The sequence below is a fragment of the Blastochloris sulfoviridis genome, assembly GCF_008630065.1.
Classification (GTDB): Bacteria; Pseudomonadota; Alphaproteobacteria; order Rhizobiales; family Xanthobacteraceae; genus Blastochloris; species Blastochloris sulfoviridis.
The window spans coordinates 56,600-170,503 of sequence record NZ_VWPL01000003.1 but is presented as its reverse complement, the minus strand read 5'-3'; the positions used below and the strand labels follow the sequence as shown (position 1 = coordinate 170,503).

Genomic DNA, 113,904 nt, shown 5'->3' with positions numbered 1-113,904 from the left:
AAGGCCGGCCTTGGGATCGAGGCCGGCCTTGGGATCGAGGCCGGCCTTGGGATCGAGGCCGGCCCGGGGAGCGGGAGTGGGTTTCCAGGCGACAGAGGGGCCTTTCGACCGACGGCGACCTTATCGAGGGACAAGGGTCTTTATCGAGGGACAAGGGTCTTTCGATCAAACAGGGTGTTTCGATCAACTTGGGTCTTTCGAGCGACTTGGGTCTTTCGAGCGACTTGGGTCTTTCGAGCAACAACGGGTTTGTCGGCGAACGAACGGCGCGCCCCAAAGCCGTCGACCTTGAAACGCGTGGACAAAACGAAACGCGTGGACAAAGCGCGCGCGGACTGAGATTTCACGACAGCGTCCCGAGGGCATGCGGACCCGGGACATTCGGGGCAGGGTGATCATGCTGCAGGTCGATCGGACAGCCGGCACGCCGGAGCAGGCGGAGACGGCCGAAGCCGGGTTCGATTTCGTCAGTCTCTACACATTTCTTCGCCGCAACCTGACCGTGATCGTCGTCGGCGCGGTGGTCGGCCTCGTTCTCGGCGCCATCTTCATGCTGACCACGCCGCCGACCTACATGGCAGCGGGCCAGCTGATCATCGACACCCGCAAGATCCAGCTGTTCCAGCAGCAGTCGGTGCTCGCCGACGGCATGATCGACAATGCCGCCGTCGACAGCCAGGTGCAGCTCCTGCAGTCGGAAAACGTGGCGCTCGCGGTCATCCGCGACCTCAAGCTCATCGAGGATCCGGAGTTCGTCGGCGGCGCGCCCAGCGTGGTCGGAACGGTGATCGGCGCGGTGAGCGACGGCATCTCCATTCTCTTCGGCGGCGGCAATGACGAGGAGGTCTCCACCGAGTATCTCGAGCGCAGGGCGGTCGGCTACCTGAAGAAGAATCTCAAGGTCAAGCAGCTCGGCCGCTCCTATGTGATCGAATACTCGTTCTCCGCGCTCGATCCCAACAAGGCGGCGCAGGTGGCCAACGCCCTGGCCGAGGCCTACATCGTCGACCAGCTCGAGGCCAAGTATCAGGCCACCCGCCGCGCCTCGGTGTGGATGCAGGATCGCATCAAGGAGCTGCGCGACCAGGCCCAGCAGGCGGCGCGCGCGGTCGAGGATTTCAAGCAGCGAAACAACATCATCAGCTTCTCGACCGGCGGCACCGGCACCCGGCTGATCGGCGAGCAGCAGCTCCAGGAGATCAACTCCCAGCTGACCCAGGCCCGCGCCCAGACGGCGGAAGCCAAGGCCAAGCTCGACCGCGTCGACGACATCCTGCGCTCGGGCGGCGAGATCGGCGAGGCCGTGGTGGCGGACGTGCTGCGCAACGAGGTCATCACCCGGCTGCGTCAGCAACTGCTCGACGCCAACAAGCGCGAGGCCGATTGGGCGCAGCGCTATGGGTCGGACCACATCGCCGTGCTGAAGCTGCGAACCGAAATGACCCAGCTCAAGCGCGTGATGCAGGAGGAGCTCAAGCGCATCGCCGAGACCTACAAGAGCGACTACGAGATCGCCAAGGTCCGCGAGGAGTCGATCCTGGCCAGCATGAACGACGTGATCCGCGACGCCGGCACCACCAATCAGGCGCAGATCGCGCTGCGCGACCTGGAGAGCACGGCCCAGACCTACCAGACCCTCTACGACAGCTTCCTGCAGCGCTACACCGAGGCGCTGCAGCAGCAGTCGTTCCCGATCACCGAGGCCCGCGTCATCACCAGCGCCTCCCGACCGTTCGCCAAGAGCTATCCCAGGCTGTCGGTGGTGATGGCGATCGCGATCTTCATCGGCCTGCTCGGCGGGGTCGGCGTCGGCTTCCTGCGCGAGCAGCTCGATCGCGTGTTCCGCACGGTCAGCGACGTCGAGCATTTCCTGCGCATCAGCTGCTTCGGCCTGCTGCCCCTGGTGCGGCCGACCCGGGCCGCGACCAAGCCGGCGGGCCGGCCCGGCGCCAGGGCGACCGCGAAATCCGGGCCGAGCGGGCCCGGCGCGGCCGCGAGCGCCGGTGCGGGATCCGACGTGCCGGCCGCGGAGGCCGAGGGCCGGGGCGGCGTCTCGTCGGACGGCGGCCTGCTCCGCTACACGATCGACGCCCCATTCTCGCGCTTCTCCGAGACGCTGCGAAGCGTCAAGGTGGCGGCCGACCTTGCCCAGATCAGCCGTCCCGTCAGGGTGCTCGGCGTCGTCTCGGCCATTCCCAACGAGGGCAAGTCCACCGTCGCCGCCAACCTCGCCCAGATGATCGCCCACAGCGGCAAGAAGACGCTGCTGCTCGACGCCGACCTGCGCAACCCGTCCCTGTCCCGCCGCATGGTGGCGGCCGACGAGTCCGGTGTCCGGGCCGGGATCGTCGAGGTGCTGTCCGGCCAGGTCGCGCTCGATGCGGTGCTGATGGTCGATCCGGTCACCGGCCTTCATCTGCTGCCGACCGTCGTCAAGGAGCGCATCGCCAACACCAACGATATCCTGACGTCGGCGGCGATGAAGCAGGTGCTCGACCATCTGCGCACCCTCTACGACTACATCATCGTCGACCTGCCGCCGCTCGGGCCGGTGGTCGACGCGCGGGCCATGGCGCCGCAGATCGACGGCTTCCTGTTCGTGATCGACTGGGGCCGCACCAAGATCGACGTCGTGGCCGAGGCGCTGCAGTCGTCCGAGGCCATCCGCGACCGCCTGCTCGGCGCCGTCCTCAACAAGGTGAACGTCAAGGCGATGTCGAAATTCGAGACCTACAAGGGCTCGTACTATTTCAACAAATACTATTCCCGCTACGGCTATCACGACTGATGCCAGCGGCCCCAAACCCCGACGCATGGGGCCGTTCGAGACGGGCTCCAGAGCATTCTCCGCACTAGCGGGAACCGGTTTTGCGATAGAGACTGCGACAACTCGAAGACTCGAGTGCGTCGGCTTGGTTCACTCAGGTCGGCGGACGCCTGGAGCGCGATCCGATCTGACTGCATCAGATCTGGCGCGCTAACTCTTTGAATTATCGCATTCTCTTTCGCAAAACCGGTTCCCGCTAGTGCGGAGAATGCTCTAGAGCGCGGATCTGCGGCCCCTCGGGGCGGATTCCGCATGAGCAGCAACGGGACGACAGTGGGCGGGGGATACGTGGCGGCTCTGTCTATCCGGCTGGTTTCCCTGGCGGTCGTCCTGTGCGGCCTGTGGTGGGTGGCGACGGTCGTCCCCCTGACCGTCCGCGACGATGCCGTGCTCGCGGCCGGGCGGCGCATCCTCAATGAGGAGACCCTGCCGCCGCAGGCGATCGCGCGGCTGGGGCCGATCGCCGACCGTCTGGAGCCGCAGCTTGCGTGCGAGGTCGCGACTTGGCGGGCGGTGGCGCTGTTCCGCCTGCGCGTCGCGGAGGCGGCCGAGGGCGACGATGCCGGCCGCATCGCCTGGGACGATTTCCGCGAGGCGGCACGACGCCTGCTGGTCTGTTCGCCGCACGAGCCGCTGTTCTGGTTTGCGCTGTTCTGGCAGGAGGCGACCCAGGTCGGCATCCAACCCGGCAGCTATGACCGGCTGCGCCTGTCCTACGCGCTGGGGGCGAACGAGGCCTGGATCATGCGCAAGCGCAGCCGGCTGATGCTGCCGCTGCTCGCCACGGTGCCGGAGGATCTGCGCGAGCCGGTGCTGCATGAGTTCATCACCCTGCTGAAGAGCCGCGTGATGCGCGAGGCCGTCGAGGCGTTCCAGTCGAGCGACACGGTGGTTCGCGAAATGGTTCTGCCGCGTCTGGTCGACGTCCCGGAGCCGGTGCTCGCCGGCTTCTCGCGGGCGTTGCGCAATGCCGGGGTCGAGGCCAAGGTGCCGGGCAGGGTCGAGCGGGAAAGGCGGCCGTGGGATCGCTGAGCGACCGATCTCTCTTTCGGGCGCCAAGCCGCGGCGTTGCGGCCCTGCTTGTCCTGCTGCCGGCGCTCTGCAGCCCGGCGGCCAGCCGCGCGGAGGACGGCGCGCCGCCCGCCGTCCGCCAGATCGCGCCGGGCTTCATGCCGTACTACAATCTCGGCAGTCCGGCAGGGGCGGGGCCGGCCGGCAGCCCTCCCTTCGAGGTGGTGCTGCCGAGCCGCGAGCGTCCGCTCGGCGGTTGCGACCGCAGCCTGTCGCGCATCCTGTTCAACCGCTGCCTCTATGCGACGCTGGAGTTCAGCCGCCGCATGCTGGAGATGACGGTCGCGGCCGCGCGCACCTCGGTCGAGGCGCGCAGCGATCTGCCCCCCGGCTACCGTTCGCGCTGGATCCGCGTGCTGGACGAGGTGCATGCGCGCTGGAAGGAGGCGCGCAATCTCGAATGCGGCCAGCTCGTCTTTCTCGAACGTGGCCCCAAGGCGAATATCTTCGAGGAACGCGCGCAATGCACGCTCGCCGCCGAGCGCGAGCGCATCGAGGACCTGAGACGGCGCTACGGGCTGGAGTGACGGCGGCCCGCGCGACGCGGTTCCCGCGTGCCGTCCCCCCGCCTGGCTCGCCTATCTGGCTGGCCCGCCTGTCTGGCCCGCCCGGCCGCTGTGCTCGTTGACCATGACTGAGCGCGGAGCGTGGCCGTGCAGCCGGTTCGCTTGACGTTCCGGGACTTGACTTGTCGGGGGCGGCTGACTATCTCGCCAACAGGCGCTTAGCACTCATCAATGTGGAGTGCTAACAGCGCGGATCAGGGTGCCGTCCCTCGGGGCTGGCGCGGGTCGAATACCACGGTTTCCGGCTGATCCCTTCGGGATGCCGGAAGCGGTCTCGCCGAAAACCCCTTGGTCGACAACGGGATTTTCGGCGAATTGAAGACGGTTCTCCAGCTTGATCAGCCGGAAAACCGCATAATCCGTTTCACGGGTGCTGACTCAAGGCTCCGTTGATCGAGGCTCCGTTATTCAAGGAAGACTTCCATGGCGAGCACCTTTCGTCCGCTGCACGACCGCGTCGTCGTCAAGCGCATCGACGCCGAGCAGAAGACCGCCGGCGGCATCATCATTCCGGACACCGCCCAGGAGAAGCCCCAGCAGGGCGAGGTGGTGTCGGTCGGCCCGGGCGCGCGCGACGAGGCCGGCAAGCTGGTTCCGCTCGACGTCAAGGCCGGCGACCGCGTGCTGTTCGGCAAGTGGTCCGGCACCGAGGTCAAGATCGACGGCCAGGATCTCCTGATCATGAAGGAATCCGACATCCTCGGCATCATCGGCTGAGCCCGTTGCGGCCGCAGCCTCGCGGCCGCCTCCCCACTTCAATGTGAGCCGCCGTGGGCCCCCGCCGGGGCCGGTGGCTTCGGACCATCAGGGAAGAATCTGAAATGGCTGCGAAGGAAGTCCGGTTTTCGGCCGACGCGCGCGAGAAGATGCTGCGCGGCGTCGACATTCTCGCCAACGCCGTAAAGGTCACGCTCGGCCCCAAGGGCCGCAACGTCGTGCTCGACAAGGCGTTCGGCGCCCCGCGCATCACCAAGGACGGCGTCACCGTCGCCAAGGAAATCGAGCTTGAGGACAAGTTCGAGAACATGGGCGCGCAGATGGTGCGCGAGGTGGCCTCCAAGACCAACGACACGGCCGGCGACGGCACCACCACCGCCACCGTGCTGGCCCAGGCCATCGTCAAGGAAGGCGCCAAGGCGGTTGCCGCCGGCATGAACCCGATGGACCTCAAGCGCGGCGTCGACCTCGCCGTCGCCGCGGTGCTCGTCGACATCGCCGGCCGCGCCAAGAAGGTGAAGTCGTCGGAGGAGGTCGCCCAGGTCGGCACCATCTCCGCCAATGGCGACAAGCAGATCGGCGAGATGATCGCCAACGCCATGCAGAAGGTCGGCAATGAGGGCGTGATCACCGTCGAGGAGGCCAAGAGCCTCGATACCGACGTCGAGATCGTCGAGGGCATGCAGTTCGACCGCGGCTACATCTCGCCCTACTTCATCACCAACGCCGAGAAGATGGTTGCCGAGCTCGAGGACGCCTTCGTCCTGGTGTTCGAGAAGAAGCTGTCGGGCCTGCAGGCCATGCTGCCGGTGCTCGAAGCCGTGGTGCAGTCCTCGCGCCCGCTGGTGATCGTCGCCGAGGACGTCGAGGGCGAGGCGCTCGCCACCCTCGTCGTCAACAAGCTGCGCGGCGGCCTCAAGGTCGCGGCGGTGAAGGCGCCGGGCTTCGGCGACCGCCGCAAGGCGATGCTCGAAGACATCGCCATCCTCACCGGCGGCCAGGTGGTGTCCGAAGACCTCGGCATCAAGCTTGAGAACGTCAACCTTCAGATGCTTGGCCGCGCCAAGAAGATCATCATCGAGAAGGAAAAGACCACCATCGTCGACGGCGCCGGCCAGAAGGCCGACATCGAGGCCCGCGTCGCCCAGATCAAGGCGCAGATCGAGGAGACCACCTCCGACTACGACCGCGAGAAGCTGCAGGAGCGGCTGGCCAAGCTCGCCGGCGGCGTCGCGGTGATCCGCGTCGGCGGCGCCACCGAGATCGAGGTGAAGGAGAAGAAGGACCGCGTCGAGGACGCCCTCAACGCCACCCGCGCCGCGGTGGAAGAGGGCATCGTGCCGGGCGGCGGCACCGCGCTCCTGCGTGCCAAGCAGGCGATCGCCGGAATGAAGAACGCCAATCCGGACGTCCAGGCCGGCATCAATATCGTGCTGCGCGCGCTTGAGGCGCCGATCCGCCAGATCGTCGAGAACGCCGGCGTGGAAGGCTCGATCGTCGTCGGCAAGCTGCTCGAGTCCTCGTCGCAGACGCTGGGCTTCGACGCCCAGACCGAGGCCTATGTCGACCTCCTCGAAGCCGGCATCGTCGATCCGGCCAAGGTGGTGCGCACCGCGCTGCAGGACGCCGCGTCGGTGGCGGGCCTCCTCATCACAACCGAGGCCATGGTCGCCGAGCTGCCGAAGAAGGAAGCTCCGCCGGCGATGCCGGGCGGCGGCATGGGCGGCATGGACTTCTGATCTCCGATCAGAAGTTCCAAGGCCGCCCATCACTTGGGGTGCCGAAGCCGGCAACAGCCGGCTTCGGGTGCGGCATGGACTTCTGATCTCCGATCAGAAGTTCCAAGGCCGCCCATCACTTGGGGTGCCGAAGCCGGCAACAGCCGGCTTCGGGTGCGGCATGGACTTCTGATCTCCGATCAGAAGTTCCAAGGCCGCCCATCACTTGGGGTGCCGAAGCCGGCAACAGCCGGCTTCGGGTGCGGCATGGACTTCTGATCTCCGATCAGAAGACCTGAATGCCGCCCATCACCTGGGTTCCGAAGTCGGCAACAGCCGGCTTCGGGTGCGGCATGGACTTCTGAGCCGTCTGCCAATCATCGGATGCGGAAGAGGGGGCTTCGGCCCCCTCTTTTCGTTTGTGCCCGGTTCGGTGACGGCTGCGTGGTCAGTCCAGGCCAGCGATCCGCAAGTCCGCCGCCGTGGCGTTATACTAAAGGCCCTCGCCTTTGACCCGTCGTCGTCATGGCCGGGCTTGTCCCGGCCATCCACGTCTTTGTTTTAAAATACATTTTAAGTCGTGGATGCCCGCGACAAGCGCGGGCATGACGAGTCACGTCTTATGGCCCCTGGCGTTAAGCTTAACGCAAGGTAAAATCCGGGCCGTCCTCATGACGGGGCTCGCCTTGCGTTAGATTGGCACCCGCTGCAATGCAGGAGGGAAGAATGAGCGAGGATCGGCGGCGGCACCCGCGGCTGCGCAGCCTGATCGGTGGCCGCATCATCTTCAATGACGGGCGCTCGACGCTCGACTGCGTGCTGCGCAACATTTCCCCCGGCGGGGCGCTGATCGCCTGCAGCGCCGCCGTCTCGCTGCCGGAAATCTTCGACCTGCTGCTGCCGAGCAAGAACCGCCGCCTGCGTGTCCGCCTCGTCTGGCGGCACGAGGACCAGCTCGGCATCGCCACGCTGTCGCCGGTTCCGTCCTGGTGAGGCGTGCCGCGCTCCCGCGGCTAGAGCATTTTCCGCACAAGTGGATACCGGTTGTGCGAAAGACCCGAAGGGCCGCGTCAGCGAAAATGCGACAAACCAGAAACTTAGAGCGTCCGATCTGATGCAGTCAGATCGGATCACGCTCCAGTGATGTTCTGATTTCCCGGCACAGCGGCAATCCCGGACGGGCGTGGCGAACACCGCGCCCGTTTTCGCATGCGGGCAGCCCACGAGGGCGTGGTCGCGACGAGGCGGCGCCGCGGCCCCATCGCCGCCGGAATTGGCGCGCATGCGCCTCGGGCGAATTCCCTTGCGCAGGAGACGATTGGCGTGTCGACCGTGACCGAAACCCTGGCCGTGACCTGGCGGCTTGCCGCGCCCTATTTCCGTGCCGACCAGATGGGCGAGGTCAGCCTCGGACCGCTCGGGCGCTTCCGGCTGCGCGAGAAATGGGCCGGGCGCGGCCTGCTCGCCGCGGTCGTCGCCATCGAGCTGGCCATCGTCGCCATCACGGTGGCGCTGAACGCCTGGAACGCCCGCTTCTACGACGCGCTGCAAAACCGCAACTGGGACAGCTTCGTCTATGAACTCGGCTTCTTCTGCGTGCTGGCGGCGGCGTTCATCCTGCTCGCCGTCTACCAAGTCTATCTGAACCAGTGGCTGCAGATCCGCTGGCGGCGCTGGATGACCGAGCGGCTGCTCGGCGAATGGCTGGCCGGGGCCAACCACTACCGCATGCAGCTGCTCGGCGAGAGTGCCGACAATCCGGACCAGCGCATCGCCGAGGACATCCAGCTGTTCGTCGGCCGCACGCTGTCGCTCGGCGTCGGCCTGCTCAGCGCGGTGGTCACGCTGGTGTCGTTCGTCGGCATCCTGTGGGCGCTGTCGGCGCAGGCGCCCTTGATGATCGGCGGCACCACCTTCGCCATTCCCGGCTATCTGGTGCTCGCGGCGCTGATCTATGCCGCGCTCGGCACGCTTCTCACCCATCTCATCGGCCGCGCGCTGGTGCGGCTCAATTTCGACCAGCAGCGCTTCGAGGCCGATTTCCGCGTCTCGCTGGTGCGGGTGCGCGAGAACGCCGAGCAGATCGCGCTTCTGGGGGGCGAGGAGGCCGAGCGCACCCGGCTGATGGAGCGCTTCGCCCATGTGATGCGCAATTGGTGGGCGATCATGGACCGCCAGAAGCGCCTGACCTTCTTCACCGCCGGCTATTCGCAGGTCTCGACGGTGTTTCCGTTCATCGTCGCGAGCCCGGCCTATTTCGCCGGCGCCTTCCAGCTCGGCGGGCTGATGCAGACCGCCTCCGCCTTCGGCCGGGTCGAGAACGCGCTGGCCTTCTTCATCTCGGCCTACACGAGTTTTGCCGAGTGGCGCGCGGTGGTCCAACGGCTCGGCGGCTTCGAGGCGGCGGCCCACGCCGCGCGCCTCGTGCCGGTGACGCCGCCGGTGGTCCAGGTCGAGCGCAGCGGGGCGGGCGAGGTCCGCGCCCGCGACCTCGAGCTCGGCCTGCCCGACGGCCGGGTGCTGCTGGCGGTGGACGATTTCATCGTCGCGGCCGGCGAGCGCGTTCTGGTCACCGGGCCGTCGGGCTCGGGCAAGTCGACGCTGTTCCGCGCGGTCGGCGGCATCTGGCCGTTCGGCGAGGGCGTGGTGCGGGTGCCGGAGGGGGCGAGCGTGATGCTGCTGCCGCAGCGTCCCTATCTGCCGGTCGATTCCCTGCGCGCGGCGGTGTCGTTCCCGGCGGCGCCGGGCACGTTCGCCGACGCCGACATCGAAGCGGTGCTGCGCGCGGTCGGCCTGCCCGCCTTCGCCGGCCGGCTCGACGAGGTGTCGCTGTGGGGGCAGCGCCTGTCGGGCGGCGAGCAGCAGCGCCTGGCGTTCGCCCGCGCGCTGCTGCACGCGCCGGACTGGCTGTTCCTGGACGAGGCGACCGCCTCGCTCGACGAGGCCAGCGAAGCCGCGCTCTACCGGCTGTTGATGGAGCGCCTGCCGGGCGTCACCGTGGTGTCGATCGGCCACCGCTCGACGCTTGCCGAGTTCCACGGCCGCACCGTCCGGCTGGTGCGCGACGGCGCCGCCCACCGCGTGGTGGCGCCATCGCCCCAGCCGGCGTGAGCCGCCGATCTGTCGTTCTGAGCGGCGTGAGCCGCCGATCTGTCGTCCCGGGCAAGGGCCGACAGGCCCGCGACCCGAGACCGTGTTCCGGAAGGGGTGTCTTGTTCTGATGACGGTCCCGGCTCGCTGACGCTCGCCCGGGATGACGACCCTACTGCAATTCAGCCCCCGCCGCGGCCAGCGCCGCCGCCAGCCCGTCGCTGGCGAGAAAGGCGAACTCCGCCTCGCGGTGGCTGGTCAGCGGGTCGCGGGCGACCAGCTCGGCATCGACATGGCCGGGGTGGCACATCACCACCCCGCCATCCGGCAGCGCATCGAGGAAGCCCGGGAACAGGGCCGCGAAGTCGGCCTCCGGCTGGTAGAGATAGGCGCCGGCGAAGGCCGGGTTGACCCGGATGCCGCGGGTCGCGGCGCGCGACTTGAACGCGCGCGACAGGTGCGCCAGCACCGTTCCCTTGGGATCGCGGAACAGGTTGCGCGGCGCGTCGGCCCGTCCGCACTGGCGCACCCAGGCGCCGTGCAGGCGGTCGGCGACGACATCCAGCACGATGCCGCGAATCGTGGGCAGGAGCTGCACGTGCTGGTGGCCGTCGACATGGTCGGGCATCCGGCCGAAGGCGACGGCGAAGGCATCGAGCTGGGCCTCGATCTCGGCGCGGATGACGGCCGGCTTGAGGCGGCCGGCAAAGGCCAGCGCCATCAGCGCCGGCAGGTCGGGAAACGTGCCCGCGCGGGTGACCGGGGCGAAATTGACCGAGAGCGGGTGGTACGGGCCGGTGAGGGTCAGGTGCAGGCCGATGCCGAACGGCCGGGGCGTGACGGTATCGCGCAGCCGCGCCGCCTCGATGCGGAAGCCCGGCACCACGGTCATCACCGAGGTCGCCGACAGCCGCCCGGCCGCCGCGAGGTCGCGGATCGCGGCAGAGACGCCGGGCGCCAATGCATAGTCGTCGGCCACCAGTCGAATGCGTTTCATGCGTCGGCTCCGGGCGGTGTCCTGGCACCGGGCGCGGCCTGGCGCACCTCGCGCTCGGCGATGAAATAGATCGGGCGGGCCTTCAGCTCGGAGAGGATCTTGCCGATGTACTCGCCCATCACGCCGATCACGATGAGCTGCACCCCGCCGATGATGATGATGGCCACCATAAGCGAAGCATAGCCGGGAACCGCAATGTCCCAGATCAGCTTTTCCAGGATGATCCACAGGCCGAAGACAAACGCGCCGCCGGCCATGGCGAAGCCGAACACGCTGGCGACGCGCAGCGGCGCCACCGAAAACGACGTCAGCCCCTCGATCGACAGGCCGACCAGCGACTGGAAACTCCAGCTCGAGACGCCGTGGATGCGCTCGGCCGGCTCGTAGGGCACGCAGATCTGCCGAAAGCCGATCCAGCTCGACAAGCCCTTGAAGAAGCGGTTGCGTTCGGGAAGCTGGCGCAGTGCGGCGGCGGCGCGCGGCGACAGCAGACGGAAATCGCCGGCGTCGGGGGGGATCTGGTGGCGCGCGCCCCAGTTCAGCAGGGCGTAGAAGGTGCGCACGAACAGGCGCCGCAGCGCCGGTTCGTTGCGCCGGTGCGCCTTGGCAGTGAAGGCGACGTCGTAGCCGTCGTCGAGCCACAGCGACACCAGATGCTCCACCATGTCCGGCGGGTGCTGACCGTCGGCGTCCATGAACAGCACCGCACCCTTGCTGGCATGGTCGAGGCCGGCGACCAGCGCCGCCTCCTTGCCGAAATTGCGCGAGAACGACACCACCTGGAGGTCGACGCCGTCATTGGGCAGGCCGCGCAGCACGGCGAGCGAGGCGTCGCGCGAGCCGTCGTCGACATAGACGATCTCGACCGCCAGGCCGCGCTTTGCGGCAAATCCGGCGGCCAACGCCGCAAGGCGGGCATGCAGCGCCGGCAGGTTGGCGGCTTCGTTGTAGACCGGGACGACGATCGAAAGACCCGCCTCGGCGGCGGAGGCGGTGTTCGGGGCGGGTACTGTTGACATGATCTTGGGTGTTCACCGGACGGCGGGGCGACCTTATCACATGGTTTCCGGGTGGCCAGTTCGCCGGCAGCGGAAACGGTTTGGCCGGAAATCCCTGTTTGACGAGAGGATTAAGGGCGGCCGCGACGCAATGTCAGCCCGCGGGGCCGGATTTCGTTTTGATGCGGCGGGCGGCAGCCTTGGGCAGGCACATCCGGCGTGGCGGGCCTGCTCTGTCCGGTGCCGTGGCCTGTCGGGCTCGCAGCCCGCTCTGCCGGCGGTCTTGCCTGGGCCTGCCGCCATTTCGATGGCCGGCTCACTTCACGTCCGCGTGAATGCGGCAGGGCCGGGTGATCCGGCCAGGCGGACCGTTCGTAAGCTCGCGTGAATGCCGGGACAGGACGTTGGCCGACCCCCCTCACGGCCAGGTTCCGGGGATTCCGCCGCTCCTCCTCCGGGCGGTGACGAAACTGTCGTCGCGGCCGTTCTCCCCCGGAACGGCCGCGACGTGTCTTTTTCTCCCCCCCCCGGCCTGATCGCGCGACTGCACAGCCTGTGCCGGTGACGGCGGGGCCCGAAATCGCGCGCGGACCACCTGGATACAGGTTTGCCGATAGCCAGGCTTGCCGAAAACCCTTGTTCCGAAGGGGGAATTTTCGCTGAGCCGAATGTGAGGCTCCGGCTTGATCGGCCGGATGTCGTATGAGGTGTTCCTGCGGGGCGGGCCGCGCTAGAGCATCCGCCGATCTCGTTGAACCAGGCGGACGCTCCAAGTTATTGAGTTGTCGCATTCTCTTCCGCAAAACCGGTTCCCACTTTTGCGGAGAATGCTCTAGACTTTATCGTGCGATTGCATCGTCGCGTCGGACAGCGAGGCCTGCCATGATCAAGGATATCCTCGTGCATCTTTCGCCCGGAGAGCGCCGCGACCCGGGAGCCGACTTCTCCCTTTCGGTGGCGGCGCTGTTCGGCGCTTCGCTCACCGGAGTGGCCTTCGCCTACGAGCCGGTCATTCCGCCGAGCGTATTCGGCACCATTCCGGCCGAGCTGATCGCCGCCCAGAAGCAGCAGAGCGTGAAGGCCGCCGCGGCGCCCGCGGCGCGGTTCCAGGAGGGCCTGCGGCTGGCCGACCTGCACGGCGGAACCCGGATCCTTGATGCCGGCGTTCCCGTGTCGGGCGACGTGTTCGGCCGCCTCGCCCGGCTGTTCGACCTGTCGATCGTCACCCAGGCCGAGCCCGATTCGCTCGGCGCCGAGGATCTGGTGGTCGAGGGTGCGCTGTTCGAGGCAGGGCGCCCGGTGCTGGTGGTGCCCTATGTGCAGACCGCCGGGATCACGCTGGAGCGGGTGGTGGTGGCCTGGGACGGCAGCCGCCAGGCGGCGCGGGCCTGCGCCGATTCGCTGCCCTTCCTGACCAAGGCCACGCGGGTCGAGGTGGTGATGGTCTCCGGCGAGCGGCCCAAGGCCGGCGAGGTGCAGGGCGCCGACGTCGCCCAGCATCTGGCCCGGCATGACATCAAGGTGGAGGTCAAGCGCATTTCCGAGGCCGGCGGCATCGGCGAGACGCTCCTGTCCTACGCCGCCGATTCGGGGGCCGATTTCCTGGTGATGGGCGGCTATGGCCACTCGCGGCTGCGCGAATTCGTGCTGGGCGGGGCGACGCGCGGCATCCTCGACGCCATGACGCTGCCGGTGCTGCTGTCGCACTGACCGTCTCTTCCGCACGCCAGCGCCTCGTGGCGGATCCGCGAGGTGCCGGCGTGCTTGGCCGGGTTGCCCGAGGTTTCGGCTTCGCAGCAGGCGATTTGGCGCGAGGGACCAGCTTTCGCGGGACAGGCCAACGGCTTGGGGCGTCCCGCCGCGGGGCGGCGGGCGCGGGACCGGCCCGGCCGCCATCGGCATCCGCAGATGTCTGGATCGGTTTGACCCCACGCAGGTGAGTCCGCTGGTGTCATTTCCCAGATATACGGGTACCAAGTGGCGGCCTTCATCCAGTCGAGCGTTTTCCATGCTTGGTGGGGGCCGGTCTTCTTGAACGTATGTGCGTCATACGGTTTCGGGTTGTTCTCTTCGGGATACCGGAAACGATCTCGCCGAGAAATCCGTGTTCGAAAACGGGATTTTCGGCGAGCGGAATACGAAGCTCCGGCTTGATCAGCCGGACTTCGTATCAGTTCGTATCAGAACGCGAGCTTCGGACATCCTCCGCAGACTTGGGAACCGGTTTTGCCTGAGAGAATGTGATAACGCAGCAAGTTGGAGCGTCCGATCTGGCGTCGTCGGATCGGCGGGCGCTCAGGTGGACGAAATCCGACGTCCGACACCCGAGAGTCGGAAGAATTTCATCCACAGATTCAATGTACTGTGGGCCGAGCTGACCGGATGTCCGCGGATGCGGATGTCAGGATCGGGCCACCGGACCAGAACCCTGGTGCGCGCGATGCGCGCCCGAACGATGGGCAGGCAATGAGCATCTACCGACTCGATACGCTGTTCGCGCCGAAGTCCGTCGTGCTGGCGGGTGCGAGCCCGCAGCCGCACTCGGTCGGCCACGTGGTGCTGAACAATCTGCGACGCGCCGGCTTCGCCGGCCGGCTGTCGCTGGTCAATCCGAACTATGCGGAGATAGACGGGCTGGCGTGCCACGCATCGGTGGCCGACCTGCCCGAAAAGACCGATCTCGCCGTCATCGCCACGCCGCTGCCGACCGTGCCCGATCTCGTCCGCCAGTTCGCCGAGCGGGGCACCAAGGGCTGCGTCATCATCACCACAGGCGCCGATGGCGGGCCGGAGGGCGTGGCCCGGCTGCGCGAGGAGGTGATCCGGATCGCCCGTCCCTTCGGCATGCGCATCATCGGGCCGGATTCGATCGGCGTCACCGTGCCGCGCGCCAAGCTCGACGCCTCGATCGGCGCGGCCCCCATGGAGGCCGGCGACCTGGCGCTGGTGTCGCAGTCGGGGTCGGTGATCACCACCATCGTCGACTGGGCCAACCGCCACAATATCGGCTTCTCGGCGGTGGTCGCGACCGGCGACATGGCCGACGTCGATTTCTCCGACCTGCTCGACTGGTTCGCGCTCGACTACAAGACCCGCGCCATCCTGCTCTATGTCGAGGCGATCCAGGATGCCGCCAAGTTCATGTCGGCGGCGCGGGCGGCGGCACGCTCCAAGCCGGTGGTGGTGATCAAGCCCGGCCTGTCGCACGATTCCGTGCGCCGCTCCTCGCATGCCGGCTCGCTTGCCGGCGCCGACGCGGTCTATGACGCCGCCTTCCGGCGCGCCGGCCTGCTCCGGGTGCGCGATCTCGGCGAGATGTTCGATGCAGCCGAGACGCTGTCGCGGCTGAAGCCGTTCCAGGGGCGCCGCCTCGCCGTCGCCTCGAACGGCGTGGGGCCGGCGATCCTGGCGCTCGACCGGCTGGTGGAGCGCGGCGGCGTGCCGGCGACGCTGGCACCGGCGACGCTGGAGCGGCTCGGCAGCGTGCTGTCGGAGCGGGCCTCGCGCAGCAATCCGGTCGATCTCGGCGCCGGCGGCGGCGGGGCACGCTACCGCGGCAGCCTCGAGGCGCTGCTGGCCGATCCCGGGGTGGACGCGGTGCTGATGATGAGCGCGCCGACCGCACTTGCCGACGCCAAGGAGGCCGCTTCCGCGGTGGTTGGCGCCGTGGAGCAGCACCGCAAGACCTCGTACCGGCCGAAGCCGGTGCTCGCCGCCTGGCTCGGCCAGAATGGCGAGCTGCACGACATTTTCGAGGCCGCCAAGATCCCGCTCCATGTGACGCCGCACGATGCCGTCGACGGCTTCATGCATGTGGTGCGCTACTCGCAGGCCCAGGAGGCGGCGATCGAGACGCCGCCCTCGCTGCCCGAGGAGTTCGAGCCGGACGTGGCCGCCGCCCGCGCCGCCGTCGCCAGCGGGCTCGCCGCCGGCCGGCGCTGGCTCGATCCCGAATCGGTGGCGCGGGTGCTGGAGGCCTATCGCATCCCCTGCGCCGCCGCCGAGGTGGCGAAGACGCCGGCCAAGGCGCGCATCGCCGCCGAACGGCTGCTGCCGGTCAGCGGTGGCTGCGTCATCAAGGTGCTGTCGGAAGACCTGCCGCACAAGAGCGACGTCGGCGGCGTCCGGCTCGGCCTGACCTCCGCCGACGCGGTGGAGGATGCCGCCTACGGCATGCTGGCGCGGGTGGCCAAGCTGCGTCCGGACGCGCGCATCGACGGCGTCGTGGTGCAGCCGATGGTCAACCGGCCCTATGGGCTCGAACTGATCGCCGGCATCACCGACGATCCGGTGTTCGGCCCGGTGGTGGTGTTCGGCCGCGGCGGCACCGCGGTCGAGCTGTTCGACGACAAGGCCTTAGCGCTGCCGCCGCTCGACATGAAGCTCGCCTTCGAACTGATGGCCGAGACCAAGGTCGACAAATTGCTCAATGGCTGGCGCGGCCAGCCGCCGGCCGACCGCAACGCGGTGGCGCTGGTGCTGGTCAAGCTGTCGCAGCTCACCGCCGACATCCCCGAGATCCGCGAGATCGACCTCAACCCGCTGATCGCCGACGAGCGCGGCGTCATCGTGCTCGACGCCAAGATCGCCGTCGAGCCCTGCCCCAAGCTGCGCGGCTACTCCAATCCGCGCCTCGCCATCCGCCCCTATCCGAAGCAGTGGGAGCGCAACGAGGTGCTGCGCGACGGCACGCGCATCCTGGTGCGGCCGGTGCGGCCGGAGGACGAGAAGCTCTATCCCGATTTCCTCAAGCGGGTGACGGCGGAGGACCTGCGGCTGCGCTTCTTCGCGCCGATCAAGGAGTTCACCCACGCCTTCATCGCCAAGCTGACCCAGCTCGACTACGCCCGCGCGGTGGCGTTCGCCGCCATCCACGAGGACACCGGCGAGCTGTGGGGCGTGGTGCGCCTGCACGCCGACCCGAACCACGAGACCGGCGAATACGCCATCCTGCTGCGCTCTGAGTTGAAGGGGCGGGGCCTCGGCTGGCTCCTGATGCAGCGGATCATCGACTACGCCAAGAACGAGGGGTTCAAGCGCGTCAAGGGCCAGGTGCTGCGCGAGAACACCACCATGATCGCGATGTGCCAGAAGCTCGGCTTCGAGGTGCATGACGACGCCGAGGACAACAGCCTGAAGATCGTCACCTTCGAGATCGATCAGGCCGGCGCCGCGGCGGCGGAGTAGGGCTCTGGAGCGTCCGCCGACCTGATTGGATCAAGCGGACGCTCCACGTTCTTGAGTTGTCGCATTCTCTTTCGCAAAACCGGTTCCCACTTTTGCGGAGAATGCTCTACCCCAGCCGCGCCTGAAGCGTCTCCCACAGCGGGTTGCCGGCGGTGAAGACGTACTCGATCGGCGCCACCGTCACCGCCTCGGCCCCGCGCTCGCGCAAGTAAACGGCCAGGGCGTGGATGGTGTTGGGCGGGCAGTGCAGCGTCACCATGCCGGTCGAGGTCGGCGCGCCGAGCGGCGCGGTGACCTTGAAGCGCGCCTTCGCCTCGTCCACCATGCCGGCGTCGAGCGCTGCGAAACGCGCCCGCACCTCGCGCACCGAGCGCGCCAGCGCCTCGGCGGCGATGCGGTCGAGAATGGCGGCGGCGGCGGCGCGGTTGTCGTCCGACCAGGTGGCGGTGAGCGAGGCGACGAGGTTCGCCTCCGAGCGCAGCATCACCCCGTCGTCGAGCACCTTGAGGGCATTGGCGGCCAGCGTCGCGCCGGTGGTGGTGATGTCGACGATCAGCTCGGCGGCGCCGGTGGCCGGCGCGCCCTCGGTGGCGCCCAGGCTTTCGACGATGCGGTAGTCGACCAGCCCGTGCCCGGCGAAGAAGGTCCGGGTCAGGTTCACGTACTTGGTGGCGACGCGCAACTTGCGCCCATGTCGGGCGCGGAAGGCGGTGGCGACGTCGTCGAGGTCGTGCATGGTGGCGACGTCGATCCAGGCCTGCGGCACCGCGGCCACGACATTGGCGTGGCCGAAGCCGAGCGGCGTCACCATCGCCACGCGGGAGTCCGCCTCGGGGATCGATTCGCGCACCAGATCCTCGCCGGTGACGCCGAAATGCACCGAGCCGCAGGCGATCTCGCGGGCGATCTCGGAGGCCGATAGATACGCCACCTCGACGCCGGGCACGCCGGCCAGCGCGCCGCGATAGTCGCGGGCGCCGCGCGCCTGCACCAGCGCCATGCCGGCGCGGCCGAAAAAAGCGTGGGTGTTCTCCTGCAGCCGGCCCTTGGAGGGAACGGCCAGCACCAGCGGGGCGGAATTGCTCATGCCACGCCTCCTGCCGCGGTGAGTCGATCGATCCAGCAGGCGAGCCCGACCGCCGCCACCGGCGCCGGGCTGCCGAGCAGCGTGCACAGCTCGTCATAGCGCCCGCCGGCCACCAAGGGGCCGGGCTCGGGATTGTCGGGGTCGTGCAATTCGAACACGAAGCCGGAGTAGTACTCCAGGCCGCGGCCGAACGAGGTCGAAAACCGCATGGACGACACTTCGAGCCCCTGGGCGGCGAAGAAGCCGGTGCGCTGCTCGAAGGCGTCGATGGAGGGCGACATGTCGATGCCGGCCTCGCGCGCCAGCGTGCGCAGCGCGTCCGCCGCCTCGTCGGGGTCGCCCGAAATCTCCAGGAACTGCTCGATCACACCGAGCGCCGAGGCCGGCACGGCACCGGTGGCGCCAAGCGCTGCCTGTTCGAGGAAGCGCTCGGCGATCTCGCCGGCGGAACGGCCGCCGACCGTGCTGATGCCGGCGATCGACAGGAGGTCGGTGACCACCTCGCGGGCAGCCGCCGGATCCTGGCCGGCCAGCGCGGCGAGCACGCCGGCATAGGGCATGGTCGGGCCGGGGGTCGCCAGCAGATCGAGCGCCTCGCGCAGCGAGCCGGTGCGGTTGAAGTCCTTCAGCAGGCGGCGGCGCCATTGCGGCGGCAGGTCGAGCGCATCGACCAGGCCGGCGAACAGGCTGCGGTCGCCGATCGAGATGCGGGGATGGGCCACCCCGAACTGGGCGGCCGCCTCGCAGCCCAGCGCCAGCACCTCGGCGTCGGCCGCCTCGCGGTCGCGCCGGCCGAGCGATTCGATGCCGGCCTGCAGGAATTCGCCCGGTGCGTCGCCACGGTAGCGGAAGACCGGGCCGAGATAGCTGTAGCCGACCGGCTCGGCCAGCCGGCCCGTGGCGATGTGGTCGCGGCACACCGGAATGGTCAGGTCGGGCCGGAGGCACCAGTCGCGCCCGCCCGCGTCGGTGGTGAGGTAGATGCGCCGACGCATCTCCTCGCCGGCAAGGTCGAAGAACACGTCGGCCGGCTGCAGAATGGCCGGCGCCACGTGGCGGTAGCCGGCGCGCTCGAACTGGGTGAGCAGAGCCTGTCCCGGCGTCTCGCCGGCAGACGCCGCAGTGGTCGGACCGTCCATGCCTGTCTTTTGCCCCGTTTGCCGCTCTCTTAGCAAAGCCCGGCGACGGGCGCGACGGCGCTTCTGGGCTTACGATGAATGGATCGGCTGGCCGGCGCTGATTTGTTACACTATTACGCACCGGCGCGGGCAGCCGAGTCCGGGGATCGAGCGAGGCAGCATGGCGCGGTTCTTCTTCACCCGACGCGGCGGCATCGAGGGCGAGGGGCGCGATGCCGCCCGGCGCATCGCCGAGCTGACGCGCGACTATCTCGCACTGCCGGAGGCCGCGACCGTATCGGTGACGGAACTGGCCTGCGGCGATCCCGGTTGCGTCGGCGGCGCCGAGACGGTGATCCTGGTGATGCGCCCCGGCCGGCGCACCGAGGCGGCCAAGATCCTGAAGGCGCTGTCGCAGGTGGAGGCGGCGGACCTGCCCGCGGCACTGGCCGGTCTGGTCGAGGAGCCGGGCGGACTGTTGCGCAAGGAATGAGTTGCGCGGTTAAATCGTAGCGGCGTTGATCTGGGCGCAGTCCTCTCAGGGGGTGTTCGGGGTGGCGAAGAAGCCGGCGGTGCTGTTCGTCTGTCTTGGCAATATCTGCCGCTCGCCGCTGGCGGAGGCGGCGTTCCGGCGCGCAGTCGCGAAACTCGATCTCGACGTCGAGATCGATTCGGCGGGCACCGGCCGCTGGCACGTCGGCGAACCGCCCGATGGGCGCGCCCAGGCGATCGCCCGGCGGCACGGCGTCGAGATCGGCCCCTATCGCGCCCGTCAGGTGACGCGGGAGGACTTCCACCGCTTCACCCACATCGTCGCGCTCGACCATGTGAATCTGGCGGTGCTCGAAGGGATGCGGCCGCCGGATGCCGCCGTTCACCTCAGCTTGCTGCTCGATCACGTGGAGGGCCGGCGCGGCCAGGCGGTGGCCGACCCCTATTACGGCGGCGACGAGGGCTTCGCGATGACCTGGGCCGACGTCACCAGCGGTGCCGAGGCCCTGGCCCGGCGCCTGGCAACGCGGGAATGACCGCGCTCGCCGCCATCGGCGCGCGGCTGCTCGGCGGGGGCCTCCGCCGTGCCGAGCCGCTGGCGGGCGGGGACCTGTCGGAGATTTTGCGCATCGAACTGGCGGACGGCCGCAGCGCCATCGTCAAGAGCGGGCCGGCGCCGCAGACCGAGGCGGCGATGCTCGAGGCCATCGCCGCGGCCGGCGCGCCGGCGCCCAGGGTGCTGGCGGCGAGCGCCGATGCGCTGGCGATCGAGGAACTGCCCACCGGCGGCAGCCTGCGCAACGCCTGGGGCAGCCTCGGCGCGGCGCTGGCGCGGCTGCACGACACCTTGGGCACGCGCTATGGCTGGCCGGCCGACTATGCGTTCGGGCCGATCGCCATCGCGAACGCGTTCGCCGACGACTGGCCGCGCTTCTGGGCCGAACGGCGGCTCATGGCGAGCGTGCCGCATATTCCCGCGCCGGTCGCCCGGCGGGTCGAGAGACTTGCCGCCGATCTCGCCGACCGGCTTCCGGCGCGCCCGGAGCCGTCGCTGCTGCACGGCGACCTGTGGGGCGGCAATGTGCTGGTCGACGGCGATCATGTGAGCGGGCTGATCGACCCCGCCTGCTATTTCGGCCATTGCGAGGTCGATCTTGCCATGCTGACGCTGTTCGACCGGCCGGGGCCTGCCTTCTACGACGCCTATGGCGCGCTGGAGCCGGGGGCGGACGAGCGGCTGGTGATCTACCGGCTGTGGCCGGCGCTGGTGCATCTGCGCCTGTTCGGCAGCGGCTATCGCGGCATGGTCGAGGGCATGCTGGCGGCGGCGGGCGTTTGACCGGGACGCACGGCAGGCGCGGATCGGACCCGACGGCTGACTGCACGGGGCAAGGTGACGTCGGCGAGGCGCTGTTGCTGATGAAATATCTTCGGGCGTTGCCGGCGAGCGTCCAATTCTTTGAATTAATACAAATAAAAACAGTGGCTGTGCTGCAACAGCGGCGGAGATAGTGGGCACCTTTCTTGTGCGCTGCTTGACGAATCCGCTGCCGGCCGCCTTTGCTGTTGCGGCTAAGTTGCAATAGCGGGCTCGGAAAACGCTGTCGGCAGCCGGCAATCAGCCTTGGAAATGATCTTTTTCAGCGGGGTATCACATGCGTGCCGTTCTCTTGGCGGCCTTGACGGCTGTCGCCGTCAGCGGGCCGGTTTCCACCGCCATTGCGGCAGACCTGACGCCAGCTCGCGCGCCGTCGCCCGCCGCGACAGGTTTCTATGCGGGCGTCAAAGTTGGCGGAAGCGGACTGGACCTCAGCAACCGCAGCATCAACTATGGCGCGTTCGAATATACCGAAGGCGACCACTTCAGTGGCGACGATCAGTCATGGGACATGGGCAGCGGCACCGACACGGTGTTCGGCGGCGGTGTGCTGCTTGGCTATAACTTCAATCGTCTCACCGGATTTCCGGTCCGCCTCGAATTCGACTATTACGCGCGCGGCCGGGGCGAGGTGAACCGCGCCTATGACGTGGTTTACAATATCTCAACGAACGGGGTTCCGACGCCGGAAGCCGCCAATCTGGGGCAGCACGACAAGATCAGCCTTCAGACTGCGCTGGCGAGCCTCTACTTCGACATTCCGACGGGCGGCGTCCTGACCCCCTTCGTCGGCGGCGGCATCGGCGCGGCCTTCATCGACCATACCGTCATCGGCATCGAGAATGGCACCGATACCTTCTCTAATTCGCGCAGCAGCACCAACTTCGCTTGGTCCCTCGGGGGCGGCCTGGCTTGGGCAATCAATGAGCGCCTGACGGTCGATCTCAGCTATCGCTACGTGAATGCGGGCACCAGCACCGTTGCCAAGGGCAATTGGGAGCCTTTGACGGCCACCACCGATATCGCCAGCCAGGATGTGACGATCGGCCTGCGCGCCAATTTCTGACCGGCCCGGTTCCGACCGACGCGGGAACCCGGAAACCGCTTCGCCGATAGATCCTTGTCTTGGCAAGGGTTTATCGGCGAAACGGCATGCAGTTCTCAGGCCGATCAGTCCCGCGCCGACAGGCCGAGCCGCTGCAGCCAGCGCTGCAGCCACAGCGGCCGGGTCGAGGCCTGGGCGATGTCGGGCAGGCGCAGGCCGGCCAGCGCGACGCGGCCGTCCGGCTCGACCCGGCGGGCGATCAGCCTCGCGGCGCCGAAGGCCACGCGGTCGCCGGGACGGGCGCGGTCGGTGTAGCGGTCGGCGAAGACGTCGGCGATGGTGGCCGGCGTGTCGCCCACGATCTCCAGCCCATAGAGCGCCGCCACCTCGGCCGCCGGGGCATCGCCGACCAGCGGCAGCTCGCCGAAGGCGATCCTGGCCGCGCTCGGATCCTCGACGCTGGCCGCGAACAGCGCATCCAGCCGGTCGACGCGGGAGGGGGCGGCGAGCAGATAGACATAGTCGCCGCTGGTCAGGTCGCCGGCTTCGCGCGGGTTCAGGACCACGCCGTTGCGAACCACCAGCGCGGGCTGCGCCCAGGCCGGCAGGTGCGCGCCGCGCGCCAGCGGGCTTTCCGGCTCGACCGGGTAGCCGACCAGCTCGCGCCCGGTATTGCCGGGCAGCTCGATCTCGACGCGCTGCACCGGCAGGCTGGTCGCGGGCGTCGCGACCCCGGTCCAGCGCCCGGCGAGGCCCACCGTCCAGCCCTGCACCAACAGCGACACCAGCACCACGACGAAGGCGACGTTGAAATAGTCGTCCGCCCCCGGCAGGCCGGCGAGCGTCGGGATGGCCGCCAGGAAGATCGACACCGCGCCGCGCAGGCCCACCCAGCCGATGAAGGCGATCTCGCGCATCGGCATGCGGAAGGGCAGCAGGCACAGCCACACCGCCAGCGGCCGGCCCGCCACCATCAGGAAGGCGGCAATGGCGGCGGCGGGAAGGCCCTGGTCGACGAGATCGGACGGCGAGGCCAAAAGCCCCAGCATCAGGAACATGGCGATCTGGCACAGCCAGGTTGCCGCCCCCTGGAAGCTCTCGATCACCGGATAGGCGCGCACCACGCTGTTGCCGACCACCAGCCCGGCCAGATAGGCGGCAAGCAGGCCCGAGCCGCCCCACACCGAGGCGAGCCCGAAAATGCCGACAGCGGCCGTGGTGACGAAGGGCGGGTGAAGGCCGGCCGGCAAGTCGAGCCGGTTCAGCGCCTGCACCACCAGCAGGCCGCCGCCGACCCCGACCGCGGCGCCGACCGTGAAATCGCCGACGATTTCGGTGAGCACGGTGGCGGTCGCCGCTTCGCCGGCCAAAGCGAGCCGGGTCAGCAGGATGACCAGAAACACCGCGACCGGATCATTGGTGCCCGATTCGATCTCCACCGTGGCGCCGACCCGCGGGCTCAGCGTCAGGCCGGCGGTGCGCAGCAGGAACATCACCGCCGCAGCGTCCGTGGAGGCGACGATGGAGCCGAGCAGCAGCGACTGGATCCAGCCGACCCCGGCCAATGCGTGCACGAAGGCGCCGGTCAGCGCCGCCGTGAGCACCACGCCGGCGGTGGCCAGGACGAGCGCCGGCGCCAGCGCGCGGCGGACCAGCCGCAGCTTGGTTCGCATCGCCCCGTCGAACAGGATGACCGACAGCGCGATCGAGCCGACCAGATAGGTCGACTCATAGTCGTTGAATTTGAGCCCGCCCGGGCCGTCCTCGCCCGCCAGCATGCCGATCAGCAGGAACACCAGCAGCAGCGGTGCTCCGAAGCGCTTGGCGAGCAGGCTCGACAGCATGCCCGCCAGCGCCATTCCGGCGCCGACGAACAAGGTCCATTCGAGGGCGGAGAGCTTGTCCATCGTCCTCCGGGGCGGGCTGGAGCGGGGTCATCGGGATTGCGGCCTGGAGACCAGGAGCGCCAATCCCGGATCAATTCTTGGCGCGGCTGCCGGCGCCGATGCTGCGCACCTGGAAGGGCACCTCGATCGTTCCGGCCTTCGCGAACCGGAGCGTGACAGGGATGGTGGCCCCTTCCTTGAGCGGCTCCTGGATGTCCATGAACATCACGTGCAGGCCGCCGGGCTTCAGCTCCACGGTCTGGCCGGGTGCGATGGCGATGCCGTCCTCAAGCTCGCGCATGCGCATCACGCCGTCGACCACGGCCATTTCGTGAATCTCGCCGCGGCCGGCAACCGGCGCCGACATGCCGACCAGCCGGTCGGGTTCGGTGCCGGTGTTGGTGATGCGCAGGTAGCCGCCGCCGACCTTGGCGGCCGGCGGGGTGGCGCGGGCCCAGGGCTCGGCGATGACGAGGGCGCCGAGCTTCAGCTCAACGCCGGTGCCCGGGTGTGCGGCCGACGGGTTGTCCTGGGCAGCGGCAGGACCGGGGAGCGCCGCGGTGATGGCAAGGGCTGCGACAGGGGCGCAGAGCCGGGCGAGACGCCGCGTGAAGATTCCCATGGGGTTCGGTCCTCCAGAAGATGAAATCGAGACCGCAGATGCCGGGCTCGGGATCCGGGTGCAGGCCATGCGGAGTCCGGATGGGCGGCGAGGGCGAGAACACTCCGGAACAGTACGGAGGCGCGGCGCGATAGCAAGCCGCTTCTGGCAGGCCGCAGCGACCGGCCGCCGGAGGACCAGATTCCTGGCGCGGTCACGCTGGCGGCTGTGGTGGGGAGGCAACGAGCGCAACGTCCCCGGTCGTCATTCCAAGCCGGTTGGCCGGAACTCGATCAGGCCCGGCGGATGGTGGTCTTGGCGAGGTCGGCGAGGCCGCCGGTGCGGCGCGGCGCAGGCTCGTCGCGCCGGGCGTCCTCTCGTCGGGTCTCCTCGCGCCGGACGTCGGCCGCGGCGATCTCGACGCGCGGTGCGGGGACGGGCGCGGCCTCGACGGTCTCGCGCATCGGCCGGCGCTCGGCGCCCAGCACGTCGGCGCGCACCGGCTTGGGCGGGGCGAACAGGTTGCCCTGGCCGAACTTGACGTCATAGTCGAGCAGATCGACCACCTGCCCTTCGGTCTCGATGGCATCGCCGACGAGCGCGATGCCGTGCCGGCTGAACAGGTCGCCCAGATCGGCCGGGTGGATCTCGGCGCCGACGGCGCGCGAGCGGTCGAGCAGGCCGACGGCGGGCACCTTGACGAAGCGCACGCCGCGCTCGGCCAGATCACGCGCGTCGAAGCGCAGATCCTGGATGCGGTGGAGCGCGAGCTTGAAGCCGCGGTCGACCACGCCGGCCAGGGCCTCGGTCTCGACCGGCCCGAGCAGGCGGAACTGCTCCTGGGCAAGCTGGAACACCAGCGCCGGCCCCAGCGCCCGGTTGGCCTCCAGGAACTCGGCGTAGCGCGCCATCGCCTCGGCGTCGCCCAGCGTGTCGGCGGCGAGGTCCAGGAACAGGCCGATCTCGCGATTGCGGCTGGCCAGCCGCCGCACCACCTGCACGCAGCGCAACAGCACCTGCAGGTCGATCTCGGGCTCCAGCCGGCCACCGCGGGCAAGGTCGCCGTAATCGTCCGGGGTGAGCAGCGAGCCGTCCTCGGCGCGCAGCCGCGGCATGGCCTCGTAATAGCGCACCTTGCGCTGCGGCAGGGTGACGATCGGCTGCAGATAGATCTCGACGCGCCCGGCCTTCACCGCGCGGTGCGCCAGCGCCAGCCCGTCGGCCTCGGACAGGCCGGCCAGCATGCCATGGCGCACCACCGGCGCCGGCGGCGCGGCCAGCGCGACGTCCTCCGCCTCCGGGGCGGCAGCGGCGGCGCCGGCCGGCGCAGCCGGGGTCATGACCACCTGCGGCCGGGCGGCGAGGGCCTGCAGATTGTGCTCGAAGACGGCGAGGCTCTGCTCGTGGGTGGCGGTGGCCTCGGCGAGATCCTTGACCAGCCCGGTGAGGACGACGAGCTCGGCGGAGAGCGGGTGGATCGCCTTCCGGGCGGCCTCGCCCGCCGCTGCCTCGATGGAGGTGCCACGGCGCTCGATCGCCTGCAACCGGTGGTCAACGTCGGACACGCGCCGCGAGATATCGGCGAGGGCACGGGCGACGTCGGTCACGGTCGAGGACAGGTCGCCGATCTGGCGGCCGAGATGGGCGCGGTCGGCGGTTTGCAGGGCCGAGAACTGCCACCAGGCCAGGCCGAGCAGCAAGGTTAGTGCCGCGAGCCCCGAAATCGCAGCGGGAACACCGGCCACCAGATACAGCAGCGCGCCCAGCGAGCCGGAAATCATCACCATGCAAAAGGCGATAAACAACGTGCCGAGTCGTTGCATGGCGGGCAATCCTGTGACCGAATCAGACTGGAATATTGGCGATTCTACGCCTGAGGGCTACCACCCCCCGATGACGTTTCGGCATAATCCTCAGCGGCGTGCACAATACCATGCTGCGGGCGACGATTTCGTCGGGCCGCGGCAGGCCTCGCGACGGCGGCGCAAATCGCCGTGAGGCCGAGCAAACGCAGGCGCTTTGGCCGGCGGACAGGAATGCCGACCGGCCGGCGGCGTGGCGTAGCGCCTGTCAAGGGCCGCGTCCTGCATGGCTGATCTGCCGCAACAAAAGGACGATCGGTGAAGCTTTCGTGTTCCGGTCCACGGTTCCGCCGCTGGAGGGGCCGGCGCGCCGTGCCCTCGCAGCCGACCGGCGGGCAGGGCGCGCCGCCTGCGCTTTCCCGGCATGGCGTGCAGTGCCATATGTGGACCGTGCGGCAGGGGCAGCCGAATTGACGGAGACAATCAGGATGGTGACGCTGAACGTGACCGGCATGACCTGCGGCGGCTGCGCCGCGACCGTGGAAAAGCTGATCAAGCGCGAAGATGCCGGCGCGAAGGTGACGGTCGATCTCGCCTCCGGCCGTGTCGAGGCCGACACCGGCGTTCCGGCCGAGACGCTGATCAAGGCGATCGAGGCCGCGGGCTTCGGCGCCACGGCGGGATAGACTCCGGGCGCGGGCTCACCAACCCTCCAGCGGTGCGTCCCGCCGCTCGGTATACCTTGCCGCTCAGTACACCTTCCCCGTCATCCGGATGTCGGCCCAGATCTCGCGCACGGTCTGGTCCATCTCGATCTTGCGGTCGGTGTACCAGGTGTGCAGCAGAGCGTGCGCCTTCTCCGAATTGGGCGCGCCCAGGAAGTCGCGATAGAGCGCCTGGACCTGCCGGTTGTTGTGCGACTGGCGCAGCGCGCGCTTCTGGTCGATGCCGAACAGCGTCTCGCGGCGCTTGAGCGCATGCGGCAAATACTGCTTCTTGGAGCGCAGCGAGCCGCCGCCATCGACGCAGCCGCCGGGGCAGGCCATGATCTCGATGAAGTCGAAATCGGCGGTGCCGGCGCGTACCGCCTCGACGATCTGGCGGGTGGGCTTGAGGCCGTGGCACATCGCCACCTTCACCTCGCCGACCGCGCCGCCGAGGTCGACGGTGGCGGTGCGCACGCCCTCGAAGCCGCGCAACTGCTGGAGTTCCACCGTCTCAAGCTCGCGGCCATTGACGATGTAGTACATCGTCCGCACCGCCGCCTCCATCACCCCGCCGGTGGTGCCGAAGATGGCGCCGGCCCCGGTGTATTCGCTCATATAGGGGTTGTCGAAGGTCGACGGCTCCAGCGTCTTGAGGTCGATGCCCTCGCGGCGCAAGAGGCGCGCGAACTCGCGGGTGGTCAGCACCACGTCGACCTCCGGCACGCCGTCATGGATGAGCTGGCGCCGCGCGATCTCGTCCTTCTTCGCCGTGCACGGCATGATCGAGATGACGCGGATCCGCGCAGGGTCGATGCCCATCTTCTCCGGCAGATAGGTCTTGGCGAGGGTGCCCACGCACTGCTGCGGCGACTTGGTGGTGGAGAGCAGCGGCAGGATGTCGGGACAATGCCGCTCGGCGAAATTGACCCAGGCCGGACAGCACGAGGAGAAGGTCGGGCGCTTCCGATGCGCCAGGCGATGCAACAGCTCGGTGCCTTCCTCCATGATGACGAGGTCGGCGCCGAAATTGGTGTCGAGCACGATGTCGGCGCCGAGCTTGCGCAACGCGGTGATGATCTGGCCTTCGACATTGGTGCCGGGCGGCAGGCCGAACTCCTCGCCGAAGCCGACCCGCACCGCCGGCGCAAACTGGACGACGGTGACGAGCTCGGGATCGTACATCATGTCGAGCGCGCGGTCGGTCTCGTCGCGCTCGCCGAGCGCGCCGGTCGGGCACACCAGGACGCACTGGCCGCAGGTGACGCAGGCCGAGTTCTTCTGGGTCAGGCCGTGGCGCAGCCCGACCGCGGTGTCGAGGCCGTAGCCGACCTGGATCAGCGCGTCGATGCCCTGGCCGTCGCGGCACATGGCGATGCAGCGCTGGCAGCGGATGCAGCGCTTCATGTTGCGGATCAATGCCGGCGAGGAGTCGTCGATCGGCCGCATCGCCACGCGGGCGGGGTCGACGAAGCGGTTCTGGCGCAGGCCGACGAACTGGGCGACGTCCTGCAGGTCGCAGCGGCCATGGCGGATGCAGGTGGCGCAGTCCTGGTCGTGATCGGCGAGCAGCAGCTCGACCTGCAGGCGCTGCTTCTCGCGCACCTCGGGGGTGCGGGTGCGGATTTCGAGTCCGGCCTGCATCGGCGTGGTGCAGGCCGTCACCAAGTGTGTCTTGGCGCTGCCGTCCGTCCGGATCTCGACCAGGCACACCCGGCAGGTGCCCGGCGTGTGGTCGATGTCGGCGAGTTCGCACAGGGTCGGGATATAGACGCCGTAGCGGCGGGCGCAGGTGAGGATCGTCTCGTCCGAGCGGCCGGTGATCGGCGCGCCATTGATGGTGGCCTCGAAATAGGTCACCTCGGCGCCGGGGCTGGTCTGGGGCAGGAATTGCGCGGCCATTCTCATGCTCCCTCGGGGATCGGCTGCTCGGTGATCACCGAATAGATGCGGTAGCAGCGCATGCAGCGCTTGGCCTCGCGATAGGCCTCCTCGGCGCTGATGGTCTGCTCCACCTCCTCGAACATCTGCGTGCGCACATTGGGGTCGAGCTCGGGGTGGTGGACGCGGTACTGCGGCTTGACCGGCACCTCGACGGCGTCGTCGGCCAGCATCCGGTTGTCGTTGAGCAGGGCGCGCATGCGCGAGCGCGGCCGGAAGCGCACATAGCCCAGCCGGATCCAGTCATCGATGCTGCGGGTGGCCTTGAGGCCATTGGCCATGGCGTGGATCAGGGTCGAGGGGCCCGACGCGCAGTCGCCGCCGGCGAACACGCCGGGGCGCGAGGTGGCGAGATCGACGGGATCGACCGCGATGCAGTTCCAGCGGTCGAGAGCGATGCCGTCCTCGGGTTTCAGCACGTCTCGGTTGATCTGCTGGCCGATGGCGGCGATCAGGGTCGTGCAGGGCAGGACCGTCTCGGTGCCGGGCGCGGCCTCGACATTGCGGCGCCCGCGGCCGTCGGGCGCCGTCTGGCGCATCGCGATCAACTCGACGCCGGTGATGCGCCCGCCCTCGGCGACGATCCGCACCGGATTGGCGAGATAGTGGAAGATGATGCCCTCGGCTTCGGCGGCGGCCACCTCGTCGGCGTCGGCGGGCATGTCCTCGCGGGTGCGGCGATAGACGACGTGCACGGTGTCGGCACCCATGCGCAGGGCCGAGCGGGCGCAGTCCATCGCCACGTTGCCGCCGCCCACCACCACCACGTCGCCGGAAAGCTCGATGGTGCGGGTGCCGGCGACATGGTCGTGGACGTCGAGCAGGAAGGCGATGCCGGGCTTGTAGCCGGCGAGGCTCGGATCCTCGCCGGCGACGCCGAGCCGGCTGCCCTGCTGGCAGCCCAGCGCCAGGAACACCGCGCGGTAGCCGCGCGCGAACAAATCGTCGATCGAGAAGTCGCGGCCGAGCGCGTGGTTGAACAGGAAGCGTCCGCCCAGCTCGGCGATGATCTCGGTCTCCGAGCGCAGCACGTCCTTGGGCAGGCGGTAGGAGGGAATGCCGATCGCCGCCATGCCGCCGGCTTCCCCCATCGCCTCCAGAATGTCGACGCGATAGCCGTGCAGCAGCAGGTGATAGGCGCAGGACAGGCCCGCGGGGCCGGCACCGACCACCGCCACCCGCATGTCCTGGCTCAGGGGATGGGCGATCAGCTCGCGGCCGAAGGTCAGCGCGTGGGCGCCCTTCTGCTGGTCGGCGACGTAGCGCTTGAGCGTCTTGATGCCCACCGCCTCGTCGACGAACTTGCGTCGGCAGGCCATTTCGCAAAAGCGCACGCACACCCGGCCGCAGGTCGCGGCCATCGGGTATTTCTGCAAGATGACGCCGAGCGAATGCTCCGGCTTGCCGTCGCGGATGAAGTCGATGTAGCGCGGCACGTTGATGCGCGAGGGGCAGGCCTCGATGCACGGCGCGGTCATGTAGGTGAGGCCGTGCGGCTCCGGCCGCGGGCCGCGCTTCAGCTCGCCCTCCACCACGTCGCGGAAATGGCGCAGCGCCGCCAAGAGCGGCCGGGCGCAGGTCTGGCCGAGGCCGCACATCGAGGTGGCGGTCATCTGCTCGGCCAGCGTCTCAAGCTCGTCGAGGCCGAGCCTCGCCGCATTGCCGCGGCGCAGCGCGTCGAGCGCGTCGCGCACCAGCACCGTGCCCATCCGGCACGGGGTGCATTTGCCGCAACTCTGCTCGGCGGCCTCCGCCATCTGGCGCCATAGCGCATCGATCAGCCCGACGCCGGCGTCGAAGATGAAGAAGCCGCGGTCGCCGAAGAAGGCGCGGATGCGGTTGCCGTTGTCGAAGCTTTCGAAATTGGCAAGCGTCGGAGGTTTGGCAAGCGTCGGGGGCACCGGACGATCGTCGGCGGCAGACCTGCCGGCGCGGTTGTCGTAGATGATGCCGTCCCACACGCCGTAGACGATCTCGGTCATGCAGTCCTCTTGCGGTCGCTTCCGGACGCGAACTCACACTGTTTTCGGATAATCACGCCGTGGGCCCAGGAAACATACGGACATCCGGTGCCGGCCGCCGCAGCATCCACCCTGGATGCGAACGCGCCGACTATAGTCTTCGGCGACGGGATGTCCTTGAGCTATGTCAGCCAGAGCTTCGGCGGCTTGGCTCTTCCTGCCAGGATTCTGTTGTGTGGGACTGGAGCACTGCCGATCAGCCTCCAACGATGCCGGCCGGGCTGAAGCGCAGGTCGAGCACGCGCCATTCCTTGTACTTGTCCGCCGGCAGCGCGGCATAGGGCTGGCAACGCTTCACGGCGGCCTGGGCGGCGCGCACCAGGGCCGGGCCGAGCTTGGAGGCCGGGGCGGCGATCAGCATCGGATCGGCGGCCAGCGCGCCGTCGGGCTTGAAGGAGACGCGCATCACCATCTGCAGCTTGGCATTGGCCGGAATATTGGTCGGCCGCGTCCAGCATTTCTGCACGCTCGTCCTGAAGGCGGCGATCTCGTCGGGCGTGAGCTTCGCCTGCTCCTCGGCGACGGCGTCGAACCCGTTCGCCTTGCCGAGCCGCGCCATCTCCATCAGCAGGTCGGGGGCGAGCGGCGGCGTGACATTGTCGGTGGGCGCCTCCGCCATCGCCGGCAGGGGAATGCCGGCAAGAGCCGGCCCGGCGGGTGGTGCCTCGTCCGGCTGCGCGTCCTGCGGCGCAGCCTCGGGCGGGCTCGCCGGCGGCGCGCTGTCCGGGCGCGCAAGCTCCGGCGGCCGAACCGGGGGCAATGGTGGCGGCGGTCCAGCAGGCGGAGGCGGCCCTTTCGCCGGCTCCTTTGATGCCTCGTTGGACGCTTCCTGGCCCGGCTCCTTGGCGGCGTCCCTGGCGGGCGCCTGCTCGGGCTGCTTTTCGGGCTGCCTTTCGGGTTCCTTGGAGGCTTCCCTGGCCGGCTCCTTGGAGGGCTCCTGCGCGGTTTCCTTGGCGGCTTCCTTGGCCGCCTCCTTGGGAGCCTCCTTCGGCGTCTCCGCCCGGGCCTCCTTCCGCAAATCCTGCAGCAGGTCCTGTGCCGCCGGCAGGATTTTCTCTTCCTTGGCCTTCTCTTCCTTCGCCTTTTCTTCCTTCTTCATCTCGTCCTTGGCGAACTCTTCCTTGGTCTTCTCGATCTCGGGAAGCTGCGGCTTCTCCGGCTCGTCGACCTTCGCCGTCTCCTCGGGCGGCTGCTCCTGCGCCTCCTCGGGCGTCACGAGGTCGACCAGGATTCCCTCGGCCGGCTCGACATTGAACGGCGCCGGCCCGGCGAGGACCACGGTCAGGGTCACGAGAATCAGGTGAGCCGTCGCGGAAAGCGCGATGCCGGTGCGCATGAATGCCCTGTCGAATTGGTGAATCACTTCTTACCGTGATCGCCCGAGGCGCGCCAATCATCCCGCGCTGCACCCACAGTCGAGGGCCGGAAACCGTCTCAAGCCCCAAGCCGGACAATGCGGCCGCCGGCCGCCCTGGCGTCGTCGGCATCGTGGGTCACCAGCAGCGTCGGCAGGTTGCGCTCGCGGGCGTGGCCGAACACGAAGCGGCGGATGTCGTCGCGCAGATGGCTGTCGAGCCGGTTGAACGGCTCATCCAGCAGCAGCGTTCGCGGCTCGGCGAGCAACGTGCGCAGCAGCGCAACCCGCGCGCGCTGGCCGCCGGACAGCGTCGCCGGGTCGCGGTCGAAGAAGCCCGCGAGATCCGCCTGCGCCAGCGCCGCATCGATCGCGCCCCGCCGCGCGGCGCGCCCGCGCACGCTCGTGACGAGGCCGAAGGCGAGGTTCTGCCCCACCGACAGGTGCGGAAACAGCAGGTCGTCCTGGAACAGGATGCCGGCGCGCCGCGCCTCGGGCGGGCGGCGGGTGACGTCGGCGCCGTCGATCAGCACCCGTCCCGACACGCGAAAGACGGGATCAATGAAGCCGCCGATGAAGGCCAGGAGCGTCGATTTGCCGGACCCGGACGGCCCCATCACCGTGACGACCTCGCCGGGGGCGACCGCCAGATCGAAGCGCGGGACCAGTTCCCGCCCATCAAGCGCGATCTCGACACCGGCGAGCACGAGTCCTCTCACGCCAGCCCCCGCCGGTTGCGGAACATCAGGCGCGGCAGGCCGAGCGCCAGGCCATAGACCAGCGCCGGCAGCGCCGCCTGCAGCACGGCATAAACGCCGAGGATCCGCCGGTCGGCGCCGGTTGCCAGCGTCACCGCCTCGGTGGTCAGCGTCGCCACCCGGCCGGCGCCGGCGAACAGCGTCGGCAGGTACTGGCCGACGCTGACCGCGAAGCCGATCGCCGCCGCAACCAGGATCGGCTTGGCCAGCATCGGCAGCTTGATCCGCACGAAGATGCGCGCGCGTCCGGCGCCGAGCGCTGCAGCGGAACGGGCGAAGCGCGGATCGAGCGCGCGGAAGGGATCGGCCAGCGACAGGAACACATAGGGCAGCACGAACAGCAGGTGCGCCCAGATCACCGCGGCCAGCGTGCCGTCGAGCCCGGCCTGCACCAGCGCGACCTGGACGCCGAACAGGAAGGCGATCTGCGGCACCAGCAGCGGCAGATAGAGCAGCCACAGCGTGCCCGTTCCCGGCCGCAGCGCCGCGCGCTGCTCGTTCTCCAGGCAGGCGAGTGCCAGTACGAGCGCGATGACGGTCGCCGCCGCGCCGGCGGCGAGCGTCATCTCGAGCGGCCGGCCGACCTCGGGAAGGTGGCGCGTCCACACGTCGAGGGTCAGGGCCTCTGGCAGGGCGGCAGGAAACCGCCAGCCGGCCGCCACCGACCACAGCGCCATGCCGGCGATCGCCGCAAACGCCGCAACGCCCGTCCCGACCGCCCCAAGTGCGGCGGCGGCGGCCACCGGCTCGGCCGCCGGGGCGCGCCAGCCGCGCAGGATGATCGCGCGGCCCAGCCGGGCAGTCAGAATCTCGCCCAGCCGCCACGCAACGATGGCGCCGGCCACCAAGGCAAGCTGCAGCAGCGCGGCTGCAGCGGCACGCGGGTAGAGCGCCAGATCATAGTCGGCAAACCATCGCATCGCCAGCACCGCCAGCGGCGGCGGTGTGCCCGGCGCCAGGATCAGCGCGACATCGACCGCCGACAGCGAAAAGGCGAGCACGGCATAGACCGGCAGGCGGATCTGCGCATAGAGGCGCGGCAGCACCGCAAACAGCCACGCCGCCGCCGGGCCGTAGCCCAAGGCACGGGCGGAGGCGACAAGATCGCGCACCCGCATCTGCACGCTGGCGGCGAGGATCATCAGCACCAGATAGGGCGTCTCCTTGAGCACGAGGCCGCCGGCAAGGGACAGGCCTTGCGGATCGCGCACCGTGACGATCTGCGGCGGCGTGTGCCAGCCGGTCAGGTCCGGCGACACGAGCCGGGCGAGCCAGCCCGACGGCAGGATGAGGAAGGCGAAGCCGATGGCGAGCGCGGCATGCGGCGTCGCCAGGAGCGGCGCCAGCGCGTTCTCGCAGCGGCGCAGCCACGGCCGCTCGTGCGCCAGGGCACAGAAGCCGATCGCCAGCACCACCGACAGGGCGGTGGCCAGCAGGCCGACGCGCAGCGTCAGCGCCAGCGTGTCGGCGAGGCCCGGCGTCGCCATCAGCTCCCGCCAGGCGCCGAGCGAGACCTCGGTGTGGCCCAGCGCCGGCAGATAGCCGAAGGCCGGCAAAGCGGTGCCGGCGAGGCCCGCGGCGATCGGCAGCAGGAACAGCGCCAGCGTCAGAGGCGGGGCGGCCCTCAGCATGGTCTCATCAATGTGTGCGCGCTTCCCAGGCCGCGACCAGCCGCGTCATCCAGGAGGGATGCGGCTCGGGCAGCGGCACGCCCAATTCCTCATTGGTGGGCAGAGCGGGGTCCGACCGCAGGTCGAGGAAGCGCTGGCGGTCGGCGGCGTCGAGCCTGCCCAGGTCGAGCACGGTGAAATTGCCCATGTGGCGCGGATCCTGGGCATAGGCCTGGGTTGCCGGCTCCAGCAGGAAATCGGCGACCGCCATCGCCCCCTCCTTGCCCGCGGCATTGAACGGAATGGCGACAAAGCTGGTATTGCCGATGGTGCCGCGCGCCAGCACGAACACCCGCGCCGTCGGCGGCAGGAGCCGGTTGGCGATCGATACCGCAGCCTCGGCGGGGTTGAACGAGATGGCGATGTCGATCTCGCCGTCGTCGAGCAGCTGGCGCTGCGCCGGTCCGGTCTCCGGGAATTCGCGGCCCTGCCGCCACAGGTTCGGCCGCAGCGCGTCGTACCAGACCCACAGCGGCGCGGTGGCCGCCTCGAACGCCGCATCGTCAGCCGGGCGCTGGAGAGCGGCCGGATCGGGCGCAAGCTCGGCCAGCGCCTGCTTGAGGAAGGTGGCGCCGAGAAAATTTCGCACCGTCGGGTGGGTCAGCCGGCCGGGGTGGCGTTGCGCCCAGGCCAGCAGAGCCGGGATCGAGCGCGGCAGGTCGGCGGCAGCGAGGCGGGCGGAATCATAGACATAGACCACCTGCGCCATGCGCCAGGGGGCCGCAAAGCCCTCCACCGGCACGGTGAAGTCGATCACGTTGGAGCGTTTCCGGGTGGTGTCGACGAAGTGCCAGTTGGGCAGCGTCTCAGCAAATGGTCCGAAGAGCAGCCCCTGCGTCTTCATCGCCAGGAAATTCGGCCCGTTGATCCAGATCAGGTCGACCGAGCCGCCGGAGCCGCGCCCGGCCTGTTTCTCGGCCACCACGCGGGCGACGGCCTCGGCGGTGTCGCGCAGACGGACATGGACCACCGCCACGCCAAAGCGGCGGCGCATCTCCTCGCCGGTCCAGGCGATGAAGGCGTTGGTGCGCTCGTCGCCGGCCCAGGCGTTCCAATAGACGGTCTGGCCGCGGGCGGCGGCGAGGATGTCCTCCCAGGGCCGCGTCTCGCTGCTTGCGGCGGCGCGCGGCACAAGAGTTGCGGCGGCGAGGCCGGCAACGAACGAGCGGCGGTCCATGTCGGGTCTCCTGTCGAACTCTTGCGGCTTCCGGCTGGTCAGGCAGGAGAACCGTATCACTCACGCGGCCGGGACGAGCGGGCGGGCACGGCGGCGCTGGCGTGCCGCCTCGATTACCGGCGCCAGCACCTCGCGGTGGAAGGCGTCGCAGCCGATGCAGAGATTTTCATACGGTCGGCCGGCGGGCGTCAGCGTCCGCGAGCGCGCGACGAAGGTCGCTTCCGACCAGCCATGGCTGAGCCCCATGCGTTCCGGCCGGCCTTCATTGATGGCCTGGAAGGCCGGTTCGCCGGCCAGGCTGTCGAGAATGTCGATCAGATTGTCCTCAAGAAGGCTGCCGATCGGCAGTGCGGTCTTGATGCAGCAGGGATAGACCGCGCCGTCCGGCTCGACCGAGACTTCCGATCCGTTGACGTGGTGGTCGAGAAAGCCCGTGCCGCCCGACCAGCGGGCGCAGAAATTGTCGGCCAGCGTCGCGGTGGACAGGTCGTTGCGCCAGCCGCGGCCGCGCGGCCAGATCTTGCCGATCCAACTGCCCTCGGACGCGCCGAAGAAGCTGTAGAGCGGGCCGGTCTCTTCGTGCCATTTGCGGCCGACGCCGGAGGACAGCTCGGAGGGCTTCAGCCCGCAGGCGTCGAACAGCGCCGACAGCTCGGCGATGAAGGCCGCCTGCCGCTCGGGCGTGTCGATGCCGACGTGGAAGCGGTCGGTGGAGGCGACCGAGATCATGTAGACGCCGCGCGCCAGCAGATCCTCGACGATCGGCCGGGTGAGGAGGTCGCCGGTGGTCTGCACGACGATGCGCACGCCCTGGCCGCGATATTTCGCGTTCAGCGCGTCGATGACCGGATAGGTGACCTCGGTGCGCACCGGATCGAGCAGGCTCTCGCCGCCCGACAGGACGATTCGCCCGCCGCGCCGCACCGGCGCGGCGTCGGGCTCGGTGGCGTCGCGGTCGAGATAGGTCATGTCGGCCGGGAAGTTCGCCAGGATGCGCGGGACGTTCCGCTTCGCCTCGGCCACCACTGCGTCGAGCTCGCCCCTCACATAGGGGCGGAAGCGCTCCTCGTAGCAGTGCCGGCACTTGCGGTGGCAGGCCCAGCACATGACGTAGTAGATCGATTCCATTCCGGCCTCTGCCCAACCCGTGATGGCCTGCCGACTGCCGCGGCATATCTCCATAAGATTGTCCGAATCCTCTATGCAACGGCAAGATGCCGCCGCGTGCGAATTGAGACGATCGCACTCTGCCGCCAGGAGGGTCGACCCGCCGCCGGCGACCATTGGACAAGCCGCCGCAAGCGTGCCATCGAAGCGACCATCCGTCAGCCGCCGGGGTGGCCATCAGGTCCAGAAAAGGGGGAGCCATGCGCTTTCTGGTTTTCCAGCATGTCGACGTCGAGCATCCCGGAACGTTCCGCGAGCTGTGGCGCGAGGCCGGCATCGAATGGGATGCGGTCGAACTCGATGCCGGCGAGCCGATCCCGGCGCTGGAGCCCTATGACGCGCTGGTCGTCATGGGCGGGCCGATGGACGTGTGGGAGGAGGAAGAGCACCCCTGGATGGTGGCCGAGAAGCTGGCGATCAGCCATTGGGTGCGCGCCCTCGACCGGCCCTATCTCGGCGTCTGCCTCGGACACCAGTTGCTGGCCGATGTCATGGGCGGCGCGGTCGACCCCGCCAAGGAGCCGGAAGTTGGGCTCGGCACCGTCGACCTGACCCCGGCCGGCGCCGCCGACCCGCTGTTCGCCGGCTTCGTGAATCCGGTCGAGACCTTCCAGTGGCATGGCGCCGAGGTGTCGCGCCCGCCCGTCGGCGCCACCGTGCTGGCCGCCAATGATGCCTGCGCGGTGCAGGCGCTGCGTATCGGGCGCGCGGCCTATGGCGTGCAGTACCATGTCGAGATCGGCGAGGACACGGTGCACGACTGGCAGGCGATTCCCGCCTATGCCGCCTCGCTGGAGCGGGCGCTGGGCAAGGAGCGCGCCGAACTCCTGGCCGGCGAGACGCTGGCGCGCCTGCCCGATTTCGCCGCCGCCGCCCGCCGCTTCAACGACAATTTCCTGCGTCTGGTGAGCGGGCGGGGCTGACCTTCCTGCGGTTCACCGGCCTTGCAGGCCAAAAACCGTATCATCCGATGATCGGGAAGGTGGTGGCGATGGCCCAGGCGAAGATGATCGCATTGGCCAGCGCCGCCGCCAGCGGCTCGTTGGTGCGGTTGAAGGCCCAGCGGCTGATCAGCCCATAGACCACGAACATCGCCACCATGATCGGCGAGGCGATCATCAGGAAGAACAGCCGCGGCGGATTGAGCGCCACCGCCAGGGCGAGCGACACCAGGAAGCACGCCTTGGTGAGGGCGTAGGCGCCGCGCAGCGGCTTCAAGCCACGCACCAGCCATTCGTCGGCGACAAAATAGACGGCGGTGCCCGCGGCCATGGCCAGGATCAGCGGCACGCGCGCCTCGATGGGCGCCACCGACGACACGAAATGATCGACCGGCCAGCCGATGGCGAACAGGCCGTAGGCGGCAATCGCCGCAAAGGCGAGCCCGAACCGCCACGGCGACACCGACGCCTTCGGCGGGGCGGGGATGGCCTTCCACCATCGCACCAGCCTGAGGGTGGCGAACGTCACCAGCCCGTAGACTGCGAAGTGGAAATAGAGGTACTCGCCGAGCAGCAGCGGCAGCGTATTGACCGGCGACGCCCACAGGATCAGCGGCGTCAGGATGACCGGTGCCACTGCCACCAGCAGAAGCGGGCGCCATGTCAGATTGGCGCCGCGCGGCGCCGCCGCCACCACCGGCAGCAGCCGGGTCAGCGGCCGGGCCAGCACCAGAAGCCCGCCGAACAGCAGCAGGAACCACCAGCCGCGGGCATCGATCAGGCCGGTCTGGTCGCGGCCGAACACGGCGTTCAGCCAGTCGCGGGTCTCCTTCAGGCTGGTGGCGCTGAACAGCACGGCGATGTGCTCGACGCCGGGGGCGATGGCGACGCGCCGCGCGGTGCCGTCCTCGAACCGCCCATAGGTGACGCCGGCCTCCGCCGGCCCGGCGATGGCCACCGACACCGCCCGGTAGGCCTCCTTCATCAAATGCGGATCCTCGATGGCGCCGACCACGACCAGCAGGTTGCGCGGCCCCGTGGCGTCGGGCTCCGGCGAGAACAGCGAGATCGTCACCGTGGCGGCGATGTCGCCGCGCGCCTTGGCCTCGCGCGCCACCAGATCCGAGGCCATCGAGTGGCCGAGCAGCGCGACGCGGCCGTCGACCTCCGGCAGCGACCGGGCATAGGCGATGACCTTGTCGAGCTCGGGCAGCAGCCGCTGGGCGCGGGCGTTGCGGTCGACCAGACCGCCGGCCAGCGAATCCGGATTGAAGCCGTGGCCGGCGAAATCGAACGTCACCGCGACATAGCCGCTCTGGGCCAGCGTGACGGCGAATGGCTCCATCAGCTTCTGGGAGCCGGCAAAGCCGTGGGCGATGATCACCGCCGGGGCCGGCGCGCCGCCGGGCAGGCGGAACACGCTCACCGGCGTGTTGCCGAGCTGGGTGCGGCGGATATCGAGCCCGCTGCTGGCCGCAAAAAGCTGCCAAAGGGCGAACAGGATGGCGATGAACGCGCCGATGGGCGCGAGCAGCCGGAGCCCCCGCGCCAGAGGCGTCGGGCCCTCGCCACTGCGCGTCAAGGGATGGTGCCCGCTGGCCTCGGAACTCATGGGGCCGAACGAATGCGCAAGCTTGCGGCCGCGATCAAGCCCAACATTGGCATAACCGGGTTGCCGGGTGACCACGGCCGCTCCGTTCTCGCCCGGCCCTGGGTGGGCGGGCGCAGGTTTCGTTTACGCAGATTTCGTCTACGCGGGTTTCATCGGCCGGGATCAGGGCCGTCGTGACGTTTCGTTGGGGTTCTTTACCCGAGAGAGTGGAGCCGATTCTATTTTTTCACGGGGACGTTGAGGGGAAGCCGGGCGATGCAAATCGAGATTCCGGGCGAGCCGAAGCTGTGGCAGCCGGTGCCGCCGCCCCAGCAGGTGTCGCTGCCGCTGGAGGCGAGGACCCGGATCGGCGTCCTCGGCGGGCTGCTGATCTTTCCCGCGTTGGTGCTGGCCGCGGGCATGGTGTTCGGTGCTGCGATCATGATCCAGCTCCTCGCCACCGGCGAGATCGGGTCCGCGGGCGAGGCCGTCGTTGCGGTTCTGCTCGCAGTTTTCTCGGGCGTCACCAGCGTGACGGTTCTCGGGGCCGTGGTGACGCTCCTGGCCGACCGCTGGCGCAACGCCCCTCTTGTCATCGACGCCGGATCGATCCGTGATGGGCGGCTGCGCTTGGCACCGGTTCCCTGGTCCGATGTCGCGCACGCCTGGGCGGTCCAGAATGGATCGCCGGCCCGGGGGATCGACATCAAGGGGGTGGGTCTCGAACTTCGAAGGCCCGTTTCAGCCTGCCATGACCCGTACCGGCTCGGAGTCATCATGTTCCGTTGGTGGCAGCCCCAGCCCGGCGAGACTTGGATCAGCCGGAACCAGCCGATCCTGTTCTTCCTAACAGGCGGCCTCGTCCGCCGGCACCCGCGCGACAACGAGATCTACATCCCGATCGAGTGTCTGTCGGTGCGACGGCACGTGCTCGTCCACACCATCGCAGCGCTTGTCCGCCAGCATGGCGGCAGCGTGGACATACTGTAGGCGTGAATTTTTTGGGACTGTCGAAAGCACGATGCGCGGCGAAAACTCGCGGCAACCAGCCTCTCAGCGAGAGACTGGTGCCCAGGAGAGGACTCGAACCTCCACGGCTTGCACCACTGGTACCTGAAACCAGCGCGTCTACCAATTCCGCCACCTGGGCCCGCCTGAGCGGTGGCGCGCTTGGTATGATGCCGGCCGGAGCTTGTCAACATGGCTGTCGCGCCGGGCCATCGCGGCCGATCGCGGCGCAAGGGTCCGCTCTCGCAAGCCCTCGGGGGCGGCGCCGTGATCCGCCGGCCATGGCGCGCGTATGGAGAAGCAGGCGGAGCCGAATGCCGGTTCCGACATCCCCCTCTCCAAGTTGGAGCAAGAGCCGCCATGACCCCGTCGCGCGAGGCCGATTCGCCGACCACTCCGCCGCCCGCGACCGCCGCCGCACCGGCGCTGACGGTCTATTATGACGGCTCCTGCCCGGTCTGTTCGCGCGAGATCGCCCACTATCGCGGCTGCGAGGGCGCGGACGCCATCGTGTGGACCGATATCGCCAAGGCCACGGGCGATTCGCTGGCACCCGACCTCACGCGGTCGGCGGCGCTGGCGCGCTTCCATGTCCGCCGCGCCGATGGGGTGCTGGTCGACGGCGGGCGGGCGTTCGCCGAGATATGGCAGGCGCTGCCCCGGTTTCGCCGGGCCGGGCGGCTGTTTGCCAGCGGCGCGGGCGCGCGGCTCATCGAGGTGGCCTACCGGCTGTGGCTCCGCGTGATGCCACTGGTGCGCCGGTTCGGACGGCCGGTTTCGCAAGGATAATACGGTTTCCGGTTGATCCCTTCGGGATACCGGAAACGGTCTCGCCGAAAATCCCTTGTTCGATAACGGGATTTTCGGCGATCGGAATACGGCTCGAAGGCTTGATCAGCCGGAAACCGCATAAGCCCGCGAACTCCGAATCAGGCCGGGTCGGAGCGCGTCTTCGCCGCCGTGTCGGCGGTGGGCGCATCGGGATCGAGACGATGGCCGGCGCGGTCGCGCTTGGCGGTGAGGTAGCGGATGTTCTCCGGCGTGCGGCGGCCGATAACCCGCTCCTCGGCCACGACATCGAGACCGGCCTCGCGCAGCGCCGCCACCTTGTGCGGGTTGTTGGTGAGGAGGCGGATCTTCGTCACGCCGAGCTGGCGCAGCATCGCGGCGGCGAAGTCGAAACGCCGGCCGTCGAACTCGAAGCCCAGCGCCTCGTCGGCGTCGAAGGTGTCGAAGCCGCGGCTCTGCAGCCGGTAGGCGCGGATCTTGTTGGCGATGCCGTTGCCGCGCCCTTCCTGGTCGAGATAGAGGATGATGCCGCCGCCGCCCGCCGCCATGGCGCGGGCGGTGGAGCGCAACTGGTCGCCGCAGTCGCAGGCGAGGCTGCCGAACAGATCGCCGGTCAGGCAGGCCGAATGCAGCCGCACCGCCACCGCACCGCCAAGGTCCGGCCGGCCGATGATCACCGCCACCTGGTCGCGCAGGCCCTCGCCGCCGCGAAACACCACGAATTCGGTATCGGGCGCGCCCTCCAGCGGCACCGGCGCCCGGCCGACGATGCGCAGCCGCTCGATTTCGCCCGAGCGGTAGCGGCCGATCGCCTCGGCCGGAACGCTCATCAGCCCGGCGACGGCGGCCGAGGCCGCCTCCGGGAGCGGCACCACCAGCAGCGCCGGCAGGATCAGCGCGAGCCGGGCGAGCTCCAGCGCGGCCTCGTCGATGGGGGCAGCTGGGCCGACCGGGGCATCGAGGGCGGCATCGAGCGCCAGGGTCAGCCGTTCGATGCGGGCGAGATCGATCGCCGGAAGCGCGAGCGTGCCGGCGGCGGTGCGCTCCAGGCCGAGCCGCCGCAGCCGTGCCGCCGGCAGCACCAGCCGCGCCCCGCCGGCCGTGTCCAGCCCGGCCACCTGTTCGGCATCGAGCCCCTCGATGCCGACGGTGAGAACCGGGCCGCCCTCCCCGGTGATGACCACCGGGCGCCCGGCGCGGATCTCGGCCAAGGCGCGCTCCACCCCCACATGTTCGTCGTGCAACCCACACTCCACTCGTTCAGTCGCGTCTTCAGTCGCTTCGGCCGCCAGTCTTGCCTGCCGCCAATCTTGCCTGCCGTCATGTCCCTAGCAAAACCGCGGCCAGCCGCCATCCGGTCTCACCGCCGGTCGCGGAAGAAGTCCTTGAGCAGCCCGGCTGCGTCCTGCTCGGCGAGGCCGCAATAGACCTCGGGCCGGTGATGGCAGGTGGGGCTGGCATAGAGTCGCACGCCGCTGTCCACCGCGCCGCCCTTGGGGTCGGCGGCGCCATAATAGAGGCGGCGGATGCGGGCGAACGAGATGGCTGCCGCGCACATCGGGCAGGGCTCCAGCGTCACGTAGAGGTCGCAGCCGATGAGCCGCTCGGAGTCGAGGGCCGAGGCCGCGGCGCGGATTGCCAGCACTTCGGCGTGAGCGGTGGGATCCTTCAGCTCCAGCGTGCGGTTGCCGGCGCGCGCAATAACCGCGCCGTTTCTGACGATGACGCAGCCGATCGGCACCTCGCCGCGGGCTGCCGCCGCGCGCGCCTCGTCCAGCGCAATGTCCATGAAGGCGGGGCGCACCGCTCGTATTCCCGTCCGCGCCGTGCTACAGGCGCCCTCCTTCTCCAGGTCGCACGGAACCGCCATGCCCCGCAAGCCGACGGACGATGGTCCGCGCCGCCCGCCCCCGTCCCATCGCGGCCCCAGCAAAGGGGCGCCTGCCCGTGCCGGCGGCACGTTCGCCGAGAGGTCCGCCACCGGGTTCGCCAAAAGGCCCGGCGCCAAGGCTGGCGGCAAGCCTGGGGCCAAACCTAGTGGCAAGCCCGGCGAAGCGTCCGGCTTTCGCAAGGCGTCCGGCAAGCCGGGCGCGCGGCCCGAGCGGCCGCAGCGCGGCGACAGGCCGCGCACCGGGACGAAAACCAAGACCACTCTCGCCCGTCCGCCGCGCGCGGATCTGCCCGAGCCGACGCTCAAGGTGCGCGAGCGCGTCGCCAAGGTGATCGCCCGCGCCGGGCTCGCCTCGCGCCGCGAGATCGAGGAGTGGATCGCGGCCGGCCGGGTGGCGGTCAATGGCCAGGTGCTCGACAGCCCGGCCTTCACCGTCAGCACGTCGGACAGGATCGAGGTCGATGGCGCGCCGCTGCCGGAGAAGGAGCGCACGCGGCTGTTCCTGTTCCACAAGCCGCGCGGCCTCGTCACCACCACCGACGATCCCGAGGGGCGGCCGACGGTGTTCGACGTGCTGCCGGCCGGCCTGCCGCGCCTCGTCAGCGTCGGACGGCTCGACTTCAACACCGAGGGCCTGCTGCTGCTCACCAATGACGGCGGGCTTGCGCGCGTGCTGGAACTGCCGGAGACCGGCTGGCTGCGCCGCTATCGTGTGCGCGCCTTCGGCGAGGTGATGCAGGACCAGCTCGACAAATTGCGCGAGGGCGTCGAGATCGATGGCATGCAGTACGGCTCGATCGAGGCTGTGCTCGACCGCGAACAGGGCTCGAACGTGTGGATCACCGTGGCGCTGCGCGAAGGCAAGAAGCGCGAGATCCGCACCGTGCTGGGCGCGCTCGGCGTCCACGTCAACCGGCTGATCCGGCTCTCCTTCGGCCCGTTCCAGCTCGGCGAGTTGGCGGAGGGGGCGATCGAGGAGGTCAAAACGCGGGTGCTGCGCGACCAGATCGGCGAGCAGTTGGCGGCGATCGCCGGCGTCGATTTCGCCGCCCCGCTGCGCGACTATGGCGACGCCAAACCCGCGCACAAAGAACCGGCCCGGAAAGCGCCCGTGCGGCAGGAGCCGGGCCGGACCGAGCGTCCCGTGCGCCAGGATCGCGTCGCTCAGGACGAGCGGCCAGCGCGCGACCGCTTCGAGGACGGGCCCGAACGTGGCGAACGGCGCGGGCGTCCCGAGCGGAGCGATCGGCCGCTGCGCGAGCCGTCCAATCGCCGCAAGCCCTCGATCTGGCGCGCCGCGCCGGAGGGCGAGGACGTGCCGAAGCGGCGGCTGCCACGGCGCGAGCGCGCCGCCATTCCGCCGGCCTCCGAGGACACGCGGCCCAAGCGCCGCGGCCAGACCGAGGACCGCAAGGGCCGGTCGATCCTGGTCGAGCGGGTCGGCTCGCCGGCACCGCCGCCCGAGGCGTCGGCAATGCCCGCCGAGCGAGCGCGCCCGTTCATCCGGCACGGTGACAACCCGCCGGGAGATCGCCCGTTCAAGCCGCGGGGCGACAAGCCTTTCCGCGATCGGGGCGAGGGCGGTGAGCGTCCGTTCCGTGCCCGCAGCGAGCGGCCTGAGGGGGATCGTCCGTTCAAGCCGCGTGGCGACCGGCCGTTCCGGGATCGGGGCGAGGGGGGCGAGCGCTCCTTCCGCACCCGCAGCGAGCGGCCTGAGGGGGATCGTCCGTTCAAGCCGCGTGGCGACCGGCCGTTCCGCGATCGGAGCGAGGGCGGCGAGCGTCCGTTCCGTGCCCGCAGCGAGCGGCCTGAGGGGGATCGTCCGTTCAAGCCGCGCGGTGACCGTCCGTTCCGCGATCGGAGCGAGGGCGGCGAGCGTCCGTTCCGCGCCCGCAGCGAGCGGCCCGAGGGCGAGCGCCCGTTCAAGCCGCGTGGCGACCGGCCGTTCCGGGATCGGGGCGAGGGGGGCGAGCGCTCCTTCCGCACCCGCAGCGAGCGGCCTGAGGGGGATCGTCCGTTCAAGCCGCGTGGCGACCGGCCGTTCCGCGATCGGAGCGAGGGCGGCGAGCGTCCGTTCCGTGCCCGCAGCGAGCGGCCTGAGGGGGATCGTCCGTTCAAGCCGCGCGGTGACCGTCCGTTCCGCGATCGGAGCGAGGGCGGCGAGCGTCCGTTCCGCGCCCGCAGCGAGCGGCCCGAGGGCGAGCGCCCGTTCAAGCCGCGTGGCGACCGGCCGTTCCGGGATCGGGGCGAGGGGGGCGAGCGCTCCTTCCGCACCCGCAGCGAGCGGCCTGAGGGGGATCGTCCGTTCAAGCCGCGTGGCGACCGGCCGTTCCGCGATCGGAGCGAGGGCGGCGAGCGTCCGTTCCGTGCCCGCAGCGAGCGGCCTGAGGGGGATCGTCCGTTCAAGCCGCGTGGCGACCGGCCGTTCCGCGAGCGGAGCGAGGGCGGTGAGCGGCCGTTCCGTGCCCGCAGCGAGCGGCCTGAGGGGGATCGTCCGTTCAAGCCGCGCGGCGATCGGCCGGGCAGCAAATTTGGCGGCAACAAGTTCGGCGGCAAGCCGGGGGGCGCGCGACCTGGCCGTCCTGGCGGCAAGCCCGGCTTCGACAAGCCGCGCGGCCCGCGCAAGCCGCGGCCGGAGTAGGCGATGCGCATCGTCGGAGGGCGGTTCAAGGGCCGCGCGCTGGCGAGCCCGAGATCGCACGACATCCGGCCGACTGCCGACCGGCTGCGCGAGAGCCTGTTCAACGTCCTGGCCCACGCCTATGGCGACGTGTGCGAGGGGGCGCGGGTGCTGGATCTGTTCGCCGGCACCGGCGCGCTGGGGCTGGAGGCGCTGTCGCGCGGGGCGCGCTTTGCCGCCTTCGTCGATGACGGCGCCGAGGCGCGCGGGCTGATCCGCGCCAATATCGATGCGATGGGGCTGGCCGGCATGACGCGGGTGCTGCGCCGCGACGCCACGAAGCTCGGCCCCGCCGCGCCGTTCGAGCCGTTCTCGCTGGTGTTCTGCGATCCACCCTATCGCCAAGGACTCGCCGAGCGGGCGCTGGTTGCCGCCCGTGACGGCGGCTGGCTCGCCCCGGTCGCGCTGGTGGTGGTGGAGGAGGCGGCCGAAGCCGGCTTCACCCCGCCCGAGGGTTTCGCCGAGCTGGAGCGCCGAAGCTATGGCGAGAGCGAGGTGACGGTGCTGCAGCACACCGGCGCTTGAGCTCTACGCTTGGAACATCGCGACAAGCGTCTCCAGCACCTCACCGGCAACTGCCGGATCGAGCGTTCCCAACCGGCGCCGCAGCCGCTGCTTGTCGACCGAGCGTAGATGATCGAGTGCAATGTCACCGGTCCTGCCGCCGAACTCGGCCACGACCCGACTCGGCCAGCGTTTGTGCGTGCTGGTCAAGGGCGCGACGATGACGGTGGCGAGGACGCCGTTCATCTGATCCGGCGAAATCACCACGCAAGGCCGGACCTTGCTGATCTCCGAGCCGATCGTCGGGTCGAGTGCGACCTGCCAGACCTCGAACCGTTTCGGCTCGGGCCGCGCCTGCCCGCTCACCACGTCCAGTCCTTGTCGTCGAACTCGGTCAGGCTGCCGGCTCCGGCCCAGGGGTTCTCATCATCAGGCCGCGGCGGGTCGGCCCGGAACGCCTCCTCCCAGCCGGCGCGGGGGTGGGTCACCGGGCTCAGCACCAGCTCGCCGCCGCGCACGGTCATCTCGACCGTGTCGGTGAAGCCGAGCTGGTCGCGGATCGCCTTGGGGATCCGCACGCCCTTGGAATTGCCGATCCTGACGAGATTGGTCCGCATCACACCCTCCGGACTTACAATGTAAGTCCTCCGCCGTGACCGAACAAGCGCGGGCTCGAGCGTCCGCCGATCTGATGCATCAGGCCGGACGCTCTAAGCTCTTGAGTTGTCGCATTCTCTTCCGCAAAACCGGTTCCCACTTTTGCGGAGAATGCTCCAAGTTTTTGTTTTATCGCATTCTCTTCCGCAAAACCGGTATCCACTTTTGCGGAGAATGCTCTATCGCCGCCCGAACAGCCGCTCGATGTCGGCGAGCGACAGGGTGACATAGGTCGGCCGGCCGTGATTGCACTGGCCGGCGTTCGGGGTCGCCTCCATCTCGCGCAAGAGCGCGTTCATCTCCTCCGGCTTCAGGCGGCGGCCGGCGCGCACCGAGCCGTGGCAGGCCATGGTGGCAGCGACGTGCAGCAGGCGGCGTTCCAGCGGCAGCGCGTCGTCCCACTCGGCGAGGTGGTCGGCGAGGTCGCGCACCAGTTTCACCACATCGGCGTCGCCGAGCAGCGCCGGCACCTCGCGCACCATCACCGCGCCGGGGCCGAAGCTCTCCAGCACCAGCCCGAAGGTTGCCAGCGCATCGGCGCGGGCGGCGAGCCGTGCCGCGTCGTCGGGGTCGAGTTCGACCACCGCCGGCACCAAGAGCATCTGGCGGGCGATGCCGCCACCCGCGAGCTGGCGCTTCATGCGCTCATAGACCAGGCGCTCGTGCGCGGCGTGCTGGTCGACGATGACGAGGCCGCCTTCGGTCTCGGCGACGATGTAGGTGGCGTGAAGCTGGGCGCGGGCGGCGCCGAGCGGGTGGTTCGCCGGCTCTGTCTCTGGGGCGGCCTGCCCGGCGCGGGCATCGGCCGCGGGCGCGAGGCCCGAGAACGCCGTCTGCCGCGGCTCGGACAGGCCGGGCGGTGCGGCCGGCGAGGTCTCCGGCCGCCAGCCGGCGATGCCGGATGGCCGCGGCGGGCTTGATGGCCTGAGCGTCTGGAACGGCCGGGCGGGGGCCGCGGCCGAACGGTGGGCCTCGCCGTGGAGTGCGGCGCGCAGGCCCGCGACCAGCAGTCCGCGCACCAGCCCGGCGTCGCGGAAGCGCACCTCGGTCTTGGCGGGGTGGACATTGACGTCGACCTCGCGCGGGTCGAGCTCCAGCCACAGCGCGGCGGCGGCGAAGCGCCCTGACGGGATGAGGTCGGCGTAGGCCGCGCGCAGCGCGCCGAGCAGCAGCTTGTCCTTCACCGGCCGGCCATTGACGAACAAATATTGCGCGAGCGCATTGCCGCGCGCCACGGCCGGCAGGCCGGCGACGCCGGCAAGCCGCACGCCCTCCTTCTCGGCCGCCACCGGCACGGCGTTGGCGCGGAAGTCGGCCCCGAGGATATCGCCGACGCGGGCGAGCCGGGCGGCGATGTCATGGCCGCGCGCGGCATAGGTGACGGGATCGCGCTCCTCGGTGACCAAAGTGAAGGCGATGTCCGGCCGGCTCATAGCCAGGCGCTTGACGACATCGACGGCCGCCGCGCTTTCGGCGCGATCGCTCTTCAGGAACTTCAGGCGCGCCGGGGTGGCGAAGAACAGGTCGCGCACCTCGACGCGGGTGCCGGCGGAAAGCGCCGCCGGCCGCACCTCGGACTTGCGCCCGGCCACAACCTCCAGCCCGTGCGCCTCGCCGCCCTGGGCGCGCGAGGCGATCGAGAGCTTCGCCACCGCGCCGATCGAGGGCAGCGCCTCGCCGCGAAAGCCGAGCGTGGCGATGGCGAGCAGGTCGGATTCGGCGGAGAGCTTGGAGGTGGCGTGGCGCTCGACCGCCATCTCCAGATCCGGCGGCGCCATGCCGATGCCGTCATCGGCAACCCGGATGAGCCGCCGGCCGCCGCCATCCACCACCACCTCGATGCGGGCGGCACCCGCATCGAGCGCGTTTTCGACCAGTTCCTTGACCACGGAGGCCGGCCGCTCGACCACCTCGCCGGCGGCGATGCGGTCGATCATGACGGGGGGCAGCAGACGGACCGGCATCGCGTTTCGGGCTCAGGGGGTCTGATGGTTGGCGGGGAACGTGAGCCAACATAGCGCATCCGGAAGCCGCATCTGCAGGGTGGAATAGCGAAGCGTATTCCGCCATTCCGGCATCCGCGTTGGTCTCGGCGCAATACGCTTCGCTATTGCGCCCTACGGCCCTACGGCCCTCCGCGAACGGTCCCGGCTCGGCGCGTCACCCGATCTCGACCACCACCCGGCCGCGGACCCGGCCTTCAAGAATGTCGCGGCCGGCGGCCTCGACGTCCTCGAGCCCGATGGTGCGGGTCATCGCCTCAAGCTTTGTGTGGTCGATGTCGGCGGCGAGCCGCGCCCACGCCTCGCGCCGGCGGGCGATCGGGCACATCACCGAATCGATGCCGAGCAGCGACACGCCGCGCAGGATGAACGGCGCCACCGAGGTCGGCAGGTCCATGCCGGCGGCGAGCCCGCAGGCCGCCACCGACCCGCCATAGCGGATCATCGACAGCATGTTGGCGAGCGGCGTCGAGCCGACCGTATCGATGCCGGCGGCCCAGCGTTCCTTGGCGAGCGGGCGCGGCGGGCCGGCGAGCTCCGAGCGGTCGATCACCTCGGAAGCGCCGAGCTCTTTGAGGTAGTCCGCCTCATTGAGGCGGCCGGTCGCGGCGACGACGTGCCAGCCGAGCTTGGCGAGCAGCGCGATCGCCACCGAGCCGACGCCGCCGGCGGCCCCCGTCACGATCACCGGGCCACGGTCGGGGGAAAGGCGCTGGCGCTCCAGCGCCATCACGCTCAGCATGGCGGTGAAGCCGGCGGTGCCGATAGCCATCGCCTCGGCCGCGCTCAGGCTCTCGGGCAGCGGCACCAGCCAGTCGCCCTTGACGCGGGCCTTCCCGGCAAAGCCGCCGAGGTGCGTCTCGCCCACGCCCCAGCCGTTCAGCACCACGGCATTGCCGGGCTTCCAGTCCGGGTGCGAGGAGGCCTCGACCTCGCCGGCAAAATCGATGCCCGGGATCATCGGCCAGCGCCGCACCACCGGCGCCTTGCCGGTCAGCGCCAGCCCGTCCTTGTAGTTCACCGTCGAGTGGGTGATGCGCACCGTCACGTCGCCGTCCATCAGCTCGGCTTCGTCGAAATCGACGAGGCCGAGCGTCTGGCCGCCATCGGTCTTGTCCACCCGGATCGCCTTGAAGGTCATCGCAGTCTCTCCCCTGCCACCGGATCACCGCCGGCGGTGATTGTCACGTCGAAGCCGGCGTCGCCCGCGCCACCGGCTGCTCCTGGATCGGCAGGTGCACCAGCGCCGCGAACAGGCCGAGCGCGACGCCGAGCCACCACACCACGTCATAGCTGCCGGTGGAATCATAGAGGAGTCCTGCCAGCCACACGCCGAGGAACGAGCCGACCTGGTGCGACAGGAACACCACGCCGAACAGCATCGCCATCCAGCGCGGACCGAACATCACCAGCACCAATCCCGAGGTCGGCGGCACGGTGGACAGCCACAAAAGGCCGATCCCGGCGCCGAAGGCAAGCGCGGTCAAGGGCGTCAGCGGCAGCAGCACGAAGCCGACGATCAGCACGGCGCGGGCGAGATAGATCGCCGACAGGAGGTAGGGCTTCGACACCTTTCCGCTCCAATAGCCGGCGAGCAGCGAGCCCGCGAGGTTGAACAGGCCGATCAGCGCCATCACCCAGCCGCCGACGGCGTTCGAGATGCCGTGGTCCACCAGATATTTCGGCAGATGGATGGTGATGAAGGCGAGGTGGAAGCCGCACACGAAGAAGCCGGCGACGAGAAGATTGTAGGAGCGGTGGCCGAGCGCCTCCGCCAGCGCGGCCTTCAGCGTCTGGGTCTCGGCGGCCGAGGGGGCATCGGCCGGCGCCTCGGCGCGCGGCGTCATCAGCACCACCGACAGCGGCAGCACGATGAGCATGGCGGCGCCGAACAGCATCAGCGTCGCTTCCCAGCCGATGGCGCCCTTGAGGAACACCGTGAGCGGGGCGAACAGGAACTGGCCGAACGAGCCCGCCGCCGAGCCGGCGCCCAGCGCCATCGGCCGCCACGACAGCGGCAGGAGCTTGCCGAAGGCGGCCAGCACGAGATTGAAGGAGCAGCCGGCGAGGCCGAAGCCGATCAGCACGCCCGCCGACATATGGAGCGAGAACGGGTCGGCGGCATTGGCCATCCAGATGAGGCCGGCGGCGTAGAGCACAGCGCCGACCACCAGCACGCGGGTGACGCCGAAGCGATCGGCCAGCGCCCCGGCGAAGGGCTGGCCGATGCCCCACAGGATGTTCTGGATGGCGGCCGACAGCGAAAACACCGCCAGCGCCCAGCCGCGGTCCACCGACATCTCGTTGGTGAAGAAGCCCATGGCCGAGCGCGGGCCGAACGAGATCATGGCGATCAGGCAGCCGGCGAGCACGATCACGCCCGGCGTGCGCCAGCCCGGCAGCGATGCGGAGACGGTGGCCGGGCGCACGGCGGGGGCGGGCGTCGCGGTCATCAGGAAGGCTCCGGAGGATGGTCGCAAAAACAACCATGCCCGAAGGGCCGGCGCAATGCACGGGCCCGACACGTCGGCGTGACGCTGCTGCATGGCTAGCGGTATGGGGATGATGCGGCTTCCGGCGGGTCGGCCGCGGGGCATTGGCCGGGGCGTGGCGGCGCGCCGGCCCGCCTTGTGTTCCCAGGAACACACTGATCAAGAATCCGCGACGCGAGGAGGCCCCAGGATGACCGGGCGCCGCGACCTTGGCCAAGTGGCTGCGGTCCGCGGTGGTGGGCTGAATAGGTCTGGCGCGTCAGTATTTTGCCGGCAATGCGGGGCCGCTCCCGCGCGGCGGCGATACCGTGCCGGGCATAAGCCCGCGCCGGAGGGTGGACCAAACATCGCACTTCTCATTTTTGTGACGATGGGGTATAAGGGATGTGCTCGAAATGAGAATAAGTGCTCGGTTCGACGTGCCGGCGAACCAGCCTCCCGTGCCCGGACTTCCGACCGATGGGGCGCGACCGACGACGAACTAGCGACTGCGCCGACCCTGCGACTGCGATGACCGTACGACCGGCACGACTTTCGCGACAAGATCGGGCTTGCGCGAGCGGGACACGCTTGCGCGACCCATGACGTTTTGCACGACGAGACGCTGGCGGGTCCGGCTTGCGCCGGGCATTTCGCACACCATATATGCTCAAGTTGAGCATATATGACAGGACAGGAGGGACTGCCCATGGCCGCTCTTCATTCCGTTGCTGCGTTGCGGGCGGTGCCGGCCGCACTGGACGGGCTGCCGGTCGCCGGGCAAGGCCTGCGCTTTCCGCCGGTCCAGGTGCCGGACCTGACCTATACGCCCGAGGTGGCGCGCGAGACCGCGCACCTCTACGACAAGGTGGCGCGGGTCATTCCGCCGGTCGAGTGGCCGTTCTTCGCGCCTTATGTGCGGGCCATCAACGAGGTGAAGCGGCAGCGCAACGCGGTGATCCTGGCGCACAACTACCAGACGCCGGAGATCTACAACTGCGTCGCCGACGTGGTCGGGGATTCGCTGCAGCTCGCCCGCGAGGCGGCGCGCGCCGATGCCGAGGTCATCGTGCAGGGCGGCGTGCACTTCATGGCCGAGACCTCGAAGATCCTCAGCCCCGACAAGACGGTGCTGATCCCGGACAGCCGTGCCGGCTGCTCGCTCGCCGCCTCGATCACCGGCGCCGACGTGCGGGCGCTGCGCGCCAGCTATCCGGGCGTGCCGATCGTCGCCTATGTCAACACCTCGGCCGAGGTGAAGGCGGAGGTCGACATCTGCTGCACCTCCTCGAACGCCATTCATGTGGTGGAGAGCCTTGGCGTGCCGCGGGTCATCATGGTGCCGGACCAGTTCCTGGCGAAGTTCGTCGCCGCGCGCACCAAGGTCGAGATCATCGCCTGGCACGGCGCCTGCGAGGTGCACGAGCGCTTCACGGCCGAGGAGATGCGCCGGTTCCGGCTCGACGATCCGAGCGTGCGCATCGTCGCCCACCCGGAGTGCCCGCCGGAGGTGATCGCCGAGAGCGATTTCGCCGGCTCGACGGCGGCGATGATCGACTGGGTGAAGACGAACCGGCCCGGCCGGGTGGTGCTGGTCACCGAGTGCTCGATGGCCGACAATGTGATGGCCGAGACGCCGGACGTCGAGTTCGTGCGCCCGTGCAATCTCTGCCCGCACATGAAGCGCATCACGCTGCCGAAGATCCTCCACAGCCTCGTCAACATGACCGAGGAGGTGGTGATCGACCCCGACGTCGCGGCGCGCGCCCGCCGCTCGGTCGAGCGGATGATCGCGCTGAAGGCTTGATACGGGCTCCGGCCGATCGAGCCTTCGAGCCGTATTCTGCTCGCCGGAAATTCCGCCTTCGCGCAAGAATTTCCGGCGAGATCGTTTCCGGGATCCCGAAGGGATCATCCGGAAACCGGATGACACGGCATCCGCGAGACCGCTTTGCGATCGCGGCTGCCGGCGAGGCTCTTGCGGGGCATCGGCCCCGCCGGCCTCCAGGAGACGCGCCAAGGTTTGGAGACGCGCCAAGGTATGGCGATGCGTCCGGACTTTGGGACGTCCCGGGGCGCGTTCCGCGCCGACTGCTGAACCGGGCCGCTCTTCCGGCTGTGGGAGAGGCGTCCGGGAGAGGATCCATATCTCATGTCTGATGAAGCCAAGACCGCCCCGACGCTCGCGCCAGCCTCGTGGGGCGGCATCGACGATGTCGTCATCGTCGGCGGCGGGCTGGCCGGCCTGTTCTGCGCGCTGAAGCTGGCGCCGCGGCCGGTCACCATCGTCACCGCCGCGCCGATGGGCGAGGGCGCCTCCTCGGCCTGGGCGCAGGGCGGAATCGCCGCAGCACTCGGCGAGGGCGACACGCCCGAGGCCCACGTCGCCGACACCATCGCCGCCGGGGCGGGGATCGTCGATGTGCGCATGGCCGAGCTGATGGCCCGCGAGGCCGACGAGCGCATCCGCGATCTGCTGCGCTACGGCGTGCCGTTCGACCGCGACCTCGAAGGCCGGCTTGCGCTGTCGCGCGAGGCAGCGCATTCGGCGCGGCGCATCGTGCGGGTGCGCGGCGACCGGGCGGGCGCCGCCATCATGGCGGCGCTGGTGTCGGCGGTGCGCGCCACGCCGTCGATCCGCATCCTGGAGAATTACGTCGCCGAGGAGCTGGCGCACGAGGGCCGCTTCGTCGCCGGCCTGGTTGCGCGTCCGGCCAAGGGCCGCGCCGCGGTGCCGGTGATCCTGCCGGCGCGCGCGGTGGTGCTGGCCTCGGGCGGCATCGGCCACCTCTATGCCGTCACCACCAATCCGGTGCAGGCGTGCGGCGGCGGCCTCGCCATGGCGGCGCAGGCCGGCGCGGTGATCGCCGATCCCGAATTCGTGCAATTCCATCCCACCGCGATTGCGGTTGGGCTCGACCCCGCGCCGCTCGCCACCGAGGCGCTGCGCGGCGAGGGCGCGGTGCTGATCGATCGCGACGGCAACCGCTTCATGGAAAGCCTGCACCCGGCGGCGGAACTGGCGCCGCGCGACGTGGTGGCGCGCGGCGTGTTCGCCTCGATCGCCGCCGGCAAGGGGGCGTTCCTCGATGCCCGCAAGGCGGTGGGCGCGGCATTCCCCGACAAGTTCCCCACCGTGTTTGAGGCCTGCCGCGAGGTCGGGCTCGACCCGGTCACCCAGCCGATCCCGATCGCGCCGGCCGCACACTACCACATGGGCGGCATCCTCACCGACGCCAACGGCCGCACCTCGCTCGACGGCCTGTGGGCAGCCGGCGAGGTCGCCTCCACCGGCGCCCACGGTGCCAACCGGCTGGCGTCGAACTCGCTGCTGGAGGCGGTGGTGTTCTCCGCCCGCATCGCCGAGGACATCCAGGGCCTGTTGCCGGTGTCGAACCGGCTGCCGCTCAGGGTGGCCAATGGCCAGCTCGCACTCGCCGGCCCCTCCGGCCAGGAGGCCGAGCAGATCACCCGGCTGCGCAGGACGATGAGCGCCGATGTCGGCGTGGTGCGCGAGCATGCCGGGCTCGAACACGCGCTCGTGGTGGCGCGCGAGCTTCTGGCCCAGGCGCGCACGGCGCGGCTGAACGCGATGGCCACCTGCGCCCTGCTGATCGCCTCGGCGGCGCTGCGCCGTACCGAAAGCCGCGGCGCCCACTGCCGCTCCGACTTTGCGCAGACCGAGCCCGCCTGGGCGCACCGCACCTTCACCAATCTGGACGAGGCGAGGGCGCTGGCCGACGCCATCGCCGCCAAGGCCGGCGTGGCGGCATGAGCGCGACCATCATGACACCGCTCGCGCCCCACGCCTTCCTCAACCCGCTCCTCATCGAGGAGGCGGTGCGCCGCGCCCTGGACGAGGATCTCGGCCGGGCCGGCGACATCACCTCGATTGCCACCATTCCCGCCGGCACGCCGGCGCGCGCGGCGTTCGTGGCGAGGAAGCCCGGCGTGGTCGCCGGCCTGCCGCTGGCCGATGCCGCGTTCCGGCTGCTCGACCCCGCCGTGCGCTTCGCGGCCAAGGTCGCGGACGGCGCGCGTGTCGCGCCCGGCGACGTGCTGGCAACCGTCGAGGGGCCGGCGCGGGCGGTGCTGTCGGGCGAGCGGGTGGCGCTCAACTTCCTCGGCCACCTCGCCGGCATCGCCTCCGCCACCAGCGCCTATGCCGACCGCATCAGGCACACCAAGGCCAAGATCACCTGCACGCGGAAGACCACGCCGGGCTTGAGGGCGCTGGAGAAATATGCGGTCAAATGCGGCGGCGGCTCCAACCACCGCTATGGCCTCGATGACGCGGTGCTGATCAAGGACAACCACATCGCGGTGGCGGGGGGCGTTCGGGCGGTGCTGGCGCGCGCCCGCGCCGCGGTCGGCCATCTCGTGCGCATCGAGATCGAGGTCGACACGCTCGACCAGCTTGCCGAGGTGCTCTCAGCCGGCGGCGCCGACGTGGTGCTGCTCGACAACATGCCGCCCGCCGTGCTGCGGCAGGCGGTGGAGCTTGTGGCCGGGAAGCTGGTGACCGAGGCCTCCGGCGGCATCAATCTCGACACGGTCGCCGCGGTCGCCGAGACCGGCGTCGACTTCATCTCGTCGGGCGCGCTCACCCATTCGGTGACCACGCTCGACATCGGCCTCGACATCGAGATGTGAGACCATACGGTGTCCGGCCTGCAGGCCGGAGGACCGTATTCCGATCAGCCCCCGGGCTTCGTCGCGATGTGGATGGCGGCGATGCCGAAGGACAGGTCGATCCAGCGCACGCCCTCGAACCCCGCCTCGCCGATCAGGCCGGCGAACGCCTGCTGGTCGGGGAAGCGGCGGATGGATTCGATGAGGTAGCGGTAGGCGCTGGGGCTGCCGGCGACGCCTGCGCCGAGCACCGGGATCACGGTCGAGGACCACGCCTGATAGAAGGGGCGGATCACCGGATGGGCGCGCGAGAACTCCAGGCACAGGAAGCGTCCGCCCGGCTTCAGCACCCGGCAGATCTCGGTCAGCGCCCGTCCCAGATGGGTGACGTTGCGGATGCCGAACGAGACGGTGAGGCAGTCGATCGAGCCATCGGCGAACGGCAGGTGCTCGCCCTCGCCGGCCACGAACAGGAGCCGGTCGCCGGGCTTTCGGCCGGCGCGCATCATCGCCGTGGAGGGGTCGACCACCAGCACCGTGGCGCCGGTCTGCGCCATCAGGCGGGCGACGTCGCCGGTGCCGCCGGCGAGATCGATCACGGTCTCGCCCGGCTTTGCCGCGGCCAGCGCCGCGAACCGGCGCTTCCACAGCCGGTGAATGCCGAAGCTCATCAGGTCGTTCATCAGGTCGTAGCGCGGGGCGATCTCGACGAACACGCGGCGGATCAGCGCCCGCCGCTCCTGCGGCGAGACGGTCGTGGTGCCGAAGCTGTCGGACAGCGGGTCGGTCATGGCGTGCGCATCCTCTTTGCCGGGCGGCCGGTGGATCCTGCAAGGTGGATTCTTCAAGGCGGATCCTGCATGCGGGATTCCCGGGAGGATTGCCACCGTCAAGCCCGCGGATCCGGCTTTCGCGGCTGGGGCCGGCAAGCGCACCAGTATACCACTGTCAGGGCAGATTGACGCAGCTCCTGTCTATCCTGCTGCAACTGCCCGAAAAAGGGGCTCGTGCGGCGTGCGATCGGGCGTCTTTGTCACTTGTTGTTGACACAGATCAAGGCCGTTGCACGCTACCGGAGTCCATGCTGATGAGAGCATGCACTGGACCGGCCCAAGAGGGCTCCGAGGAGCGTAGCATGGATTACCAAGATTTTTTCCGCGGTGCCGTCGATAGTCTGAAGGCCGAACGCCGCTATCGCGTTTTCGCCGAGTTGGAGCGGCGCGCCGGGGAATTCCCTCACGCCACGTGGCACTCGCCCGAAGGGCCGCGCGACGTGGTGATCTGGTGCTCCAACGATTATCTCGGCATGGGCCAGCACCCGGACGTGGTTGCGGCGATGATCGAGACGGCGTCCCGCATGGGCACCGGCGCCGGCGGCACCCGCAACATCTCCGGCACCAACCATCCGCTGGTGATGCTTGAGGCCGAGCTTGCCGACCTGCACGGCAAGGAGGCGGGCCTCGTCTTCACCTCCGGCTATGTGTCCAACCAGACCGGAATCTCGACCATCGCCAAGCTGATGCCGGACTGCCTGATCCTGTCCGACTCGCTCAACCACAATTCGATGATCGAGGGCGTCAAGCAGGCCGGCTGCGAGAAGAAGGTGTTCCGCCACAACGACATGGAACACCTCGAAGACCTGCTGAAGGCCGCCGGCAAGGACCGCCCGAAGCTGGTCGTGTTCGAGAGCGTCTATTCGATGGACGGTGACGTCGGCAAGATTCGCGAAATCTGCGATCTCGCCGAGAAGCATTGGGCGATGACCTATATCGACGAGGTGCACGCCGTCGGCATGTACGGGCCGCGCGGCGCCGGCATCGCCGAGCGCGACGGCCAGATGCACCGCATCGACGTCATCGAGGGCACGCTGGCCAAGGCGTTCGGCTGCCTGGGCGGCTACATCACCTCCACCGCGGCCGTCGTCGACGCCGTCCGCTCGCACGCCGCCGGCTTCATCTTCACCACCGCGCTGCCGCCGGCGATCTGCGCCGCCGCCACCGCCTCGATCCGCCATCTCAAGACTTCGAGCACCGAGCGCCAGGGCCAGCAGGCCCAGGCCGCCCGCGCCAAGGCGGTGCTGTCGGCCGCCGGCCTGCCGGTGATGCCGACCGACACGCACATCGTGCCGGTGCTGGTGGGCGATGCCGAGAAATGCAAGGCGACCACCGACATGCTGCTCGCCGAGCATGGCATCTACATCCAGCCGATCAACTATCCGACGGTGCCCGTCGGCACCGAGCGGCTGCGCATCACGCCCTCGCCGTTCCACAATGACGCGCTGATCGACGAGCTCGCCACGGCGCTGGTGGCGGTGTGGAAGAAGCTCGGCCTGCCGCTCAACCGGACGGCGATCGCCGCCGAGTGATACGGGCTCCGGCCGCTTGGCCGGACTCCGGATGGGATGGGAGGGCCGGCGCCGCCGGCCCGATCGGATCGCAATCAAGCCGCCGGCCACACGGTCCGGCGGCTTTTGCGTCTGTCCGCGGTTTTTGCGTCCGCCGTGACGCCGCTACACCCTCAGCCGCCGCCGCTGGAAGCTGCGGCTGATGATCTGGTTCAGGATGGTGGCGATCTCGAACACCGCAAAATTCTTGGGAACGTTCTCGTCGATGTTCTTCCTGTAGGCGTCGAGATCGCGCAGCATCGTCTGGATCGCCTCGACGATGTCCTTCTCGAAGGACTTCACGGCGAGGCCCACGCCCATCTCCAGGATCCAGTCGACATTGGGGCGTTCCTGAACCATGGTGTCGGCGTTGCTTTCGACGATCACCGGGCAGCCCATATGGATGGCTTCGCTGACGGAGCCGGGGCCGGGCTTGCCGACGAAGAAGTCGGCCATCTGCATGTAGTCGGCGACATTGGACACGAAGCCGACGGCGCGGCAGCCCTTGCGGCTGCGCACGTTCGCGAAGAGCTTCTTGTTGTGTCCGCACATCACGATCATCTGCAGGTTCAGCTTGGCGGCCTCGATCTGGTTGATGATGTCGATGGTTGCCGCAAAGGTGCCGTTGCCGCCGAACATGATGATGGTGGTGGGCATGTCGTCGCGCAGATTGAGATCCCGGCGGGTCAGCCGGACCTCTCCGGGTTTCTTGTAGAATGACTTCCGCAGGATCATGCCGGAGACCTCGAAGATGTTCTCCGGCCGGTAGAACCGCGTCGCCTTGGCCTGTCGCACCGCCTTCTTGGTGCCGCAGATGATGAACTGGTCCTGCTTCTCCATCCAGAAGTGCGGCGGGCAGTCCACCATGTCGGTCATGATGGTGACGAACGGCGTTGCCGGGTAGACGGCCTTCAGCGCGCGGAAGATGACGCCGTTGAAGTTGGGCACCACCGACACCACGAGGTGCGGCTGCTCGGCCCCCGGCTGGCGCCAGTGCCGCTGCAGCACGGCCTCGATCTTCGGGGCGTTCAGCTCGATGTAGATCTGCAGGATGGGCTGGATGGCGCCGAGCCCCAGCGTCACGCCGCGCTTCAGCGCGGTGTTGTAGATGTCCTGCGCCTGCACCGGGCCGACTGCGAAATGGGGCGCGATCGGCTCCAGGAACCGGTGCAGCGGACGCGAGATGGTGTTGGTGAGGCGGTGGATCGGGTCGGCCGGCTCAAGCAGCTTCTGCAGGTCGACGGGCTTGACGTGCCACGCCGGATAGCGCGCGTCGAGAAGCTCCTTGAGCGCGCTCATGGCGCTGCGGTGACCGCCACCTGCATCGAAATACAGGATCTCGATCACGGCCCTGTGTCTGATCATGCTAGGCGACTCTGCGGCGGAACATCGGAGCGATGGGGCGGGACTGACCGCGTCCGTCCGGGTGGCCCGCAGACGACGGAACACGCAACCTCATGCCCAAACTCCTGCCGCACCCCGACCGACGCACCCGGCGAGCCGGGCAGATTGACCCCGCCCGGCCGGCACCCGGCACTTTGATATTCCACGGACGGGGATCCCGATAGGGCGTCCGGGAAACGGGATGGGGATTCGCCGCAGATCCTTTCGGCCGCCCGAGGGTGGCGCGGTTGGCCCGTCCGGTTTCCAGAGCTTGCCCCCCGGCGCCGCCTCCTGTAGCCCGCACCCACCATGACTCGCCCGGACAAGTTCGAAAAGCCGCGAGCCTGGCAGCGCATGCTGTCCGGCCGCCGGCTCGATCTGCTCGACCCCTCGCCGCTCGACATCGAGATCGAGGATATCGCCCATGGCCTTGCGCGGGTCGCCCGCTGGAACGGCCAGACCAAGGGACCGCACATCTATTCGGTGGCGCAGCACGTTCTTCTGGTCGAATCGATTTCGCGGCGGATGGCGCCCAATGTCGACCGGACGTGGCGGCTTGCCGTGCTGCTGCATGATGCGCCAGAATATGTGATTGGCGATATGATTTCGCCATTCAAGGCGGTGATCGGCGGCGCCTACAAGGCGGTGGAGGCGCGGCTGCTTGCCGCCATCCACATCCGCTTCGGCCTGCCGCCGCTCCAGCCGCCGGATCTGGTGAAGCTGACCAAGGCTGCCGACCGCGGCGCGGCCTTCCTGGAGGCGACGCGGCTCGCCGGGTTCGCGGAGGAGGAGGCGCGCCGCTTCTTCGGCACGCCGCCCGACCTCGACCCCGCCAGCGCCGAGCGGCTGCTCGCGCCGTGGACCGCCGGCGAGGCCGAACGGAAATTCCTGACGCGCTTTCGCGCCTTGTCGGGGAATTGATCGGATTGCGCGCATAACGATCACAACAGTTTCGAATTGGGGCCGCATGATATCGGCCATGTCTCAGGTCCGTTCGATTCACGTCTGCTCGCTCGCCCGCCTTCACGACACGGTGGCCGCCACGGGTGCCCGCCATGTGGTGACGCTGATCAATGTCGCAACACCCGTGGCGCGACCGTCAGCGATCGCCGAATCGAACCATTTGTTCATCGGCATCAACGACATCGTCGAGGAGATGCCGGGCTTCGTCGCGCCGGGCGAGGCGCACGTGGCCCGCCTGCTCGATTTCGTCCGGGCGTGGCATGCCGAGCGCGAGGCGCCGCTGGTGGTGCACTGCTGGGCCGGCATCAGCCGCTCCACGGCGGCGGCGTTCACCACCGTCTGCGCGCTGGCGCCGGCCCGCGACGAGCTGGAGATCGCGCTGGCGTTGCGCGCCGCCTCGCCGACCGCCACGCCCAATCTGCGCATCGTCCGCCACGCCGACGCGCTGCTCGGCCGCCGCGGCCGCATGGTGGCGGCGATCGAGGCGATCGGCCGCGGCATCGAGAGCCCGGAGGGCGCCCCCTTCAGCCTCTCGCTCGATTGAGCCGCGCCCGCTCCTCGCGCATAAGGATGGCAGCACCCGGGCGGTACCACCGCCCGGACCCACCGATGAGCGTCAGTTGCGGACCAGCGAGTTGCGGATGAGCGATCAGCGCACGCCCCTCGAGATCGGCCTCGCCGCCGCCATCGTCGCCGTCGATGCCGACCAGCCGCTGATCCTGGCGGCGCGCACCGGCCGCGAGCTCGGCCTGCCCTATGGTCCGTTCGACCCGCTCGCCCACCGGACGTTCGAGATCGCGCTGCGCGCCTTCGTCGCCGAGCAGAGCGCGCTCGACATCGGCTATGTCGAGCAGCTCTACACGTTCGGCGACCGCGGCCGCCACGCCAAGGAGGGCGACACCGGCCCGCACGTGGTGTCGGTGGGCTATCTGGCGCTGACCCGCCTGCCGGAGGACAAGGCGGCGCTGGCCGCCGCCGGCGCCGGCTTCCTGCCGTGGTACCGCTTCTTCCCGTGGGAGGACTGGCGCGGCGGGCGGCCGCGCATCCTCGACGCGCTCGTGCTGCCGGAGATCGACCGCTGGGCCCAGGCCGGCCCGGCCTGCGAGCCCGGCCGCGCGCTCGGCCGGCGCGAGCGGGTGCGGCTCGCCTTCGGCGGCGAGGCGGTGCCGTGGGACGAGGAGAAGGTGCTCGACCGCTACGAGCTGCTCTACGAGGCCGGCCTGGTGGCGGAGGCGGCGCGCGACGGCCGCGAGGCGGCGCTGGCGCGCGGTGACCTGCCGCCGCTCGGCGAGCCGATGCGGTTCGACCACCGCCGCATCCTGGCTACCGCCATCGCCCGGCTGCGCGCCAAGCTGAAATACCGCCCGGTGGTGTTCGAGCTGATGCCGGCCGAGTTCACCCTCACCACGCTGCAGCGCACGGTCGAGGCGATCTCCGGGCGGCACCTGCACAAGCAGAACTTCCGGCGGCTGGTGGAGGCCGGCGCGCTGGTGGAGCCGACCGGCGAGACCTCGATGACCACCGGCGGCCGGCCGGCGGCGCTCTACCGCTTCCGCCGCGAGGTGCTGCAGGAACGCCCGGCGCCGGGCCTGCGGCTCGGCGGCAGCCGGACGCTATAAGTTATTGATATATAAAACGTTTTCCGCAAAGCCAATATCCGAAACCCCAATATCCGCTCCCGCGGGGGCGGCTCCAGCCGTGGCGCGGGCGCCGTCACCCTACCTTGCGGATCGCCCCGGCCAGGATGCCGACCAGCCGGCCGATGGTCGCCTCGTCGACGATCAGCGGCGGCGACAGGGCGATGGTGTCGGCGGTGACGCGCACCATGGCGCCGGCCTCATAGGCCGCCACCATCACCTCGTAGGCCCGCCGGCCGGCCGCGCCGGGGCGCGGTTCGATGTCGATGCCGGCCGCGAGCCCGATGGTGCGGATGTCGAGAATGCCGGGCAGGCTTTTCAGCCCCATCACCGCGTCGGCCCAGACCGGCTCCAGCGCGCGGGCGCGCTCGAACAGGCCCTCGTCGCGATAGAGGTCGAGCGCGGCCACCGCCGCCGCCGACGCCAGCGGGTGGGCGGAATAGGTGTAGCCGTGCGGCAGCTCGATCGCGCCTTCCGGTCCCTGCATGAAGGCGTCGAAGACGGGCTTCCTCACGATGGCGCCGCCCATCGGCACGGTGCCGGAATTGACCGCCTTGGCGAAGGTGAGGATGTCCGGCACCACGCCGTAGCGCTCGGCGGCGAAGGCAAAGCCCAGCCGGCCGAAGCCGGTGATCACCTCGTCGAATATAAGCAATATTCCGTATTTGTCACAGATCGCCCGCAGCGTCTGCAGGTAGCCCTTCGGCGAGGGCAGCACGCCGGTCGAGCCGGCCATCGGCTCGACGATGACGGCGGCGATGGTCGAGGCGTCGTGCAGGCCGACGATGCGCTCCAGCTCAAGGGCGAGGTGGGCGCCCCACTCCGGCTCGCCCTTGGTGAAAGCCTGGGCTTCGCGATTGTAGGTTGTCGGCAGATGATCGACGCCGGTGAGCAATGTGCCATACAGCTTGCGGTTGCCGACGATGCCGCCGACCGAGATGCCGCCGAAGCCGACGCCGTGATAGCCGCGCTCGCGCCCGATCAGCCGGGTGCGGCTGCCCTTGCCCGTAACATTCTGATAGGCCAGCGCAATCTTCAGCGCGGTGTCGACCGCCTCCGAGCCCGAATTGGCGAAGAACACGTGGTCGAGGTCGCCCGGCGCCAGCGCGGCGATGCGGCTTGCCGCCTCGAACGCCTTGGGATGGCCGAACTGGAAGGGCGGGGCATAGTCGAGCTCGCCCGCCTGGCGGCGGATCGCCGCGACGATCGGCGCGCGATTATGCCCGGCATTGCAACACCATAGGCCGGATGTGCCGTCGATGATGCGGCGGCCGTCGGTGGTCATATAGTCCAGCCCATCGGCGCCGACGATCAGCCGCGGCGCCGCCTTGAACGCCCGGTTGGGCGTAAACGGCATCCAGAAGCTTTCGAGATCGTTGGGCGCAAGATTGGCTGCGGCGCGCGCGGACGGAGCGGTCATAGCGGATCCTGTTGGTCTGATGCTCGGGCCACACTGGTCCCGCCGCCGGTGCCTGTCAAAGTACCATGGGGACACGACCGCGGGCGCAAACGCCGGCCCAGCTTCGCATTTTCCTTGGCAATTTCCTGGGCAATTTCCTGGGCAATTTCCGGGAAGGCCGCAGTGCCAACGCTTTTTTTACCCTGTTCGGCGAAGGTTGCGGCATGTGGAGCGGGGCATCCCGGCAGGCTCCGCGCAATCGTCCTGGTCGAGGGGTCGCCTGGACATGCAGATCAAGACGGGCTCGCACGAGCCCCGACGCATCCTTGTCGTCGATGACGATCCGGTCGTCCGCAGGTTGTGCCTTGCGACGCTCGATCGCCACCATGCACTGGTCGCCGACGACGTTGCGGCGCTCGATCGCGGCCTTGCGCGGCTTGCCGGCTGCGTTGCGGCGGTGGTGGCGATCGAAGGCGACGCTGGACCGATCGAGACCATTCGCGAGGCCGGCTTCACCGGGCCGGTGATCGCCACCAGCCGCTCGGGCTCGGTGTCGCTGGCAGTGGCGGCGATGCGGGCCGGTGCCGACGACGTCATGGTGAAGCCGTTCGCCCCGGCCGAGCTGGTGCGCCGGCTGCAGGCGCTGCTGGCGAAGGAGGCTGCCGCCCCCCGCCGCCCGGCGCGGCGCGCGGCTGCGGAGCCGGCCGAATCATCCTTCGAAGGGTTCATCGGCACCTCGGACGTGATGCAGGAGGTGTTCGAGCAGATCGTGCGGATCGCCCCCTCCAAGGCGCCGGTGTTCATCACCGGCGAGAGCGGCACCGGCAAGGAGGTCACCGCCGAGGCGATCCATGCCCGCTCGCCGCGCGCGGGCGGCCCGTTCATCGCGCTGAACTGCGGGGCGATCCCCAAGGACCTGATGGAGAGCGAGATCTTCGGCCACGTGAAGGGCGCCTTCACCGGCGCCCATGACGACCGGCCGGGCGCCGCCGAACTCGCCCATGGCGGCACGCTGTTCCTCGACGAGATCTGCGAGATGGAGCTGTCGCTGCAGGCGAAGCTCTTGCGCTTCATCCAGACCGGCGAGCTCAAGCGCGTCGGCGACGGCCGCACCCGCACGCTCGATGTCCGCTTCGTCTGCGCCACCAATCGCGATCCGGCGGCGGAGGTCGCAGCCGGCCGCTTCCGCGAGGATCTGTTCTACCGCCTGCACGTGCTGCCGATCCACCTGCCGCCGCTCAGGGCGCGCGGCGGCGACGTGATCGCGCTGGCGCGCGCCTTCCTCGCCCGCTTCGCGGCGGAGGAGGGCAAGAGTTTTCAGGGCTTTAAGCCCGAGGCCGAGCGGCTGATCGCCGCCTGCGACTGGCCGGGCAATGTCCGCCAGCTTCAGAACGTCATCCGCCGGGTGGTGGTGCTGCACGACGGCGAGGCGGTCGAGGCGTCGATGCTAGCGCTGCCGATCGTCGCGTCGGGCTCGCCGCTCGCCGCAGGCCCGGCGCCGCAGGCGGGCGCCGCCGTCGAGCCGTTCGTGGTGCAGGAGCAGCGCATCATCGAGCGGGCGCTGAAGGCCTGCGACGGCAATATCCCCAAGGCAGCCGCCGCGCTCGGCATCGCGCCGTCGACCATCTACCGCAAGCGCCAGGCTTGGGGTGTGCAGTAGGTTTTGGTTCTGGGGTCATCCCGGCCAAGCGGCGCAAGCCGCGCGAGCCGGGATCGTGCGGGGATTGGCCTTTCCGGATGACGGTCCCGGGTCTCGCGTTGCTCGCCCGGGACGACGAAAGCGCCTCGCCCGGGATGACGACCCTTCAATGAGTGTTGTCATCCCGGCCAAGCGGCGCCCGCCGCGCGAGCCGGGATCGTCTGCCGAAAGAGGCCCATTTCCGGATGACGGTCCCGGGTCTCGCGTTGCTCGCCCGGGACGACGAAAGCCCCTCGCCCGGGACGACGAAAGCGCCTCGCCCTGAAACGACGAAATCCCGCGACGCGCCCGTCTCAATTGCCGTTGATGCAGGCGTTGCCGAAGGCCGCCCGGTCCTTGGGGCCATAGAGCGCGCCATATTGGTTGCAGCGGATCGCCCGGTCCTGGAACGTCTCGTTGCGGCGGGCGCGGCCGGGCACGTCGATGCGCCCGGCATTGGGTGCGCTCGGCATCGGCACGGTGGCGCTGCGGTTGTCGTAGCGTTGCAGGGGCGCCGTCTGGATGCGGGGCGAGGTGCGCTGGCGCCGCCCGCTCACCCCGGTCTCGGGCACATAGACCCGCGGCCTGGCGGATGAGGAACTGGACGGCATCCGCACGGTGGGGGCCGAGCCCATGCTCGGCACATAGACCGGCGTCTGGGCGCGCGCCGGCTCCGAAATCGGCGCGATGGCGAGGCCGGCCAACAGGCCGGCGGCGGCGAGGATGGCGGGCTTTGTGATCATGGATCCAAGATAGTGTCGGCCGGCGCTGCCGCCAGCCCCCGCCCCGGGCCGCGACGCCTCCGTTCGCAAAACCGGTTTCCACTTTCGCGGAGAATGCGCTAGCACCCGGCCGAGCGTGTCTGCGGTATAGCCAGTCTTCGGATGGTCGGGTTCGAGCCTCCATCGCCAGGACCGCGCTTCTTCCCTCTCCCCTTGCGGGAGAGGGTGCCGAGACCGAGCGTCAGCGAGGTCGAGCCGGGTGAGGGGTTCGTCAAGCCCGTTCGATTTCACCCCTCACCCGCCTCGCGATCTTTCGATCGCTCGGCACCCTCTCCCGCAAGGGGAGAGGGAAGAAGGGATCGCCCGGACGCCGCAGACGACGCGACCATGACGATGTTGGAGCCCCGGTCCGGACCGGAGCGAGGCTCCGGACCCGAGAGAGCCATGTCCGAATCGAAGCCCGACAAGAAGCCCCATCGCGTGAGCGCCCGCCTGCCGCGCGGCTTTGCCGACCGCGGCCCGGCCGAGCTTGCCGCCACCCGCGACATGCTGGACACCATCCGCAAGGTCTATGAGCGCTACGGCTTCGAGGCGGTCGAGACCCCGGCGTTCGAATACACCGACGCGCTGGGAAAATTCCTGCCCGACCAGGACCGGCCGAACGAGGGCGTCTTTTCGCTGCAGGACGACGACGAGCAGTGGCTGTCGTTGCGCTACGACCTCACCGCGCCGCTGGCGCGCTACGTGGCGGAGAATTTCGACCGGCTGCCCAAGCCCTACCGCAGCTACCGGGCGGGCTGGGTGTTCCGCAACGAGAAGCCGGGGCCGGGCCGCTTCCGCCAGTTCATGCAGTTCGACGCCGACACGGTGGGCTCGGGCTCGGTCGCGGCCGATGCCGAGATCTGCATGATGGCCGCCGACACGCTGGAGGCGCTGGGCATCGCGCGCGGCGACTATGTGATCAAGGTCAACAACCGCAAGGTTCTCGACGGGGTGATGGAGGCGATCGGCCTCGCCGGCGACGCGAATGCCGGGCGGCGGCTGACGGTGTTAAGGGCGATCGACAAGCTGGACCGGCTGGGCGTCGAGGGCGTGCGGCTGTTGCTGGGACCGGGCCGCAAGGATGAGAGTGGCGATTTTACGAAGGGCGCGGGGCTGGACGAAAACATCGCTGACTTGGTGGCCACTCTGTTTCGGCCCGGCCAAGGGTCTCCTCAAATACCTTGGGATTCAATCAAGAACATCCCTCTTGCCCACGTTGGTTGGGCAGAACGCGAGCGCTCCTTCATTCAAGACCTGGAGTTCATTGAGTCGAATTACCTAACGGTGGACATGTTCGGTTTCGTAACATGGGACTTGTTACGCAAGAACCAACTCGAATGGAATGATACGCTTGAAACAGGAATTCGCGAACTTATCGAGATCAGTCGTTTAGTCGAAAAGGCAGGCTTTGCCCGCGACCGCATTCGCATCGATCCCTCCGTCGTTCGCGGCCTCGAATACTACACCGGCCCGGTGTTCGAGGCTGAGCTGACCTTCGAGATCCCCGGCGACGACGGCAAGCCGGTGCGGTTCGGCTCGGTCGGCGGCGGCGGCCGCTATGACGGGCTGGTCTCGCGCTTCCGCGGCGAGAAGGTGCCGGCCACCGGCTTCTCGATCGGCGTGTCGCGCCTCGCCGCCGCCCTGCAGAAGCTCGGCAAGCTCGCCTCCGCCGAGCCGGCGGGCCCCGTCGTGGTGGTGCCGCGCACGGCGGCCCTGGCGCCGCACTGCATGCGGCTGGTGCAGCGGCTCCGCGACGATGAGGCATTGCGCGCGCTGCCCGGTTTCGCCGCCGAAATGTATCTCGGCGGCGGCTCGTTCAAGGGCGGCCTGCGCTATGCCGACAAGCGGCGCTGCGTCGTCGCCATCATGATCGGCGAGAGCGAGGCGGAAGCCGGCAAGGCGGTGGTGAAGGATCTGATCGAGGGCGCCGAGCAGGCCAAGGCGATCGAGACCAACGCCGAATACCGCGCCCAGCGCCTCGCCCAGTTCGAGGCCGCCGAGGCCGAGCTTCCGGCCGCGATCCGCGAGATCCTGGCGCGGCATACCGTTTGACGCGTGTTGCAGGGCTGTCGTCCCGGGCAAGGGCGCAAGGCGCCCGCGACCCGGGACCGTTTTCCGGAAAGGGGTGCCTTTTCCGGATGACGATCCCGGTCTTCGCTTCGCTCCGCCCGGGATGACGAGGCACGGAGAAGGGCGACCCCGGCTCTCCCGGCTTCGCCGCTTGCCTGGGATGACCGCCTGTCATGCCGGCCATTCCGCCCCGCGGCCATTTTCGGCGGCGCGCGTTCGGCCTATGTGTTCGCGCGCCGAGTCGCCCCATCCGCCAACCGTCACCGTCCAACCTCACGGCCCCCCGATGCTCACATCCTCTTTGCCGCCGATGATCGCCGGCCTGTCGGCGCTGGCCGGCCGCTATGACGTGCTGCTCTGCGACGTGTGGGGGGTGATCCATGACGGCGCCGCGGCCCACGCGCCGGCCTGCGAGGCGCTGCAGCGCTTCCGCACCGGCGGCGGCACCGTGGTGCTGGTTTCCAATGCGCCGCGGCCGGGCCGGGCGGTGGTGCCGCAACTCGCCGGCTATGGCGTGCCGGAGGGCGCGTTCGACGCCATCGTCGCCTCGGGCGACGTGTCGCGCGCGGTGCTGGCGGCACGGCCGGGCGTGCGAGTGTTCCATATCGGGCCGGACCGCGACCTGCCGCTGTTCGAGGGGCTCGACGCAAGGCGGGTGCCTCTCGACGAGGCCGAGCTGGTGCTGTGCACCGGGCCGTGGAACGACGAGGTGGAGACGCCCGAGGACTACCGGGCGCTGCTGCAGGACGTGCTGGCCCGCCGGCTGATGATGGTGTGCGGCAACCCGGACGTGGTGGTGGAGCGCGGCGGCCGGCTGATCTATTGCGCCGGCGCCATCGCCGACCTCTACGCCGCGATGGACGGCGAGGTGCTCTATGCCGGCAAGCCGCACCCGCCGATCTACCGGCAGGCGCTGGCCGAGGCGGCGGCGCTGCGCGGCGCGCCGGTCGATCCGGCCCGCGTGCTGGCGATCGGCGATTCCGTGCGCACCGACCTTGCCGGCGCGGCGGCGCAGGGGCTCGACTGCCTGTTCATCCTGGCCGGCATCCATGCCGGCGAGGTCGGCGACCCGGCGACCCGCGAAGGGGCGGCGGCGCTGGCGACGCTGTTCTCGGCCGCGCTGGTGCGGCCGGTGGCGACGATGCACCACCTGGCGTGGTGAGGGCTCTGGCGTGGTGAGGGCCGGCCCTTGCGGGCCGGAACCCCTGTCAGGCGAACAGCTTGTCGATGTCGTCCTGGCTGGCGGTGACGTCGTCCGTGGCGTCCGGCGCGGTCGGCGGCGCCTTGACCGGCGCGGGCGCGACGGCGGGCTTGGGCGCAGGGGCGGCGGCCTTTGCCGGGGCAGGCTGGGCAGGCGCGGCCTTTGCCGGGGCAGGCTTGGCCGGGGCAGGCTGGGCCGGGGCAGGCTGGGCCGGCGCGGCCTTGGCAACGGCCGCCGGCTGGGCCGGCGCGCCGCCGCGCAGCATGCTGTCGACGTCCGACTGGCTGACGCCCTGGCCGGCGAGCTGCGGCCCATGCAGCAGCAGCTTTTCGGCGCGGGCGGCCTTGGACGCCTCCTCGGCGGTGGCGTAGCCGGAGGCGTCGCGCGAGCGGGTGGCCGCGGCGAAGCGGGCGACGCGCGTCTCGATCGCCGTCAGCGTCTGCACCACCTTGGCGACGCGCTGGCCGGTGATGTCCTGGAACGAGCACGCCTCGAACACCGCCATCATCCGCTCGTCGACGAACGCCTTGTAGGCGTCGGGGTCGGAGGCGTGCGCGGCCATGATCTCCTCGGCCGCGGTCATGATGGTGTTGGTGGCGGCTTCCGTCGCCTTGACGATGGCGTCGAGCTCCTGGCCCGCCGCGGGGATGCGCGTTTCCTTCAGGTCGTGCACCTGCAGCGCGCCGATCTCTTCCTTCATCGACTGGATATATTCGGCGATCTCGCGCAGCTCGCGATAGACCGCCTTGTCCAGCGTCAGGAAGAACGCCTGCAGAGATTCTGCAGTGATCTCGGCGAGGGCCACGACGTCCGACAGGGACACTTCAACCCCCTTTTTGACCTTCAGAAAATCGACGATGCGCTCAAGGTGCTCCGTCTGGTAGGCGCTCACGGAACTTTCTCCCCGGGCAGCCGTTTCCCGGCCGCCATCGTGATTGTCAGTGCGTGTTCTTTGATGGCGTCAGTCGGCAAAGACGGCTTCGATCTTCGTCTTGAGCGTCTGCGCGTTGAACGGCTTGACGATGTAGTTGTTGACGCCGGCCTTCTTGGCGGCGATCACGTTCTCGGTCTTGGACTCGGCGGTGACCATGATGAAGGGCGTCTTCGCCAGCGACGGATCGCCGCGGACCTCCTTCAGGAGCTCGTAGCCGGTCATCGGCTCCATGTTCCAGTCCGAGATCACAAGGCCGTAGCGCTTCTCGCGCAGCTTGCCGAGAGCGGCGGAGCCATCGGCAGCGTCATCAATGTCTTCGAAGCCAAGCTGCTTCAGAAGATTCCGTATGATGCGGACCATCGTGCTGTAATCATCGACAACCAAGATGGGCATCGCAAGGTCGACAGCCATTTCTTCTACTCCGTCGGCAATCCGGCGACGTTGCGCCTATCATGGACCAATCCGGCAGAGTCTCTCTCTGTCCGAACGTCCCCCTGTACTTGGGCAATTTAGCGAAGAGCTTTGAACATCCGGTTAATCCCCCGGACCGGCGGCCGCGACCTATGGCGTATTGCGGTGCAGCACGAAGTTCAGCATCCTGATACCAAACACGGAGGTTGCATTGAGCGACGTTCAGACCCGCCTGGGTATGCGAAGCCTGTATTTCGAGGATCTCGCCGTCGGCATGCGCGAAAGCATCATGAAGACGGTGATGTCCGACGACATCGTCGGCTTCGCGGATCTGTCGGGCGACCACAATCCCATCCATCTGTGCGACCTCTATGCCGCCGGCACCCGGTTCGGCGGCCGCATCGCCCACGGCCTCTACACGGCGAGCCTGATCTCGGCGGTGGTCGGAACCCGGCTGCCGGGGCCGGGCGCGATCTACCGCTCGCAGACCCTGAACTTCCACGCGCCGGTGAAGATCGGCGACGTGGTGGCGGTGTCGGTGGAGGTGGCCGAGTTGGTCGAGAAGGGCCGGCGGGCGCGCCTGCACTGCGAGGCGACGGTGGACGGCAAGGTGGTGCTGGACGGCGAAGCCTGGGTGTCGGTGCCGCCGCGGCCCCAACCGCACGCTTGACGGGACGGGGTGCGGGGGGCAGGGTGCCCCGATAGCGCATGCGCTTCGCCGCCAGCGGGTGGGACGGCCTTCCGGTAACGCCCCGGTCCGCCGCCGGCCCGGGATCGCCAGACGGACGCCGGATATTCGAGACTCGAGTGAGGCAGACCCAGGCGACCGCAAACCCAGGCGACCGCAGGCTCACGCGACCGCGGCATCCCCGTTACCGTTTCCCATCCGATTGCCATGACCCCCTTCGACCCCTTTCCCGTGCCCTCCTTCCGGGTGGTTCGCGACCTTGAACCCGTGCCTGCCGGCCTGATGGGCGCGGTGGTGGCGATCGGCAATTTCGACGGCGTCCATCGCGGCCACCGGGCGGTGATCGATGCCGCCGCCGAACGGGCGCGGGCGCTCGGCCGGCCGGTGGCGGCGCTGACCTTCGAGCCGCATCCGCGCGCGGTGTTCGCGCCGCACGAGCCGCTGTTCCGGCTGACGCCCGAGCCGGTGAAGCTGGCGGCGCTGGCGCGCGCCGGCTGCGATGCCGCGTTCGTGATGACGTTCGACGCCGCCTTCGCCGGCATCACCGCGGATCGGTTCGTCGACGAGGTGCTGGTGGAGCGCCTCGCGATTTCCGGCGCGGCGGTCGGCTTCGATTTCCATTTCGGCAAGAAGCGGGCCGGCTCGCCCGCCTTCCTGGTGCAGGCCGGCGCCCGCCGCGGCTTCGCGGTGGATGTCGTCGGGCCGCTGCATCACGACGGGCGGGCGGTGTCGTCGAGCGCCATCCGCAGCCTGCTCACCTCCGGCCGCATCGCCGAGGCCAACGATCTTCTCGGCTATCCGTGGTTCGTCATCGGCACGGTGATCCGCGGCGACCAGCGCGGCCGCACCCTGGGCTACCCCACCGCCAACATCCGGCTCGATCCAGCCTGCGGCCTGGCGCATGGCATCTATGCAGTACGCGTGGATGTCGCCGGCAACCGCTTTGATGCCGTCGCCAGTTTCGGCCGCCGGCCGACCTTCGACAATGGCGCACCGCTTTTGGAAGTGTTCCTATTCGACTTTTCGGGCGACCTCTACGGCGCCGAATTGGCGGTCACCTTCCACACCCGCCTGCGCGAGGAGCGCAAGTTCGACAGCGTGGCGGCACTGGTGACGCAGATGGATGCGGATTCCGCCAACGCGCGCCGCGCGCTGGCCGGCTGCGCCTGAGGGCGGCGGGCAAGCATCGTCGGAAAGACCGGGCCGCGTCGGCGTCGCGCTTATAGGAATTTATACCTCAAAGCCCGCGCGCCGCGTGGCGGCCCGCGCATCGCCGATTGGGCGAAGAGATGTCCCCGGTCGCGTCATGATGGAAAAAGAATTTCGCCGACCCGTCGTAATTCCGCGACTCGATTACCGTCCGTTAGGTTCCGCCGCCCAAATTCGCGCCACTTGCGGGGAGGGGCACATGCGACTTCAGACGGGACTCACGATGGCGATCTGCGGCAGCCTGGCGTTGGCGGCCGTGGGATTCTTTTCGACCAGCTGGTGGTTTACCGAAAAAATCGTCGCGGAGAGTCTGCACAGCCGGCTGGCCAGCGAGTCGGCCCGGTTCGAGAGCGAGGTGGCGTCGCAGGCGATGCGGGCGCTGTCGCTGTCGCGGCTGGTCTCCAGCCTGCCGGAGGTGAAGCGCGCCTTCGCCGCCGGCGAGCGCGAGCAGCTCGCCGCCATGCTGGCGCCGGCCTTCGAGGCCCTGCGCGTCGACGGCATCGAGCAGTTCCAGTTCCACACTCCGCCGGCCACCTCGTTCCTGCGGCTGCACAAGCCGGGCGCGTTCGGCGACGACCTGGCGGGCTTCCGGCCCACCGTGGTCGAGGCCAACGCCAACAAGGCCGAGGTGCATGGGCTCGAACACGGCGTCGCCGGCGCCGGCATTCGCGGCGTGGTGCCGGTCCAGGGCGAGGGCGCCCATATCGGCTCGGTCGAGTTCGGCATCGCCTTCGGCGAAGACCTCGCCATGCAGTTCACCCAGCGCACCGCCACCTGGGTGGCGCTGTTCGTCGACGGCAAGGCCGGCCTGACCCAGGTCGCCTCGACCTTCCCCAACGGCTTTGCGCCGACGCCCGAGCAGCTTTCGGCCGCCCGCAACGACGCGGTGATGGACGACCACGCCATTCTCGACGGCTCGTCGCTGGCGATCAAATATGCGCCGCTGCACGACCTCGGCGGCCGGACGGTCGGCGTGGTCGCGCTCGGCGTCGACCGCACCGATCTCGACGCCATGCAGTGGCAGTCGACCATGGTGTTCGGCGCGGTGTCGCTGGCCGCGCTGCTGCTGGGCTTCGGCATCGCCTTCCGGCTCAACGGCGTCATCGCCAGGCCGCTGAACGCCCTGGGCGCCTGCATGAAGGAATTGGCCGGCGGCTCGACCGCGATCGCCATTCCGCCCAAGACCCAGATCGACGAGATCAACCAGATGGCCGGGACGGTCGCGGTGTTCCGCGACACCGCGATCGAGCGCGAGACGCTTGCGGCCGAGACCGCCCGCGCCCAGGCCGAGCGCGACCGCGCCAACCAGCGCATGGAGGCGGCGATCGAGAGCTTCCGCACCTCGGTGGCCGGCGTGCTCGACGCGGTGGACGCCAATACCGAGCGGCTGCGCGGCACCGCCCATGCGCTGGGCGACCTCGCTGGCAATGCCAGCAGCGAGGCCGGCTCGGCCGCCGTCGCCTCCGAGGAGACCACCGCCTCCGTGCAGGCGGTGGCCAGCGCCGCCGAGGAGCTGTCGTCGTCGATCCAGGAGATCGCCCGTCAGGTGGCCACCGCCAGCGGCGTCATCACCCAGGCCGGCACCACCACCGAGACCTCGGTCCGGGAGATCGAGGCCCTGGCCGCGGCCGGCGCCAAGATCGGCGCGGTGGTCGACCTGATCCAGGCGATCGCCGCCCAAACCAACCTGCTGGCGCTCAACGCCACCATCGAGGCGGCCCGCGCCGGCGATGCCGGCCGCGGCTTCGCGGTGGTCGCCTCCGAGGTCAAGTCGCTGGCCGCCCAGACCGCCAGCGCCACCGAGGAGATCGCCAGCCAGATCGCCACCATCCAGGCCTCGACCAAGGCGGCGGTGGGGGCGATCCGCGAGGTGTCGCACGCCATGACCGACATCCAGGGAGTGACCGGCTCCATCGCCTCGGCGGTCGAAGAACAGAGTGCCGCGACCAACGAGATCGCCGCGAGCATCCAGCGCGCCGCCGACGTCACCAATTCGCTGGCCTCCAACGTCTCGGGCGTGACGGTGGCGATCAACGAGACCGGCAACTCGGCGACCGAGGTGCAGTCGGCCTCCGACGACCTCGCCCGCCAGTCGGAGCGGCTGGCGGCGGAGGTGAAGGACTTCCTGCACCACCTGCGCAGCGACGACGCCGCGGCGGCGTGATCTGGTCTCCGGCGGATCGTCTCGGCTTCCTTCTTCCCTCTCCCCTTGCGGGAGAGGGTGGCGAGGCCGAGCGACGCGAGGTCGAGCCGGGTGAGGGGTAGATACGGCGCATGCTGAATGATTTACCCCTCACTCGCCTCGCGATCTGAAGATCGCTCGGCACCCTCTCCCGCAAGAGCCTGCGCCCGGGCCCGCGCAAGCGCGGCCCGGTTGGGAGAGGGAAGAACGCGGCGACCGCCCGGAACATGGCGCGCGACGCTTTATCCGCGCCGCCGGGCTTGCTAAGAGGGGCGCATGCAGCGCGCGCCCGTTCGTTTCCACGTCACGGCACGAATTCGCCGCCCGGCCACCGGCCGGGCCTGACGGTCCGTCGGCGGCCGGGATCGCGTCCCGCCCGAATTCGCCTCAATCGCTGCCTGAGCTCGCCATCATGACCAAGCCTGACGCCGGCGCCGCCGACACCCAGAACGCCTCGGCCGACACCGCCTTCGATTACTCCCAGACCCTGTTTTTGCCGCAGACCGCGTTTCCGATGCGCGCCGGCCTGCCGCAGAAGGAGCCCGAGCTTCTGAAAGCCTGGGAGTCGGGCGACCTCTACGGCAAGCTGCGCGAGGCCGCCAAGGGCCGGCCGAAATTCGTGCTGCACGACGGCCCGCCCTACGCCAACGGCAACATCCACATCGGCCACGCGCTCAATAAGATTTTGAAGGACGTGGTGACCAAGTCCCAGCAGATGCTGGGCTTCGACTCCAACTACGTGCCGGGCTGGGACTGCCACGGCCTGCCGATCGAGTGGAAGATCGAGGAGCAGTACCGCGCCAAGGGCAAGAACAAGGACGCGGTGCCGGTGGTGGAATTCCGGAAAGAGTGCCGCACCTTCGCCGAGCATTGGCTGGACGTGCAGCGCGAGGAATTCAAGCGCCTCGGCGTGATCGGCGACTGGGACCACCCGTACTCGACCATGAGCTTTGCGGCGGAAGCCCAGATCGCCCGCGAGATCATGAAGTTCGCCACCACCGGCCAGCTCTATCGCGGCTCCAAGCCGGTGATGTGGAGCGTGGTCGAGAAGACCGCGCTGGCCGAGGCCGAGGTCGAGTACGAAGATCACACGAGCGATACGATCTGGGTGAAGTTTCCGGTTAAGGTGGCCGGCAGTGGAGCTTATGGTTCCCATCTGACGGCTGAGCGCAAGCAAGTCTGGGACGCGATGCTCAGTGCTTCAGTCGTCATCTGGACCACGACGCCGTGGACCATCCCTGGCAACCGGGCGATCAGCTTCTCGTCGCGCATCGCCTATGGCCTCTATGAGGTGACCGAGGCACCGGCCGACAACTGGGCCAAAGTCGGCGACAAGCTCATCCTAGCAAAGAAGTTGGCGGATGACGTCTTCAAGCAAGCTCGCGTCACGGGCGCCCGCTTGATTGGGGATGTGCCTGCGGATGCGCTCAGTTGCTCGGTCTGCGCCCATCCGCTCAAGGGCGTGGGCGGTGGCTACACCTTCCATGTGCCCCTGCTCGACGGCGACCACGTCACCGACGACACCGGCACCGGCTTCGTCCACACCGCGCCGGGCCACGGCCGCGAGGACTTCGAGATCTGGATGGCGTCGAAGCGCCTGCTCGAAGCGATGAACATCGACACCACCATCCCCTACACCGTCGATGCCGACGGCGCCTACACCAAGGATGCCCCCGGTTTCGAGGGCAAGCGCGTGCTCACCGCCAAGGGCGAGCAGGGCGACGCCAACAAGGCGGTGATCGCCGCGCTCTCGGACGCCGGGGCGCTGATCGCCCGCGGCAAGCTCAAGCACCAGTACCCGCACTCCTGGCGCTCCAAGAAGCCGGTGATCTTCCGCAACACCCCGCAGTGGTTCATCGCGCTCGACAAGCCGATCGAGACGCTGGACGGCAAGACATTGCGCGAGGTGGCGCTGCGCTCGATCAAAGAGACCCGCTGGGTGCCGGCGGCCGGCGAGAACCGCATCAACGGCATGATCGCCAACCGCCCCGATTGGGTGGTGTCGCGCCAGCGCGCCTGGGGCGTGCCGATCACCGTGTTCGTCAACCGCGAGACCGGCGAGATCCTGAAGGATGAGCGGGTGAACGCCCGCATCGCCTCGGCGTTCGCGGAAGAGGGCGCCGATGCCTGGTTTGCCGACGCCGATGGGTCGCGCTTCCTCGCGCCCGAGCACGACCCGGCGGCCTGGGAGAAGGTCACCGATGTCCTGGATGTGTGGTTCGATTCCGGCTCGACCCACGCCTATACGCTCGAAGACCCGGTGCATTTTCCGGGCCTCGCCGGCATCAAGCGCACCCGCGACGGCGGCACCGACACGGTGATGTATCTGGAGGGCTCCGACCAGCACCGCGGCTGGTTCCACTCCTCGCTCCTGGAAAGCTGCGGCACCCGCGGCCGCGCCCCCTACGACGTGGTGCTGACCCACGGCTTCGTGCTCGACGAAGACGGGCGCAAGATGTCGAAGTCGCTCGGCAACACGGTGGCGCCGCAGGACGTCATCAAGGCCTCGGGCGCCGACATCCTCAGGCTCTGGGTGTGCGCGTCGGACTATTCCGACGATCTGCGCATCGGCCCGGAGATCCTGAAGACCACCGCCGACACCTATCGCAAGCTGCGCAACACGCTGCGCTGGATGCTGGGCTCGCTCGCCCACTTCCGCGAGGAGGACCGGGTGGCCGTGGCCGACATGCCCGAGCTTGAGCGGGCGATGCTGCACGAACTCGCCCTGCTCGATCCCGTGGTGCGGCAGGCCTATGCCGACTTCGACTACAAGAAGATCCATTCGGCGCTGACCGCGTTCATGACCTCGGATCTCTCGGCGTTCTATTTCGACGTGCGCAAGGACGCGCTCTATTGCGAGCCGATCTCGTCGGTGAAGCGCAAGGCGGCGCTGACGGTGATCGACCGGCTGTTCCAGGCGCTGGTGACGTGGCTGGCGCCGGTGCTGTCCTTCACCTGCGAAGAGGCGTGGCTGGCGCGCTACGGTTCCGGCTCGGTGCACCTGGAGCTGTTCCCCACCATCCCAGCGGACTGGCGCGACGAGGCGCTGGCTCTCAAGTGGGAGCAGGTCCGGCGGGTGCGCCGGGTGGTGACGGGGGCGCTGGAGATCGAGCGGTCGCAAAAGCGCATCGGCTCCAGCCTTGAGGCGGCGCCGGTGGTGTTCATCGCCGAGGACGCGCTGCGGGCGACCATCGCCAGCGTCGATTTCGCCGAGGTCTGCATCACCTCCGGGCTTCGTCTGGAGGGCGGCGACGGCCCGGCCGACGCCTTCCGCCTTGCCGAGGTCGAGGGCGTCTCCGTGGTGCCGGCCAAGGCGGAGGGGCAAAAGTGCGCCCGCTCCTGGCGGATCACCGCCGACGTCGGCGCCGATCCGGCGTTTCCGGACCTCTCCTTGCGCGACGCGCAGGCGATGCGAGAATGGCAGGCGGCGCAGGCGGCGTAAGCCGCCTGCGGGAGGAGAGGCAGATGGACGACGTCAGCGCTCGCGACCCCGAATTCACCAAAGAGCTGGAAGCCGCGCTGGATGAATTCTATCGCGGGGACATGGCCGAAGTGGTCAGCCTGACCCGAGGCGACCTGACGTTTTTGATCGCCCTTCACTTAAATAGCTCTGCGCTTAATGCGACGATGATGAGCTATATCAACTCGATTCATCAGGATGGTTTTAGCGCCTCCGTCTCCAGAGGGCGTGAAATTCAAAACAGAATCAGGGATCAGAATTCAGTTCTGATTGAATTCCTGAAGAAACTCACGTCGAAGGCGGCGGCTTGATGGCGGACGTTCTCCCTTTTTTGCCGCGCAACCGGTTGCCTCGACCGCCTGATGACGGGTCGGGTGGCGGTGACGGGCCGGGGTCTAGTGGCGTGAATGAACGTCTTGCCAAGCTCGAAGTGCGCGCCGATTCTGTCGATCGGCGCCTCGAAAGCATCGAGAAAAAGCTGGATAGCTTGGCGGAGAAGATCGCCACCCTGCCCAGCCGCGAGTTCCTGGTCACCGTGGTGATCAGTTCGGTCGCGCTCATGCTGGCCGTCGCGCTGGCAATTGCGGCCATCACCTTCCAGATCGCCGACTACGCCGCCAAGCAGGCCCCCGCGCCGCAGCCCGCCGCAGCCGTGGCCCCGCCGCAGCCGACCGTCATCGTCATTCCCGGCCCCTATGCCGCGCCGGCCCAAACTCCATCCCAAGTTCCGCAGGTCGCCCCGCCGGCCGCTCCGTCCTCGCCCACACCGCCGGTTCGTCCGTGATAGAGTTTTGGCTGATTACCTCTCGTGGAGGGAAGCCGCTCTTTCGCTCTCCCACCCAGGCCGCGCTTGCGCGCGCCTGGGAGCAGGCTCTTTTGGGAGAGGGTGCCGAGCGATCTTAAAGATCGCGAGGCGGGTGAGGGGTTCAGCTTAAATCACCCCTCACCCGGCTCGACCTCGCTTCGCTCGGTCTCGCCACCCTCTCCCACAAGGGGAGAGGGAAGAGAGGGCCGAGCTCATCGACCGGAAAGCCTATGACCCGTTCTCCCCACCTCCGCCTCGGCCTGATCGCGCTTCTCCTCACTTTGGCGATCGACCAGGGCTTCAAGCTGTGGATGATCCATGGCTTCGACATCGCCGACCGCGGCATCGTCGCCGTCGGTCCCTATCTCGATTTGGTGATGGCCTGGAACCGCGGCATCTCCTACGGCCTGTTCCAGCAGGATGGCGAGACCGGCCGCTGGGTGCTGGTCGCCGTCAAGGTGGTGGCGGCGGTGGTGTTCGGGGCGTGGCTGCTCCGCGCCGAGACCCGCCCCACCGCGCTCGGCCTCGGCTTGATCATCGGCGGGGCGCTCGGCAACGCCATCGACCGGGTGGCGTGGGGGGCGGTGGCCGATTTCTTCTCGTTCCACGTCGGCACCTTCCGCTGGTACGTGTTCAATCTGGCCGACGCCGCCATCGTGGTTGGGGTTATCCTGCTGCTTTACGATGCGCTTTTCGGCCCTGCCGCAAAAAAGCCGGCATGAGGGGCGAGTGAGGGAGCTCAGAGGAAGGGGTGCCGAGGGCCGTCCGGCCGTCACCCGTTCCGGTCGAATTCCCACGCCGTCTTGGCCGCCTTCATGGCCGCCGCCCTGACCGCGTTTCGAAGGAGTGTCGCGATGAAGGCCCGTCTCGTGCGCCACGTTCTTCCTCTTGTCCTGCTGGCCGCGGTCGCGCTGCCGCAGAGCGTCCGTGCCGAGGACGAGGAGCCCTCCTTCGAGCAGAAGATCATCAAGGAGATCCTCGGCGGCGTCGGCCTGATCGAGGACAGGGCGACGATCGACTATCGCGAGCGGGCGCCGCTGGTGGTGCCGCCGACCGCCGAGGCGCTGCCGCCGCCGGCCTCCGAGGATGTCACCGCCGCCAATCCGGCCTGGCCGAAGGATCCGGACATCGCCCGCGCCAAGGCCGCCGAGGCCGGCTCGAATCAGCCGATCGTACGGCTCGATGCCGGGCGCACGCTGGGCATCGACGAGATCCGCCGCGGCACCAGCAAGACCAAGCAGGCCAAGAGCGACCGGCCCGACCTGCCGAGCGAGCGGTTCGAGGGCGCCAACGATCGGCTCTCGCCCACCCAGCTCGGCTTCACCGGCTGGGGCTCCAAGAAGGACGAGAAGATCGTCTTCACCGGCGAGCCGGAGCGCAGGCGCCTCACCCAGCCGCCGGCCGGCCTGCAGACGCCCTCGCCCGACCAGCCCTATGGCGTGGTCGGCGACGACAAGCTCGACGACAACTGGCTCAACCGCATCTTCTCGCCGAGCAAGGTCGCCGAAGGCCGCGACACCGGCGGCAGCCGCACGGCGCGCGACAGCACGCGCTGAGCGCTGCCGGGCCCCGTCTCGACACGGCTGGCCGCACGGCTTGCCGTGTTGTTGGCGGTGTTGAATGGCCGTCTTTAATGGCCGTCTTCTTGGCCGTGTTCCTCGCCATGCGTCTTGCCGAACGGCCTTGCCGCACGTCTGCCGCGACCGCACGTCCGGCAATGACCGGACTGTGATCGCATGCCGGGCGAGGCGGGCCGGACTTTGCCGCGGTTTCGTGTGACAGTCTGGCCGAATCCCCACCCCGGAGGGAGCCAGTCTTGCTGAAAGCCGCGATGCGAACACTTGCCGCTGCCGCCACCGCCGCGACCCTCGCCTTCCCTGCCGAAGCCAAACCTGTCGAGGCCAAGCCTGTCGAGGCCAAGCCTGTCGAAACCCGGCAGGGCCCCGACATCTCCCATTTCACGCTGGCCAACGGGCTGGAGGTCGTGGTGATCCCCGACCACCGGGTGCCGGTGGTCACCCACATGATCTGGTACCGGGTCGGCGCGGCGGACGAGCAGCGCGGCAAGTCGGGCATCGCCCATTTCCTCGAACATCTGATGTTCAAGGGCACCGAGGCCAATCCGGCCGGGGTGTTCTCCTCCATCGTCGCCGAGGTCGGCGGCCAGGAGAACGCCTTCACCTCCAACGACTACACCAGCTACTTCCAGCGCGTGGCGCGCGATGAGCTGGAGACGATGATGCGGCTCGAAGCCGACCGCATGACCGGCCTCCAGCTCACCGACGAGGTGGTGCTGCCCGAGCGCGACGTGGTGCTGGAGGAGCGCCGCATGCGCACCGACAACGACCCCGCCGCCCAGCTCGGCGAGGAGATGGCGTCGTCGCTGTTCCGCAACCACCCCTATGGCGTGCCGGTGATCGGCTGGGAGCAGGAGATCAAGGCGCTCGGCCGCCAGGACGCGCTGGCGTTCTACCGCCGCTTCTACACCCCCAACAACGCCATCCTGGTGGTGGCCGGCGACGTCGCCGCCGACGAGGTGCGCACGCTGGCCGAGCGCACCTATGGCAAGATCGCGCCGCGCGCCGAGGTGGCGCCGCGGGTGCGGCCGGCCGAGCCGCCGCCGCGCGCCAGCCGGGTGGTGACGCTGGCCGATCCGCGTGTCGCCCAGCCCTCCATCCAGCGCCAGTATCTGGTGCCGTCCTATTCGCGGGCGGCGCCGCGCGAGGCCGAGGCGCTCGACGTGCTGGCGCACGTGCTCGGCGGCGGCCAGACCAGCCGGCTGCACCGCAAGCTGGTGGTCGACCGGAAGCTCGCCACCTCGGCGTCGGCCTGGTACCACGGCTCGGCCTATGACGAGACGCGGTTCGGGGTGTGGGCGAGCCCGCGCCCGGACGTGTCGCTGGACGACCTGGAGGCGGCGATCGATGCCGTGCTGGCCGACCTGATCGAGACCGGCATTTCCGACGACGAGCTTGTCCGCGCCAAGACCCGCCTCGTCGCCGAAACGGTCTATGCCCAGGACAGCCAGACCGCGCTCGCCCGCATCTATGGCGTGGCGCTCACCACCGGCTCGTCCATCGAGGACGTGCGCGCCTGGCCCGACCGGGTGAAGGCGGTCAGCGCGGCCGAGGTTCAGGCGGCCGCCCGCAAATGGCTCGACATGCGGCGGGCGGTGACCGGCCGCCTGGTCAAGGCGCCGCCGCCCGGGGAGAAGCGCTCGTGACCCGCCTTCATGCGCTGGGGCGCCGGCTCGGCGCTCCGTTGGCTGCCGCCCTGTCTCTCACCTTGATGCCGGTCACCTTGATGCCGCTCACCGCCATGACGCTCGCCCTGGTCTCCGAAGCCGACGCCGAAACCGCCACCCGTATCGAGCGGGTGGTAAGCCCCGGCGGCATCAAGGCGTGGCTGGTGCGCGAGCCGGCGGTGCCGCTGATCGCGCTGGAATTCGCCGTCACCGGCGGCTCCACCCAGGATGCGCCCAGCAAGGCCGGCACCGCCAATCTGGTGTCCGGGCTGCTCGACGAGGGGGCCGGCGATCTCGACAGCGCCGCCTTCCAGGACCGGCTCGACGCCAAGGCGATCGAGCTGCGCTTCAGCGCCAGCCGCGACCATCTGAGCGGCAGCCTCAAGACGCTGGCCGAGAACCGCGACGAGGCGTTCGGCCTGCTGGCGCTGGCGGTCAACGCGCCGCGCTTCGACGCCGAGCCGGTGGAGCGCGTGCGCCAGCAGGTGCTGGCCATTATCCGCCGCAAGTCCACCAATCCGAACGCGATGTCCTCGGAAGCGTGGTGGGCCGCGGCGTTTCCCGGCCATGTCTACGGCCGCCCCGTCGAGGGCACGGCCGAGACCGTGACTGCGATCGGGCCGGAGGATCTGCGCGCCTTCGTCGGCCGCGTCCTGGCGCGCGATACGCTGAAGATCGCCGTGGTCGGCGACATCGACGCCGCCACGCTGGCGCCGCTGCTCGACAAGGTGTTCGGCCGGCTGCCGGCGACCGGCCAGCGCCTCGACGTGGCCGATGCCGCGCCGCAGGGCCTCGGCCAGCGGCTGGTGATCGATGTCGACGTGCCGCAGACGGTGCTGACCTTCGGCTGGCCGGGCCTGAAGCGCGACGATCCGGATTTCGTGCCGGCCTATGTGCTCAACCACATCCTGGGCGGCGGCACCTTCTCGTCGCGCTTCTATCGCGAGGTGCGCGAAAAACGCGGGCTGGCCTATTCGGTCTACAGCTACCTGATGCCGCTCGACCATGCCGGGCTGATGATCGGCCGGGTGTCGACCCGCAACGACCGCGCCGCCGAATCGCTCGCGGTGATCGAGGGCGAGATCGCCCGTCTCGCCAAGGAGGGCCCGAGCGCCGAGGAGCTGGACAAGGCCAAGAAGTACCTGATCGGCTCCTACGCGCTGCGCTTCGACACCTCCGGCAAGATCGCCGGCCAGCTCCTGCAGATCCAGCTCGACGATCTCGGCATCGACTATATCCACCGCCGCAACGGCCTGATGGCGGCGGTGACGATCGAGGACGTCCGGCGCGCCGCCGCCCGGCTGCTGCACGGGAAGCTGCTGGTCAGCGCCGCCGGCCGTCCGGTGGGGCTCGCCCAGCCCGCCGGCGGGGGCGGGCAGGGCGGCTGAGGCAGGCAGCGCGCCAGCGTCTGACGACTGCCGCAAAGTGGCCGCCAATTGGCTCTATGGAACGGCCGAATCCATCTATGATTTCCGGGGGGGCGGCTCGGAATGGCTGTCGGCTGGGAGCCGCTCTTTTTCCCTCTCCCCTTGCGGGAGAGGGTGCCGAGCGATCTTGAGATCGCGAGGCGGGTGAGGGGTGAATTTTCCAGCATATGCCGTATGTACCCCTCACCCGGCGCGACCTCGCTTTGCTCGGTCTCGCCACCCTCTCCCGCAAGGGGAGAGGGAAGAAAAGAGCCGATCACCGCGAAATGGCGTAAGAGGCCGGCTGCGCAAGGAACCTGCGCGGCGGACGAAGACAGGGCTGTACGCAGGGGGCGTCGATGACGATGAGGGGGTGGCAGGTCGCGTGCCGGCTCGCGCCGGCGATGGCGGTAGCGGTGGCGTTGGCCGGCTGCGGCACCACCGGGCAGATCGGCGAGACATCGGGATCGGGCGGCACGTCGTTCGCCGACCGGGTCGGCCGGATGTTCGCCACCGGGGCGTCGTCGCCCGAGCCGGCGCCGGAGGATGCGGGCAAGGCCCATTACGAGTGCCCGATGGTGACCGTGCGCACCGGGGCGGCCGCCTTCCAGGTGTTTGCGAACACGCGCGACGCCGGCCAGCAGCTCCGCTATCAGGCGACGTTCGGCCAGACCGCGCGCGAATGCGCGGCACTGGGCCAGATGATGACCATGAAGGTGGGTGTCGAGGGCCGGCTGCTCGCCGGGCAGGCCGGCGGCCCCGGCAAGGTCGACGTGCCGCTGCGCATCGCCGTGGTGCACGAGGGCACCACGCCCAAGACGGTGTGGACGCGGTTCTATCTGGTGCCGGCGCAGATGCCGGACGGACGCACGCAGTCGACCTTCCTGCATATCGAGGAAGACGTCAGTTTTCCTCTGCCGAAACCGGACGATCTTGAAAACTACGTCGTGTATGTCGGCTTCGATCCCAGCGGAAAGCCTGAGAAAACCGGTCGGAAATCGAAGACATCCGCGCGTGGCGGTTGACGGCCGCGGCTGACCTTTCCGGGCTCCCGGCAGGAGCGGGGCGCCGGCCGGCGGGAATGCGCGGGCCGGTCGCAATCGCCGCTTGCCCTGGCGCGCGTTCGGGTCTGAACTCCCGTCTGTGCCTGAAGCCGTGCCGCGCCTGACGCCCTGCCCTGTCCGAAATCCTGTCCTGCCCAAGTCCTGCCGCGCCTGAAGTCCTGTCCTGTCCGAAGTCCTGCCCGAGGCCAAGTCCATGACCGATCAATCGACGACCGATCAATCGACGACCGATCAGCCGTCCGACCAGCCGACCGACGCCGCGCCCGCCGTCGAGCCCCAGCAACCGCTCCGGCAGACGCCGCTGCACGCGCGCCATGCCGCGCGCGGCGCCCGATTCGTCTCCTTTGCCGGCTACGAGATGCCGGTGCAGTACCTCACCGGCATCCTCGCCGAGCACGCCCACACCCGCACCAAGGCCGGCCTGTTCGACATCGCCCACATGGGCCAGGCGTTCCTGCTCGGTCCCGACCACGAGACCACCGCGCGGGCGCTGGAGGCGCTGGTGCCGGCCGACATTCTCGGGCTGCAGCCGGGGCGGCTGCGCTACACCCAGCTCCTCAGCGACGAGGGCGGCATCCTCGACGACCTGATGGTCACCCGCTCCGACGAGCCGGGGGAGGACGGGGTGCTGATGCTGGTGGTCAATGCCGCCACCAAGGCCGCCGATTTCGACCGGATCGAGCAGCGCCTGCCGGCCAGCGTGCGGCTGATGCGCGCCGACCACCGCGCGCTGCTGGCGCTGCAGGGGCCGGCCGCCGCCGAGGTGCTGGCGCGCCACCTGCCCGGCATCGCCGACATGGTGTTCATGACGGCGAAAAGCTTCCGCATCGGCCGCATCGAGGTGCACCTCTCGCGCTCCGGCTATACCGGCGAGGACGGGTTCGAGCTTTCGGTGCGCGCCGACCGGGTGGTCGAGCTGTGGGACATCCTGGCGGCCGACCGCGACGTCACGCCGGTCGGGCTCGGCGCGCGCGATTCGCTGCGGCTCGAAGCGGGCCTGCCGCTTCATGGCCACGACATCGACGCCGCCACCACGCCGGTCGAGGCGGGCCTCGCCTGGTCGATCCCGCCGCGGCGGCGCGCCGAGGGCGGCTTTCCCGGCGCCGAGCACATCCTCAAGGAGATCGCCGAAGGGCCGGCGCGGCTGCGGGTCGGCCTGCTGCCGGAGGGCAAGGCGCCGGCCCGCGAAGGCGCGGCGATCGTCGATCTCGAAGACCAGCCGATCGGCACGGTGACCTCGGGCGGCTTCGGCCCCACCCTCGGCGGACCGCTGGCGATGGGCTATGTCAATCGGCGCTTTGCCGAGCCGGCAACGCCGGTGAAGCTTATGGTCCGGGGAAAGCCCTTGACGGCGCGGGTGGTGGCGCTGCCATTCGTACCGCATCGCTATGTCCGGGGCGTATGATTGCTGCCGATTCCTGTGGCGCGCCCGCGAGGGCGTGGCCGTTACGCGGGGATCACGAAGCCGGGATATGAGGGGTCAGAATGCCGAACACGCACTACACCAAAGAGCATGAATGGGTTCGTCTGGAAGGCGATACCGCCCTGGTGGGAATCACCGACTATGCCCAGACCCAGCTCGGGGATGTGGTCTATGTGGAACTGCCGGCCATCGGCACCACCCTGGACAAGGGCGAGGAGGCGGCGGTGGTCGAGAGCGTGAAGGCGGCGAGCGAGGTCTATGCGCCGGTGGCCGGCGAGGTGGTCGCGGTCAATGACCGGCTGGTCGAGGCGCCGGGCATCGTCAATGAGGATTCCGAGGGCCGCGGCTGGTTCCTCAAGCTCAAGCTCAACGACCCGGCCGCCCTCGAATCGCTGATGACAGCCGAACAATACAAGTTGTACATAGAAACCATCAGTTGAGTCCCCGCAAGGCTCCCCCCATCGGTGTCGCGAGCCGGAGCCGCCGAAAGACAGGATAATGCGCTATCTGCCGCTGACGCCCGAGGACCGCGCCTTGATGCTGGCGCGGGCCGGACTCGGGGGCGTCGATGATCTGTTCGCCGACGTGCCCGCCGGCAAGCTGCTCGGCGACCTGCCAAACCTGCCGCCGTCAAAATCCGAGATCGAGGTCGAGCGGCTGATGGGCCGGCTGGCGGCGAAGAACGTCGCCGCCGGCGCGGTGCCGTTCTTCTGCGGCGCCGGCGCCTACCGCCACCACGTGCCGGCCAGCGTCGACCACCTCATCCAGCGCTCGGAATTCCTCACCAGCTACACGCCCTACCAGCCCGAGATCGCCCAGGGCACGCTGCACTATCTGTTCGAGTTCCAGACGCAGGTGGCGCTCATCACCGGCATGGAGGTGGCCAACGCCTCAATGTATGACGGCGCGACCGCCGCCGCCGAGGCGGTGCTGATGGCCCACCGCATCACCCGCCGCAAGAAGGCGGTGCTGGCCGGCAACCTCCACCCGCACTATCGCGACACCATCGCCACCCTCTCGCGCATGGCCGGCGACGAGCTGGTGGTGGCCCCGCCCGCCCCCTGCGGCGCCGAGCGGCTCGCCGCGCTGATCGACGACGAGACCTCGTGCGTGGTGGTGCAGACGCCGGACGTGTTCGGCCATCTGCACGATCTCCACACCATCGCGGCAGCCGCCCACGCCAATGGCGTGCTGGTGGTCGCGGTGGTGACGGAAGCGGTCTCGCTCGGCCTCGTCGCGCCGCCCGGCGCCATGGGCGCCGACATCGTGGTGGCCGAGGGCCAGTCGTTGGGCAACGGCCTCAATTTCGGCGGGCCCTATGTCGGGCTGTTCGCGACCCGCCAGAAGTTCGTGCGCCAGATGCCCGGGCGCCTCGCCGGCGAGACGGTGGACGCGGACGGCCGGCGCGGCTTCGTGCTGACGCTGTCGGCGCGCGAGCAGCACATCCGCCGCGAGAAGGCGACCTCCAACATCTGCACCAATTCCGGCCTGTGTGCGCTGGCCTTCACCATCCACCTGACGCTGCTGGGCGAGACCGGCTTGCGGCGCCTCGCCGAGCTCAACCACGCGGGCGCGGTGGAACTGGCCGAGCGGCTGGCCGCCCTTCCCGGCGTGGCCGTGCTCAACAAGACGTTCTTCAACGAGTTCACCGTGAAGCTGCCCAAGCCCGCCGACGCCGTGGTCGAGGCGCTGGCCGCGCGCGGCGTGCTGGGCGGCGTGCCGTTCTCGCGGCTCGACCCCGGCCATCCCGAGCTGGCCGACCTCCTGATCGTCGCAGTGACCGAGACCGCGACCGCCGAGGACCGGGGGGCGTTCGTCGCGGCGCTGACGGATGTGCTGGCCGGCGGGGAGGGCGCGTGATGCTGAACCGCCAGGGCCGCCCCACCGACGTCGGCGAACCGGTCGAGGCCATTCCGGAGACCTTCACCGGCAATCGCGCCCTCATCATCGAGGAGCCGCTGATCTTCGAAAGCGGCCGCCCCGAGGTGACGGGCGTCGATCTGCCGGAGGCGCCGAAGGTGGCGCACCGGCTGGGCGGGCTCGTGCGATCCGGCCCGATCGGCCTGCCGGGCCTCTCCGAGCCCGAGGCGATGCGCCACTACGTGCGGCTGTCGCAGAAGAATTTCGGCATCGATTCGGGCATGTTCCCGCTCGGCTCGTGCACGATGAAGCACAATCCGCGCCTGGGCGAGAAGATGGCGCGGCTTGCCGGCTTCGCCGACATCCATCCGCTGCAGCCGCTCTCGACCGTGCCCGGCGCGCTCGACCTGATGGAGCGGCTGGCGCAGGCGCTGATCGAGCTCACCGGCATGGCTGCCGTGACGCTGACGCCGAAGGCCGGGGCGCACGGCGAGCTCTGCGGCATGATGGCGATCAAGGCGGCGCTTCAGGCGCGCGGCGAGGGCCATCGCACGGTGGTGCTGGTGCCCAATTCCGCGCACGGCACCAACCCGGCCACCGCCGCGCTGCTCGGCTTCCAGGTGTCGCCGCTGGCGGCGCGCGACGACGGCACGGTCGATCCCGCCGACGTGCTCGACCAGCTCACGCCCGACGTCGCGGCGATCATGCTCACCAACCCCAACACCTGCGGGCTGTTCGAGCGCGACGTGGTGCGGATCGCCGAGCTGATCCACCAGGCCGGCGGGCTGGTCTATGCCGACGGCGCCAATTTCAACGCCATCGTCGGCAAGGTGCGGCCGGGCGATCTCGGCGTCGACGCCATGCACATCAATCTGCACAAGACCTTCTCGACGCCGCACGGCGGCGGCGGGCCGGGGGCGGGGCCGGTGGTGCTGTCCGAGGCGCTGGCGCCGTTCGCGCCGGTGCCGTTCCTGCGCCGCGAGGGCGGGCGGCTCATTCTGGTCGAGCACGATTTTGGCGAGGGTGTCTCGCCGTTCGGGCGGATGGCCGCGTTCCACGGCCAGATGGGCATGTTCGTGCGGGCGCTCGCCTACATCCTGTCGCACGGTGCCGATGGCTTGCGGCAGGCGTCGGAGGATGCGGTGCTGAGCGCCAACTACATCAAGGCGTCGCTCGCCGACGTGATGTCGCTGCCGTTCCCCGACCGGCCGGCGATGCACGAGGTGCTGTTCGACGATTCCTGGCTGGAGGATACCGGCGTCACCACGCTCGATGTCGCCAAGGTGCTGATCGACGAGGGCTTTCACCCGATGACGGTGTATTTCCCGCTCGTTGTGCACGGCGCCATGCTGATCGAGCCGACCGAGAGCGAATCGAAGGCGTCGCTCGATTTGTTCATCGCCACGATGCGCGACATCGCGATGAGCGTGCGGCGTGGCGACATCGCGCGCTTCGCCGGCGCGCCGCATTTCGCGCCGCGCCGCCGCCTCGACGAGACGCGCGCCGCCCGCACGCCGGTGCTGCGCTGGACCAAGCCCGTGGCGGAGTAGGGTAGGGGCGGTAGGGCGGAATAGCGAAGCGTATTCCGCCATTTGTGCTTCGGCTGGGATCGGCGCAATACGCTTCGCTATTGCGCCCTCGTCTGCCTCGCGGCTCTGTCGTCCCGGGCAAGCGGCGCAGCCGCGCGACCCGGGACCGTTCTCCGGAAAGGGGCGCCCTTTATGCGGACGGAAGGGGGCGCGATGTTCTGCGGACGATCCCGGGTCTCGCTGCGCTCGCCCGGGATGACGAGACTGAGGCATGCGATCCCGGCTCGGCGCTGCGCGCCGTCCGGGATGACACCGCGGGGAGGCTGTCATCCCGGGCAAGCGGCGCAGCCGCGCGACCCGGGACCGTTCTCCGGAAAGGGGCGCCCTTTATGCGGACGGAAGGGGGCGCGATGTTCTGCGGACGATCCCGGGTCTCGCTGCGCTCGCCCGGGATGACGAGACTGAGGCATGCGATCCCGGCTCGGCGCTGCGCGCCGTCCGGGATGACACCGCGGGGAGGCTGTCATCCCGGGCAAGCGGCGTTGCCGCGCGACCCGGGATCGTCATCCGGAAGGGGCGCCCTTTATGCGGACGGAAGGGGGCGCGATGTTCTGCGGACGATCCCGGGTCTCGGCTTGCGCCTCGCCCGGGATGACGCGGCCCAACAAAGCCATGAGCCCAACAAAAAAGGCCGCTCGCGCGGCCTCTTTGATTCGCAATATCGTTCGCCGGCTCAGTTCATCCGGGTCCTGACGGCGTCGAGGCCGCTGCCCAGCAGATCCTCGGCGACCTTGCCCTTCACCTCGCGCACCAGCACGTGCTCGGCGGCCTTGGCGGCAGCCTCGGCGGCGATGGTGCGCACCTCGACCATGGCCTGGGTCTCGGCCTGGGCGATCTTGGATTCGGCCAGCTTGGTGCGGCGGGCGACGAACTCCTCGACCTTGGCCTTGCCCTCGGCCGCGATGCGCTCGGCCTCCTGCCGGGCGAAGGCGATGATGGCGTCGGCCTCGGCGTGGGCCTCTTCCTCGCGGCGCTTGTAGTCGGCCAGCACCTTCTCGGCCTCCTCGCGCAGCCGGGTCGCTTCCGCGATCTCGGTGCCGATCCGCGCCGCGCGCGAATCGAGCGAGGCGACCATCACCTTGTGCACCTTGAAGTAGCCAAGGATGCCGAAGAAGATGAAGAAGGCGACGCCGACCCAGAATTCAGGCGACTCGATCATGCCCGTCCTCCCCGTGTCGCGTCGGCCACCGCGGCGCGGACGGCGTCGGACGACGGCGTCTTGCCGATCAGCTTCTCGACGATGGCCGACGCCGCCTCGGTGGCGATCGCCTCGACATTGGCCATCGCCTTGGCCTTGGTGTCGGCGATCGTCGTCTCGGCGGCGGCGAGCTTTTCGGCGAGCTGGGCCTCGATGGCCTTGCGCCGCTCGTCGGCCTCGGCGTTGAGCTTGTCGCGGGTGGCCCCGGCGATGGCGTGCGCCTTGCCGCGGGCCTCGGCCAGCGCCTTCTCGTAGGCGGCCACCGCCGCCTCGCTGTCGCGCTTGAACCGCTCGGCCTCGGCGATGGCGCCGTCGATGTGGCCGCGCCGCTCCTCGAGGATCGAGCCGATGCGCGGCAGCGCCACCTTGGCCATCATCACATAGAGCAGGATGAAGGTGATCCCGAGCCAGGTGAGCTGGGTGGGGAATGTCTCCTTGTTGAACGGAGGAAACACGCCCTTGTGCCCGCCCGGCACCTCGGTATGCGCAGTGGTTTCAGCCATCGGCCGACTCCCCGATCACGGCGTCACGCGAAAGCGTCGCGACGTGCTGGTTCTCCATAGGGTTTCCGGTCGATCCCGCCGGGATGCCGGAAACGGCCTTGCCGAAAATCCGCAGCGGATGCGGGATCTTCGGCGATCGGACCACGGTGCTCCGGCCGGATCGGCCGGAGGCCGTATCAGAGGGCGAACAGCAGCAGCAGCGCGATCAGCAGCGAGAAGATGCCGAGCGCTTCGGTCACGGCGAAGCCGAAAATCAGGTTGCCGAACTGGCCCTGCGCGGCCGACGGATTGCGCAGCGCGGCGGCGAGATACTGACCGAAGATGGTGCCGACGCCGACGCCGGCGCCACCCATGCCGATGCAAGCGATACCAGCGCCGATGTACTTCGCGGCGATCGGGTCCATAACGCAGCTCCTTCTTGAGGTTGAACCGGCGCCGTCAGTGGCCCGGGTGGATCGCATCGTTGAGATAGATGCAGGTGAGGATGGTGAAGACGTAGGCCTGGAGGAAGGCCACCAGGAATTCCAGCGCGGTCAGCGCCACCACCAGCGCCAGCGGCAGCGCGGCGCCGAGCCAGCCGGCGAAGCCGAAACCGCTGAGCATGACGATGAAGCTGGCGAACACCTTCAAGGTGATGTGGCCGGCCAGCATGTTGGCGAACAGACGGACGCTGTGGGAGACCGGGCGCGACAGGAACGACATCACCTCGATCATCACGATCAAGGGCAGGATGTAGATCGGCACGCCGCTCGGCACGAACAGCTTGAAGAACTTGAAGCCGTTCTTCCAGAAGCCGTAGATCACCACGGTGGCGAACACCAGGAGCGCCAGCGCCACGGTGATGATGATGTGGCTCGTCACCGTGAAGGCACCGGGAATCATGCCGATGAGGTTGGCGACGAGGATGAAGGTGAACAGCGAGAACACCAGCGGGAAGAAGCGCATGCCTTCCCGGCCCGCGGTCGATTGTATGGTGTTCGCGACGAATTCGTAGCTCATCTCGGCCACCGACTGCAGCCGCCCCGGCACCATCGCGCGCGACGTCGTCGACAGCAGCAGGAAGCCGATGATGATCACCGTGGTGGCGATCATGAAGGCCGCTGAGTTGGTGATGCTGATATCGGCAGGGCCGATATTGGCGAGGGGAACGAGAGTTTTGATCTCGAACTGGTGGATCGGATCGGCCATCGCCCGCCCCGGCTCCTCATTGCGGGCATTGCCGCCCGGTCCACACTAACGGTCCGGCGCGCCCGGACCAGATTCGCCCGCCTTTGCCGCCGCGCGCATCACATTGAGCACCGCGGCTGCGAACCCGAGCAATACGAAGACGATCATCCCCCACGGCGAAATTCCGAGGAAACGATCGAGAAGCCACCCGATGCCGCCGCCGACCAGCACGCCGCCGACGAACTCACTCGACAGGCGTGCCGCCTGGGCGTACCCGCCGGCCGATTCAGAACCCTGATCCCCAGCGGCCTGCCCGGACTTCTCCTTGCCCTGCAGCAAGTCGATCTTCCGGCCCAGCCGTTCGAGGCGCGCCGCGAGCTCGGCCTCGCTCGGCCGCTTCCCGGCGCCATCGTGTCCGTCGCCCGTGCCGCCATTGCTCATAGCCTGGCACCGCTCCCGACCCGACATCTGCCACGGTTTCCGCTAGGCCGCTTCGCGGCCGCCGGAAACGCATTCGCCGAAAATCCTTGTTCGGAACGGGATTTTCGGCGACCGGAATACGAAACTCCGGCCCAGGAGGCCGGATTCCGCATGACGGATGGGCTTGAGACATGCTCCGGCCGCCAGCTCCTGCGCCCGGAACACACGACCTTTGCCGCGCCGAAAACGGCGGGCTCCACCCCTGAAAGTCGGCGCGGACCATAGTGACGGGCCGGAACCGTGTCAAGAAACGAGCCAACAGAAGAAGTGGTTGAAACGAAAGTCGGAACAAGCGCGGCACAGAATTGTACCGGCATCGCGCGGCAGGTTTTTCCGCGCCACGCGAGAAGACTGTGGACGACTCGGCCGAAGCGCTGGAAATGGCGGTAACAGCGTCCGCTCACGCCACGTCCAAATAGCTCTGCGCCTCTTCCAGGTCGACCGCGACGAGCTGCGAGACGCCGCGCTCGGCCATGGTGACGCCGTAGAGCCGGTTCATCCGCGCCATGGTGATCGGGTTGTGGGTGATCACCAGGAATCGCGTGTCGGTCGAGCCGGCCATCTCCTCCAAGAGGTTGCAGAAGCGGTCGACATTGTGGTCGTCGAGCGGGGCGTCGACCTCGTCCAGCACGCAGATCGGCGCGGGGTTGGTGAGGAACACCGCGAAGATCAGCGCCATGGCGGTGAGCGCCTGCTCGCCGCCCGACAGCAGCGACAGCGATTGCGGCTTCTTGCCCGGCGGCTTGGCGAGAATCTCCAGGCCCGCCTCCAGCGGGTCGTCCGAATCAGTGAGCTGCAGTTCCGCCACGCCGCCGCCGAACAGCTTCTCGAACAGCGTGCGGAAATGGCCGTCGACCGTGGCGAACGAGGTGGCCAGCCGCTCGCGCGCCTCGCGGTTGAGATTGGCGATGCCGGTGCGCAGGCGGCGAATCGCCTCGATCAGGTCGTCGCGCTCGCTCACCAGCCCGTCGTGCTGGGTCTGGACCTCGGTCAGTTCCTCGTCGGCGCGCAGATTGACCGCGCCCAGCCGCTCGCGGTCGCGCCGGGCGCGCTCAAGCTCGATCTCCAGCAGCTCGGGGTCGGGCAGCGGCTTGCCGGGCTTGAAGTCGGCGTGCCGCAAGGCCTCCTCGGGCGCGCAGTCGAGCGTCTCGGCGATCTCGCGAATCGCCGTCTCCAGCCGCTCGCGGCCCTGGGCCAGGCGCTCCTGGGTGCGCACCGCGTCCTCGCGCGCGGCGCTCATGTCGATGAGGGCGGTGCGGGCGCGCTTGTCGGCGTCGGCGAGCGCGGCCTCGGCCTCGGCCAGCCGGTCGGCGGCCTCGCGCCGGGCCGCCTCGGCGGTGGCGATCTCGCTCATCAGCGCCCGGCGCTGCTCGGCGAAGCGCGCCGGCAGGTCGTCGAACTCGGCGCGCTCGGCGGCGGTCTCGTCGCGCCGCGCCTCGATGTCGGCGATGCGGGCGCCGGCGCCGGCCGAGCGGTCGATCCACTGGCGCCGCTCCTCGGCGATCGCCTTGAGGCGGCGGGCGGCGGCGTCGCGCTCGCGCTCGATGGTCTGCACCTCGGCGCGGATCTCGGCGAGCTGGGCGCGGTCTACCGCAAGCCGGGTCTTGGCCTCGTCCAGCGCGCGGTCGAGCTCGGGGGCGGCGGCGAGGCCGGCTTCCGCCGCCTCGGCCTCGGCGAGGCTGGCGGCCGCTTCTTCGCGGCTGTCGCCAAGGCGCGCCTTGGCCTCGGCGAGGGCGGACAGGCGCTGGGCGCGCTCGGCGGTGCGCCGCTCGGCGGCGGTGAGCGCCTCGCGGGCGGCGTCGAGCTGGCGGCGGGCGGTGCGCACGCCCTCGCGCGCCGCGGTCTCGGCGCTCGCGGCGGCGCGCAGCCGGGTCTCGGCTTCGTCCAGCACGCTCTTCAGGCGGGCGGCCTCGCGCCGCGCCTCGTCCAGCGTCTCGGTGAGGTCGCCGAGCCGGTTCTTCTCGGCCAGCCGCCGGGCCGCGGCGGTCGGCGCGTGGGCGGCGGCGACGAAGCCGTCCCAGCGCCACAGATCGCCTTCCTGGGACACCAGCCGCTGGCCGGGCTTTAGCCTGTCGCGCAGTGCCGGGCCGTCGGCGCGGGCGGCCACGCCGATCTGGGCAAGGCGCCGGGCCAGCGCCTCGGGCCCCTGCACGAAGCGGCCGAGCGGCTCGGTGCCCTCGGGCAGCGCCGGGTCGGCGGGGTCGAGCGCGGCGCCGCCCCAATGCACCGGGGCGCTGGGCTCGGCGGAGACTTCGAGGTCGTCGCCCAAAGCGGCGCCGAGCGCGGTCTCGTACCCCTTGGCCACGGCGAGCTGGTCGAGCACCGGCGGCCACAGATCGCCGGTGGAGGGCGCCAAGAGCTTGGTCAGCGTGCGCACCTCGGCGTCGAGCCGCTGCGCCTTGGTCTCGGCGTCGCGCTGCGGCTTCCGGGCGGCCTCGATCGCCTCGCGGGCGGCCTCGTGCGCGGCCTCGGCCTCGATGGCCCGCTCCTCGGCATAGGCGAGGGTGTCCTGGGCCTCCAGCGTCGCCTCGCGGCGCGCCTCCAAATCGTCGTCGACGCCGGCGTCCGCCAGCCGGGCGAGGTCGGCCTCGACGCCGGCGATCTGGCTGTCGAGGCGGCTCAGGCGCTCGCGGTGCTCCTTCACCGCGCGCTGGGCCTGGGCGCGTTGCGCGGCGAGGTCGGCGGCCGCCGCGGTGGCCTCGGCGAAGCCCTTTTCGCTCTCGGCCAGCGCGCTCCCGGCGGCGGCAAGCCGCGGGCCGGCGGAGGCGGCGGCCTCCTCAAAGCGGACGCGCTCGGCGGCAACCTCGGCCTCCTCGGCGTCGAGCCGCGCCAGCACGGCGTGCGCGTCGGTGGCGAGCGTCTTCTCGCGGGCAATATCGTGGGCAAGCTGGGCAAGCTGGCGGTCGAGCTCGCCTTGGCGCTGGCCGGCGCGCTGCTCCTCGCGCTCCAGCGCGTCGCGGGCGGCCGACAGGCGGGCCAGCGCCGCGCCGGCCTTGGCCTCGGCATCGCGCAGCGGCGGCAGCGCGTGGGCGGCGATCGCCTGGTCGCGCGCGGCCTCGGCCTGCAGGCGGGTCCTCTCGGCCACCGCCCGCTCGCCCTCGCGCAATGCCGCCTCGGCCGTGGCGAGCAGCTTGGTCGCCTCGCTCCAGCGCAAATGGAGCAGGCCCGCCTCCGCCTTGCGGATCTCGGCCGACAGCGACCGGTAGCGCACCGACTGGCGGGCCTGGCGCTTGAGCGCGTCGATCTGGCCGCCGATCTGGCCGATGACGTCGTCGAGCCGCAGCAGGTTGGTCTCGGCACCCTTGAGGCGGATCTCCGCCTCGTGGCGGCGGGCGTGCAGGCCGGCGACGCCGGCGGCCTCCTCCAGGATGCGGCGGCGCGCCGACGGCTTGGCGCTGATGATCTCGGCGATCTGGCCCTGGCGGACCAGAGCGGGCGAGCGCGAGCCGGAGGAGGCGTCGGCGAACAGCAGCGTGACGTCGCGGGCGCGCGCCTCGCGGCCATTGATGCGGTAGGCGGAGCCGGCGTCGCGCTCGATGCGGCGCGACACCTCGATGGTCTCGTGCTCGTTGAAGGCGGCGGGCGCGGTGCGCGAGGAATTGTCGACCGACAGCATCACCTCGGCGGCGTTGCGCGCCGGCCGCGAATTGGTGCCGGAGAAGATGACGGCGTCCATGTCGTTGGCGCGCATCGCCTTGTGGGACGATTCGCCCATCACCCAGCGCAGCGCCTCGACGAGATTGGACTTGCCGCAGCCATTGGGGCCGACCACCCCGGTCAGCCCCGGCTCGATCGGCACGTCGGTCGGCTCGACGAACGTCTTGAAGCCGATCAGCCGCAACCGCGTGAATTTCATGCACAGCCTCCGGCCGCGGGCCGCCACGCCCGGACCGCGCCAGCCCTCGATTCAGCCAGACGTCAGCGGACGAGCGGGTCGAGGATCTTGGCGAGCTCCTCGAAGGACATGGCTCCGACGTGCTTTTCGCCATTGATGAAGAAGGTCGGGGTCGAGTTGATCCCGAATTTCTCCGAGCCGCGTTTGCGGACAGCTTCCATTCCTGACAAGACCTGCTGATTCTTCAAGCAGGTTTCGAAACTTTCCTGTGAGAAACCGGCCTGCTTGGCAAACTGCAGCAGCGAATTGTACGGGGTCTTGGTGAAGGCCCAGCCCTTCTGGGTGGCGAACAGCGCTTCGATCAGCGGGAAATATTTGTCGTCACCGGCGCAGCGCGCCAGCATGTAGCCGGCGGCGGACACCGGATCGAGCGGAAATTCCCGCAGGATCAGCCGCACTTTGCCGGTGTCGATATAGTCCGACTTGAGCTTGGGATAGACGTCGGCGTGGAAATGCGCGCAATGCGAGCAGGTGAGCGAGGAATACTCGATCATCGTCACCGGCGCATTGGCCTTGCCCAGCACCTTCTCGGGCAGCGGGCCGGGCACCAGCAGCTCGGCGGCGTCGAAGCTCTCGGCGCCGGCCGGGCCCGAGAACGGGGCGCCCGCGAGCGGGGCCAGGGCCAGCGGGGCCAAGGCGGCAAGGCCGGCGGCCAGCACGGTTCTGCGCGTCGGGGTCATCCTGTCTCTCCGTCCGATCCGGCGTGTCGGGTAGCGTGATCGGCCGACCGTGGCAAGGTTGCGGCGGCCGGTGTTCACGCCTTCGTCAGCTTGCCCTCACCGCTTGCGGCCGTGCACGAAGGCGCCGAGCCGCGCCAGGCTCTCCTTCAGCCCGTCGTCGGCGATGGCGTCGAGCTGCGCGCGCTCCCGCGCCACGAGGTCGGGGTCGGGCTCGGGCGGTGGCGGCGGCGGGACGGCCTTCGGCGTCACCGGCCCCTGGCGCAGCGACAGCCGGCCGACGCAGGCCCAGCCGAAGGTGCGGTTGATGCGCTCGATCACCTGCGGGGCGGCGAACTGCAGGTCGAGCGCGTGCGTGCCTTCCACCCGCACCACCAGCGTGGCGCCGCGATTGTTGGGGTCGTCCTTGGGCGGCCACATCAGCCGCACCGGCTCGCTCGCCGCCGCCATCTCCTCGCCGACGATCTCGGGCCAGTGGGTCAGAAGCTCGACGGCGGCAAACCCATGGGCGCGGGCCGCCTCGCCGAGCGAGCCGGCGATCAGGTCGGCAAGCGGTCGCACCCGCGGGCGTTTGGACATCGGCTGGCTGCGCCTAATATGAATCGCGTGGATTCAAGCACCAACCTACCAGCGCCGACTCCCGGCGGGAAGCGCGCCGCGCCCGAGGCCGAACACCTGCTCGTGTGGTACGACCGCCATCGAAGGCGCCTGCCCTGGCGGGCCGAGCCGGGCGTCGCGGCCGACCCCTACAAGGTGTGGCTGTCGGAGATCATGCTGCAGCAGACCACCGTGAAGGCGGTCGGCCCGTATTTCGCGGCGTTCCTCGCAGCCTTCCCCACTGTCGAGGCGCTGGCGGCAGCGCCGGTGGAGGAGGTGCTGCGGCGCTGGGCGGGCCTCGGCTACTACGCGCGGGCCCGCAACCTGCACGCCTGCGCCCGCGCGGTGGTTCAGCAGCACGGCGGCAGGTTTCCGGAAACCGAGGCGGGCTTGCGCACGCTTCCCGGCATCGGCCCCTACACCGCCGCGGCGGTCGCGGCCATCGCCTTCGACCAGCCGGCGGCGGCGGTGGACGGCAATGTCGAGCGGGTGATCGCCCGCCTCGTCGCGCTGGAGACACCGTTGCCAGCCGCGAAGCCGGAAATCCGGGCGCTGGCCGAACGTCTGGTGCCTCTGGCGCGGGCCGGGGACTTCGCGCAGGCGCTGATGGATCTCGGCGCCACAATCTGCATGCCGCGGCAGCCGGCCTGCGCGCTCTGCCCATGGAGCGAGGCGTGCGCGGCGCGGGCCGCCGGCACCCAGGAGACGTTTCCGCGCAAAGCCGCCAAGGCGGCGCGGCCGCTGCGGCGGGGCGCGGCGTTCTGGCTGGTGCGCGGCGGCGCCGAGGTGCTGCTGCGCCGCCGGCCGCAGAAGGGGCTGCTCGGCGGCATGGCCGAGGTGCCGGGGACGGCGTGGCAGGCAGAGTTCGATGCGGCGGGGGCGCTCGCCGAGGTGCCGCTCGCGGCAGACTGGCGCAGGCTCGCCGGCATGGTGCGCCACGGCTTCACCCATTTCGAGCTGGAGCTTTTGGTGTTCGCCGCCGACGTGCCGGCCTCGACCCCGCCGCCGGAGGGTGGCTGGTGGCAGCCGGTCGAGGACATCGACGGCGCCGGCCTGCCGACGGTGATGATGAAGATAGCCCGGCTGGCGGTCGCGGCGCGGGACTCAAACCAGGATGCGCGAAGCTGGTAGGATGACGGTCGGGCTCTCCGGCAGGCGTGGCCGGTTCCGCGCCAGTAGCCAAGTCCGGGGAGAGCCCTAAGTGTGCCTGGGGTGCCGGCGTCGGCCGAGCCCCTGCCGGAGACTGCGATCCATGTCGTTTCCCCCGAAGTCTGCCCCGACCAAATCCGCCCTTGCGGCGTCGCCCCGTCATGCGTCCGGGCCGGGCACAGGCCGGCCGCTGACCGGCCGCGCGGTGCTGATCTGGCTCCTCGGCTTCTTCGCCGTGGTCATCTGCGTCAATGCGGCGATGGCGTGGCTGGCGATCTCCAGCTTCAGCGGCACGGTGGTCGACAGCGCCTATCGCGCCGGCCAGGAGTTCAATCACGAGATCGAGGCCGCCCGCGCCCAGGCCGCCCGCCACTGGGCGGTGAGCGTCGATGTCGCCCGCACCGCCGAGGGCGGCGCCGAGGTGCGGCTCACCGCCCGCGACGGCGACGGCCAGCCGGTTGCCGGCCACAGCGCGCATGTCGAGCTGCAGCGGCCGGCCGACCGGCGCGGCGATGTGGCGCTGGAGCTGAACGCAAAAGGAGCTGGGGTATTCGCCAGCCGCGTGGCAGCACTGGAGGCCGGCCAGTGGGACGTGGTGATCACCATTTCCGGGCGCGAGGGACCGGTGTTCCGCTCGCGCAACCGCGTCATGGTGCCGTGAGGCTGCAACGATGAACGAGGGGCGGGATCTGTCGGTTTTCGTCACCCGGCTCGACGGCGGCGTCGCCCGCATGGATCTTGCGGTCGAGGGCATCACCTGCGCCGCCTGCATGATCGAGATCGAGGGCGGGCTTTCGGCGCTGCCGGCGGTCACCCGCGCCCGCGTCAACCTGACCAACCGCCGCGTCGCGGTGGAATGGAAGGACGGCGAGGTCGATCCGGCGCGGCTGATCGACCGGCTCAGCGAGCTCGGCTACCGCGCCCATCCGTTCGACCCCGCCCAGGCCGAGGCCGAGGAGGCGCGCGAGGCGCGCTGGCTGCTCACCTGCCTCGCGGTCGCCGGCTTCGCGGCGATGAACATCATGCTGCTGTCGGTGTCGGTGTGGTCGGGCAACGTCACCGACATCACGCCGGAGACGCGCGACTTCTTCCATTGGCTCTCCGCGCTGATCGCCATTCCCGCCGTCGCCTATGCCGGCCAGCCGTTCTTCCGCTCGGCCATGCGGGCGCTGCTGCACGGCTCGCTCAACATGGACGTGCCGATCACCCTCGGCGTGCTGCTCGCGGTCGGCATGAGCGTGGTCGAGACCATGAACCACGCCGAGCACGCCTATTTCGACTCGGCGGTGATGCTGCTGTTCTTCCTGCTCACCGGCCGCTTCCTCGACATCAACATGCGCCGCCGCACCCGGGCGGTCGCCGGCAATCTGGCGGCGCTGAAGGCGGAGACCGCCGTCAAGTTCGTCACCCCCGCCGAGATTTCCGAGGTGCCGGTGGCGGCGATCAGGCCGGGCGACCTCGTGCTGGTGCGGCCGGGCGAGCGCATCGCCGTCGACGGCGTGGTGGAGGAGGGCCGCTCCGAGGTCGATGCGGCGCTGGTGACCGGCGAGAGCGCGCATGCCGCAGTCGAGCCCGGCACGCCGGTCTATGCCGGCACGGTCAATATCAGCGGCACGTTGCGCGTGCGGGTGGCGGCGGCGGCCTCCGGCACGCTGCTCGACGAGGTGATGCGGCTGCTCGACCACGCGGTGCAGGCGCGCTCGCGCTATGTCCGCCTCGCCGACCGCGCGGCGAAGCTCTACGCGCCGGTGGTGCACCTCACCGCGCTGCTCACCTTCGCCGGCTGGATGCTGGCCGGCGCGCCCTGGCAGACGGCGCTGGTGGTGGCGATCACCGTGCTGATCATCACCTGCCCGTGCGCGCTGGCGCTGGCGGTGCCGACGGTGCAGGTGGTGGCCTCGGGCGCGCTGTTTCGCCGGCAGGTGCTGCTCAATGCCGGCGACGCCATCGAACGCTTCGCCGCGGTCGACACCGTGGTGTTCGACAAGACCGGCACGCTGACCGCGCCGGAGCCGGCGGTCGCCAACCGCGACGCCATTCCGCCGGATGTGCTGGTGCTCGCCGGCCGCCTCGCGCTCGGCAGCCGCCACCCGATGGCGGCGGCGCTGGCGCGGGCCGCCGGCGCCCGCCAGCCGCTGGCGGGGGCGCGCGAGGAGCCCGGCCAGGGCGTTTGCGCCAGCCTCGACGGCGTCGAGATCCGGCTCGGCCGGCCGTCCTTCTGCGGCGCCGACGCCGAGGCCGCGGCGCTGGCGGCCGCCGAGCCCGACGCCTCGCTGATCGCCTTTTCGCACGGCGAGGCGCGCCACGTGTTCGCGCTGCGCCAGATGCTGCGGCCGGACGCCGCCGCCGTGGTGGCCGAGATCGCCGCGCGCGGCTACGCGATCGAGATGCTGACCGGCGACCGCGCCGCCCCGGCGGCGCAGGCGGCCCAAGCGCTGGGCATCGCGAACTGGCGCGCCGGCCTGACGCCGGCCGAGAAGATCGCCCGCATCGCCGAACTCAAGGCGGCCGGCGGCACGGTGATGATGGTCGGCGACGGGCTGAACGATGCGCCCGCTCTCGCCGCCGCCGACGTGTCGCTGTCGCCGGTCACCGCGGTGCACCTGGCGCAGGCGGCGGCCGACGCGGTGTTTCTCGGCGAGCGACTGGCGCCGGTGGCGGCGACGCTGGCGATCTGCGGCAATGCGCGGCAGCTCATGCGCCAGAACTTCCTGCTCGCTGTCGTCTATAATGCGATCGCCGTTCCGGTGGCGATCGCCGGGCTGGTGACGCCGCTGATCGCGGCGCTGGCGATGTCCGGCTCCTCGCTGCTGGTCACGGTCAATGCGTTGCGGGCGGGCATCGGCGCGGACGGGCCGCGTGCTCTCGACGACCAGGCGGCGGATGCGCCGCCGGTGAGCCGGCAGCCGGCGCGCGAGCAGCCGGCGGAAAGCTAGAATGTCCGCCGGTCCGGCTGAACCGGACGGACGCTTCAAGCTTCGAGTTGTCGCATTCTCTTTCGCAAAGCCGGTTCCCACTTTTGCGGAGAATGCTCCAGACGAGTTTCCACGAGAGGAGAGGCGCGCGATGGAGGTTCTGGTCTATCTCGTGCCGATGGCGCTGATGCTCGGCCTGCTCGGCCTCGGCGCGTTCGTGTGGTCGATGAAGACCGGCCAGTTCGACGACCTCGACGGCGCGGCGTGGCGGGCGATCATGGACGATGACGACGCGCCGCCGCGCCGGCCGGAACAGGGCGAACCCGCCGCCAAGACCGCCCCGCCGGGAAAGCCCGCGGCGTGAGGCCTGCAGCGTGACGCTTGCGCCGTGACTGTTGCGCCGCAACTCTTGCGCCGCAGTTTGGGCGTCCGTCCCCCTCCTTTGGACGTACGGATTCGGCTGGCCGGGACGACGCCCGGGCCTGACCGGTTGGCACCCCCGACCAAGGATGGTTTGACGCGGCGCAAGAATTTTCGATGATGTTGGTCCAACGACATCCGGCAGCACGCACGCCGGCAAAAAATAGAGGGAGGACTGACCACATGGCGCTTGCGAACATCCTGGTTCATCTCGATTCGACCCCGCGCACCGGCGTGCGGCTGGCCTTGGCGGTTCGCCTCGCCGAGCGGTTCGGCGCCCGGCTTACCGGCCTGTTCGCGGAGGTGTCGGAGGCCTATCGCGTCGGCGTCGTCGCCACCTGGCCGAGCGCCGAGCATCTGGCGGCGGTGGCCGCCGCCCGCGCTACGTTCCAGGTCGCGACATCCAAGCTCGGCGAGCGCGCCGCCTTCGAGGAGGTCAATCGTGGCGGCGAGCAGGAGATCCTGGCCCGCACCACCGATATCGCCCGCACCTTCGATCTCGTGATCCTCGGCCAGACCGAGGAGGGCGTGCGGGTGCCGGTCGACCTGCCCGAGCAGGTGATCCTGGAGAGCGGCCGGCCGGTGCTGGTGATTCCCTATGCCGGCAGCTATTCCGACCTCGGACGCCGGCCGCTGTTCGCCTGGAACCGCTCGCGCGGCGCCGCCCGCGCGCTGCACGACGCCCTGCCGCTGATCGCCGACGGCGCCGCCGGGCTGGTGGTGGAGGCGCGCCGCCCCAGCGAGCCGCTCGACGAGTTCACCGAGCTGGTGATCGCCCAGCTCGCCGCCCACAGGATCGCCGCGCGCTTCCAGGGCGTCGTCGTCGACGAGATCAAGCTGATGGATACGCTGCTGAACCAGGCCGCCGACCATTCGGCGGATCTGCTGGTCATCGGCGCGTTCGACAGCAGCGGCTTCTCCTTCCTCGGCCGCGGCTCCGGCACCCGCTACATCCTGCGCCACATGACGCTGCCGACGCTGTTCTCGCATTGATGCGGTACCGGGCCTTGTCCCGGCCACCCACGTCTTTGTTTTAAAAGACGTTCAAGTCGTGGATGCCCGCGCAGGCAAATTCATGCAGCCTGCGCAAGCTTGGCTGCAAGCACGGGCATGACAGGTCATGTCTTGCCGCCCTTGGTATAAGGTGATCGGCAAGTCATGGCGTCGGGCTCACGCAGGAGGTCAGGATGCAGGAAGAGATGCACACCGAGAGGCTGGTCAAGATCCAGGCCGCCGTCCACGGGCCTCTCCCGTTCGCCGCGGCATTGGTCGCCGTGCTGGCCCTGCTGGCCGTCTACATGCTCATCGCGTGGCTGATCTATGCGCTGGCGGTCCATGCGTGGCCGATCTTCATCGCGCTGGTGCTGCTGGCGGCGTGGTGGATCTCGCGCCGCGCCGGCGCCGACCAGCCGCCACGGCACGCCGCGCCGGCATCCGCATTCGAGCGCGAAGGCCAGGCGCCTGATCTTGGGCGTCAGATCGACGCCGAGGCGGTCGAGACCGCGCCGCATCCCGATGGCGGGCCGGACGGCCGCAACGGTCCCCCGACGGCAGGTTGACCGCAGCGCCGCCGCGCCGGCAAGCCGGGGATGCTTTGCCGGCTTGCATCTCTCCGCCTTGGCCAACCGTTGCCACCGGCCCCGGACGCGCGGGGGCGTCGACTCTTGCGAATTTTCTTCAATTAAATCAACGATTTCACGAAATCTGCACGCGGAACCAACGGTTGGCTATCGCCGCCGTTGGCATGACCGGCCTTCGGGGGCAGCTCGATCCTGCATGTCGAGCGAGATCAGAGTTGTTACCATTTTGTTTAACTATAGAAATTAACCGCAAGTCTTTGGCGATCCTGCCAGCATATCCCAGCAAATCCTGCCACATTAATACTAACTGACGGATATTAAAGCCAGCTAATTATTAAATGATACCTTCCGTGCCGCCTTTCGAGCCGCGAATGACGCTTGCGTCGCGCTCGTGGTCGTTCTGAACCAAAGGTAATGGCACGAGGAGTTTCCGTATGACGATCCTGTGGAGCGCTGTGCTTGCCGCGGCTGTCTCAATTGTTTTGCCGGCTTCCTCAATGGCTTACACCAAGCATCCGCGCGCCGAGCAGGTTCGGGGTCACAGTCTCGGCGGAACCTGCGCGAAAAACGGGACCTGCGCGAAAAAGGCCCGGACGGCGTCGAAGACCTCGCCCGCTAGGGCATCCGCCGATCTGATCGAACCGGACGAGCGCTCTAAGTCTTTGAGCAGTCGCATTCTCTTTCGCAAAACCGGTTCCCACTTTTGCGGAGAATGCTCTAGGGCATCCAGCACCGCGCGCATCGGGCGCGCGCGCACCCTTGCGGCGCGCGATCCCTCGGGGCTGGCGCTGACCGCCGGCGTGGTGAAGCCGCTGGCCGACAAGGCCGCCGAGATCGTCGCGGCCTGCGGGGCGCGGGTCATCAGCGGCGTCCGCCACACCCGCGTCGCCGGCACACGGACGATGTCGCTGCACGCCAGCGGGCAAGCGATCGACATGCGGGGCAACCCGGCCTGCATCTACCGGCATCTGCAGGGCTGGCCCGGCGGCTACACCACCGATTACGGCCGCGCGCAGCATGTCCACATCAGCTATGGCGGGCGGGAACACGGGCTGCGGTTCGCCCATGGCGGAAAGTCCCCGTCGCGCAAGGCGACGCGCAATATCCAGATCGCCCGCCGCTGAGGGGGGGCAACCTGCCGGCCGCTGGCGACGAAAAGTCCCGTAGGCATGCTCGGCGCGGATTGGTATGCGGGCGGGATTTTCAGGAAATGGCGGAGTTAGGGAAACGGGGTGCGAGTCTTCTAAACTGGCTTGTTCGTAAATGCTCGTAAATTGTGGAAGGTCGAGAATGTTGCGACTAGACCATCCGAGACCACCGCAGAGCCTCAAGAATCCGATGCGCTCAATCGACTCGCACCTCAATTCGCCGCTTCCGTCGAGCCGCCGCATAAGGCAAGAAGAACCTCTGGTCTACGCCGCTACGCCGAGAGCCTGATATGCCTCGATCCGCACCAGTCATTGGCGTAACGCCAGCTGTTCTGAGATGGGCGCGCGAGAGTGCGAACATGTCGACGGCCGACGTCGCCGAACGGCTCAAGAAGGCGGTCAAACTTATCGAGGCTTGGGAGAGCGGTGAGGATGCGCCGACTTATCCCCAGTTGGAGACGCTGGCCTACGAGGTCTACAAGCGTCCGTTGGCCCTGTTCTTTATGCCGGTTCCGCCGGAGGAGCCGCGCGCCCGAGCCGAATTCCGATCGCTGCCTGATGCCGACCTTGCCCATCTTACGCGCGATACGACCTTGCTGATCCGCAAGGCGCGCGCCTTTCAGTTTGCCCTAATCGATCTGTATGGAGATCGGAACCCGGTCGCACAGCCTATCTGGCGACAGGTGCGGGTGGACCCGCGCGGCAATGTTGCGCAGCAGGCTGCGCGCGTCCGGCACGCGTTGGGCGTCAGCCTTGAGGACATCAGGCAGCAGCCAGACGATGACAGCGCCCTGAAACTGTGGCGGCGTGCCATCGAGCGCAGCGGTGTTCATGTCTTCAAGGAGAGTTTCAAGCAGAGAGAACTCTCCGGCTTCTGCCTGTGGCATCCAGAGTTCCCGATCATCCTGATCAACAATAGCACGACGAAGACCCGGCAGGTTTTCAGCCTGATGCACGAGCTAGCGCATTTGCTGTGCGACCGCAGCGGCATAAGCCGGTTCGATGATAGGGGCATTGATGACCTCCCCCCGCCCGATCGGGCCATCGAGCGTTTCAGCAATGCGTTGGCGGGGGAAATACTCGTGCCCATGGTGGACTTTGCGGCCGCCACTGCAGCATTCGCGCATGACCGGGCCAGCGATGAGCAATTTTCCGCACTGGCTACGCGCTATCGTGTGAGCCGGAGCGTGATCCTGCGCCGTTTCGTCGAGCGCGGTGCGGCGACAATGGATTTCTACCTCGCAAAGGACCGCGAGTGGGCGGAGCAACGCCGCGAAACGGCAGGTGGTGGCGGAAGCTACTACAACACCCAAGGGGCCTATCTTAGCGAGCAGTTCCTTCGGGAAGTCGTGTCGCGCTACTCGCGCCGTCTCCTGACCAAGGCCGAAGCGGCAGACCTTATCGGCGTGAAGCCGCGCAATTTCGAGCGGTTCGAAGAACTCGTGCTGCGGGGCGCCGCCGCATGATCTACGTCTTCGACACAAACACGTTTTCGGAGATGAGCCCTCTGCTTCCAGACGTCTTCCCCGCATTCTGGGTGCGGTTTGAAGCGGCCGTTGCCGCTGGTGAGATCACTTCAACACGTGAAGTGCTACGAGAACTCAGCGACGGCGCAAATAACCATGTGCTTGATTGGTGCAACCGTAACAGGACGATTTTCGCAACGCCTGACGATGCTGAGACCTCGTTCCTCCCGCGCATCTTTGCGGTGCCCCACTTCCAACAGATTATCAGCGAGAAAGCGCGTCTTCGTGGCACCCCAGTTGCCGATCCCTTCATCATTGCGCGGGCTCACGCGCTGGGCGGAACCGTGGTGACTGAGGAAAGCCCACGCCCCAACAAGCCCAACATTCCCGCCATTTGCCAGCATTTCAACATACCCTGCATGAAGCTTGGCGACTTCATGCGGGCTATGCGCTGGACATTTTAGGGCGCTATCTGGGCAGTACGATATAATTGCTATCAGCTTTTCGCAATTCTGCGAATTTCTGCGCAAATGGCGGAGCCGGAGGGATTCGAACCCTCGATAGGGCTTTACAACCCTATAACGGTTTAGCAAACCGCCGCCTTCAGCCTCTCGGCCACAGCTCCACGTGCACAGCTATGCCCGACGACGGCGAGGCTGGCAAGCCGGCTGTTCAGGCCGCCCGCACGATGGCACCGTGCCGGGCGTCTGCGCCGCGATCGCTGCCGGTCCGGGCCACGCGCCTGTGCGAAGGCGGACTTTTGAGCGTTATCCGACCTGACGGCGTCAGATCGGATGCGCCAGATGTGTGCGTTTCCGCGTTCTCTTTCGCACAACCGGTTCGCACGTTTGTGGAAAATGCCTTGGCCGTCGAAGGTCACCCTGTCCTGGTCGGCGCGTCCCGGTCAGCGCCCTTTGGCCCATTCGCGGGCGGCGCGCAGCGCGGTGGCGATCTCGACGTCGCTCATCTCGGCCGCCAGCTCGCGCCGCAGCCGGATCGCTTCGGCATTGCCGCGCATGGCTGCGAGATTGAACCATTTGTGGGCGGTCACCCGGTCCGTATCCACCGCGCCGCCCGTCGAGTACATCAGGCCCAGACGATAGAAAATGTCGCCCGATGCCTGCCCGGCGGCGATCGCGGCGGTCTCCAATTCGGCGATCTCATAGCGCCCCATGATACTCTCCCGTCGGATACCGGCGGTATTGCCGGTGAACTATCCTGTCGCGCCTCCCAAGCCCGACGATCGAAACAATGAAGACAACAATTGAATCGTCGTTTAATCGTTGCAGCTAATGAATCGTTGCTGTGATTTATGCGGGTCCGCATTCACGCGGCATTAAGCAACAACGCGCGTTAAGCCTGCCGATTTCCGAATGTTGCAGGGGGCGCTGTGGCCGCCGCCGTGCCGGTGGGAGGGGCAAGCCCGCCGCGGGCCGGGCCGCCGGCTTCGGGGCGGGTCTCTTGCGCCGCCGCGCCCGCTGGCTTAGGGCGGTCGGCATGATCACCGCGCCGGCTGTTTCCGATGCCACGCTGCTCGCCGATCTCGGCGGCACCAATGCCCGGTTCGCGCTGTATGAGGGCGGCCGGCTCGGCCGCATCGTCCGGCTGCCGGTGGCCGAGCATGCGAGCCTGCCGGCGGCGATCGCCGCCTTCCTGGCCGCCGAGGGCGCCGGCCGGCGCATCGGCCGCGCCGTGCTGGCGATCGCCGGGCCGGTGGAGGACGGGCGCGCCGACTTCACCAATACCGACTGGGTCGCCGATTCGGCGGAGCTTGCGCGCACCTTCGGCTTCGCCGCGGTGCGGCTGGTCAATGATTTCGCCGCCCAGGCCTGGGCGCTGCCCGATCTCGCCGCGGCGGATCTGCACCCGCTCGGCGGCGGGCCGGCGGTGGCCGGCGCGCCGATGGCCGTGCTCGGCCCCGGCACCGGGCTTGGCGTCGCGGCCCTGGTGCCGGCCGCCGGCGGCGCCGTCGCGGTCGCCACCGAAGGCGGCCACGTCACGCTGCCCGGCACCTCGGCGCGCGACGACGCCATCATCGCCATCCTGCGCCAGCGCTTCGGCCACGTGTCGGCGGAATGCGTGCTGTCGGGGCCGGGGCTGGTCAATCTGCACGCGGCCATCGCCACGCTCGACGGTGCTGCCCACACGCCGCGCAGCGCCGCCGACATCACTGCGGCGGCGCTGGCCGGCACCTGCCCGGTGTGCCGCGCGGCGCTCGATACGTTCTGCGCCATGCTCGGCACGGTGGCCGGCAACCTCGCGCTGTCGTTCGGCGCGCGCGGCGGGGTGTTCGTCGCCGGCGGCATCGCGCCGCGCATCGTCGAGCATCTGGCGCGCTCGGCGTTTCGGGCGCAGTTCGAGGCCAAGGGCCGGTTTCGCGACTATCTGGCGGCGATTCCGGTGCATGTCGTGCTGCACTCCGATCCGGCCTTCGTCGGACTTTCGGCCATCGCGCGCTCCGGCGGATAGACCTCGGGCTCGGCCGGCCGGGAAAATCCGCCGATCGGCATTCAAATCTGGCGGGAACCCGCTATGGTGCCGGGAATCGCAGGCGGGTCCGCTCGCGGGCGCCTGTTTCCGGGGATCGCTGTGCGATCGTTCGTGAACCGGATCATTCGAAAACCCCGACCGCGCCGGTTTCGTCTCGAACCAGCCGTGGTCAGGCCCGGGAAGCCAAGAGGACCAATCGGAGGACACGATGGCCACTACGACAAAGACCGGAAAGCCCAACGCCCTGCAGAAGCCCATGCAGCCTTCGCCGGAACTGGCGGCGGTGGTCGGTGCCGGTCCGCTGGCCCGCTCCGAGGTCGTGAGCAAGATCTGGGACTACATCAAGTCCAACAACCTGCAGAATCCCGCCAACAAGCGCGAGATCCTCGCCGACGACAAGCTGCAGAAGGTGTTCGGCAAGGACAAGGTGTCGATGTTCGAGATGAACAAGTTCATCTCCGCCCACCTGAAGTGATGCTGCCACCGGGGGATCGCATCGTGATCTCCCGGGCGACGCAGGGTGCCGCCATTTTCAGACGTTTGATGCGGTTTCCGGTTGATTGGTTCGGCTTCTTCCTTCCCTCTCCCGCAAGGGGAGAGGGTGGCGAAACCGAGCGAAGCGAGGTCGAGCCGGGTGAGGGGTAAATCCTGACGCGCCTTTCAGAATTCACCCCTCACCCGCCTCGCGATCTTCGATCGCTCGGCACCCTCTCCCGCAAGGGGAGAGGGAGAGAGCGCGGCTCCCGGCCCGCGGTTGATCCCTTTCGGGGCGCCGGAAACGGTCTCGCCGAAAACCCCAGGTCTTCAATAGAGTCTCGATAACGGGATTTTCGGCGATCGGAATACGGCTCGAAGGCTTGATCGGCCGGAAACCGTATCAGACGTTCAATCAAGACGTTCGAGACGGTTTCCGGTTGATCCCGAAGGGATCATCCGGGAGCCGCACTCAGAGCGCATCCTCCCAGCTTCGGCTGAGGCGCACCGCGCTGTTGATCAGGCCGACCATCGAATAGGTCTGCGGGAAGTTTCCCCACAGTTCGCCCGTCGCCAAGTCGGCGTCCTCGGACAAGAGCCCGAACGAATTGCGGTAGCCGAGCAACTGCTCGAACAGTTCGCGCGCCTCCTCGGGCCGGCCGATCGCCCACAGCGCGTCGACATACCAGAAGCCGCAGATCAGGAAGCCCGTCTGCATGTGGCCGAAATCGTCGGCGGTGTCGTAGCGCACGAACAGCTTGCCGCGGCGCAGCGCCGCGCCGACCGCTTCGACGGTGGACACGAACCGCGGGTCGTCCGGCTTGACGAAGCCGAGGTCGGCCAACAGCAGCAGCGTGGCGTCGAGGTCCTCGCCGCCGAAGGTCGAGACGAACGAATTGCGCGTGGGGTTGAAGGCGCGGTCGGCGATCACCGCGTGCATGCGGTCGGCCTCCGTCCGCCAGATCTTCGCCCGCTCCGGCCGCCCCAGGCCGTTGGCGATCAGCGCCAGCCGGTCGGCCGCCGCCCAGCACATGACGCTGGAGAAGGTGTGGACGGACGCCTTGGTGCGCAGCTCCCACGGTCCGGCGTCGGGCACGTCGAACACCGCCACCGCGCGGGCGGCCAGCCGTTCGAGTCCGGCGAACAGGTCGCTTTCGCCTCTGCGGATCAGCCGCCGGTCGAAAAAGGCGTGCACGGCGGCCAGCACGAGGGCGCCATAGGCGTCGTTCTGGATCTGCGTGTAGGCGGCGTTGCCGATGCGCACCGGCCCCATGCCGCGATAGCCGGTCAGCGCCGGGGCGAGACGCTCTTCGAGTTCGACCTCGCGGGTGATGCCGAACAAAGGCGGCATGTCGAGCCGGCCCGGCAATTGGCCGAGATCGCCGGCGATATTGGTCATGTAGGTGGCGAACGCCTCCATGGTGCTGGTCTGGCCGAGGCGGTTCAGGGCGTTGATGACGAAATAGGCGTCGCGCAGCCAGCAATAGCGGTAGTCCCAGTTGCGCTCGGTGCCCGGCGCTTCCGGAATCGAGGTGGTGAGGGCGGCGACGATGGCGCCGGTCTCCTCGAAATTGCACAGCTTGAGGGTGATCGCCGCGCGGATCACCGCCTCCTGCCATTCGAAGGGGATGGACAGCGCGCGCACCCAGTCGCGCCAGTGGTCGACGGTCGAATCCAGGAACTCGCGCGCCGTCGAATCGGCGTTCGAGCGCAGCGGTTCGTCGGCGCCGAGAAAGAACGACATCGGCCGGTCGATCACGAACTGGCGCTGTTCGAGGATGTAGGACACCGGCGCGTCGGTGGTCAGCCGCACGGTCTGGCTCGGGCCGACATAGCGGATGTGGTTGGCGCCGCGGGTGATCTCCGGCTTGCGGGCGCCGCACTCGAAGGTCGGCTGCACCCGCACCACCAAATGCGGCCGCCCGCGCAGCGGCTGCACCCGCCGGATCAGCGAGGGCGGACGATGGATGCGGCCGAAATGGGTGAAGCGCGGCGCGAAATCGACGATCTCCAGCGCGTTGCCGTCGCGGTCTTCGAGCACCGAGACCAGCACGGCGGTGTTGTCGAGATAATGCTGCCGGCAGGATACTTGGCCGACCAGCTCCATTGCGAAGCTGCCGCAGGCGTCGTCGGCCTTGCGGCCGCCGTCGAGCAGCTCGTTGAAGATCGGATCGCCGTCAAATCGGGGGAAGCAGCACCACACGATGCGGGCGCGGCGATCGATCAGCGCGGCCACCATGCAGTTGCCGATGACCGCCAGATCGAGCGAACTCATAGAAGCTCCGTGGTCGTGGGAACGGTTGCAGCGGTGGACGAGGCAGGGACTTTGGCCGGCACAAAGCCGATCGGCTCGCCATCCGCCCAGCGCGCGATGCGGGCGCGCACCTCGGCCGGCGAGGCGAGGCGGGCCTGCGCCCGCGTCGGGCCGGCGCCGACATGGATGGTGAGGCCGCCGCGGGCGTTCACCACTTCGAACCCGTGCTCGTCGGTGAGGTCGTCGCCGATGAACACCGGGCAGCGGTCGCGATAGGGCGGCTCGGCCAGAAAGCGGGAGATCGCCACGCCCTTGGAGGCGCCCACCGGCACGATCTCGGCCACCGCCTTGCCGTGCTGCAGCCGGTAGGCGCCGCCGAGATCGGCGACGATCGCCGTCATCGCCGCCAGCGCGTCCTCGGCGCGCTCGGGCGCCAGGCGCCAGTGCAGCGAGACGGCCTTGCCCTTGTCCTCGACCAGCAGGCCGGTGTCCGCCCCGAACCGGTGCTTCAGGTCGTCGACCATGCGGCGAAAGTGCGTCGGCACGCCATGCTCGAAATGCGTCCGCTCGCCGAGGCGGCACTCGGCGCCGTGCAGGCCCGAGGCATCGAAGCGGAAGGGCGCGAACAGCGCATCCAGGGTCGCGAGGTTGCGGCCGGAGACGATGGCGAGCGCGCCGCCGAGCCGATGCTGCAGCCGCACCAGCGCGTCGAGCGTGGCGGGATCGAGCACCACCGCGTCCGGCCGCTCGGCGATGTCGACGAGGGTGCCGTCGAAATCGAGAAACAGGGCGAAGCGGTGCGATGCGGGGCTGCCGGCGTCGGGGCCCGGCAAGTCCGGCTGAAGGGAGTCTGTCATGCGATGGTCTCGGTCCGGCTGACGCCGGGGCTCAAAAAGGGAGGGGCGGCAGCATTGGCGCTGCCGGTCAGGGCGTCGACGAAGCTTTGCGTCCACCAACCAATATCCTGCCGGCACAGGCCGTCAAACAGAACCCGCCAGCGGGCGATGCGTTCGTCCTTCGGCATCAGTAGCGCGGTGCTGATGGCCTCGGCGACCTCGAACTTGTCGAACGGATTGACGATCAGCGCCTCGCGCATCTGCGCGGCGGCGCCAGCGAAGCGCGACAGCACCAGCACGCCGGGGTCGTCCGGGCGCTGGGCGGCGACGTATTCCTTGGCGACCAGGTTCATGCCGTCGCGC

95 protein-coding genes and 2 tRNA genes (1 of these 97 running past the window's edge) are annotated in these 113,904 nt (G+C 69.3%); 55 read left to right on the top strand and 42 right to left on the bottom strand.

The window, feature by feature from the left end:
• Positions 1-397 precede the first annotated feature (397 nt).
• The 7 genes from F1193_RS02785 to F1193_RS02755 all read left to right on the top strand — a co-directional run bounded on the left by F1193_RS02785 (position 398) and on the right by F1193_RS02755 (position 10,010).
• Positions 398-2,788, top strand: coding sequence for a polysaccharide biosynthesis tyrosine autokinase (locus F1193_RS02785; RefSeq protein ID WP_150096148.1), 2,391 nt, complete (start codon positions 398-400; stop codon positions 2,786-2,788).
• 327 nt (positions 2,789-3,115) lie between these two features.
• Positions 3,116-3,859, top strand: a complete 744-nt coding sequence (locus F1193_RS02780) for a hypothetical protein (protein WP_150096147.1) — start codon at positions 3,116-3,118, stop codon at positions 3,857-3,859.
• Positions 3,847-4,425: a DUF1311 domain-containing protein gene (locus tag F1193_RS02775; RefSeq protein ID WP_150096146.1), complete on the top strand. Its 579-nt coding sequence runs from the start codon at positions 3,847-3,849 to the stop codon at positions 4,423-4,425. The genes F1193_RS02780 and F1193_RS02775 overlap by 13 nt, the downstream gene beginning before the upstream one ends.
• Positions 4,426-4,887: 462 nt before the next feature.
• Positions 4,888-5,181 (top strand): co-chaperone GroES, encoded by a 294-nt coding sequence (gene groES, locus F1193_RS02770; RefSeq protein WP_150096145.1) that lies wholly within the window; start codon positions 4,888-4,890, stop codon positions 5,179-5,181.
• Positions 5,182-5,285: 104 nt separating this feature from the next.
• Positions 5,286-6,920: a chaperonin GroEL gene (gene groL, locus F1193_RS02765; RefSeq protein ID WP_150096144.1), complete on the top strand. Its 1,635-nt coding sequence runs from the start codon at positions 5,286-5,288 to the stop codon at positions 6,918-6,920.
• A gap of 705 nt (positions 6,921-7,625) precedes the next feature.
• Positions 7,626-7,892 carry a PilZ domain-containing protein gene (locus F1193_RS02760; RefSeq protein WP_170263291.1) on the top strand — a complete coding sequence of 89 codons (267 nt, stop codon included), beginning with the start codon at positions 7,626-7,628 and terminating at the stop codon, positions 7,890-7,892.
• 330 nt (positions 7,893-8,222) lie between these two features.
• Positions 8,223-10,010, top strand: coding sequence for an ABC transporter ATP-binding protein/permease (locus tag F1193_RS02755; protein WP_150096142.1), 1,788 nt, complete (start codon positions 8,223-8,225; stop codon positions 10,008-10,010).
• 151 nt (positions 10,011-10,161) lie between these two features.
• On the opposite strand, the gene F1193_RS02750 is transcribed toward F1193_RS02755, so the two are convergent.
• Positions 10,162-10,986 (bottom strand): ChbG/HpnK family deacetylase, encoded by an 825-nt coding sequence (locus tag F1193_RS02750; RefSeq protein WP_150096141.1) that lies wholly within the window; start codon positions 10,984-10,986, stop codon positions 10,162-10,164.
• On the bottom strand, positions 10,983-12,005 hold the full coding sequence (locus tag F1193_RS02745; protein ID WP_150096140.1) for a glycosyltransferase family 2 protein: 1,023 nt from the start codon (positions 12,003-12,005) through the stop codon (positions 10,983-10,985). Before F1193_RS02745 ends, F1193_RS02750 begins: the two co-directional genes overlap by 4 nt.
• Positions 12,006-12,866: 861 nt before the next feature.
• Here F1193_RS02745 and F1193_RS02740 point away from each other — a divergent pair.
• Together F1193_RS02740 and F1193_RS02735 are read left to right on the top strand one after the other, a co-directional pair.
• Complete coding sequence (locus F1193_RS02740; protein ID WP_170263288.1) at positions 12,867-13,694, top strand: universal stress protein; 828 nt, start codon at positions 12,867-12,869, stop codon at positions 13,692-13,694.
• A 756-nt stretch (positions 13,695-14,450) separates the two neighbouring features.
• Positions 14,451-17,171 carry a bifunctional acetate--CoA ligase family protein/GNAT family N-acetyltransferase gene (locus F1193_RS02735; protein WP_150096138.1) on the top strand — a complete coding sequence of 907 codons (2,721 nt, stop codon included), beginning with the start codon at positions 14,451-14,453 and terminating at the stop codon, positions 17,169-17,171.
• A 106-nt stretch (positions 17,172-17,277) separates the two neighbouring features.
• On the opposite strand, the gene hisG is transcribed toward F1193_RS02735, so the two are convergent.
• Complete coding sequence (gene hisG, locus F1193_RS02730; protein WP_150096137.1) at positions 17,278-18,258, bottom strand: ATP phosphoribosyltransferase; 981 nt, start codon at positions 18,256-18,258, stop codon at positions 17,278-17,280.
• Positions 18,255-19,397, bottom strand: a complete 1,143-nt coding sequence (locus F1193_RS02725; RefSeq protein ID WP_150096136.1) for an ATP phosphoribosyltransferase regulatory subunit — start codon at positions 19,395-19,397, stop codon at positions 18,255-18,257. Before F1193_RS02725 ends, hisG begins: the two co-directional genes overlap by 4 nt.
• 160 nt (positions 19,398-19,557) lie before the next feature.
• Between F1193_RS02725 and F1193_RS02720 the strand changes: the two genes are divergently transcribed.
• The 4 genes from F1193_RS02720 to F1193_RS02705 all read left to right on the top strand — a co-directional run bounded on the left by F1193_RS02720 (position 19,558) and on the right by F1193_RS02705 (position 22,312).
• Positions 19,558-19,869 (top strand): hypothetical protein, encoded by a 312-nt coding sequence (locus tag F1193_RS02720; RefSeq protein WP_150096135.1) that lies wholly within the window; start codon positions 19,558-19,560, stop codon positions 19,867-19,869.
• A 61-nt stretch (positions 19,870-19,930) separates the two neighbouring features.
• Entirely contained in the window at positions 19,931-20,404 is a 474-nt protein-coding gene (locus tag F1193_RS02715) for a low molecular weight protein-tyrosine-phosphatase (protein ID WP_150096134.1), read from the top strand.
• Complete coding sequence (locus tag F1193_RS02710) at positions 20,401-21,207, top strand: fructosamine kinase family protein (RefSeq protein ID WP_150096133.1); 807 nt, start codon at positions 20,401-20,403, stop codon at positions 21,205-21,207. Before F1193_RS02715 ends, F1193_RS02710 begins: the two co-directional genes overlap by 4 nt.
• 316 nt (positions 21,208-21,523) lie before the next feature.
• On the top strand, positions 21,524-22,312 hold the full coding sequence (locus tag F1193_RS02705) for an outer membrane protein (protein WP_150096132.1): 789 nt from the start codon (positions 21,524-21,526) through the stop codon (positions 22,310-22,312).
• A gap of 104 nt (positions 22,313-22,416) precedes the next feature.
• Here F1193_RS02705 and F1193_RS02700 read toward each other — a convergent pair whose 3' ends face one another.
• The 3 genes from F1193_RS02700 to F1193_RS02690 all read right to left on the bottom strand — a co-directional run bounded on the left by F1193_RS02700 (position 22,417) and on the right by F1193_RS02690 (position 26,601).
• Entirely contained in the window at positions 22,417-24,198 is a 1,782-nt protein-coding gene (locus F1193_RS02700) for a potassium/proton antiporter (protein ID WP_150096131.1), read from the bottom strand.
• 70 nt (positions 24,199-24,268) lie between these two features.
• Complete coding sequence (locus F1193_RS02695; protein WP_246164080.1) at positions 24,269-24,799, bottom strand: copper chaperone PCu(A)C; 531 nt, start codon at positions 24,797-24,799, stop codon at positions 24,269-24,271.
• Positions 24,800-25,071: 272 nt separating this feature from the next.
• On the bottom strand, positions 25,072-26,601 hold the full coding sequence (locus F1193_RS02690; RefSeq protein WP_150096129.1) for an EAL domain-containing protein: 1,530 nt from the start codon (positions 26,599-26,601) through the stop codon (positions 25,072-25,074).
• A 467-nt stretch (positions 26,602-27,068) separates the two neighbouring features.
• Between F1193_RS02690 and F1193_RS02685 the strand changes: the two genes are divergently transcribed.
• Positions 27,069-27,266, top strand: a complete 198-nt coding sequence (locus F1193_RS02685) for a heavy-metal-associated domain-containing protein (RefSeq protein ID WP_150096128.1) — start codon at positions 27,069-27,071, stop codon at positions 27,264-27,266.
• Positions 27,267-27,329: 63 nt separating this feature from the next.
• Here the strand turns inward: F1193_RS02685 and F1193_RS02680 are convergent, their stop codons facing one another.
• The 7 genes from F1193_RS02680 to F1193_RS02650 form a co-directional block, all read right to left on the bottom strand.
• Complete coding sequence (locus tag F1193_RS02680) at positions 27,330-29,186, bottom strand: [FeFe] hydrogenase, group A (RefSeq protein WP_150096127.1); 1,857 nt, start codon at positions 29,184-29,186, stop codon at positions 27,330-27,332.
• Positions 29,187-29,188: 2 nt separating this feature from the next.
• Positions 29,189-31,207 carry an FAD-dependent oxidoreductase gene (locus F1193_RS02675; RefSeq protein WP_150096126.1) on the bottom strand — a complete coding sequence of 673 codons (2,019 nt, stop codon included), beginning with the start codon at positions 31,205-31,207 and terminating at the stop codon, positions 29,189-29,191.
• A gap of 235 nt (positions 31,208-31,442) precedes the next feature.
• On the bottom strand, positions 31,443-32,582 hold the full coding sequence (locus F1193_RS02670; RefSeq protein ID WP_150096125.1) for a hypothetical protein: 1,140 nt from the start codon (positions 32,580-32,582) through the stop codon (positions 31,443-31,445).
• A 98-nt stretch (positions 32,583-32,680) separates the two neighbouring features.
• Positions 32,681-33,319 carry an ATP-binding cassette domain-containing protein gene (locus F1193_RS02665; protein ID WP_150096124.1) on the bottom strand — a complete coding sequence of 213 codons (639 nt, stop codon included), beginning with the start codon at positions 33,317-33,319 and terminating at the stop codon, positions 32,681-32,683.
• Positions 33,316-34,989 (bottom strand): ABC transporter permease, encoded by a 1,674-nt coding sequence (locus tag F1193_RS02660; RefSeq protein ID WP_150096123.1) that lies wholly within the window; start codon positions 34,987-34,989, stop codon positions 33,316-33,318. Before F1193_RS02660 ends, F1193_RS02665 begins: the two co-directional genes overlap by 4 nt.
• A gap of 7 nt (positions 34,990-34,996) precedes the next feature.
• Positions 34,997-36,205, bottom strand: a complete 1,209-nt coding sequence (locus tag F1193_RS02655) for an ABC transporter substrate-binding protein (protein WP_150096122.1) — start codon at positions 36,203-36,205, stop codon at positions 34,997-34,999.
• Positions 36,206-36,265: 60 nt separating this feature from the next.
• The gene (locus F1193_RS02650; protein ID WP_150096121.1) at positions 36,266-37,333 is read right to left on the bottom strand and encodes a radical SAM/SPASM domain-containing protein; all 1,068 of its coding nucleotides are present in this window, start codon (positions 37,331-37,333) and stop codon (positions 36,266-36,268) included.
• 239 nt (positions 37,334-37,572) lie between these two features.
• Here F1193_RS02650 and F1193_RS02645 point away from each other — a divergent pair, with 239 nt between their 5' ends.
• Positions 37,573-38,295: a type 1 glutamine amidotransferase gene (locus F1193_RS02645; RefSeq protein ID WP_150096120.1), complete on the top strand. Its 723-nt coding sequence runs from the start codon at positions 37,573-37,575 to the stop codon at positions 38,293-38,295.
• Between the two features lie 40 nt (positions 38,296-38,335).
• Here F1193_RS02645 and F1193_RS02640 read toward each other — a convergent pair whose 3' ends face one another.
• Positions 38,336-39,895, bottom strand: coding sequence for a serine aminopeptidase domain-containing protein (locus F1193_RS02640; RefSeq protein WP_246164079.1), 1,560 nt, complete (start codon positions 39,893-39,895; stop codon positions 38,336-38,338).
• A 285-nt stretch (positions 39,896-40,180) separates the two neighbouring features.
• On the opposite strand from F1193_RS02640, the gene F1193_RS02635 reads away from it, so the two are divergent.
• On the top strand, positions 40,181-40,894 hold the full coding sequence (locus F1193_RS02635; RefSeq protein WP_150096118.1) for a hypothetical protein: 714 nt from the start codon (positions 40,181-40,183) through the stop codon (positions 40,892-40,894).
• A gap of 75 nt (positions 40,895-40,969) precedes the next feature.
• Here F1193_RS02635 and F1193_RS02630 read toward each other — a convergent pair.
• Positions 40,970-41,054, bottom strand: a tRNA-Leu gene (locus F1193_RS02630).
• 218 nt (positions 41,055-41,272) lie between these two features.
• On the opposite strand from F1193_RS02630, the gene F1193_RS02625 reads away from it, so the two are divergent.
• Positions 41,273-41,701: a thiol-disulfide oxidoreductase DCC family protein gene (locus tag F1193_RS02625; protein WP_150096117.1), complete on the top strand. Its 429-nt coding sequence runs from the start codon at positions 41,273-41,275 to the stop codon at positions 41,699-41,701.
• 140 nt (positions 41,702-41,841) lie between these two features.
• Here F1193_RS02625 and ribA read toward each other — a convergent pair whose 3' ends face one another.
• Together ribA and F1193_RS02615 are read right to left on the bottom strand one after the other, a co-directional pair.
• On the bottom strand, positions 41,842-42,945 hold the full coding sequence (gene ribA / locus F1193_RS02620; protein ID WP_246164078.1) for a GTP cyclohydrolase II RibA: 1,104 nt from the start codon (positions 42,943-42,945) through the stop codon (positions 41,842-41,844).
• 116 nt (positions 42,946-43,061) lie between these two features.
• Entirely contained in the window at positions 43,062-43,490 is a 429-nt protein-coding gene (locus F1193_RS02615) for a nucleoside deaminase (RefSeq protein WP_150096195.1), read from the bottom strand.
• 79 nt (positions 43,491-43,569) lie between these two features.
• On the opposite strand from F1193_RS02615, the gene F1193_RS02610 reads away from it, so the two are divergent.
• Positions 43,570-46,233 (top strand): pseudouridine synthase, encoded by a 2,664-nt coding sequence (locus tag F1193_RS02610; RefSeq protein ID WP_170263286.1) that lies wholly within the window; start codon positions 43,570-43,572, stop codon positions 46,231-46,233.
• A gap of 3 nt (positions 46,234-46,236) precedes the next feature.
• Complete coding sequence (rsmD, locus tag F1193_RS02605) at positions 46,237-46,797, top strand: 16S rRNA (guanine(966)-N(2))-methyltransferase RsmD (protein ID WP_150096115.1); 561 nt, start codon at positions 46,237-46,239, stop codon at positions 46,795-46,797.
• Positions 46,798-46,800: 3 nt separating this feature from the next.
• Here rsmD and F1193_RS02600 read toward each other — a convergent pair whose 3' ends face one another.
• The 5 genes from F1193_RS02600 to F1193_RS02575 all read right to left on the bottom strand — a co-directional run bounded on the left by F1193_RS02600 (position 46,801) and on the right by F1193_RS02575 (position 51,889).
• Positions 46,801-47,145 (bottom strand): type II toxin-antitoxin system PemK/MazF family toxin, encoded by a 345-nt coding sequence (locus F1193_RS02600; RefSeq protein WP_210247283.1) that lies wholly within the window; start codon positions 47,143-47,145, stop codon positions 46,801-46,803.
• Entirely contained in the window at positions 47,139-47,393 is a 255-nt protein-coding gene (locus F1193_RS02595) for an AbrB/MazE/SpoVT family DNA-binding domain-containing protein (protein WP_150096114.1), read from the bottom strand. The genes F1193_RS02600 and F1193_RS02595 overlap by 7 nt, the downstream gene beginning before the upstream one ends.
• Before the next feature lie 219 nt (positions 47,394-47,612).
• Positions 47,613-49,397, bottom strand: coding sequence for a DNA mismatch repair endonuclease MutL (gene mutL, locus F1193_RS02585; RefSeq protein ID WP_150096112.1), 1,785 nt, complete (start codon positions 49,395-49,397; stop codon positions 47,613-47,615).
• A gap of 196 nt (positions 49,398-49,593) precedes the next feature.
• Positions 49,594-50,577, bottom strand: coding sequence for an acrylyl-CoA reductase (NADPH) (gene acuI, locus F1193_RS02580; RefSeq protein ID WP_150096111.1), 984 nt, complete (start codon positions 50,575-50,577; stop codon positions 49,594-49,596).
• 43 nt (positions 50,578-50,620) lie between these two features.
• A complete protein-coding gene (locus F1193_RS02575; protein ID WP_150096110.1) occupies positions 50,621-51,889 on the bottom strand; it encodes an MFS transporter in 1,269 nt (422 codons plus the stop codon).
• A 727-nt stretch (positions 51,890-52,616) separates the two neighbouring features.
• On the opposite strand from F1193_RS02575, the gene nadA reads away from it, so the two are divergent.
• From nadA to nadC, 3 genes are all read left to right on the top strand, one after another.
• Positions 52,617-53,714 (top strand): quinolinate synthase NadA, encoded by a 1,098-nt coding sequence (gene nadA, locus F1193_RS02570; RefSeq protein WP_150096109.1) that lies wholly within the window; start codon positions 52,617-52,619, stop codon positions 53,712-53,714.
• A gap of 345 nt (positions 53,715-54,059) precedes the next feature.
• Positions 54,060-55,682, top strand: coding sequence for an L-aspartate oxidase (locus tag F1193_RS02565; protein ID WP_150096108.1), 1,623 nt, complete (start codon positions 54,060-54,062; stop codon positions 55,680-55,682).
• On the top strand, positions 55,679-56,560 hold the full coding sequence (gene nadC / locus F1193_RS02560) for a carboxylating nicotinate-nucleotide diphosphorylase (protein WP_210247282.1): 882 nt from the start codon (positions 55,679-55,681) through the stop codon (positions 56,558-56,560). Before F1193_RS02565 ends, nadC begins: the two co-directional genes overlap by 4 nt.
• A 44-nt stretch (positions 56,561-56,604) precedes the next feature.
• Here nadC and F1193_RS02555 read toward each other — a convergent pair whose 3' ends face one another.
• Positions 56,605-57,330 (bottom strand): class I SAM-dependent methyltransferase, encoded by a 726-nt coding sequence (locus F1193_RS02555; RefSeq protein WP_150096107.1) that lies wholly within the window; start codon positions 57,328-57,330, stop codon positions 56,605-56,607.
• 344 nt (positions 57,331-57,674) lie between these two features.
• Between F1193_RS02555 and hemA the strand changes: the two genes are divergently transcribed.
• Positions 57,675-58,904 (top strand): 5-aminolevulinate synthase, encoded by a 1,230-nt coding sequence (gene hemA / locus F1193_RS02550; protein WP_150096106.1) that lies wholly within the window; start codon positions 57,675-57,677, stop codon positions 58,902-58,904.
• 144 nt (positions 58,905-59,048) lie between these two features.
• On the opposite strand, the gene F1193_RS02545 is transcribed toward hemA, so the two are convergent.
• Positions 59,049-60,287, bottom strand: coding sequence for a glycosyltransferase (locus F1193_RS02545; RefSeq protein ID WP_150096105.1), 1,239 nt, complete (start codon positions 60,285-60,287; stop codon positions 59,049-59,051).
• Positions 60,288-60,614: 327 nt separating this feature from the next.
• Here F1193_RS02545 and F1193_RS02540 point away from each other — a divergent pair, with 327 nt between their 5' ends.
• The 3 genes from F1193_RS02540 (at position 60,615) to F1193_RS02530 (ending at position 62,887) form a co-directional block, all read left to right on the top strand.
• On the top strand, positions 60,615-61,226 hold the full coding sequence (locus F1193_RS02540) for an HD domain-containing protein (protein ID WP_150096104.1): 612 nt from the start codon (positions 60,615-60,617) through the stop codon (positions 61,224-61,226).
• Positions 61,227-61,284: 58 nt separating this feature from the next.
• Positions 61,285-61,812, top strand: coding sequence for a tyrosine phosphatase family protein (locus F1193_RS02535; protein WP_150096103.1), 528 nt, complete (start codon positions 61,285-61,287; stop codon positions 61,810-61,812).
• Positions 61,813-61,909: 97 nt separating this feature from the next.
• Positions 61,910-62,887, top strand: a complete 978-nt coding sequence (locus F1193_RS02530) for an NUDIX hydrolase (RefSeq protein WP_150096102.1) — start codon at positions 61,910-61,912, stop codon at positions 62,885-62,887.
• A gap of 94 nt (positions 62,888-62,981) precedes the next feature.
• Here F1193_RS02530 and aptA read toward each other — a convergent pair whose 3' ends face one another.
• Positions 62,982-64,325 (bottom strand): omega-aminotransferase AptA, encoded by a 1,344-nt coding sequence (aptA, locus tag F1193_RS02525; RefSeq protein ID WP_150096101.1) that lies wholly within the window; start codon positions 64,323-64,325, stop codon positions 62,982-62,984.
• Between the two features lie 265 nt (positions 64,326-64,590).
• On the opposite strand from aptA, the gene F1193_RS02520 reads away from it, so the two are divergent.
• Complete coding sequence (locus tag F1193_RS02520) at positions 64,591-65,964, top strand: sigma-54-dependent transcriptional regulator (RefSeq protein ID WP_150096100.1); 1,374 nt, start codon at positions 64,591-64,593, stop codon at positions 65,962-65,964.
• Between the two features lie 332 nt (positions 65,965-66,296).
• Here F1193_RS02520 and F1193_RS02515 read toward each other — a convergent pair whose 3' ends face one another.
• Positions 66,297-66,725, bottom strand: a complete 429-nt coding sequence (locus F1193_RS02515; RefSeq protein WP_150096099.1) for a hypothetical protein — start codon at positions 66,723-66,725, stop codon at positions 66,297-66,299.
• 423 nt (positions 66,726-67,148) lie between these two features.
• Between F1193_RS02515 and F1193_RS02510 the strand changes: the two genes are divergently transcribed.
• Together F1193_RS02510 and F1193_RS02505 are read left to right on the top strand one after the other, a co-directional pair.
• Positions 67,149-68,798: a histidine--tRNA ligase gene (locus tag F1193_RS02510; protein ID WP_150096098.1), complete on the top strand. Its 1,650-nt coding sequence runs from the start codon at positions 67,149-67,151 to the stop codon at positions 68,796-68,798.
• A gap of 304 nt (positions 68,799-69,102) precedes the next feature.
• Positions 69,103-69,978 (top strand): TIGR01459 family HAD-type hydrolase, encoded by an 876-nt coding sequence (locus tag F1193_RS02505; protein ID WP_150096097.1) that lies wholly within the window; start codon positions 69,103-69,105, stop codon positions 69,976-69,978.
• Positions 69,979-70,024: 46 nt separating this feature from the next.
• Here F1193_RS02505 and F1193_RS17350 read toward each other — a convergent pair whose 3' ends face one another.
• Both F1193_RS17350 and F1193_RS02495 read right to left on the bottom strand, forming a co-directional pair.
• Positions 70,025-70,909, bottom strand: coding sequence for a protein phosphatase CheZ (locus F1193_RS17350; RefSeq protein ID WP_246164077.1), 885 nt, complete (start codon positions 70,907-70,909; stop codon positions 70,025-70,027).
• A gap of 69 nt (positions 70,910-70,978) precedes the next feature.
• On the bottom strand, positions 70,979-71,362 hold the full coding sequence (locus F1193_RS02495; RefSeq protein ID WP_150096096.1) for a response regulator: 384 nt from the start codon (positions 71,360-71,362) through the stop codon (positions 70,979-70,981).
• A gap of 238 nt (positions 71,363-71,600) precedes the next feature.
• Between F1193_RS02495 and F1193_RS02490 the strand changes: the two genes are divergently transcribed.
• From F1193_RS02490 to gcvPB, 15 genes are all read left to right on the top strand, one after another.
• Positions 71,601-72,032, top strand: coding sequence for a MaoC family dehydratase (locus tag F1193_RS02490; protein ID WP_150096190.1), 432 nt, complete (start codon positions 71,601-71,603; stop codon positions 72,030-72,032).
• Between the two features lie 225 nt (positions 72,033-72,257).
• Entirely contained in the window at positions 72,258-73,220 is a 963-nt protein-coding gene (locus F1193_RS02485) for a bifunctional riboflavin kinase/FAD synthetase (protein WP_150096095.1), read from the top strand.
• A gap of 238 nt (positions 73,221-73,458) precedes the next feature.
• Positions 73,459-75,423, top strand: a complete 1,965-nt coding sequence (locus F1193_RS02480; RefSeq protein WP_170263284.1) for a methyl-accepting chemotaxis protein — start codon at positions 73,459-73,461, stop codon at positions 75,421-75,423.
• 430 nt (positions 75,424-75,853) lie between these two features.
• Positions 75,854-78,883 carry an isoleucine--tRNA ligase gene (gene ileS, locus F1193_RS02475; protein ID WP_150096093.1) on the top strand — a complete coding sequence of 1,010 codons (3,030 nt, stop codon included), beginning with the start codon at positions 75,854-75,856 and terminating at the stop codon, positions 78,881-78,883.
• A gap of 23 nt (positions 78,884-78,906) precedes the next feature.
• Positions 78,907-79,212 carry a hypothetical protein gene (locus tag F1193_RS02470; protein WP_150096092.1) on the top strand — a complete coding sequence of 102 codons (306 nt, stop codon included), beginning with the start codon at positions 78,907-78,909 and terminating at the stop codon, positions 79,210-79,212.
• A complete protein-coding gene (locus F1193_RS02465; RefSeq protein ID WP_150096091.1) occupies positions 79,212-79,685 on the top strand; it encodes a hypothetical protein in 474 nt (157 codons plus the stop codon). Before F1193_RS02470 ends, F1193_RS02465 begins: the two co-directional genes overlap by 1 nt.
• A 251-nt stretch (positions 79,686-79,936) precedes the next feature.
• The gene (lspA, locus tag F1193_RS02460) at positions 79,937-80,428 is read left to right on the top strand and encodes a signal peptidase II (protein WP_150096090.1); all 492 of its coding nucleotides are present in this window, start codon (positions 79,937-79,939) and stop codon (positions 80,426-80,428) included.
• Between the two features lie 132 nt (positions 80,429-80,560).
• Positions 80,561-81,262, top strand: coding sequence for a hypothetical protein (locus F1193_RS02455; protein WP_150096089.1), 702 nt, complete (start codon positions 80,561-80,563; stop codon positions 81,260-81,262).
• A gap of 275 nt (positions 81,263-81,537) precedes the next feature.
• Positions 81,538-82,929, top strand: coding sequence for a M16 family metallopeptidase (locus tag F1193_RS02450; RefSeq protein WP_150096088.1), 1,392 nt, complete (start codon positions 81,538-81,540; stop codon positions 82,927-82,929).
• 65 nt (positions 82,930-82,994) lie between these two features.
• Positions 82,995-84,338, top strand: a complete 1,344-nt coding sequence (locus F1193_RS02445) for a M16 family metallopeptidase (RefSeq protein WP_150096189.1) — start codon at positions 82,995-82,997, stop codon at positions 84,336-84,338.
• A 377-nt stretch (positions 84,339-84,715) separates the two neighbouring features.
• On the top strand, positions 84,716-85,381 hold the full coding sequence (locus F1193_RS02440) for a hypothetical protein (protein WP_150096087.1): 666 nt from the start codon (positions 84,716-84,718) through the stop codon (positions 85,379-85,381).
• A 232-nt stretch (positions 85,382-85,613) separates the two neighbouring features.
• The gene (gene gcvT / locus F1193_RS02435) at positions 85,614-86,825 is read left to right on the top strand and encodes a glycine cleavage system aminomethyltransferase GcvT (protein WP_150096086.1); all 1,212 of its coding nucleotides are present in this window, start codon (positions 85,614-85,616) and stop codon (positions 86,823-86,825) included.
• Between the two features lie 80 nt (positions 86,826-86,905).
• Positions 86,906-87,283, top strand: coding sequence for a glycine cleavage system protein GcvH (gcvH, locus tag F1193_RS02430; protein ID WP_150096085.1), 378 nt, complete (start codon positions 86,906-86,908; stop codon positions 87,281-87,283).
• A gap of 58 nt (positions 87,284-87,341) precedes the next feature.
• Positions 87,342-88,703, top strand: coding sequence for an aminomethyl-transferring glycine dehydrogenase subunit GcvPA (gcvPA, locus tag F1193_RS02425; protein ID WP_150096084.1), 1,362 nt, complete (start codon positions 87,342-87,344; stop codon positions 88,701-88,703).
• On the top strand, positions 88,703-90,253 hold the full coding sequence (gene gcvPB / locus F1193_RS02420) for an aminomethyl-transferring glycine dehydrogenase subunit GcvPB (RefSeq protein WP_150096083.1): 1,551 nt from the start codon (positions 88,703-88,705) through the stop codon (positions 90,251-90,253). The genes gcvPA and gcvPB overlap by 1 nt, the downstream gene beginning before the upstream one ends.
• Positions 90,254-90,965: 712 nt before the next feature.
• Here gcvPB and F1193_RS02415 read toward each other — a convergent pair.
• From F1193_RS02415 to F1193_RS02380, 8 genes are all read right to left on the bottom strand, one after another.
• Entirely contained in the window at positions 90,966-91,451 is a 486-nt protein-coding gene (locus F1193_RS02415; protein ID WP_150096082.1) for a F0F1 ATP synthase subunit B family protein, read from the bottom strand.
• Positions 91,448-91,993 carry a F0F1 ATP synthase subunit B gene (locus F1193_RS02410; RefSeq protein WP_150096081.1) on the bottom strand — a complete coding sequence of 182 codons (546 nt, stop codon included), beginning with the start codon at positions 91,991-91,993 and terminating at the stop codon, positions 91,448-91,450. Before F1193_RS02410 ends, F1193_RS02415 begins: the two co-directional genes overlap by 4 nt.
• A gap of 176 nt (positions 91,994-92,169) precedes the next feature.
• A complete protein-coding gene (locus tag F1193_RS02405; protein ID WP_055038050.1) occupies positions 92,170-92,397 on the bottom strand; it encodes a F0F1 ATP synthase subunit C in 228 nt (75 codons plus the stop codon).
• A 34-nt stretch (positions 92,398-92,431) separates the two neighbouring features.
• Positions 92,432-93,181 (bottom strand): F0F1 ATP synthase subunit A, encoded by a 750-nt coding sequence (locus F1193_RS02400; RefSeq protein ID WP_150096080.1) that lies wholly within the window; start codon positions 93,179-93,181, stop codon positions 92,432-92,434.
• 45 nt (positions 93,182-93,226) lie between these two features.
• Entirely contained in the window at positions 93,227-93,601 is a 375-nt protein-coding gene (locus tag F1193_RS02395; RefSeq protein ID WP_150096079.1) for an AtpZ/AtpI family protein, read from the bottom strand.
• 439 nt (positions 93,602-94,040) lie between these two features.
• Positions 94,041-97,496 (bottom strand): chromosome segregation SMC family protein, encoded by a 3,456-nt coding sequence (locus F1193_RS02390; RefSeq protein ID WP_150096078.1) that lies wholly within the window; start codon positions 97,494-97,496, stop codon positions 94,041-94,043.
• A gap of 62 nt (positions 97,497-97,558) precedes the next feature.
• Positions 97,559-98,215 (bottom strand): DsbA family protein, encoded by a 657-nt coding sequence (locus F1193_RS02385; protein WP_150096188.1) that lies wholly within the window; start codon positions 98,213-98,215, stop codon positions 97,559-97,561.
• A gap of 96 nt (positions 98,216-98,311) precedes the next feature.
• The gene (locus F1193_RS02380) at positions 98,312-98,791 is read right to left on the bottom strand and encodes a DUF721 domain-containing protein (RefSeq protein ID WP_150096077.1); all 480 of its coding nucleotides are present in this window, start codon (positions 98,789-98,791) and stop codon (positions 98,312-98,314) included.
• Positions 98,792-98,809: 18 nt separating this feature from the next.
• Between F1193_RS02380 and mutY the strand changes: the two genes are divergently transcribed.
• From mutY to F1193_RS02335, 9 genes are all read left to right on the top strand, one after another.
• Entirely contained in the window at positions 98,810-99,940 is a 1,131-nt protein-coding gene (gene mutY, locus F1193_RS02375) for an A/G-specific adenine glycosylase (RefSeq protein WP_150096076.1), read from the top strand.
• 121 nt (positions 99,941-100,061) lie between these two features.
• On the top strand, positions 100,062-100,619 hold the full coding sequence (locus tag F1193_RS02370; protein WP_150096075.1) for a FixH family protein: 558 nt from the start codon (positions 100,062-100,064) through the stop codon (positions 100,617-100,619).
• Between the two features lie 10 nt (positions 100,620-100,629).
• The gene (locus tag F1193_RS02365; protein ID WP_150096074.1) at positions 100,630-102,894 is read left to right on the top strand and encodes a heavy metal translocating P-type ATPase; all 2,265 of its coding nucleotides are present in this window, start codon (positions 100,630-100,632) and stop codon (positions 102,892-102,894) included.
• A 130-nt stretch (positions 102,895-103,024) separates the two neighbouring features.
• Positions 103,025-103,237, top strand: a complete 213-nt coding sequence (ccoS, locus tag F1193_RS02360; RefSeq protein WP_150096073.1) for a cbb3-type cytochrome oxidase assembly protein CcoS — start codon at positions 103,025-103,027, stop codon at positions 103,235-103,237.
• Positions 103,238-103,476: 239 nt separating this feature from the next.
• A complete protein-coding gene (locus tag F1193_RS02355) occupies positions 103,477-104,286 on the top strand; it encodes a universal stress protein (RefSeq protein WP_170263282.1) in 810 nt (269 codons plus the stop codon).
• A gap of 194 nt (positions 104,287-104,480) precedes the next feature.
• Positions 104,481-104,852 carry a hypothetical protein gene (locus tag F1193_RS02350; protein ID WP_150096071.1) on the top strand — a complete coding sequence of 124 codons (372 nt, stop codon included), beginning with the start codon at positions 104,481-104,483 and terminating at the stop codon, positions 104,850-104,852.
• A 455-nt stretch (positions 104,853-105,307) separates the two neighbouring features.
• A complete protein-coding gene (locus tag F1193_RS02345; RefSeq protein WP_150096070.1) occupies positions 105,308-105,997 on the top strand; it encodes a hypothetical protein in 690 nt (229 codons plus the stop codon).
• Positions 105,998-106,380: 383 nt separating this feature from the next.
• Positions 106,381-107,487, top strand: coding sequence for an ImmA/IrrE family metallo-endopeptidase (locus tag F1193_RS02340; RefSeq protein WP_246164074.1), 1,107 nt, complete (start codon positions 106,381-106,383; stop codon positions 107,485-107,487).
• Complete coding sequence (locus F1193_RS02335) at positions 107,484-107,951, top strand: PIN domain-containing protein (RefSeq protein WP_150096068.1); 468 nt, start codon at positions 107,484-107,486, stop codon at positions 107,949-107,951. The genes F1193_RS02340 and F1193_RS02335 overlap by 4 nt, the downstream gene beginning before the upstream one ends.
• 67 nt (positions 107,952-108,018) lie before the next feature.
• On the opposite strand, the gene F1193_RS02330 is transcribed toward F1193_RS02335, so the two are convergent.
• Positions 108,019-108,112 (bottom strand) — tRNA-Ser (locus tag F1193_RS02330).
• 279 nt (positions 108,113-108,391) lie between these two features.
• Positions 108,392-108,661, bottom strand: a complete 270-nt coding sequence (locus F1193_RS02325) for an SEL1-like repeat protein (RefSeq protein WP_150096067.1) — start codon at positions 108,659-108,661, stop codon at positions 108,392-108,394.
• Between the two features lie 323 nt (positions 108,662-108,984).
• Here F1193_RS02325 and glk point away from each other — a divergent pair, with 323 nt between their 5' ends.
• Together glk and F1193_RS02315 are read left to right on the top strand one after the other, a co-directional pair.
• Positions 108,985-109,956: a glucokinase gene (gene glk, locus F1193_RS02320; RefSeq protein WP_150096066.1), complete on the top strand. Its 972-nt coding sequence runs from the start codon at positions 108,985-108,987 to the stop codon at positions 109,954-109,956.
• A gap of 229 nt (positions 109,957-110,185) precedes the next feature.
• Positions 110,186-110,452, top strand: a complete 267-nt coding sequence (locus F1193_RS02315) for an SWIB/MDM2 domain-containing protein (protein ID WP_150096065.1) — start codon at positions 110,186-110,188, stop codon at positions 110,450-110,452.
• A gap of 471 nt (positions 110,453-110,923) precedes the next feature.
• On the opposite strand, the gene F1193_RS02310 is transcribed toward F1193_RS02315, so the two are convergent.
• The 3 genes in view from F1193_RS02310 to F1193_RS02300 are tightly spaced (each overlapping or abutting the next) and all read right to left on the bottom strand, a layout consistent with a single transcriptional unit that may run on beyond the window.
• A complete protein-coding gene (locus tag F1193_RS02310) occupies positions 110,924-112,726 on the bottom strand; it encodes a glycoside hydrolase family 15 protein (RefSeq protein ID WP_150096064.1) in 1,803 nt (600 codons plus the stop codon).
• On the bottom strand, positions 112,723-113,562 hold the full coding sequence (gene otsB, locus F1193_RS02305) for a trehalose-phosphatase (RefSeq protein ID WP_150096063.1): 840 nt from the start codon (positions 113,560-113,562) through the stop codon (positions 112,723-112,725). The genes F1193_RS02310 and otsB overlap by 4 nt, the downstream gene beginning before the upstream one ends.
• Positions 113,559-113,904: the 3' end of an alpha,alpha-trehalose-phosphate synthase (UDP-forming) gene (locus F1193_RS02300; RefSeq protein WP_150096062.1), read on the bottom strand. Its footprint extends 1,058 nt past the window's final position; 346 of the gene's 1,404 nt are visible here — the last part of the coding sequence; its start codon lies off the right edge, out of view — the gene reads right to left on this strand; its stop codon occupies positions 113,559-113,561. The genes otsB and F1193_RS02300 overlap by 4 nt, the downstream gene beginning before the upstream one ends.

What these genes read in the sequence shown, in the direction of transcription:
- gcvT (WP_150096086.1), top strand. Translation starts at nt 85,614, where the DNA reads ATGACCGATCAATCGACGACCGATCAATCGACGACCGATCAGCCGTCC.
- ileS (WP_150096093.1), top strand. Translation starts at nt 75,854, where the DNA reads ATGACCAAGCCTGACGCCGGCGCCGCCGACACCCAGAACGCCTCGGCC.
- F1193_RS02660 (WP_150096123.1), bottom strand. Translation starts at nt 34,989, where the DNA reads ATGCTGAGGGCCGCCCCGCCTCTGACGCTGGCGCTGTTCCTGCTGCCG.
- F1193_RS02760 (WP_170263291.1), top strand. Translation starts at nt 7,626, where the DNA reads ATGAGCGAGGATCGGCGGCGGCACCCGCGGCTGCGCAGCCTGATCGGT.
- F1193_RS02680 (WP_150096127.1), bottom strand. Translation starts at nt 29,186, where the DNA reads ATGGCCGCGCAATTCCTGCCCCAGACCAGCCCCGGCGCCGAGGTGACC.
- F1193_RS02390 (WP_150096078.1), bottom strand. Translation starts at nt 97,496, where the DNA reads ATGAAATTCACGCGGTTGCGGCTGATCGGCTTCAAGACGTTCGTCGAG.
- F1193_RS02370 (WP_150096075.1), top strand. Translation starts at nt 100,062, where the DNA reads ATGTCGTTTCCCCCGAAGTCTGCCCCGACCAAATCCGCCCTTGCGGCG.
- F1193_RS02700 (WP_150096131.1), bottom strand. Translation starts at nt 24,198, where the DNA reads ATGGACAAGCTCTCCGCCCTCGAATGGACCTTGTTCGTCGGCGCCGGA.
- F1193_RS02615 (WP_150096195.1), bottom strand. Translation starts at nt 43,490, where the DNA reads ATGGACATTGCGCTGGACGAGGCGCGCGCGGCGGCAGCCCGCGGCGAG.
- glk (WP_150096066.1), top strand. Translation starts at nt 108,985, where the DNA reads ATGATCACCGCGCCGGCTGTTTCCGATGCCACGCTGCTCGCCGATCTC.
- F1193_RS02455 (WP_150096089.1), top strand. Translation starts at nt 80,561, where the DNA reads ATGAAGGCCCGTCTCGTGCGCCACGTTCTTCCTCTTGTCCTGCTGGCC.
- F1193_RS02535 (WP_150096103.1), top strand. Translation starts at nt 61,285, where the DNA reads ATGTCTCAGGTCCGTTCGATTCACGTCTGCTCGCTCGCCCGCCTTCAC.
- F1193_RS02480 (WP_170263284.1), top strand. Translation starts at nt 73,459, where the DNA reads ATGCGACTTCAGACGGGACTCACGATGGCGATCTGCGGCAGCCTGGCG.
- F1193_RS02555 (WP_150096107.1), bottom strand. Translation starts at nt 57,330, where the DNA reads ATGACCGACCCGCTGTCCGACAGCTTCGGCACCACGACCGTCTCGCCG.
- otsB (WP_150096063.1), bottom strand. Translation starts at nt 113,562, where the DNA reads ATGACAGACTCCCTTCAGCCGGACTTGCCGGGCCCCGACGCCGGCAGC.
- F1193_RS02315 (WP_150096065.1), top strand. Translation starts at nt 110,186, where the DNA reads ATGGCCACTACGACAAAGACCGGAAAGCCCAACGCCCTGCAGAAGCCC.
- F1193_RS02495 (WP_150096096.1), bottom strand. Translation starts at nt 71,362, where the DNA reads ATGGCTGTCGACCTTGCGATGCCCATCTTGGTTGTCGATGATTACAGC.
- F1193_RS02530 (WP_150096102.1), top strand. Translation starts at nt 61,910, where the DNA reads ATGAGCGATCAGCGCACGCCCCTCGAGATCGGCCTCGCCGCCGCCATC.
- F1193_RS02610 (WP_170263286.1), top strand. Translation starts at nt 43,570, where the DNA reads ATGCCCCGCAAGCCGACGGACGATGGTCCGCGCCGCCCGCCCCCGTCC.
- F1193_RS02310 (WP_150096064.1), bottom strand. Translation starts at nt 112,726, where the DNA reads ATGAGTTCGCTCGATCTGGCGGTCATCGGCAACTGCATGGTGGCCGCG.
- F1193_RS02685 (WP_150096128.1), top strand. Translation starts at nt 27,069, where the DNA reads ATGGTGACGCTGAACGTGACCGGCATGACCTGCGGCGGCTGCGCCGCG.
- F1193_RS02705 (WP_150096132.1), top strand. Translation starts at nt 21,524, where the DNA reads ATGCGTGCCGTTCTCTTGGCGGCCTTGACGGCTGTCGCCGTCAGCGGG.
- F1193_RS02520 (WP_150096100.1), top strand. Translation starts at nt 64,591, where the DNA reads ATGCAGATCAAGACGGGCTCGCACGAGCCCCGACGCATCCTTGTCGTC.
- F1193_RS02510 (WP_150096098.1), top strand. Translation starts at nt 67,149, where the DNA reads ATGTCCGAATCGAAGCCCGACAAGAAGCCCCATCGCGTGAGCGCCCGC.
- F1193_RS02385 (WP_150096188.1), bottom strand. Translation starts at nt 98,215, where the DNA reads ATGACCCCGACGCGCAGAACCGTGCTGGCCGCCGGCCTTGCCGCCTTG.
- rsmD (WP_150096115.1), top strand. Translation starts at nt 46,237, where the DNA reads ATGCGCATCGTCGGAGGGCGGTTCAAGGGCCGCGCGCTGGCGAGCCCG.
- F1193_RS02470 (WP_150096092.1), top strand. Translation starts at nt 78,907, where the DNA reads ATGGACGACGTCAGCGCTCGCGACCCCGAATTCACCAAAGAGCTGGAA.
- F1193_RS02735 (WP_150096138.1), top strand. Translation starts at nt 14,451, where the DNA reads ATGAGCATCTACCGACTCGATACGCTGTTCGCGCCGAAGTCCGTCGTG.
- F1193_RS02340 (WP_246164074.1), top strand. Translation starts at nt 106,381, where the DNA reads ATGTCGACGGCCGACGTCGCCGAACGGCTCAAGAAGGCGGTCAAACTT.
- gcvH (WP_150096085.1), top strand. Translation starts at nt 86,906, where the DNA reads ATGCCGAACACGCACTACACCAAAGAGCATGAATGGGTTCGTCTGGAA.
- nadA (WP_150096109.1), top strand. Translation starts at nt 52,617, where the DNA reads ATGGCCGCTCTTCATTCCGTTGCTGCGTTGCGGGCGGTGCCGGCCGCA.
- F1193_RS02325 (WP_150096067.1), bottom strand. Translation starts at nt 108,661, where the DNA reads ATGGGGCGCTATGAGATCGCCGAATTGGAGACCGCCGCGATCGCCGCC.
- F1193_RS02670 (WP_150096125.1), bottom strand. Translation starts at nt 32,582, where the DNA reads ATGCGCACCGGCATCGCGCTTTCCGCGACGGCTCACCTGATTCTCGTG.
- mutY (WP_150096076.1), top strand. Translation starts at nt 98,810, where the DNA reads ATGAATCGCGTGGATTCAAGCACCAACCTACCAGCGCCGACTCCCGGC.
- gcvPA (WP_150096084.1), top strand. Translation starts at nt 87,342, where the DNA reads ATGCGCTATCTGCCGCTGACGCCCGAGGACCGCGCCTTGATGCTGGCG.
- groL (WP_150096144.1), top strand. Translation starts at nt 5,286, where the DNA reads ATGGCTGCGAAGGAAGTCCGGTTTTCGGCCGACGCGCGCGAGAAGATG.
- mutL (WP_150096112.1), bottom strand. Translation starts at nt 49,397, where the DNA reads ATGCCGGTCCGTCTGCTGCCCCCCGTCATGATCGACCGCATCGCCGCC.
- F1193_RS02380 (WP_150096077.1), bottom strand. Translation starts at nt 98,791, where the DNA reads ATGTCCAAACGCCCGCGGGTGCGACCGCTTGCCGACCTGATCGCCGGC.
- F1193_RS02595 (WP_150096114.1), bottom strand. Translation starts at nt 47,393, where the DNA reads ATGCGGACCAATCTCGTCAGGATCGGCAATTCCAAGGGCGTGCGGATC.
- nadC (WP_210247282.1), top strand. Translation starts at nt 55,679, where the DNA reads ATGAGCGCGACCATCATGACACCGCTCGCGCCCCACGCCTTCCTCAAC.
- groES (WP_150096145.1), top strand. Translation starts at nt 4,888, where the DNA reads ATGGCGAGCACCTTTCGTCCGCTGCACGACCGCGTCGTCGTCAAGCGC.
- F1193_RS02575 (WP_150096110.1), bottom strand. Translation starts at nt 51,889, where the DNA reads ATGACCGCGACGCCCGCCCCCGCCGTGCGCCCGGCCACCGTCTCCGCA.
- F1193_RS02440 (WP_150096087.1), top strand. Translation starts at nt 84,716, where the DNA reads ATGACGATGAGGGGGTGGCAGGTCGCGTGCCGGCTCGCGCCGGCGATG.
- F1193_RS02395 (WP_150096079.1), bottom strand. Translation starts at nt 93,601, where the DNA reads ATGAGCAATGGCGGCACGGGCGACGGACACGATGGCGCCGGGAAGCGG.
- F1193_RS02505 (WP_150096097.1), top strand. Translation starts at nt 69,103, where the DNA reads ATGCTCACATCCTCTTTGCCGCCGATGATCGCCGGCCTGTCGGCGCTG.
- F1193_RS02675 (WP_150096126.1), bottom strand. Translation starts at nt 31,207, where the DNA reads ATGACCGAGATCGTCTACGGCGTGTGGGACGGCATCATCTACGACAAC.
- F1193_RS02720 (WP_150096135.1), top strand. Translation starts at nt 19,558, where the DNA reads ATGGCGCGGTTCTTCTTCACCCGACGCGGCGGCATCGAGGGCGAGGGG.
- gcvPB (WP_150096083.1), top strand. Translation starts at nt 88,703, where the DNA reads ATGCTGAACCGCCAGGGCCGCCCCACCGACGTCGGCGAACCGGTCGAG.
- acuI (WP_150096111.1), bottom strand. Translation starts at nt 50,577, where the DNA reads ATGACCTTCAAGGCGATCCGGGTGGACAAGACCGATGGCGGCCAGACG.
- F1193_RS02465 (WP_150096091.1), top strand. Translation starts at nt 79,212, where the DNA reads ATGGCGGACGTTCTCCCTTTTTTGCCGCGCAACCGGTTGCCTCGACCG.
- F1193_RS02405 (WP_055038050.1), bottom strand. Translation starts at nt 92,397, where the DNA reads ATGGACCCGATCGCCGCGAAGTACATCGGCGCTGGTATCGCTTGCATC.
- hisG (WP_150096137.1), bottom strand. Translation starts at nt 18,258, where the DNA reads ATGAGCAATTCCGCCCCGCTGGTGCTGGCCGTTCCCTCCAAGGGCCGG.
- F1193_RS02725 (WP_150096136.1), bottom strand. Translation starts at nt 19,397, where the DNA reads ATGGACGGTCCGACCACTGCGGCGTCTGCCGGCGAGACGCCGGGACAG.
- F1193_RS02710 (WP_150096133.1), top strand. Translation starts at nt 20,401, where the DNA reads ATGACCGCGCTCGCCGCCATCGGCGCGCGGCTGCTCGGCGGGGGCCTC.
- F1193_RS02545 (WP_150096105.1), bottom strand. Translation starts at nt 60,287, where the DNA reads ATGATCAGACACAGGGCCGTGATCGAGATCCTGTATTTCGATGCAGGT.
- F1193_RS02635 (WP_150096118.1), top strand. Translation starts at nt 40,181, where the DNA reads ATGCAAATCGAGATTCCGGGCGAGCCGAAGCTGTGGCAGCCGGTGCCG.
- F1193_RS02690 (WP_150096129.1), bottom strand. Translation starts at nt 26,601, where the DNA reads ATGCAACGACTCGGCACGTTGTTTATCGCCTTTTGCATGGTGATGATT.
- ccoS (WP_150096073.1), top strand. Translation starts at nt 103,025, where the DNA reads ATGGAGGTTCTGGTCTATCTCGTGCCGATGGCGCTGATGCTCGGCCTG.
- F1193_RS02450 (WP_150096088.1), top strand. Translation starts at nt 81,538, where the DNA reads ATGCGAACACTTGCCGCTGCCGCCACCGCCGCGACCCTCGCCTTCCCT.
- hemA (WP_150096106.1), top strand. Translation starts at nt 57,675, where the DNA reads ATGGATTACCAAGATTTTTTCCGCGGTGCCGTCGATAGTCTGAAGGCC.
- F1193_RS02445 (WP_150096189.1), top strand. Translation starts at nt 82,995, where the DNA reads ATGCCGGTCACCTTGATGCCGCTCACCGCCATGACGCTCGCCCTGGTC.
- F1193_RS02645 (WP_150096120.1), top strand. Translation starts at nt 37,573, where the DNA reads ATGCGCTTTCTGGTTTTCCAGCATGTCGACGTCGAGCATCCCGGAACG.
- F1193_RS02745 (WP_150096140.1), bottom strand. Translation starts at nt 12,005, where the DNA reads ATGTCAACAGTACCCGCCCCGAACACCGCCTCCGCCGCCGAGGCGGGT.
- F1193_RS02365 (WP_150096074.1), top strand. Translation starts at nt 100,630, where the DNA reads ATGAACGAGGGGCGGGATCTGTCGGTTTTCGTCACCCGGCTCGACGGC.
- F1193_RS02345 (WP_150096070.1), top strand. Translation starts at nt 105,308, where the DNA reads ATGACGATCCTGTGGAGCGCTGTGCTTGCCGCGGCTGTCTCAATTGTT.
- F1193_RS02400 (WP_150096080.1), bottom strand. Translation starts at nt 93,181, where the DNA reads ATGGCCGATCCGATCCACCAGTTCGAGATCAAAACTCTCGTTCCCCTC.
- F1193_RS02335 (WP_150096068.1), top strand. Translation starts at nt 107,484, where the DNA reads ATGATCTACGTCTTCGACACAAACACGTTTTCGGAGATGAGCCCTCTG.
- F1193_RS02485 (WP_150096095.1), top strand. Translation starts at nt 72,258, where the DNA reads ATGACCCCCTTCGACCCCTTTCCCGTGCCCTCCTTCCGGGTGGTTCGC.
- F1193_RS02515 (WP_150096099.1), bottom strand. Translation starts at nt 66,725, where the DNA reads ATGATCACAAAGCCCGCCATCCTCGCCGCCGCCGGCCTGTTGGCCGGC.
- F1193_RS02625 (WP_150096117.1), top strand. Translation starts at nt 41,273, where the DNA reads ATGACCCCGTCGCGCGAGGCCGATTCGCCGACCACTCCGCCGCCCGCG.
- F1193_RS02415 (WP_150096082.1), bottom strand. Translation starts at nt 91,451, where the DNA reads ATGATCGAGTCGCCTGAATTCTGGGTCGGCGTCGCCTTCTTCATCTTC.
- aptA (WP_150096101.1), bottom strand. Translation starts at nt 64,325, where the DNA reads ATGACCGCTCCGTCCGCGCGCGCCGCAGCCAATCTTGCGCCCAACGAT.
- F1193_RS02540 (WP_150096104.1), top strand. Translation starts at nt 60,615, where the DNA reads ATGACTCGCCCGGACAAGTTCGAAAAGCCGCGAGCCTGGCAGCGCATG.
- F1193_RS02490 (WP_150096190.1), top strand. Translation starts at nt 71,601, where the DNA reads ATGCGAAGCCTGTATTTCGAGGATCTCGCCGTCGGCATGCGCGAAAGC.
- F1193_RS02350 (WP_150096071.1), top strand. Translation starts at nt 104,481, where the DNA reads ATGCAGGAAGAGATGCACACCGAGAGGCTGGTCAAGATCCAGGCCGCC.
- F1193_RS02695 (WP_246164080.1), bottom strand. Translation starts at nt 24,799, where the DNA reads ATGGGAATCTTCACGCGGCGTCTCGCCCGGCTCTGCGCCCCTGTCGCA.
- F1193_RS02355 (WP_170263282.1), top strand. Translation starts at nt 103,477, where the DNA reads ATGGCGCTTGCGAACATCCTGGTTCATCTCGATTCGACCCCGCGCACC.
- F1193_RS02740 (WP_170263288.1), top strand. Translation starts at nt 12,867, where the DNA reads ATGATCAAGGATATCCTCGTGCATCTTTCGCCCGGAGAGCGCCGCGAC.
- F1193_RS02650 (WP_150096121.1), bottom strand. Translation starts at nt 37,333, where the DNA reads ATGGAATCGATCTACTACGTCATGTGCTGGGCCTGCCACCGCAAGTGC.
- F1193_RS02785 (WP_150096148.1), top strand. Translation starts at nt 398, where the DNA reads ATGCTGCAGGTCGATCGGACAGCCGGCACGCCGGAGCAGGCGGAGACG.
- F1193_RS02750 (WP_150096141.1), bottom strand. Translation starts at nt 10,986, where the DNA reads ATGAAACGCATTCGACTGGTGGCCGACGACTATGCATTGGCGCCCGGC.
- F1193_RS02565 (WP_150096108.1), top strand. Translation starts at nt 54,060, where the DNA reads ATGTCTGATGAAGCCAAGACCGCCCCGACGCTCGCGCCAGCCTCGTGG.
- F1193_RS02655 (WP_150096122.1), bottom strand. Translation starts at nt 36,205, where the DNA reads ATGGACCGCCGCTCGTTCGTTGCCGGCCTCGCCGCCGCAACTCTTGTG.
- F1193_RS02410 (WP_150096081.1), bottom strand. Translation starts at nt 91,993, where the DNA reads ATGGCTGAAACCACTGCGCATACCGAGGTGCCGGGCGGGCACAAGGGC.
- lspA (WP_150096090.1), top strand. Translation starts at nt 79,937, where the DNA reads ATGACCCGTTCTCCCCACCTCCGCCTCGGCCTGATCGCGCTTCTCCTC.